The 103,895-nt window shown below is 72.2% G+C and carries 92 protein-coding genes and 3 pseudogenes (1 of these 95 only partly in view); 62 read left to right on the forward strand and 33 right to left on the reverse strand.

Annotated features, from left to right (window positions below; translation table 11 throughout):
* The 3 genes in view from ACIQMU_RS18960 to ACIQMU_RS18970 are tightly spaced (at most 22 nt apart) and all read left to right on the forward strand, a layout consistent with a single transcriptional unit that may run on beyond the window.
* On the forward strand, positions 1-144 hold the 3' portion of the coding sequence (locus ACIQMU_RS18960; protein ID WP_352240700.1) for an acyl carrier protein. Its footprint begins 90 nt before the window's first position; only the last 144 of its 234 coding nucleotides appear in the window; its start codon lies beyond the left edge, outside the window; the stop codon is at positions 142-144.
* Positions 141-1,406 carry a beta-ketoacyl-[acyl-carrier-protein] synthase family protein gene (locus ACIQMU_RS18965; RefSeq protein WP_352240701.1) on the forward strand — a complete coding sequence of 422 codons (1,266 nt, stop codon included), beginning with the start codon at positions 141-143 and terminating at the stop codon, positions 1,404-1,406. The genes ACIQMU_RS18960 and ACIQMU_RS18965 overlap by 4 nt, the downstream gene beginning before the upstream one ends.
* Positions 1,407-1,428: 22 nt before the next feature.
* Positions 1,429-2,316 (forward strand): alpha/beta fold hydrolase, encoded by an 888-nt coding sequence (locus tag ACIQMU_RS18970; RefSeq protein ID WP_352240702.1) that lies wholly within the window; start codon positions 1,429-1,431, stop codon positions 2,314-2,316.
* Positions 2,317-2,436: 120 nt separating this feature from the next.
* Here ACIQMU_RS18970 and ACIQMU_RS18975 read toward each other — a convergent pair whose 3' ends face one another.
* The 3 genes from ACIQMU_RS18975 to ACIQMU_RS18985 all read right to left on the reverse strand — a co-directional run bounded on the left by ACIQMU_RS18975 (position 2,437) and on the right by ACIQMU_RS18985 (position 6,778).
* A complete protein-coding gene (locus tag ACIQMU_RS18975; RefSeq protein WP_402689256.1) occupies positions 2,437-4,845 on the reverse strand; it encodes an endonuclease/exonuclease/phosphatase family protein in 2,409 nt (802 codons plus the stop codon).
* 232 nt (positions 4,846-5,077) lie between these two features.
* Complete coding sequence (locus ACIQMU_RS18980; protein ID WP_352240704.1) at positions 5,078-6,169, reverse strand: glycoside hydrolase family 5 protein; 1,092 nt, start codon at positions 6,167-6,169, stop codon at positions 5,078-5,080.
* A 213-nt stretch (positions 6,170-6,382) separates the two neighbouring features.
* The gene (locus tag ACIQMU_RS18985) at positions 6,383-6,778 is read right to left on the reverse strand and encodes a VOC family protein (protein WP_352240705.1); all 396 of its coding nucleotides are present in this window, start codon (positions 6,776-6,778) and stop codon (positions 6,383-6,385) included.
* A gap of 123 nt (positions 6,779-6,901) precedes the next feature.
* On the opposite strand from ACIQMU_RS18985, the gene ACIQMU_RS18990 reads away from it, so the two are divergent.
* The 5 genes from ACIQMU_RS18990 (at position 6,902) to ACIQMU_RS19010 (ending at position 11,991) form a co-directional block, all read left to right on the forward strand.
* A complete protein-coding gene (locus ACIQMU_RS18990; RefSeq protein ID WP_402689257.1) occupies positions 6,902-8,404 on the forward strand; it encodes an MFS transporter in 1,503 nt (500 codons plus the stop codon).
* A complete protein-coding gene (locus ACIQMU_RS18995) occupies positions 8,401-9,405 on the forward strand; it encodes a glutathione S-transferase C-terminal domain-containing protein (protein ID WP_352240707.1) in 1,005 nt (334 codons plus the stop codon). The genes ACIQMU_RS18990 and ACIQMU_RS18995 overlap by 4 nt, the downstream gene beginning before the upstream one ends.
* A gap of 75 nt (positions 9,406-9,480) precedes the next feature.
* Complete coding sequence (locus ACIQMU_RS19000; protein WP_356724561.1) at positions 9,481-10,638, forward strand: right-handed parallel beta-helix repeat-containing protein; 1,158 nt, start codon at positions 9,481-9,483, stop codon at positions 10,636-10,638.
* 106 nt (positions 10,639-10,744) lie between these two features.
* Entirely contained in the window at positions 10,745-11,269 is a 525-nt protein-coding gene (locus ACIQMU_RS19005; protein WP_352240709.1) for a SigE family RNA polymerase sigma factor, read from the forward strand.
* The gene (locus tag ACIQMU_RS19010) at positions 11,266-11,991 is read left to right on the forward strand and encodes a hypothetical protein (protein WP_352240710.1); all 726 of its coding nucleotides are present in this window, start codon (positions 11,266-11,268) and stop codon (positions 11,989-11,991) included. The genes ACIQMU_RS19005 and ACIQMU_RS19010 overlap by 4 nt, the downstream gene beginning before the upstream one ends.
* 89 nt (positions 11,992-12,080) lie before the next feature.
* On the opposite strand, the gene ACIQMU_RS19015 is transcribed toward ACIQMU_RS19010, so the two are convergent.
* Positions 12,081-12,923 carry a helix-turn-helix transcriptional regulator gene (locus tag ACIQMU_RS19015; RefSeq protein ID WP_352240711.1) on the reverse strand — a complete coding sequence of 281 codons (843 nt, stop codon included), beginning with the start codon at positions 12,921-12,923 and terminating at the stop codon, positions 12,081-12,083.
* 127 nt (positions 12,924-13,050) lie between these two features.
* Here ACIQMU_RS19015 and ACIQMU_RS19020 point away from each other — a divergent pair, with 127 nt between their 5' ends.
* Together ACIQMU_RS19020 and ACIQMU_RS19025 are read left to right on the forward strand one after the other, a co-directional pair.
* The gene (locus ACIQMU_RS19020) at positions 13,051-14,727 is read left to right on the forward strand and encodes an AMP-binding protein (RefSeq protein WP_352240712.1); all 1,677 of its coding nucleotides are present in this window, start codon (positions 13,051-13,053) and stop codon (positions 14,725-14,727) included.
* The gene (locus ACIQMU_RS19025) at positions 14,724-16,331 is read left to right on the forward strand and encodes an AMP-binding protein (protein ID WP_352240713.1); all 1,608 of its coding nucleotides are present in this window, start codon (positions 14,724-14,726) and stop codon (positions 16,329-16,331) included. Before ACIQMU_RS19020 ends, ACIQMU_RS19025 begins: the two co-directional genes overlap by 4 nt.
* A gap of 60 nt (positions 16,332-16,391) precedes the next feature.
* Here the strand turns inward: ACIQMU_RS19025 and ACIQMU_RS19030 are convergent, their stop codons facing one another.
* On the reverse strand, positions 16,392-16,589 hold the full coding sequence (locus tag ACIQMU_RS19030) for a hypothetical protein (protein ID WP_352240714.1): 198 nt from the start codon (positions 16,587-16,589) through the stop codon (positions 16,392-16,394).
* 9 nt (positions 16,590-16,598) lie between these two features.
* Positions 16,599-17,315 (reverse strand): GNAT family N-acetyltransferase, encoded by a 717-nt coding sequence (locus ACIQMU_RS19035; RefSeq protein ID WP_402689258.1) that lies wholly within the window; start codon positions 17,313-17,315, stop codon positions 16,599-16,601.
* 65 nt (positions 17,316-17,380) lie between these two features.
* Here ACIQMU_RS19035 and ACIQMU_RS19040 point away from each other — a divergent pair.
* A pseudogene (locus ACIQMU_RS19040) lies at positions 17,381-17,497 on the forward strand (AraC family transcriptional regulator); the annotation flags it as partial.
* 135 nt (positions 17,498-17,632) lie between these two features.
* Here ACIQMU_RS19040 and ACIQMU_RS19045 read toward each other — a convergent pair.
* On the reverse strand, positions 17,633-18,328 hold the full coding sequence (locus ACIQMU_RS19045; RefSeq protein WP_402689288.1) for a hypothetical protein: 696 nt from the start codon (positions 18,326-18,328) through the stop codon (positions 17,633-17,635).
* 259 nt (positions 18,329-18,587) lie between these two features.
* Between ACIQMU_RS19045 and gcl the strand changes: the two genes are divergently transcribed.
* A complete protein-coding gene (gcl, locus tag ACIQMU_RS19050) occupies positions 18,588-20,372 on the forward strand; it encodes a glyoxylate carboligase (RefSeq protein WP_402689259.1) in 1,785 nt (594 codons plus the stop codon).
* A gap of 111 nt (positions 20,373-20,483) precedes the next feature.
* On the opposite strand, the pseudogene ACIQMU_RS19055 reads toward gcl, so the two are convergent.
* From ACIQMU_RS19055 to ACIQMU_RS19070, 4 genes and pseudogenes are all read right to left on the reverse strand, one after another.
* Positions 20,484-20,945 (reverse strand): annotated as a pseudogene (locus ACIQMU_RS19055) (alpha/beta hydrolase); the annotation flags it as partial.
* A 384-nt stretch (positions 20,946-21,329) separates the two neighbouring features.
* Positions 21,330-22,787 carry a catalase gene (locus ACIQMU_RS19060; protein WP_352240718.1) on the reverse strand — a complete coding sequence of 486 codons (1,458 nt, stop codon included), beginning with the start codon at positions 22,785-22,787 and terminating at the stop codon, positions 21,330-21,332.
* Between the two features lie 246 nt (positions 22,788-23,033).
* The gene (locus ACIQMU_RS19065; protein WP_356724578.1) at positions 23,034-23,927 is read right to left on the reverse strand and encodes a 2-hydroxy-3-oxopropionate reductase; all 894 of its coding nucleotides are present in this window, start codon (positions 23,925-23,927) and stop codon (positions 23,034-23,036) included.
* Between the two features lie 94 nt (positions 23,928-24,021).
* A complete protein-coding gene (locus ACIQMU_RS19070; RefSeq protein WP_402689260.1) occupies positions 24,022-24,861 on the reverse strand; it encodes a TIM barrel protein in 840 nt (279 codons plus the stop codon).
* Between the two features lie 264 nt (positions 24,862-25,125).
* Between ACIQMU_RS19070 and ACIQMU_RS19075 the strand changes: the two genes are divergently transcribed.
* From ACIQMU_RS19075 to ACIQMU_RS19115, 9 genes are all read left to right on the forward strand, one after another.
* A complete protein-coding gene (locus ACIQMU_RS19075) occupies positions 25,126-25,377 on the forward strand; it encodes a hypothetical protein (protein WP_352240721.1) in 252 nt (83 codons plus the stop codon).
* Positions 25,378-25,493: 116 nt separating this feature from the next.
* Positions 25,494-25,814 (forward strand): helix-turn-helix domain-containing protein, encoded by a 321-nt coding sequence (locus tag ACIQMU_RS19080; RefSeq protein WP_356725002.1) that lies wholly within the window; start codon positions 25,494-25,496, stop codon positions 25,812-25,814.
* 155 nt (positions 25,815-25,969) lie between these two features.
* Positions 25,970-26,506 carry a 2-oxo-4-hydroxy-4-carboxy-5-ureidoimidazoline decarboxylase gene (gene uraD / locus ACIQMU_RS19085; protein ID WP_402689261.1) on the forward strand — a complete coding sequence of 179 codons (537 nt, stop codon included), beginning with the start codon at positions 25,970-25,972 and terminating at the stop codon, positions 26,504-26,506.
* A gap of 20 nt (positions 26,507-26,526) precedes the next feature.
* Positions 26,527-26,916 (forward strand): hydroxyisourate hydrolase, encoded by a 390-nt coding sequence (gene uraH, locus ACIQMU_RS19090; RefSeq protein WP_352240723.1) that lies wholly within the window; start codon positions 26,527-26,529, stop codon positions 26,914-26,916.
* Between the two features lie 7 nt (positions 26,917-26,923).
* Positions 26,924-27,847, forward strand: coding sequence for a factor-independent urate hydroxylase (gene pucL, locus ACIQMU_RS19095; protein WP_352240724.1), 924 nt, complete (start codon positions 26,924-26,926; stop codon positions 27,845-27,847).
* 68 nt (positions 27,848-27,915) lie between these two features.
* Positions 27,916-29,319 (forward strand): nucleobase:cation symporter-2 family protein, encoded by a 1,404-nt coding sequence (locus ACIQMU_RS19100; protein WP_402689262.1) that lies wholly within the window; start codon positions 27,916-27,918, stop codon positions 29,317-29,319.
* A 45-nt stretch (positions 29,320-29,364) separates the two neighbouring features.
* Positions 29,365-30,753 (forward strand): 8-oxoguanine deaminase, encoded by a 1,389-nt coding sequence (locus ACIQMU_RS19105; RefSeq protein WP_352240726.1) that lies wholly within the window; start codon positions 29,365-29,367, stop codon positions 30,751-30,753.
* Between the two features lie 363 nt (positions 30,754-31,116).
* Positions 31,117-32,574 (forward strand): nucleobase:cation symporter-2 family protein, encoded by a 1,458-nt coding sequence (locus ACIQMU_RS19110; RefSeq protein WP_352240727.1) that lies wholly within the window; start codon positions 31,117-31,119, stop codon positions 32,572-32,574.
* Positions 32,575-32,778: 204 nt separating this feature from the next.
* Positions 32,779-33,462, forward strand: a complete 684-nt coding sequence (locus ACIQMU_RS19115) for an alpha/beta hydrolase (protein ID WP_352240728.1) — start codon at positions 32,779-32,781, stop codon at positions 33,460-33,462.
* A 129-nt stretch (positions 33,463-33,591) separates the two neighbouring features.
* Here the strand turns inward: ACIQMU_RS19115 and ACIQMU_RS19120 are convergent, their stop codons facing one another.
* Entirely contained in the window at positions 33,592-34,218 is a 627-nt protein-coding gene (locus ACIQMU_RS19120) for a TIGR03086 family metal-binding protein (RefSeq protein WP_352240729.1), read from the reverse strand.
* Positions 34,219-34,384: 166 nt separating this feature from the next.
* Between ACIQMU_RS19120 and ACIQMU_RS19125 the strand changes: the two genes are divergently transcribed.
* Positions 34,385-35,377 (forward strand): fibronectin type III domain-containing protein, encoded by a 993-nt coding sequence (locus tag ACIQMU_RS19125; RefSeq protein WP_402689263.1) that lies wholly within the window; start codon positions 34,385-34,387, stop codon positions 35,375-35,377.
* A 199-nt stretch (positions 35,378-35,576) separates the two neighbouring features.
* Here the strand turns inward: ACIQMU_RS19125 and aceB are convergent, their stop codons facing one another.
* Positions 35,577-37,196 (reverse strand): malate synthase A, encoded by a 1,620-nt coding sequence (aceB, locus tag ACIQMU_RS19130; protein WP_402689264.1) that lies wholly within the window; start codon positions 37,194-37,196, stop codon positions 35,577-35,579.
* Between the two features lie 261 nt (positions 37,197-37,457).
* A complete protein-coding gene (locus tag ACIQMU_RS19135; protein ID WP_402689289.1) occupies positions 37,458-38,027 on the reverse strand; it encodes an NTP transferase domain-containing protein in 570 nt (189 codons plus the stop codon).
* Between the two features lie 297 nt (positions 38,028-38,324).
* Between ACIQMU_RS19135 and ACIQMU_RS19140 the strand changes: the two genes are divergently transcribed.
* The gene (locus tag ACIQMU_RS19140) at positions 38,325-38,627 is read left to right on the forward strand and encodes a DUF5955 family protein (RefSeq protein ID WP_352240732.1); all 303 of its coding nucleotides are present in this window, start codon (positions 38,325-38,327) and stop codon (positions 38,625-38,627) included.
* A gap of 134 nt (positions 38,628-38,761) precedes the next feature.
* Here ACIQMU_RS19140 and ACIQMU_RS19145 read toward each other — a convergent pair whose 3' ends face one another.
* Both ACIQMU_RS19145 and ACIQMU_RS19150 read right to left on the reverse strand, forming a co-directional pair.
* Positions 38,762-39,403 carry a response regulator gene (locus ACIQMU_RS19145; protein WP_402689290.1) on the reverse strand — a complete coding sequence of 214 codons (642 nt, stop codon included), beginning with the start codon at positions 39,401-39,403 and terminating at the stop codon, positions 38,762-38,764.
* A gap of 2 nt (positions 39,404-39,405) precedes the next feature.
* Complete coding sequence (locus ACIQMU_RS19150) at positions 39,406-40,605, reverse strand: sensor histidine kinase (protein ID WP_352240733.1); 1,200 nt, start codon at positions 40,603-40,605, stop codon at positions 39,406-39,408.
* A 110-nt stretch (positions 40,606-40,715) separates the two neighbouring features.
* Between ACIQMU_RS19150 and ACIQMU_RS19155 the strand changes: the two genes are divergently transcribed.
* Both ACIQMU_RS19155 and ACIQMU_RS19160 read left to right on the forward strand, forming a co-directional pair.
* Positions 40,716-41,795, forward strand: coding sequence for an ABC transporter permease (locus ACIQMU_RS19155; RefSeq protein ID WP_402689265.1), 1,080 nt, complete (start codon positions 40,716-40,718; stop codon positions 41,793-41,795).
* Positions 41,792-42,472, forward strand: coding sequence for an ABC transporter ATP-binding protein (locus tag ACIQMU_RS19160; protein ID WP_352240735.1), 681 nt, complete (start codon positions 41,792-41,794; stop codon positions 42,470-42,472). Before ACIQMU_RS19155 ends, ACIQMU_RS19160 begins: the two co-directional genes overlap by 4 nt.
* An 87-nt stretch (positions 42,473-42,559) precedes the next feature.
* Here ACIQMU_RS19160 and ACIQMU_RS19165 read toward each other — a convergent pair whose 3' ends face one another.
* Positions 42,560-43,363 carry an IclR family transcriptional regulator gene (locus ACIQMU_RS19165; protein WP_352240736.1) on the reverse strand — a complete coding sequence of 268 codons (804 nt, stop codon included), beginning with the start codon at positions 43,361-43,363 and terminating at the stop codon, positions 42,560-42,562.
* Between the two features lie 334 nt (positions 43,364-43,697).
* Here ACIQMU_RS19165 and allB point away from each other — a divergent pair, with 334 nt between their 5' ends.
* The 3 genes from allB to ACIQMU_RS19180 all read left to right on the forward strand — a co-directional run bounded on the left by allB (position 43,698) and on the right by ACIQMU_RS19180 (position 46,678).
* Positions 43,698-45,041 (forward strand): allantoinase AllB, encoded by a 1,344-nt coding sequence (allB, locus tag ACIQMU_RS19170; RefSeq protein WP_352240737.1) that lies wholly within the window; start codon positions 43,698-43,700, stop codon positions 45,039-45,041.
* A gap of 25 nt (positions 45,042-45,066) precedes the next feature.
* Positions 45,067-46,197, forward strand: coding sequence for an allantoicase (alc, locus tag ACIQMU_RS19175; protein ID WP_352240738.1), 1,131 nt, complete (start codon positions 45,067-45,069; stop codon positions 46,195-46,197).
* A 157-nt stretch (positions 46,198-46,354) separates the two neighbouring features.
* Positions 46,355-46,678, forward strand: coding sequence for a putative quinol monooxygenase (locus ACIQMU_RS19180; RefSeq protein WP_352240739.1), 324 nt, complete (start codon positions 46,355-46,357; stop codon positions 46,676-46,678).
* Between the two features lie 105 nt (positions 46,679-46,783).
* On the opposite strand, the gene ACIQMU_RS19185 is transcribed toward ACIQMU_RS19180, so the two are convergent.
* From ACIQMU_RS19185 to ACIQMU_RS19195, 3 genes are all read right to left on the reverse strand, one after another.
* Positions 46,784-47,614: an aldo/keto reductase gene (locus tag ACIQMU_RS19185; protein ID WP_402689266.1), complete on the reverse strand. Its 831-nt coding sequence runs from the start codon at positions 47,612-47,614 to the stop codon at positions 46,784-46,786.
* 193 nt (positions 47,615-47,807) lie between these two features.
* The gene (locus tag ACIQMU_RS19190; protein ID WP_402689267.1) at positions 47,808-49,277 is read right to left on the reverse strand and encodes an AbfB domain-containing protein; all 1,470 of its coding nucleotides are present in this window, start codon (positions 49,275-49,277) and stop codon (positions 47,808-47,810) included.
* A gap of 196 nt (positions 49,278-49,473) precedes the next feature.
* Positions 49,474-51,786 carry a beta-L-arabinofuranosidase domain-containing protein gene (locus ACIQMU_RS19195; protein ID WP_402689268.1) on the reverse strand — a complete coding sequence of 771 codons (2,313 nt, stop codon included), beginning with the start codon at positions 51,784-51,786 and terminating at the stop codon, positions 49,474-49,476.
* A gap of 614 nt (positions 51,787-52,400) precedes the next feature.
* Between ACIQMU_RS19195 and ACIQMU_RS19200 the strand changes: the two genes are divergently transcribed.
* Positions 52,401-52,991 carry a helix-turn-helix domain-containing protein gene (locus ACIQMU_RS19200; RefSeq protein ID WP_352240743.1) on the forward strand — a complete coding sequence of 197 codons (591 nt, stop codon included), beginning with the start codon at positions 52,401-52,403 and terminating at the stop codon, positions 52,989-52,991.
* A 529-nt stretch (positions 52,992-53,520) separates the two neighbouring features.
* Here ACIQMU_RS19200 and ACIQMU_RS19205 read toward each other — a convergent pair.
* Entirely contained in the window at positions 53,521-55,326 is a 1,806-nt protein-coding gene (locus ACIQMU_RS19205) for a flavin-containing monooxygenase (protein WP_402689269.1), read from the reverse strand.
* Between the two features lie 172 nt (positions 55,327-55,498).
* Here ACIQMU_RS19205 and ACIQMU_RS19210 point away from each other — a divergent pair, with 172 nt between their 5' ends.
* A complete protein-coding gene (locus ACIQMU_RS19210; RefSeq protein ID WP_402689270.1) occupies positions 55,499-56,509 on the forward strand; it encodes an SMP-30/gluconolactonase/LRE family protein in 1,011 nt (336 codons plus the stop codon).
* A gap of 295 nt (positions 56,510-56,804) precedes the next feature.
* Here the strand turns inward: ACIQMU_RS19210 and ACIQMU_RS19215 are convergent, their stop codons facing one another.
* The 3 genes from ACIQMU_RS19215 to ACIQMU_RS19225 form a co-directional block, all read right to left on the reverse strand.
* Entirely contained in the window at positions 56,805-57,584 is a 780-nt protein-coding gene (locus ACIQMU_RS19215) for an SDR family oxidoreductase (protein ID WP_352240746.1), read from the reverse strand.
* Between the two features lie 154 nt (positions 57,585-57,738).
* Complete coding sequence (locus ACIQMU_RS19220; protein ID WP_356724631.1) at positions 57,739-58,380, reverse strand: TetR/AcrR family transcriptional regulator; 642 nt, start codon at positions 58,378-58,380, stop codon at positions 57,739-57,741.
* A gap of 403 nt (positions 58,381-58,783) precedes the next feature.
* Positions 58,784-58,987 (reverse strand): hypothetical protein, encoded by a 204-nt coding sequence (locus ACIQMU_RS19225; protein WP_402689271.1) that lies wholly within the window; start codon positions 58,985-58,987, stop codon positions 58,784-58,786.
* Positions 58,988-59,132: 145 nt separating this feature from the next.
* Here ACIQMU_RS19225 and ACIQMU_RS19230 point away from each other — a divergent pair, with 145 nt between their 5' ends.
* Together ACIQMU_RS19230 and ACIQMU_RS19235 are read left to right on the forward strand one after the other, a co-directional pair.
* Positions 59,133-60,353, forward strand: coding sequence for a sensor histidine kinase (locus tag ACIQMU_RS19230; protein ID WP_402689272.1), 1,221 nt, complete (start codon positions 59,133-59,135; stop codon positions 60,351-60,353).
* A 148-nt stretch (positions 60,354-60,501) separates the two neighbouring features.
* Positions 60,502-61,251 carry a response regulator transcription factor gene (locus ACIQMU_RS19235; RefSeq protein ID WP_352240750.1) on the forward strand — a complete coding sequence of 250 codons (750 nt, stop codon included), beginning with the start codon at positions 60,502-60,504 and terminating at the stop codon, positions 61,249-61,251.
* Positions 61,252-61,429: 178 nt separating this feature from the next.
* On the opposite strand, the gene ACIQMU_RS19240 is transcribed toward ACIQMU_RS19235, so the two are convergent.
* The gene (locus ACIQMU_RS19240; protein ID WP_352240751.1) at positions 61,430-62,449 is read right to left on the reverse strand and encodes a Gfo/Idh/MocA family oxidoreductase; all 1,020 of its coding nucleotides are present in this window, start codon (positions 62,447-62,449) and stop codon (positions 61,430-61,432) included.
* Between the two features lie 132 nt (positions 62,450-62,581).
* On the opposite strand from ACIQMU_RS19240, the gene ACIQMU_RS19245 reads away from it, so the two are divergent.
* The 10 genes from ACIQMU_RS19245 to ACIQMU_RS19290 all read left to right on the forward strand — a co-directional run bounded on the left by ACIQMU_RS19245 (position 62,582) and on the right by ACIQMU_RS19290 (position 72,749).
* Positions 62,582-63,340, forward strand: a complete 759-nt coding sequence (locus tag ACIQMU_RS19245; RefSeq protein WP_352240752.1) for a GntR family transcriptional regulator — start codon at positions 62,582-62,584, stop codon at positions 63,338-63,340.
* A 414-nt stretch (positions 63,341-63,754) separates the two neighbouring features.
* Positions 63,755-64,735 carry a sugar ABC transporter substrate-binding protein gene (locus ACIQMU_RS19250; protein ID WP_352240753.1) on the forward strand — a complete coding sequence of 327 codons (981 nt, stop codon included), beginning with the start codon at positions 63,755-63,757 and terminating at the stop codon, positions 64,733-64,735.
* A complete protein-coding gene (locus tag ACIQMU_RS19255) occupies positions 64,732-65,781 on the forward strand; it encodes an ABC transporter permease (protein ID WP_352240754.1) in 1,050 nt (349 codons plus the stop codon). The genes ACIQMU_RS19250 and ACIQMU_RS19255 overlap by 4 nt, the downstream gene beginning before the upstream one ends.
* Positions 65,778-66,635: an ATP-binding cassette domain-containing protein gene (locus tag ACIQMU_RS19260; RefSeq protein WP_402689273.1), complete on the forward strand. Its 858-nt coding sequence runs from the start codon at positions 65,778-65,780 to the stop codon at positions 66,633-66,635. Before ACIQMU_RS19255 ends, ACIQMU_RS19260 begins: the two co-directional genes overlap by 4 nt.
* Positions 66,636-66,768: 133 nt before the next feature.
* Entirely contained in the window at positions 66,769-67,935 is a 1,167-nt protein-coding gene (locus ACIQMU_RS19265) for an ROK family glucokinase (protein WP_352240756.1), read from the forward strand.
* 72 nt (positions 67,936-68,007) lie between these two features.
* Entirely contained in the window at positions 68,008-68,604 is a 597-nt protein-coding gene (locus ACIQMU_RS19270) for a hypothetical protein (protein WP_352240757.1), read from the forward strand.
* 597 nt (positions 68,605-69,201) lie between these two features.
* On the forward strand, positions 69,202-70,428 hold the full coding sequence (locus ACIQMU_RS19275; RefSeq protein ID WP_352240802.1) for an alpha/beta fold hydrolase: 1,227 nt from the start codon (positions 69,202-69,204) through the stop codon (positions 70,426-70,428).
* A gap of 12 nt (positions 70,429-70,440) precedes the next feature.
* On the forward strand, positions 70,441-71,094 hold the full coding sequence (locus tag ACIQMU_RS19280; RefSeq protein ID WP_352240758.1) for an MBL fold metallo-hydrolase: 654 nt from the start codon (positions 70,441-70,443) through the stop codon (positions 71,092-71,094).
* Positions 71,095-71,136: 42 nt separating this feature from the next.
* On the forward strand, positions 71,137-71,916 hold the full coding sequence (locus tag ACIQMU_RS19285; protein ID WP_352240759.1) for an exodeoxyribonuclease III: 780 nt from the start codon (positions 71,137-71,139) through the stop codon (positions 71,914-71,916).
* A gap of 86 nt (positions 71,917-72,002) precedes the next feature.
* Positions 72,003-72,749 carry a Clp protease N-terminal domain-containing protein gene (locus ACIQMU_RS19290; RefSeq protein ID WP_352240760.1) on the forward strand — a complete coding sequence of 249 codons (747 nt, stop codon included), beginning with the start codon at positions 72,003-72,005 and terminating at the stop codon, positions 72,747-72,749.
* Between the two features lie 88 nt (positions 72,750-72,837).
* On the opposite strand, the gene ACIQMU_RS19295 is transcribed toward ACIQMU_RS19290, so the two are convergent.
* Positions 72,838-73,617 (reverse strand): SDR family NAD(P)-dependent oxidoreductase, encoded by a 780-nt coding sequence (locus ACIQMU_RS19295; RefSeq protein WP_402689274.1) that lies wholly within the window; start codon positions 73,615-73,617, stop codon positions 72,838-72,840.
* A 108-nt stretch (positions 73,618-73,725) separates the two neighbouring features.
* On the opposite strand from ACIQMU_RS19295, the gene ACIQMU_RS19300 reads away from it, so the two are divergent.
* The 5 genes from ACIQMU_RS19300 (at position 73,726) to ACIQMU_RS19320 (ending at position 77,534) form a co-directional block, all read left to right on the forward strand.
* A complete protein-coding gene (locus ACIQMU_RS19300) occupies positions 73,726-74,166 on the forward strand; it encodes a DUF6278 family protein (RefSeq protein ID WP_352240762.1) in 441 nt (146 codons plus the stop codon).
* A 147-nt stretch (positions 74,167-74,313) separates the two neighbouring features.
* Positions 74,314-75,057, forward strand: coding sequence for an amino acid ABC transporter ATP-binding protein (locus tag ACIQMU_RS19305; protein WP_352240763.1), 744 nt, complete (start codon positions 74,314-74,316; stop codon positions 75,055-75,057).
* An 11-nt stretch (positions 75,058-75,068) separates the two neighbouring features.
* Entirely contained in the window at positions 75,069-75,998 is a 930-nt protein-coding gene (locus ACIQMU_RS19310; protein ID WP_352240764.1) for a glutamate ABC transporter substrate-binding protein, read from the forward strand.
* Between the two features lie 16 nt (positions 75,999-76,014).
* Complete coding sequence (locus ACIQMU_RS19315) at positions 76,015-76,659, forward strand: amino acid ABC transporter permease (RefSeq protein ID WP_352240765.1); 645 nt, start codon at positions 76,015-76,017, stop codon at positions 76,657-76,659.
* A complete protein-coding gene (locus tag ACIQMU_RS19320; RefSeq protein ID WP_402689275.1) occupies positions 76,656-77,534 on the forward strand; it encodes an amino acid ABC transporter permease in 879 nt (292 codons plus the stop codon). The genes ACIQMU_RS19315 and ACIQMU_RS19320 overlap by 4 nt, the downstream gene beginning before the upstream one ends.
* A gap of 41 nt (positions 77,535-77,575) precedes the next feature.
* On the opposite strand, the gene ACIQMU_RS19325 is transcribed toward ACIQMU_RS19320, so the two are convergent.
* Together ACIQMU_RS19325 and ACIQMU_RS19330 are read right to left on the reverse strand one after the other, a co-directional pair.
* On the reverse strand, positions 77,576-79,162 hold the full coding sequence (locus ACIQMU_RS19325; RefSeq protein ID WP_352240767.1) for a CocE/NonD family hydrolase: 1,587 nt from the start codon (positions 79,160-79,162) through the stop codon (positions 77,576-77,578).
* 149 nt (positions 79,163-79,311) lie between these two features.
* Positions 79,312-80,520 carry an Ig-like domain-containing protein gene (locus ACIQMU_RS19330; RefSeq protein ID WP_352240768.1) on the reverse strand — a complete coding sequence of 403 codons (1,209 nt, stop codon included), beginning with the start codon at positions 80,518-80,520 and terminating at the stop codon, positions 79,312-79,314.
* Positions 80,521-80,712: 192 nt separating this feature from the next.
* Here ACIQMU_RS19330 and ACIQMU_RS19335 point away from each other — a divergent pair.
* Positions 80,713-80,891, forward strand: a pseudogene (locus ACIQMU_RS19335) (murein biosynthesis integral membrane protein MurJ); the annotation flags it as partial.
* Positions 80,892-81,020: 129 nt separating this feature from the next.
* On the opposite strand, the gene ACIQMU_RS19340 reads toward ACIQMU_RS19335, so the two are convergent.
* Positions 81,021-81,770 carry a hypothetical protein gene (locus tag ACIQMU_RS19340; RefSeq protein ID WP_352240770.1) on the reverse strand — a complete coding sequence of 250 codons (750 nt, stop codon included), beginning with the start codon at positions 81,768-81,770 and terminating at the stop codon, positions 81,021-81,023.
* A 105-nt stretch (positions 81,771-81,875) separates the two neighbouring features.
* Between ACIQMU_RS19340 and ggt the strand changes: the two genes are divergently transcribed.
* From ggt to ACIQMU_RS19380, 8 genes are all read left to right on the forward strand, one after another.
* A complete protein-coding gene (gene ggt, locus ACIQMU_RS19345) occupies positions 81,876-83,693 on the forward strand; it encodes a gamma-glutamyltransferase (RefSeq protein ID WP_402689276.1) in 1,818 nt (605 codons plus the stop codon).
* Between the two features lie 171 nt (positions 83,694-83,864).
* Positions 83,865-84,626, forward strand: coding sequence for a glycoside hydrolase family 75 protein (locus tag ACIQMU_RS19350; RefSeq protein ID WP_402689277.1), 762 nt, complete (start codon positions 83,865-83,867; stop codon positions 84,624-84,626).
* Positions 84,627-84,813: 187 nt separating this feature from the next.
* Positions 84,814-85,083 carry a helix-turn-helix transcriptional regulator gene (locus ACIQMU_RS19355; protein ID WP_356724947.1) on the forward strand — a complete coding sequence of 90 codons (270 nt, stop codon included), beginning with the start codon at positions 84,814-84,816 and terminating at the stop codon, positions 85,081-85,083.
* Positions 85,084-85,137: 54 nt separating this feature from the next.
* Positions 85,138-85,518 (forward strand): PPOX class F420-dependent oxidoreductase, encoded by a 381-nt coding sequence (locus tag ACIQMU_RS19360; RefSeq protein WP_402689278.1) that lies wholly within the window; start codon positions 85,138-85,140, stop codon positions 85,516-85,518.
* Between the two features lie 222 nt (positions 85,519-85,740).
* Complete coding sequence (locus ACIQMU_RS19365) at positions 85,741-86,583, forward strand: nitrilase-related carbon-nitrogen hydrolase (protein ID WP_402689279.1); 843 nt, start codon at positions 85,741-85,743, stop codon at positions 86,581-86,583.
* A complete protein-coding gene (locus ACIQMU_RS19370) occupies positions 86,580-87,863 on the forward strand; it encodes an aspartate aminotransferase family protein (protein ID WP_402689280.1) in 1,284 nt (427 codons plus the stop codon). Before ACIQMU_RS19365 ends, ACIQMU_RS19370 begins: the two co-directional genes overlap by 4 nt.
* Before the next feature lie 98 nt (positions 87,864-87,961).
* Positions 87,962-89,362, forward strand: coding sequence for a dihydropyrimidinase (gene hydA, locus ACIQMU_RS19375; RefSeq protein WP_352240777.1), 1,401 nt, complete (start codon positions 87,962-87,964; stop codon positions 89,360-89,362).
* A gap of 11 nt (positions 89,363-89,373) precedes the next feature.
* The gene (locus ACIQMU_RS19380; RefSeq protein ID WP_352240778.1) at positions 89,374-90,375 is read left to right on the forward strand and encodes a TIGR03842 family LLM class F420-dependent oxidoreductase; all 1,002 of its coding nucleotides are present in this window, start codon (positions 89,374-89,376) and stop codon (positions 90,373-90,375) included.
* 520 nt (positions 90,376-90,895) lie between these two features.
* Here the strand turns inward: ACIQMU_RS19380 and ACIQMU_RS19385 are convergent.
* On the reverse strand, positions 90,896-91,654 hold the full coding sequence (locus tag ACIQMU_RS19385; RefSeq protein ID WP_402689281.1) for a hypothetical protein: 759 nt from the start codon (positions 91,652-91,654) through the stop codon (positions 90,896-90,898).
* 236 nt (positions 91,655-91,890) lie between these two features.
* Between ACIQMU_RS19385 and ACIQMU_RS19390 the strand changes: the two genes are divergently transcribed.
* The 4 genes from ACIQMU_RS19390 to ACIQMU_RS19405 all read left to right on the forward strand — a co-directional run bounded on the left by ACIQMU_RS19390 (position 91,891) and on the right by ACIQMU_RS19405 (position 98,183).
* Positions 91,891-92,277 carry a hypothetical protein gene (locus ACIQMU_RS19390; RefSeq protein WP_352240780.1) on the forward strand — a complete coding sequence of 129 codons (387 nt, stop codon included), beginning with the start codon at positions 91,891-91,893 and terminating at the stop codon, positions 92,275-92,277.
* Between the two features lie 149 nt (positions 92,278-92,426).
* Positions 92,427-93,908, forward strand: a complete 1,482-nt coding sequence (locus ACIQMU_RS19395) for an amidase (protein WP_402689282.1) — start codon at positions 92,427-92,429, stop codon at positions 93,906-93,908.
* 231 nt (positions 93,909-94,139) lie between these two features.
* Complete coding sequence (locus tag ACIQMU_RS19400) at positions 94,140-96,362, forward strand: NADP-dependent isocitrate dehydrogenase (RefSeq protein WP_402689283.1); 2,223 nt, start codon at positions 94,140-94,142, stop codon at positions 96,360-96,362.
* Between the two features lie 123 nt (positions 96,363-96,485).
* A complete protein-coding gene (locus ACIQMU_RS19405) occupies positions 96,486-98,183 on the forward strand; it encodes a molybdopterin-dependent oxidoreductase (RefSeq protein WP_352240783.1) in 1,698 nt (565 codons plus the stop codon).
* 42 nt (positions 98,184-98,225) lie between these two features.
* Here ACIQMU_RS19405 and ACIQMU_RS19410 read toward each other — a convergent pair whose 3' ends face one another.
* Both ACIQMU_RS19410 and ACIQMU_RS19415 read right to left on the reverse strand, forming a co-directional pair.
* Positions 98,226-99,290 (reverse strand): biotin/lipoate A/B protein ligase family protein, encoded by a 1,065-nt coding sequence (locus ACIQMU_RS19410; protein ID WP_352240784.1) that lies wholly within the window; start codon positions 99,288-99,290, stop codon positions 98,226-98,228.
* 378 nt (positions 99,291-99,668) lie between these two features.
* The gene (locus ACIQMU_RS19415; protein WP_352240785.1) at positions 99,669-99,866 is read right to left on the reverse strand and encodes a hypothetical protein; all 198 of its coding nucleotides are present in this window, start codon (positions 99,864-99,866) and stop codon (positions 99,669-99,671) included.
* Positions 99,867-100,297: 431 nt separating this feature from the next.
* Here ACIQMU_RS19415 and ACIQMU_RS19420 point away from each other — a divergent pair, with 431 nt between their 5' ends.
* Together ACIQMU_RS19420 and ACIQMU_RS19425 are read left to right on the forward strand one after the other, a co-directional pair.
* Positions 100,298-101,872 carry a pyridoxal phosphate-dependent decarboxylase family protein gene (locus ACIQMU_RS19420; RefSeq protein WP_402689284.1) on the forward strand — a complete coding sequence of 525 codons (1,575 nt, stop codon included), beginning with the start codon at positions 100,298-100,300 and terminating at the stop codon, positions 101,870-101,872.
* 88 nt (positions 101,873-101,960) lie between these two features.
* Complete coding sequence (locus ACIQMU_RS19425) at positions 101,961-103,352, forward strand: SidA/IucD/PvdA family monooxygenase (RefSeq protein WP_352240787.1); 1,392 nt, start codon at positions 101,961-101,963, stop codon at positions 103,350-103,352.
* 63 nt (positions 103,353-103,415) lie between these two features.
* Here ACIQMU_RS19425 and ACIQMU_RS19430 read toward each other — a convergent pair.
* On the reverse strand, positions 103,416-103,895 hold a 480-nt coding region (locus tag ACIQMU_RS19430; RefSeq protein ID WP_402689285.1), incomplete at its 5' end, for an electron transfer flavoprotein subunit alpha/FixB family protein.

Below are 103,895 nucleotides of genomic sequence, written 5' to 3' on the forward strand. Positions count from 1 at the left end.
CTGCGGCTGGACTCCCTCGCCCTGGAGGAGCTGCGGCTGCTCATCGAGGACCGGCTGGACGTGGACCTGGAGGACGTGGCGCTCACCTCGCGCGACACCGTCGGCCGTCTCGTCGAGGCCGTGCACGGGAAGGTCGCCGCGTGAGCGCGGCCGCCGGCCGGCCCTACCGTCGGGCAGCGCTGCCCCCGTTCGCCGCCGCCGTCACCGGCGTCGGCCTGGTCACCGCGGCCGGCACGGGCGCCGACGCGACCTGGCGCGGTGTCACCGAGGGCCTCCTGCCGTCCGTCGGCCACCGGCCCGAACTGGACGGCCTGCCCTGCGACTTCTTCTACTCCGTCACCGACTGCGACCCGGGGGCCGTCCTCGGGGTGGCCCTCCAGCGACTGATGGACCGGTTCGCCCAGCTCGCCGTCATCGCCGCCCGCGAGGCCGTCGCCGACGCCGGGCTCGACCCGTCCGTCTGGGACACCGGCCGCGTCGGCGTCGTCATCGGCTCCGCCCACGGCGGACTGCCGTTCTACGACGAGCAGCACGCCGCCCTCGCCGGGCGCGGCCCCCGCCGGGTCTCCCCGAAGCTCGCCCCGCTCAGCGTCGTCAACGGCGCGGCCAGCAGCGTCAGCCTGGACCTCGGCGTCCACGGACCCAGCCAGGCCGTCTCCACCGCCTGCTCCTCCGGCACCGTCGCCGTCGGCACCGCCCACCAGATGCTCCGCTCCGGGGCCTGCGACATCGTCATCGCGGGCGGAGCGGAGTCCACCTGCACCCGCCTCCTGATCGCCAGCGCCTGCAGCCTCAAGGCCGTCTCCACCCGCCGCGAGGACCCGACGGCCGCCTGCCGCCCCTTCGACACCCACCGCGACGGCTTCGTCGTCGGCGAGGGCGCCGGACTGATCGTCCTGGAACACCCGGACCACGCACGCGCCCGGGGCGCCGCCGTCCGCGCCCACGTGAGCGGCTACGGGGCCTCCAGCGACGCCCACTCCGCCGTCGCCCCGGACCCGGACGGCCTCGGCATCGAACGCGCCCTGCGCACCGCGCTCGCCGACGCGGGCGTCTCCCCGGCCGGCGTCGGGCACGTCAACGCGCACGGCACCTCGACGCTCTCCAACGACCTGATCGAGGCGACGATGCTCCGCCGCGTCCTCGGCGAGGGCCCCGCGGTGACCTCCACCAAGGCGATGACCGGCCACACGCTCGGCGCGGCGGGCGGCATCGAGACCGCGCTCACCGTGCTCGCCCTCCAGCACCAACTGGTCCCGCCCACCGTCAATCTGGACGCCCCCGACCCGCACATCCCGGTCGACGTGGTGGCCAAGGAAGCCCGCGGCGCCTCCTTCGACTGCGCCGTCAAGACCTCGCTCGGCTTCGGCGGCCACAACGCGGCACTCGTCCTCACCAGGGCCTGAGCGGAAGGGAACGCAGGAGCACATGCCCGAGGAGATCATCCGGACCCTGTCGGTCGACGGGGTGCGCTACAGCTACCGCGTCCTGCCGGGGGCGCGACCGGTCACCGAACCGGCCCTCATCCTCGGCGGCGCGCTCCAGGGCATGTTCGGCTGGCCCCAGATGGACGACCACCTCAGCCCGGCCGCCGACGTGGTCACCGCCGACCTGCCCGGCATGGGCGGCGCCGACCCGCTGCCGCCGGGGCCCAGCGCCGATCTGCTGCGCCGGGCCGTCCTCGGCATCGCCGACGACCTCGGCGCCCCCCGGCTCAACGTCTTCGGCTTCTCCTACGGCACCGCCATCGCCTTCGGCTTCGCCCGCCGCCATCGCGAGCGGGTGGCCCGCCTGGCCCTCGGCGGCGTCCCGGTCCACATCGACGCGGTCCAGGTCGCCTGCTGGGAGCGGGCCCGGCGGCAGCTGGCGGCCGGAGACCGCGAGGGGTTCGCCGCGACGGCGGCCGACGCGCTGATGTGCCTGGACCCCGAACGCCCGGTGCACCGACGGGAACTGGCCCGCCGCTACGTCCGGCGCTCCTTCCTGCACGCGCTCACCCACTCACCGCACGCGGCGGACTCGCTCTACCGGGCGCTGGCCGACCGGCCCGACTTCTCCGGCGGCCTCACCGGCGTCCCCGCGCTGGTCTTCGCCGGAGAGCACGACACGGTGACGTCGCCCGCGCGGCAGCGGGAGTTCGCCGCGACGATCGAGGGCAGCCGGTTCCTGACGATCGGGGAGTCCGACCACTGGGTGGTCCTGGAACGGGCCGACGACGTGGCCTCGCTGGTCTCCCGGTTCTTCACCGGCCGGGAGCCGGCGGGCGGAGCCGTCACCCTGCCGCGGCAGGCGGGCGCCCCCGCGGGACGGCCCTGAGCGGGCCCCGGGGACGGCCTGAGCGGGCCTTCGGCGGGGCGGCCCTTCGGCGGGGCGGCCCGGAGCCGGGCCCCGGGGACGTGGCCCCCGGGGCCCGGCCCGCCCCACCGGGTCGCTCCGTCAGCGCTTGGGGCCGCTGACCTTGATCCGTACCACCTGCGGGTCGTGGTCGCTCGCCTGGTCGGCGAACTCGGCGTTGATGTGCACCACGTCGTAGTCGAAGCTCCGGATGCCGGGGCTCGTGAGGATGTGGTCCAGCGTCTGCGAGTTGCCGTCGTAGACGTAGCTGTACCGCTCCGACGCGCCCAGGGTGGTGATCAGGGGCTTGAGGACTCCGCCCTTGGTCAGCGTCTTCATCGTCGGCGAGAACTCGAAGTCGTTGATGTCCCCGAGCGTGATGACCCGTGCGGACTTGTCCGCCTTGAGCAGCGAGGCGACGAAGGCGTTGACCTCGGTGGCCTGCTGGACCCGCTGCGTCTCCGAGGACCGCGTCGGCTCCTGGTAGCGGCCGTGCAGCGGCTGGTCGCCGCCCTTGGACGCGAAGTGGTTGCCGATGACGAAGACCGGCCTGCCCCGGAACACGAACTCGCCGACCAGCGGCTTGCGGCTGTTGTCCCACGCGGGGCTCGTCGGGTTGACGCGGCCCGGGGACGCGGAGAGTCTGACGCCCTTCCAGGTGTCGACGGCGCGCACCGGCGTGGTGGCGTCACCGCCCGCGCGGGCGGTGAAGGAGACGCGCTCGGGGTTGTAGAGGAAGACGTTGCGGATGTTGCCGCCGGGCTGTCCGCCGTCCTCGTTGTTCTCGGGGGCGATGTAGCTCCAGGCGTAGCGCGGTCCGCCCTTGGCGACGATCGCGTCGGCGAACCGCCGCAACGTCGCCTCGGAGCCCACCGTGCCGTCGTTCACCGCGCCGTTGTCGTCCTGGATCTCCTCCAGCGAGAGGATGTCGGGGGAGGACAGGTTGACCGCGACGCCCTCGGCCAGCGTGTCGAACTTGGCCTGGTCGTCCCGGGCGTCGAGGTTCTCCACGTTGTACGTGGCCACGGCGAGCTCGTTGCGCTTCTGCTCGCGGGTGACCTCGCGGCGCAGCTTCTTGTCGACGAGCGTGCCCAGCTCGGTGGCCTGCACGTTGTAGCCGCCGTACGAGGCGTAGTCGAGTACGCCGGCGGTGCGGCCCTTCAGCACGTCGCCGACGTTCGCCGTCGGCACCGGACGCTCCGGGTCCAGCGACATCACCTTGAGCCGCCCGGTGTTCTGGTCCTCGTAGGAGGCGTAGACCGTGCCGCCGCGCCGGGACGGGTTCTCCCCGGGCTTGACGGTCACCCAGATCTCGTCGTACGAGGTCGTCGCCCCGGTCACCCGGGTGTCGGCGATCTCGACCCGGGAGCCCTCCAGGGCCTCGTACAGGTCCAGGGCGTACCGGGACGGCTCCAGCGGCAGCGCGTCGATCGACCCGCCGTCCGCCGAGGGCACGTAACGGCCGGGCACCGAGCGGGCGTCGAGGACGGTCGCGGCGGGCAGCGGGTTGCCCGACGACAGCACGGTGGTGCGGGGCGCGGTGATCTGGGTGAGGGACTGGGTGCCGGTGCCCGGGTAGTACTCCGTGACCTTGCCGCTGACCAGGACCGCGTCACCGGCCTTCACGGCCGGTGCGGTGGAACCGGTGTAGACGAAGAGACCCTCGCCGGTCCGCGGGTCGCCGTCGGGCGCGGTGTCCTGGATCCAGAAGCCGCGCGAGCCGGCGGCCCGCACTCCGGTGACGACGCCCGGGACCCCGGTCACCGCCGCGCCGTGGAGCGGGGAGACGCGCGTGGTGCCCTGGATGTCGTGGATCCGCACCTCGCCGGGCTCGGTGGGGCCGGGTTCCTCCGGTTCCTGCCCGCCGCCGGACGTCTCGCCCTTCCCGTTCACCGGGGTCGGGGCGCCCGCGGTGAGGTCGGCGGCGTTGTCGTCGGTGTCGGCGAGCGAGGCGGACCGCGCGACGGACGCGGTGGCCGAGGCGCCGGGGGCCGGGCTGCTGCCCTCCCGCACGACCGCGGAACCGTAGCCGACCAGATCGACGATCCGGGCGTCCGCCGCACAGTCCGCCGCCGACTTGCAGGTCAGCGGGCTCGTCCCGGAGACCAGGGCGACGGTGCCGCTCCCCGCCGCCATGGAGATGCCGCCCGTGGCGTCGGCGGTGGGCAGCGCGACGGTCCCGCCGTTGCCCGCGGCCTGGGAGACGAGGTAGCGACCGCCGGGCGCGATCGACCCGGACAGTTCGGACACCTGCCACCGCGAGCCGTCCGAGGGGCTGCCCGGGAGGTACTGGACGCTCAGGCCGCCGGTCTCGAAGGGTGTGGAGCCGGCGTTGGCCAACTCGACGAAGTCCCGGGTCAGCGTCGCCCCGGAGTTGCCGCCACCGCCGTACACCTCGGAGATGACGGCGGTGGCGGACGGGGCCGCCTGGGCGGCGGGAAGAGCCGTCACCGCGAGCGCGGCGGCGACGGCGCCGGTCAGCAGGACGGAACCGGATCTGGATATCTGCACGGGAGGTGCCCCCAACTGAGTAGTAGGGGCAAAAACTATGCGCGTAGAACTGGCCTGACAAGGCATCGGAGGTTAATTCCCGGCGTACCCGGGGTGTGTACCCGGTTCCGGTGCGCCGGGCGCCCGCCCCGGACGGCGCCCGGCCCGGGCCGGCGGGGGCCGCCCCGGGCACCGCCGCGGCCCCGGCCGCCCCGTCCGGTCGGCGGCGGCCGGGGCGGCCGGGATCACCGGGTCACTGGCGGATGCGGTCGCGGATCCAGACCCCGGCCTCCTTCAGGACCCCGGTCCCCGCCCAGTCGCTCCCGCTGCACGTGCCGGTCTTGAAGACGGCGCCGGAACGGTGGTCGTCGGAGTAGTTCCAGTTGGTCCAGGAGATCTTCTTGCGCTTCATGAGGTCGAGGTAGCGCTGCGACATGGTGAAGTCGTTCGATCCCTCGCCCGAGTAGTTCTGTGTGCCGAACTCGGTGACGAACACGGGCAGTTTGTCCGATGCCCGGTCGAGCGTGCGCAGGTACTCCTCGCGGTGCGAGGCCGCGTAGAAGTGGAAGGTGTACATGATGTTCGAGGCGCGGACGGGGTTGTTCACGACCTCCGACTCACTGGAGCCCTCGGACACCCCGAACGAGGACCAGGCGCGCGTCCCGACCAGCACCACCGCGTCGGGGTCCTGGGCGCGGATGACCGGGATGATCTGCTCGGCGTACGACTTGATGCCCGACCAGCTCACCCCGGAGGGCTCGTTGGCGATCTCGTAGAGCACGCCCGGGTGGTTCCGGTACTTCTTCGCCATCGCCGTGAAGAAGGTCTTCGCCCGCGACAGGTTCGCGTTCGGGTCGCCCGGGGAGAGCATGTGCCAGTCGATCACCGCGTACATGCCGCGCGCGTGCGCCGCGTCGACGAACTTCTGCGCACGGGCGGTGAATCCGGCCGGGTCGGTCTCGTATCCGCCCTCCTGTACGTAGGTGGAGACGCGCAGCACGTCGGCGCGCCAGTCCTGGGCCAGGGCGTCGAGAGAACCGCCGGTGACGCACTGGGCGTACCACTGGGTGCCGTGCGTGCTCATCCCGTTGAGGGCGACCGCCTGGCCCGAGGCGTTGCAGAGCTGCCGGCCGCAGACCGAGAGCGGGCCGTTGGCGGCGAGCGGGGTGACGGCGGTGGGGGAGGCGGGGGCCGGTGCGGCTCCCGCCCGGACGGGAGCCATCAGCGCGGTGACGACACCGAGCGCGGACGCGGCGAGCAGGGCCTTGCGTGCCAGTCCGCGGCGACGGGTCGCGGGGGCGGGTCCGGGGACGGAACCGGTGGGGGGATCGATGCGCTGGTGCATGGTGGTGCTCCCTTCGGAGGGGGGGCGGGAGGCGCCATGTCGGCAGAACTGAAAGTAAAGGTTCCTACCAATTGCCGTCAACCATGCCGGGAAACTTTCCTCACCGTCAACCGGCTCGGCGGCGGGACCCGTTGGGCCCCGCCGCCGAGCGTCATTCCGTCCTGTGCCCGCCGTGCGCCATCGCCCGGACGCGCCGGCCCGGCCGCGTGCCGCTCAGCCGGGCGGCAGCGGATAGACCGCCAGCGAGAACGAATGGCCCGCGGGATCCGCGTACACCCGTATGTCGCGGGGACCGCTGTTGGACTCGCCGGTGTCGACGGGCTTGGCCCCGAGCCCGATCGCCTCCCGCTCGGCCTCGTCGATGTCGTCCTGGCTCACCAGGATGCGCAGGCGTGCCTCCTGGGCCGCCGCCGGACGCGGCCAGCTCGGCGGCACGTAGTCGTGGTCGCGGCGCACCATCAGACGTACGCCGCCGTTGTCGAGGATCTCGACGAAGTCGGGATCGGTTCCGCTCCGTTTCTCCGCGCCGAGCAGACCGGCGTAGAATTCCGCCAGCTCCATGGGCTCGGCGCAGTCGAGGACGAGGACGCTCGTTTTCTCCACAGTCATGGGGGAACGAGTACCCCCGGCGGCCTCGGACACGCCCTGCCGGACCCGGCCGACGACATCCGGGCCACCGGCGCGGACGCGTCCCGCATGAGGAAGCACTCGGTTCGGCCTAAGGTGCGAACCATGGCACGGAGCGCGGCGAACCCCGGGCCGACCGGGCGCGACGACCCCGCCCCCGGCGGCCCCGACCCCCGACGTTGGCAGGCACTCGCCGTCTGCCTGGTGGCGGGCTTCATGACCCTGCTGGACGTCTCCATCGTCAACGTGGCCCTGCCCTCCATCCGGGAGGGACTGAACACCCCCGAGTCCGCCCTCCAATGGGTGCTCTCCGGCTACGCCCTCGCCTTCGGCCTCTTCCTCATCCCCGCCGGACGCCTGGGCGACGCACGGGGCCGCCGGGCCGTCTTCATGGCGGGGCTCGCCCTCTTCACCCTGGCCTCCGCCGCCTGCGGAGCCGCCCAGTCCAGCCTGTGGCTGGTGATCGCCCGGCTGGTGCAGGGCATCGCGGGCGGCCTGATCTCCCCGCAGATCTCCGCCCTGATCCAGCAGATGTTCTCCGGGCGCGAGCGCGGCCGGGCCTTCGGCATGTTCGGGACCGTCGTCGGCATCTCCACGGCCGTGGGCCCGCTGCTGGGCGGTCTGCTCATCCAGGCCGCCGGGCCCGACCACGGCTGGCGCTGGGTCTTCTACGTCAACCTGCCGCTCGGCGCCGTCTGTCTCCTGCTCGCCCACCGCCTCCTGCCCGACACCCCCTCCGCCGGCCGGGTGAGGCCGCGCGACCTGGACCCGGTGGGGGTCGTCCTGCTCGGCACCGGGGTGCTGGCCCTGCTGCTGCCGTTCGTCCAGGCCCAGCAGTGGCCCGGCAACGGCAAGTGGCTCCTGCTCGTCCCGGCCGGGGCCCTGCTCACCGCGTTCGCGGCCTGGGAGTCGCGCTGCACGGGCGGACCGACCCACCCGGTCCTGGACCTGTCGCTGTTCCGGCTGCGCTCCTACTGGCTGGGCTGCCTGCTCATCCTGCTCTACTTCGCCGGGTTCACCTCGATCTTCTTCGTCACCACCCTCTACCTCCAGTCCGGCCAGGGCTACTCCGCCCTCCAGGCCGGACTCGCCATCACCCCTTTCGCGCTCGGCTCCGGCGCGGCCGCCTCCATCGGCGGCAGGCTCGTCGGCCGCTTCGGCCGCCCGCTGGTGGTGGCGGGCCTGACCATGGTCGCCGTCGGACTCGCGGGCACCGCCCTGGCCGTCCACCTGGTCCCCGGCGCCGGAGCGGGCTGGGCCATGGCCGCCCCGCTGCTCCTCGCCGGCCTCGGCAGCGGCCTGGTCATCGCCCCGAACCAGACCCTCACCCTCGCCGAGGTGCCGGTGAACCGGGCCGGAAGCGCCGGGGGCACACTGCAGACCGGCCAGCGGGTCGGCTCCGCGGTCGGGATCGCCGCCGTCGGCGCGGTGTTCTTCGCCCAGGTCCAACCGGACGGCTGGGCCGACGCCTACGACCACGGCCTCATCGTGTCCGTCGCCTTCGTGCTGGCCGCGCTGATCGTGGCGCTGGCCGAGGTCGGAGCCGACCGACGGGGCAGACGACGTACGACACCGAACCCCACCGACGCATCGAGGAGCGAGGCATGAGCGACACGACGGCGGACAGCGCCGGGAACGACGGCAACACCTCCTACGGCCACAAGCCGTTCAAGCGGTCCCGGAGCCACTTCGCCGACCGGATCACCGCCGACGGGCGCGACGGCTGGCCCGTCGAGCCGGGCCGCTACCGGCTGGCCGTCAGCCGGGCCTGCCCCTGGGCGAGCCGCGCCCTGGTCTCCCGGCGGCTCCTCGGACTGGAGGACGCCCTCCCGCTCGCCGTCGCCGATCCGATCCAGGACGACCGCAGCTGGCGCTTCACCCTCGACCCCGGCGGCCAGGACCCGGTCCTCGGCATCCGCTACCTCAGCGAGGCGTACGACGCCCGGGAGCGCGACTACCCCGGCGGCGTCAGCGTGCCCGCGATCGTGGACGTACCGAGCGGCAAGCTGGTCACCAACGACTACCAGCGGATCACCCTCGACCTGGCCACCGAGTGGACGGCCCTGCACCGGCCCGGCGCCCCCGACCTCTACCCCGAACCGCTGCGCGCGGAGATCGACGACGTCATGGAGGGCATCTACCGGGACGTCAACAACGGCGTCTACCGCGCGGGGTTCGCCAGCTCCCAGGAGGAGTACGAAGAGGCGTACGCCGCCCTGTTCCGCCGCCTGGACCTGGTCTCCGCCCGCCTCGCGGACCGCCGCTACCTGGTCGGCGACACCATCACCGAGGCCGACATCCGCCTTTTCACCACCCTGGTCCGCTTCGACGCCGTCTACCACGGCCACTTCAAGTGCAACCGTACGAAGCTGACCGAGGAACCCGTCCTGTGGGCGTACGCCCGCGACCTCTACCAGACGCCGGGATTCGGCGACACGGTCGACTTCGACCACATCAAGCGGCACTACTACCACGTGCACACCGGCATCAACCCGACGGGCATCGTCCCCGTCGGACCCGACCTCTCCGGCTGGACCACCCCGCACCACCGCGAACAGCTCGGCGGGCGGCCGTTCGGAGACGGCACACCCCCTGCGGCAACCTTCTGAGTCCCGGCGGCGACAAGAGGGTGTCCGGCCGTACCGGGCCGGGCCCCTCCCGACCGAGCGAAGGAACCACCTCACGTGAGCAGCAGCAGAGGACGACACCGCAGGACGCGTACGCTCCAGGCCGCCGTGGCCGTCGCCGTCACCGCCGGCCTCGCGGGCGTCTGGCTGACCAGCACTCCGGACGACGCGCGCGCCGCCGCCGGCACGGTCGTCGTCTCCACCACGCCGGAGCTGGAGAAGGCGTTCGCCGACGCCGGACCCGGCACCACCATCCAGCTGCGCGGCGGCACCTACCGCCCGGTCAAGAGCCTCAAGAGCCAGGCGAACGGCACCGCGCGGAGCCGGATCACCGTCACCGCCCACCGGGCGGAGAAGGCCGTGATCGACGGATCCGGACTGCCCGCGGGCGACTGGCTGGTCGCGATCGGCGGCGACCACTGGACCCTGTCCGGCCTGACCTTCCGCAACTCCCGCGCGCACGGTGTCGTCGTCACCTCGTCCGTCGGCGGGATCTTCCGCAACCTCACCACGCACGGCAACGGCGACTCCGGCTTCACGCTGCGCGGCGAGGGGACCACGGACAACCTCATCGAGAACCTCGACTCCTACGGCAACTACGACGCGAAGAACCACGGCCAGAACGCCGACGGCCTCGCGATCAAGTTCGGCTCGGGCACCGGCAACCGGGTCGTCGGCGCACGGCTCTACAACAACGCCGACGACGGCGTGGACCTGTGGCAGTGGGCGAGCCCGGTCCGCATCGAGCACAGCTGGGCGTACGGGAACGGCGTGAACCGCTGGAAGGACCCGGCCTTCGAAGGCAACGGCAACGGCTTCAAGCTCGGCGGCGGCGGCGCGAGCGCCGCGCACGTCCTCACCGGCAACGCCGCCTGGGACAACGAGAAGCACGGCTTCACGGACAACAGCAATCCCGGAGCCCTGCGGTTGCACCGCAACACCGCCTACGCCAACGACGCCTCCGGCTACTACATCGCCTCCTCGCCCTCCCGCCTCTCCCGCAACTACGCGCTCGACAACGCCTCCGGAGCGGCGAAGCTCGGCAAGCGCGTGGTGTCGGCCGCCAACACCTGGGACGCGGACGCCGCACCGGTCGTCGGCCCGGTCGACACCGACCCGGCCACGGCGTACGGGCCGCGGAGGGCGGACGGCTCGCTGCCGAGGACGGACTTCCTGGCGACCGGCACACCGGACATCGGCGCGGGAATGCCGTAACCGCCGCACGAACGGGTCCCGGGGCCGGTGGCCGGCCGCCCCGGTGCCGGCGCATAGGATCCGGCGTTCAGGCCGTATCGGCGCGTACGACGGAGGGGTTTGCGGCATGGCCGACGACGCATCGGCGCAGTTCCACGAGTTCTTCGACCGTCACTACGCCGAACTGTCCCGCCTGGCCTTCCTCCTGACGGGCGAAGCGGACGCGGCCGACGACCTGGCCGCCGACGCCCTCGTCGCGCTCTGGGACCGCTGGGACCGGGTGTGCGCCGCGGAGCACCCGGTGGCGTACGCCCGCGGAGTCGTCGCCAACATGGCCCGCAGCCGCGTCCGCGGAGCCGTGCGCGAGCGCCGCCGCGTCGCGCTGTTCTGGTCCCGGCGCCCCGAGCGCACGGACGGCCCGGACGTGGCGGCCGTGCTCGACGTCCGGCAGGCGCTGCGAAGACTGCCCTTCCGCAAGCGGGCGTGTGTCGTGCTGCGGCACGCGCTCGACCTGTCGGAGAAGGACACCGCTCTGGCACTCGGCATATCGGTCGGCACGGTGAAGAGCCAGACCTCCAAGGGGATGGCGGAACTCGAACGGCTCCTGGGCGACCGGACCGGCCTCGAAACCGCGGGAAGTGGACGACGATGAGCGACGTGCGCAGGCGACTGGAAGAAGCCGCCCGGTCACACCGCCCCGACCGGGCGCGCATACTGGCCCGGGTCGAGCGGGCGCGCGACCTCGGCGCGGCGCGGCGGAGCCCGGCCGCTCGCCGCCCCCGCACCGCCTGGCCGCGCGTGGCGCTCGCGGCGGTCGCCGCCGCCGCGGCGTGCGTGTTCGGCGGAGTCGCCGTCACCTCACTCGTGCGGCAGGACGCGTCCACCGGGCGGGAGGTGTCCACCGGAGCCCTGCCGGAGACCTCCGCCGCCCCGCCCGTGACCGGCCACGGCCGGCCGCCGCTGCCGGGCGACGGCCGTACCGCGGACGGCCCGCTGTGGGCGGACGGTTCCGTCATTCCGGACGACAACGTCCACTGGGCCCAGAGCAACGTCACGCTCAAGACCGGGGAGCCGCTCACCGCGCTCACCGTGGAGCTGTTCGTGGCGCGCACGGAGCGGGTGCGGAGCACCGGACGTTGGGAGACGCGGCCCGCGGCGGACTTCGACCTCTCGGTGTACGAACGCGACGGCATGCTGGTCTACCGCTGGACGCTCAGGGCCGGACGTACCGTGCCGGCCGGGACGCACGTCTTCGCCGGACAGTACGACCACGCCTCCGGCGGCCGCGACGCCGGCGCGGACGTCTACCGGGCCACGGCGACCGCGGCGAGCGGCACGTACGAGGTCCACGGAGACTTCGCCCGCACCCCGTGAGCCGCCCCGTCGGTCCCTCGGCTCGGGCAGCGGCCCTGCGCCCGGTCCCTCGGCTCGGGGCAACAGTCCCACCTCGGCCCGCGCGCGGCTCAGGGCAGCAACCCCGCCCGGCGGGCCGCCACCACCGCCTCCAGCCGCGTGTGCGCCCCCAGCTTCCGCATCGCGGACCGCAGATACCCCTTCACCGTCTCGGGCCGCAGCCCCAGCCGCTCCGCCGCCGCCGCGTTCGTCGCGCCCGCCGCGACACACGCCACCACGTCCACCTCGCGCGGCGCGAGACCGACCTCCCGGGCCGCGGGCGCCTTGGCCCCCGACGCCGAGGCCAGCCGTCCGCACACGGCCAGGAGTTCGGCGCGCAGCGCCGGGTCGACGATCCTCGGGAGCAGAGCACGCAGTTCGCGGTGGGCCTCGCGCACGTCCTCCCAGGCTCCGGGCACCGTGTCCGGATCACTGACCCGCCCCCGGCTTGCCGCCAGCAGCTGCCGCGCCTCGTCCCGCACCGCCAGCGACTGCTCCACATCCCGGGCCGCCGCCACCACCGCGTCGAACGTCCGGTCGCCGAGCGTGACCGGCGTGCGCAGGGCCCCGTACAGCACGCCCCGCACCGCACGCCGTACGACGACGGGGACCGCGACGACCGAGCGCAGCCCCTCCGCGGCCACCGCCGCGTCGTACTCGTGGCTGATGTGGCGCGAGGAGGCGTAGTCCGTCACCGCGCAGGGCCGGGACAGTGCGATGGCCTTGCCGCCCAGGCCGCTGCCGGCGGAGACGACCAGGCCGCGCAGTGCGCTGGTCTGCGCTCCGTTCAGCTCGGCGATCCGTGCGTGGCGCGCGTCGGACAACAGGCCGCCGAACACCACGGGGAGCCCGCTCGTGCGGCGCAGCCTCAACAGCGCTGCCTGCATCTCGACCGCATCGACCGATTCCGCCACTCCGACGCCCCTCCACCCGTCCCGTTCTCCCCCGGGCGGGGGAGTGGACCACCCCCGTCCGGGGGTGGTGAGACCTGGGTCACTGTTTACATGATGTTAAGCGACCGGTCCGTAATGAGGAGGGCACATGTCGGCAACCAGCGCGACCGAGACGTTCCGGGCCGCCCGGGACTTCCTGCTGGAGCACCGCGAGGACTACGAGAGGGCGTACGCGGGCTTCCGCTGGCCCCGGGCGGACCACTTCAACTGGGCGCTGGACTGGTTCGACGTCATCGCGGAGAACAACCACCGCACCGCCCTGCACATCGTGGAGGAGGACGGCCGGCGCACCGAGGTGTCCTTCGCGGCGATGTCCGAACGCTCCGACCGGGCCGCCAACTGGCTGACGGAGCAGGGCGTGCGGGAGGGCGACCGCGTTCTCGTGATGCTCGGCAACCAGGTCGAGCTGTGGGAGACCGCACTCGCCGCGATGAAGCTGCGGGCCGTCGTCATCCCCGCCACCCCGCTGCTCGGCCCCGCAGACCTGCGCGACCGGGTCGAGCGCGGCCGCGTGCGTCATGTCCTGGTGCGGGACGTGGACACCGCGAAGTTCGACGAGGTCCCCGGGGACTACACGCGGATCGCGGTCGGCGAGGAGGTGACGGGCTGGCTGCCGTACGCGGGAGCGGCCGAGGCGCCCGCCGCCTTCACGCCCGGCCGGGAGACGGACGCGGACGAGCCGCTGATGCTCTACTTCACCTCCGGCACCACCGCGAGCCCGAAGCTGGTCGAGCACACCCATGTGTCCTACCCCGTGGGCCACTTGTCGACGATGTACTGGATCGGGCTCAAGCCGGGCGACGTCCACCTGAACATCTCCTCGCCGGGCTGGGCCAAGCACGCCTGGTCGAACCTCTTCGCCCCGTGGACCGCCGAGGCCACCGTCTTCATCTTCAACTACACCCGCTTCGACGCGGGCCGGCTGATGGCCGAGATGGACCGCTCGGGCGTCACGAGTTTCTGCGCCCCGCCCACCGTCTGGCGGATGCTCATCCAGGCGGACCTGAGCCAGTTGAAAGCCCCGCCGCGGGAGGTCGTCGCGGCCGGGGAGCCGCTGAACCCGGAGGTCATCGAGACGGTCCGGCGGGAGTGGGGCGTCACCATCCGGGACGGCTTCGGCCAGACGGAGACCGCCGTCCAGGTCGCCAACACTCCCGGGCAGCTCCTCAAGACCGGCTCCATGGGCCGCCCGAGCCCCGGGTTCGCCGTCGAACTGCTCGATCCGGTCACCGGCCGTCCCGGGGCGGCCGAGGGCGAGATCTCCCTCGATCTGGCCGACCGCCCCATCGGCCTGATGACCGGCTACCACGGCGACCCGGACCGCACCGCCGAGGCGATGGCCGGCGGCTACTACCGCACCGGGGACATCGGCGCGCGCGACGAGGACGGCTACATCACGTACGTGGGCCGCGCCGACGACGTGTTCAAGGCGTCCGACTACAAGATCTCGCCGTTCGAGCTGGAGAGCGCCCTGCTGGAGCACGAGGCGGTCGCCGAGGCCGCCGTCGTGCCCGCACCCGACCCGCTCCGCCTCGCCGTCCCGAAGGCGTACGTGGTGCTGGCGGAGGGCTGGGAGCCGGGGCCGGACACCGCGAAAATCCTCTTCGCGCACTCCCGGGCTGTTCTCGCCCCGTACAAACGCGTTCGCAGGCTGGAGTTCGCGGAACTGCCCAAGACCGTCTCGGGCAAGATCCGCCGCATCGAACTCCGCGAACGCACCGCCCAGGGCGGCGGCACCGAGTTCGACGAGGGGGATCTGAAGTGAGCGAGCTGTCCTACGCGCACGGCACCGGCGACACCGCACTGCTCGGCGACACCATCGGCCGCAACCTCGACCGGGCGGTCGCCGCGCACGGCGACCGCGAGGCACTGGTCGACGTGGTGTCGGGCCGGCGCTGGACGTACGCCGAATTCGGCGCGGACGTCGAGGTGGTGGCCCGCGCACTGATGGCGTCGGGGGTGGCGAAGGGCGACCGGGTCGGCATCTGGGCGGTCAACTGCCCCGAGTGGGTGCTCGTCCAGTACGCCACGGCCCGTATCGGCGCGGTCATGGTCACCATCAACCCCGCCTACCGTGCCCACGAGGTGGAGTTCGTCCTGAAGCAGGCAGGCATCTCCCTGCTCGTCGCCTCCCTCTCCCACCGCACCAGCGACTACCGGGCCCTCGTCGACCAGGTCCGCGCCGCCTGCCGGGACCTGCGAGCCGTCCACTACATCGCAGACCCCTCCTGGGACGAGCTGACCGCCGCCGCGCCCGCCGTCACCCGGGAGCAACTGGCCGCCCGCGAGGCGGAGCTGTCCTGCGACGACCCGATCAACATCCAGTACACCTCGGGCACCACGGGCTTCCCCAAGGGGGCGACGCTCTCCCACCACAACATCCTGAACAACGGGTATTTCGTGGGGGAGACGATCGCCTACACCCCGCAGGACCGGGTCTGCCTCCCGGTGCCCTTCTACCACTGCTTCGGCATGGTGATGGGCAACCTCGCCAGCACCTCCCACGGCGCCTGCATCGTGATCCCGGGCCCGTCCTTCGAGCCCGGGGCCGTACTGGCCGCCGTCGAGCGGGAGCGCTGCACCTCGCTGTACGGCGTGCCCACCATGTTCATCGCCGAGCTGAACCTGCCGGACTTCGCCGCGTACGACCTCTCCTCGCTGCGCACCGGAATCATGGCCGGTTCTCCCTGTCCGGCCGAGGTGATGAAGCGGGTCGTCGCCGAGATGCACATGGCCGAGGTGTCCATCTGCTACGGCATGACGGAGACGTCCCCCGTCTCCACCCAGACCCGCCGCGACGACGACCTGGAGCGTCGCACCGGCACGGTCGGCCGTGTGCTGCCGCACATCGAGGTCAAGGTCGTCGACCCGGTCACCGGGGTCACGCTGCCGCGCGGCGACGCGGGCGAACTGCGCACGCGGGGCTACAGCGTGATGCTCGGCTACTGGGACCAGCCCGACCGCACCGCCGAGGTCGTCGACACCGGGCGCTGGATGCACACGGGGGACCTCGCGGTGATGCGCGAGGACGGCTATGTCCAGGTCGTCGGCCGGATCAAGGACATGATCATCCGGGGTGGCGAGAACGTGTACCCGCGGGAGATCGAGGAGTTCCTGTACGGCCACCCGAAGATCGCCGACGTCCAGGTGGTCGGGGTGCCGGACGAGCGCTACGGCGAGGAGATCCTGGCCTGCGTCATCCCCCGGGACCCGGCCGAACCGCCCACCCTGGAGGAACTCGCCGCCTACTGCCGGGAGCGGCTCGCACACTACAAGATCCCGCGCAGGCTGCGGATTCTGGAGACCTTCCCGATGACGGTGAGCGGAAAGGTCCGAAAGATCGAACTCCGCGAGGCGTACACGGACTGAACGGGGCCCGGGCGCCGGGTCCCGCAGGGGCGGGCCCGGCACCCGAACGCAAGGGCCGGGTCAGGCGGCCTCGATGATGTCGGGGCCGCCCCGGGTCGCCGCCGCCCACTCGATGAGCAGCACCTCGTACGTCGCCGCCTCCACCTCCGACCAGTCCTGTCCGGAGGCGTCGACGAGTGCGCGGATGGCCTCGTTGGCCTGCTCGGCGGCGGGAGCGGGGCGGTCTGCGGGGAGGGAGCTGTCCGGGAGTAAAGCCATGCGCATAGCTTACGTGCCACCACTGACAGCCACGGCTTCCGAAGCTCCGGAGGTCACCGAACTGTCCGGAACGCGGGGGGCTTTCGTGGATCCCGCGTCATCTGGCGACCGGGCGCCCGAGGGCGAGGGCGAGGGCCGGGCGTCCGGGGGCCGGACGCCTGACGACCGGACAGCCGACGGCCGGGGGTTCGGCGTCCGGACGGCGGACGTCAGTTCGCGGCGCATGCAGACCCGGGGCCAGCGGGCGAGGCCGTGCTGGGCCTCCTCGGCACGGATCGCACGCAGCCCGTCGGTGAGCTCGCCCTCGGTCAGGATCCGGAAGCCGATACGCGTGTAGTACGGGGCGTTCCACGGCACATCGGTGAAGGTGGTCAGGGTGAGTGCCGCCATGCCCCCACCGGAGGCCAGGACGGCCAGGTGGGCGATCAGGTCCCGGCCGATGCCCCGGCGGGCGGCGCTCGGGTCGACCGACACCTGCTCGATGTGGAGGGCGTCGTCGACGGGATCGGCGATCACATAGCCGAGCGGCCGGTCCCCGGTGGCGGAGAGGGGGTCGGCCGCCACCCAGCAACGTCCTGCCTGCCGGTAGCTTTCCAGCAGGTCGAGCGGGGGCGGATCGTCGTCGGCCACGAAGGCCATGCCCAGGGTTCGGAACGGTTCCCCTGCGGCGCGCTCGATGTCCTGGAGTAGCGGGAGATCCGAGCGTCTGGCGGAGCGGATACGCATGTGCTCAGTGTGCCGCGCCGGACGGCGCGGCGGTACGCGGTGGCCGGATAACGGGTGTGCGTACGCACTCCGTGGAGCGCATCGGCCGCCAGGTCGGCTTCGGCTCACCCACCGCCTTCCGGGACCGCTTCGAACGCACCGCCGGCGTCGGTCCGCAGACCTGCCGGCGCACGTTCGGCTGAACCAGCGGCCCGGGCCCGCCGGCGGGCCCCGGACCCGCCCGCGACGCCCGGGGCCTCTCGCGGACCGTCCGTCGGTCCAGGAGCACGCCCGTCACCGACCGAGCCCGCTCCGGGCCCGCCGGGCGGGGCGCGGTCTCAGGCGCCCGTGCTGACCAGTTCGTCGGCAGGGCCGTTGACCGGCTGCGCGGTTCCGGTGAGTTCCATGACGAACAGCGGGAGCCCGACGCCGTCCGCGCCGGCCCGCGCGTCGGGGGCGTATCCGGCGAGGGAGAAGAACACCCCGGTCGCCGACGCGCCCAGCGCGTTGAGCCAGAGGGTCTCGACCGCGCGCAGTGTCGTGGGCCGGGTGCTGGAGTCGACCCGCGCGATCAACCCGTCGGCCCGCAGGTCGATCCCGGCGGCCGGGCCCGCGCCGGGCCGGCCGACGTCGTGGAAGCCCAGCCAGGTCAGATACCGGCCGGCCGCGCTCACCGCGTCGTGGCCCGGCCGGATCGCCATCGGCCGGAACACCGGGCGCGGGCGCGCGGCGGTGCGCGGCAGGGGGATGTGGGCCGGGGAGTCCGGCGCGGCATCCGCCGGGCGCACCGGTATGCGCAGGATGGTCCCGCACGGGCAGCACAGCTCGGGCTGCGGCCACTGGTTCTCCCTGGCGCAGGACGTGCAGCGGACGGTGACCCACGCGTCGCTCCAGCTGCGATGGGTGACCAGGGCCGCCGGGGCGTCCCGGAGCAGCGGCGGAGCGGTGGGCGCCCCGCACGGGCAGGGGTAGGCCGGTGCGCTGTAGGCGTGGTCCCGGCCGCAGACAGGACACCGTACCGGCACGGACTCCACCATCGTCTCCCTCCGGCACGGCGTGCTGTCCACTGCGCTCCGTGCCTCCCTCGTCACGCCATCGTCCACCAGGAGCGAGGCGTTGGGGAGGGAATCGGCGTACTTCGTGCGGGCGGGGCGCCGTCCCCGCCCTTGACGGAGGTCGTCCCACGTTTTAGATTGCTTCCGTATAGCAGAACTGAATTTCCGTAATACGGAATTGGTGCTCTCAGGTGGCGCGACAGAGCCCGACTCCACCAATCCCGAGCAGGAGCACTCAATGCCTCGTATGACCGCTGCCCGAGCGGCAGTTGAGATCCTCAAGCGCGAAGGCGTCAGCAACGCGTTCGGTGTGCCGGGTGCGGCGATCAACCCCTTCTACGCGGCCCTCAAGGCATCCGGCGAGGTGCGGCACACCCTGGCCCGCCACGTCGAGGGCGCCTCCCACATGGCCGAGGGCTACACCCGGGCCGCGGCCGGCAACATCGGGGTCTGCATCGGCACGTCGGGTCCGGCGGGCACCGACATGATCACCGGCCTGTACTCCGCCATCGCCGACTCCATCCCGATCCTGTGCATCACCGGCCAGGCCCCGACCGCCGTCCTCCACAAGGAGGACTTCCAGGCCGTCGACATCGCGTCGATCGCCAAGCCGGTCACCAAGGCGGCGACGACCGTCCTGGAGGCCGCGCAGGTGCCCGGCGTCTTCCAGCAGGCGTTCCACCTCATGCGCACCGGCCGCCCCGGCCCGGTCCTCATCGACCTGCCGATCGACGTCCAGCTCACCGAGATCGAGTTCGACCCGGAGCTGTACGAGCCCCTCCCGGTGCACAAGCCCGCGGCCTCCCGCAAGCAGATCGAGCGGGCCGTCCAGATGCTGAACGCCTCGGAGCGCCCGGTGCTCGTCGCGGGCGGCGGCATCATCAACGCCGACGCCTCCGAACTCCTCGTGGAGTTCGCCGAGCTGACCGGTGTCCCGGTCGTCCCGACCCTGATGGGCTGGGGCATCCTCCCCGACGACCACGAGCTGAACGCCGGCATGGTGGGCCTGCAGACCTCGCACCGCTACGGCAACGCGAACTTCCTGGAGTCCGACTTCGTCCTCGGCATCGGCAATCGCTGGGCCAACCGCCACACCGGCAAGCTGGACGTCTACACCCGGGGCCGCACCTTCGTCCACGTGGACATCGAGCCCACCCAGCTCGGCAAGATCTTCGCCCCCGACCTCGGCATCGCCTCCGATGCCAAGGCCGCGCTGGAGCTCTTCGTCGAGGTGGCGCGCGAGCTGAAGGCCGCGGGCGAGCTGAAGGACCGCTCGGCCTGGGCCGCGTCCACCCAGGAGCGCAAGGCGACCCTCCAGCGCCGCACCCACTTCGACAACGTGCCGCTCAAGCCGCAGCGGGTGTACGAGGAGATGAACCGGGCGTTCGGCCCCGAGACTCGCTACGTCACCACGATCGGGCTCTCCCAGATCGCCGGCGCGCAGATGCTGCACGTCTTCAAGCCGCGCCACTGGATCAACTGCGGCCAGGCGGGCCCCCTCGGCTGGACGATCCCGGCCGCGCTGGGCGTCGCCACCGCCGACCCGGAGGGCACGGTCGTCGCCCTCTCCGGCGACTACGACTTCCAGTTCATGCTGGAGGAGCTGGCCGTCGGCGCGCAGCACCGCATCCCGTACGTCCACGTCCTGGTGAACAACTCCTACCTGGGGCTCATCCGCCAGGCGCAGCGCAACTTCGACATCGACTTCCAGGTCAACCTGGAGTTCGAGAACCTCAACTCCCCGGAGCTGGGCGTCTACGGCGTCGACCACGTCAAGGTCGTCGAGGGCCTCGGCTGCAAGGCGATCCGGGTCACCGAGCCGGACCAGCTGCTGCCGGCCTTCGAGGAGGCGAAGAAGCTCGCCGCGGAGTTCCGGGTGCCGGTGGTCGTCGAGGCGATCCTGGAGCGGGTCACCAACATCGCGATGAGCGGCACGGACATCGCGTCCGTCAACGAGTTCGAGGACATCGCCACGGACCCGTCCCACGCGCCCACCGCGATCCGTCCCCTGACGGTGTCCTGACGGGCCCGTAGCCGACGAGGGCCCCCGCCCGGGAGCGAACTTCCCGGGCGGGGGCCCTCGCCGTGCCCCGGTGTTTCCGGCCCGCCCCGGCGTGCCCCCTTCCGGCACCGGTCATTCCGGCAGATCGGCGGAGAGGAAGGGAGCCAGGAGCGCGTACAACGCGTCGGGGCGGTCCAGGGGGATGATGTGGCCGCAGTCCTGGAGTTGGTGCCCGACCAGGTCGTCGGCGTAAGGGCGGAGCTGGCGTTCGAGCCCGGTGCCGATGGGGTGGGAGCCGACGGCCATGGTGGGCATCGTCAGCCGGGCCGTCGTGACGGCGTCCTGTATCTGCCGCGCGCTGGTGGGCAGGGCCCGGTAATAGGAGAACGCGCAGCGCAGGGCCTCGCTCCCGGTGTACGCGCGGAGGAAGGCCGCGCGGATGCCGTCGGGCACTCCGCGGCCGAGCGTCCCCGCGTCGAGGAACCAGTCGATGTACGGGGCCTCGTTTCCGGCCAGGACGGTCTCGGCGAGGCCGGGGACGGCGTGAAAGCCGAGCCACCACGGGGGGCCGCCGACGAGGACGTGTTCGGCTCCGGCGGCAGGCCGAGGACGGATAGGCGGACCGAGGGCGGGCAGGCGGACCGGTCCGGTCGTGCCGGAGAACGCGGAAGGGCGCGGAGTACGGGACCGTATCCGTACTCCGCGCCCTCGTTCACGGGTGACGCGAAGGTGGTGCTCGGTGACAGGGACCGCGGCGGCGGCGATCGGCACCGGGGCGGGCGTCTCCTTCAGGTCAGGAGACGGACCCCGGGTCCTTCACCACCGCACTGGCATCGCTCGACCGCCGCGGCCTCGTCGTCCCGCCCGCGCCGCGCGGCACCCCTCATCCGGGTGCGCGGTACGGGCGGGGTCCGGGGGGCCCGTATTCCCGGGCCCGGAGGGCCCGGCGGAGCCCGGCCCTGATCCGCCGGAGAGGCCCTAGTCCTCGCGCAGGGCGCGGACGGCCTCCTCGACGCGCTTGCCGTAGTCGGCGTCGGCGGCGCGGAAGTGGGCGAGGTTCTTCTCGATCACGTCGTCGCGGGTGACCTGCGAGAGACCTCCGGCGATGTTCGCGACCAGGCGGCCCCGCTCGTCCTCCGACATGAGCCGGAAGAGTTCGCCCGCCTGGAAGAAGTCGTCGTCCTTGGTGTGGGCGGGCGCCTCGTGCGTGCCCGTCCAGCCGTGGACCGCGAGCGGCGCGGAGAGTGCCGCGTCGGTCTGCGCGGGACCGGCGTACGAGTTGGGCTCGTAGTTCTTGTCGTGGCGCGAGCCGTTGCGGGTCGCGTGGACGCCGTCACGGCCGTAGTTGTCGACGACGGCGGTCCTCGGGGCGTTCACCGGCAGCTGGGTGTGGTTGACGCCCAGGCGGTAGCGGTGCGCGTCCGCGTAGGCGAACAGCCGGCCCTGGAGCATCTTGTCCGGGGACGGGCCGATGCCGGGCACGAAGTTGTTCGGCGAGAACGCGGCCTGCTCGACCTCGGCGAAGACGTTGTCCGGGTTGCGGTCCAGGACGAGGCGGCCGACCCGCTGGAGCGGGTAGTCGCCGTGCGGCCACACCTTGGTGAGGTCGAACGGGTTGAACCGGTAGTCGGCGGCCTCGGCGGCCGGCATCACCTGGACGTACAGCGTCCAGGACGGGTTGACCCCCCGCTCGATGGCCTGGAGCAGGTCCGTCTGGTGCGAGTTGGCGTCCTTGCCGACGAGCTCGGCGGCCTGCTCGGCGGAGAGGGACCGCACGCCCTGGTTGGTCTTGAAGTGGTACTTGACGAAGAACGCCTCGCCCGCGGCGTTCGTCCACTGGTAGGTGTGCGAGCCGTAACCGTTCATGTGGCGGTACGAGGCGGGGATGCCGCGGTCGCCCATCAGCCAGGTGATCTGGTGCGTCGCTTCGGGGGCGTGCGCCCAGAAGTCCCAGACGTTGTCCGGCTCCTGCTTGCCCGTGAACGGGTCGCGCTTCTGCGAGTGGATGAAGTCGGGGAACTTGATCGGGTCCTTGATGAAGAACACCGGGGTGTTGTTGCCGACCAGGTCGTAATTGCCCTCGTCCGTGTAGAACTTGAGGGCGAAGCCGCGCGGGTCGCGGACGGCGTCCGCGCCGCCGAGCGAGTCCGCGACCGTGGAGAAGCGGATGAACGTCTCGGTGCGCTTGCCCACTTCGCCGAGGAAGTCGGCGCGGGTGAAGCCGGTGACGTCGTCGGTGACCTCGAAGTAGCCGTACGCGCCGGAGCCGCGGGCGTGCACCACGCGCTCCGGGATGCGCTCACGGTTGAAGCGGGCGAGCTTCTCCAGGAGGTGCTGGTCCTGGAGGAGGATCGGTCCCCCGGCACCGGCGGTGGCGGAGTTCTGGTTGTCGGCGACCGGGGCGCCTGACTCGGTCGTGAGCACACGCTTAGCCATGTGGCGGGATGACCTTTCGTACGAGCTGCTGACGGCTTGAGGAGCGTAGATTCGCCGTGAAGTAACGTCAACAGTTTGTTGAAATCGAAGAGGATGGTTCCGGGCCGCGGCGGCGCCTGGGCGCGACAGGACAGGTGTCAGCGCCACCGCGGCCCGGAGTTCGGGGGGCCCGTCGTGCGGGCCGTGGCCCCGGGAGCGGTCCGGCGGTGGTGGCCGGTCCGCCCCGCCACGGGGCCGGGGGGAGGATCAGACCCGGGAGCCGGACAGCCGCTCGACCGAGCGCAGCAGCGCCGAGTGGTCCAGGCCGCCGTCGCCCTGGGCGCGCAGCGAGGCGACCAGTTGGGCGACCACGCCACCGACGGGCAGGGCCGCGCCGACGTTGCGGGCGGCGTCCGTGACGATGCCCATGTCCTTGTGGTGCAGATCGATGCGGAAGCCGGGCGCGAAGTCCCGCTTGAGGAAGTTGTCCTTCTTGCGGGTCAGCACGGTGGAGCCGGCCAGGCCGCCGTTGAGTACGTCCAGCGCGGCGGCGAGGTCGACGCCGGACTTCTCCAGGAAGACCACGGCCTCGGCACACGCCTGGATGTTGACCGCCACGATCAGCTGGTTGGCCGCCTTCACCGTCTGGCCGGAGCCGTGCGGGCCGCAGAGGACGATGGTCCTGCCGAGCGCCTCCAGCAGCGGCTTCGCGGCGTCGAAGTCCGCCTGCTCGCCGCCGACCATGATGGACAGGACCGCCTCGATGGCGCCGGCCTCGCCGCCGGAGACCGGCGCGTCCAGGACCCGGATGCCCTTCGCGGCCGCGTTCTCGGCGAGGTCCACGGAGGTCTGCGGGGTGATGGAGGACATGTCCACCAGCAGCGCGCCGCTCCTGGCGTTCTCCAGGATGCCGTCGGGGCCGTAGGCGATGGCCTCGACCTGCGGGGAGGCGGGCACCATCGTGATGACGACGTCCGCGTCCCGGACCGCGTCGGCGATCGAGGAGGCGCCGGTGCCGCCGGCCGCGACCAGCCGGTCGACCTTGTCCTGCTCCAGGGTGTATCCCGTGACGTCGTAACCGGCCTTGATCAGGTTCTCGGACATGGGGGAGCCCATGATGCCGAGACCGATCCACGCAACCTTGGGGAGGTTGTTGCTCATGAGGGTGCCTTCCTGAAAAACGTGTGTACGTAAGACCCGCCGGCGAGGGGGTGGCGGGCGCGGCCGGTGGTCGCTCCGGCCCGTCCGCGATCGGTCAGCGGGCCGCTCGGGCCGATGCCGGGAGCCAGCCGAAGGACTCCGCGCTGGGCCGGTCGCCCGGCTTGTACTCCAGGCCGACCCGGCCCGTGTAACCGGCGTCCTTCAGCTCGTCGAGGAGCCGCTCCAGCGGGAGCGAGCCGGTTCCCGGCGCACCGCGTCCCGGATTGTCGGCGATCTGGACGTGGCCGGTCTTCGCGGCGTACGCCTTGATCACCTGGCTGAGGTCCTCGCCGTTCATCGAGAGGTGGTAGAGGTCCAGCAGGAACGTGGCGTTCCCCAGACCCGTCGCCGCGTTGACCTTGTCGATGACCTCGATCGCGGCCGGTGCGCTGACCAGCGGGTAGAGCGGCGACTCCGGCTTGTTGAGGGTCTCGACCAGGAGGGTCGCCCCGACGCGGTCCGCCGCGCGGGCGGCCAGGACGAGGTTCTCCAGGGCGAGGGCGTCCTGCACCGCCGGGTCCACGCCTTCGACGCGGTTGCCGTACAGCGCGTTGAGCGCCGTGCAGCCGGTCGAGGCGGCGAAGTCGGCCGCCACCTCGATGTTGGCCCGGAAGCGGTCCGACTCCGTGCCGGGCACGGAGAGCGCGCCTCGGTCGGGTCCGGGCAGCTGTCCGGCGTAGAAGTTCAGCCCCACCAGCTGGGTGCCGGCGTCGTCGAGCGCCTTCTTGAGGGCGTCGAGCTCGGCCTGCGGCGGGGTGGGGGTCTCGATCCAGGGCCACCACAGCTCGACCGCCGTGAAGCCCGCCGCGGCGGCTGCCGCAGGACGCTCCAGGAGCGGGAGTTCTGTGAAGAGGATCGAAAGGTTCACATCGAAGCGCTGGTCCGGGTATCCCATGAGGATGTCGGCGCTCCTTCCGTATTGCGGAAGTTAGTTTCTGCTTAACGGAAGATTGCCCGGCGGGTGACGGGGCTGTCAAGGGGGTGCCGGAAAATTCGCCCCGGCCGGCGGTGTGCGGAAGCGGAGGCGCGGGCGCCGCGGGGCCCGCGCCGTGACCGCCGCCGTCGGGCCCCGAGCGCACCGGAGCGGTTCCGCCCGGCGGATACAGTCGTGGCCGAGCCGCGGGGGCCCGCACCCGGGCGAGGACACCATGGAGGCACAGTGCGCTTGAGGGTGGAGTTCACCACCGAGCCGTTCGATCTCGACGAGGCGCCCACCCACGCGGTGGTGGCCCGGGAGGTGATTCAGGGGGCCGGCCTGGACGCCGTCGACGTCGGCCCCTTCGGCAACACCGCGGAAGGGGGTGCGGACGAGGTCCTCACCGCCGTGGACTCCCTGCTGCGGAGGGCCCTGGCCTCCGGCGCCACCCGCGTCTCGCTCCAGGTGAACGTGATCGGGGGAGAGGCGTCGTGACCGAATCCGTCGATCGCCCCCCGGCCGCGGGCGTCGGTGCCCCTTCCGGGGCCGATGGCCCGCCGGTCGCGGCCGGCCACCCTCTCGTGTCGGCGGTGAAGCCGCTCGTCGACGCGATGGGCGCGGAGCTGCTGGTCCCCGAGGAGGCTCAGCAGGACGACGTGGTGCTGGCCTGGGAGGGCCGGGACGTCATAGCCGTGCGCCTGCCCCAGCTCTCCGACTCGCTGGACCACATCCTCGCCGCGATGGAGCGGCGGCACGGAATGCCGCTCGCCGACCTCGACCGCAAGGCCAAGCAGGGTGTCGTCCGGACGCTGGAGGCACGTGGTGCCTTCTCCGTACGGCACGGGGTGGAGACGGTGGCGAGCGCCCTGGGGGTCTCCCGGTTCACCGTGTACAACTACCTGAACCGGGAACATGCGGCCAAGGGCGAGTAGTTGGCCGAACACGCACGAAAGCCGCCGTCCGCATGCCGGGACGGCGGCTTTCTTCGTTCGCGAGATTTCAACAAAGTGTTGACGTCGTGTTGTCGAGGGCGTTAGCTATCCGCAGCCCGAACAACGCACAGCGAAAAACAGCCACGGAGGCTCCCGTGACTTCGAGCTCCACACCGGGCCTCACCCGGTTCAACACCCTGGCGGGCGGCGAGGCCACTCCCGCACTGCACGAGGTGTGTGCCAGTGCGGCCTGGGGAAGCGCCATCCTCGCCGGGCGCCCGTACGCCACCGAAGAAGCCCTGCTCTCCGCGAGCGACGCCGCCATGGCGGAGCTCACCGCGGAGGACCTGGCCGAAGCGATGGCGGGCCACCCGCCGATCGGCCGGCCGAAGCCCGGCGACCCGACCTCCTCCCGCGAGCAGCGGGGGATGGCCGGGGCCTCCGAGGAGCTCAAGACCGAGATGCTCGAACTGAACCTGGCCTACCAGGAGCGGTTCGGACATGTCTTCCTGATCTGCGCCACCGGCGCCACCGGCGAGCAGATGCGCGACGCGGTGAAGTCCCGGATCGGGAACTCGCCCGAGCAGGAGCAGGAGATCGTGCGCACCGAACTGGGCAAGATCAACCGCATCCGGCTGACCCGTCTCGTGACGGAGACCCTCGCAGAGGGCGCCCCCGCACAGGACTCTTGAGATCTAGGAGAGTGACGGTCTTGAGTACCGACACGACCGCATCGGTGTCCACCCACATCCTGGACACCAGCATCGGCCGCCCCGCCGCGTCCGTAACCGTCTCGCTCGCCGCCCGCAGCGGCGGCGACGCGCCGTACGTGACGCTCGGAGCGTCCGCGACCGATGCGGACGGGCGCTGCAAGGACCTCCCGGCACTGCCGGAGGGAACAAGCCATGTGCGTCTCGAATTCGACACCGAGGCGTATTTTTCCAAGAAGCAAGCCGAGGCGCAGCAGGACGCCCCCCGCGTAAGGGACAGCGGCGCGTTCTTCCCGGAAGTGACGATCGCGTTCGCGGTCGTCCCGGGCGAGCACTATCACGTACCGCTGCTGCTCAACCCGTTCGGCTACTCCGTTTACCGAGGGAGCTAGCACCGACATGCCCACGATTCTCGGCCAGAACCAGTACGGCAAAGCAGAGAACCGCGTCGTCAAGATCGTGCGGGACGGCGACACCCACCACATCAAGGACCTGAACGTCTCGGTCGCCCTCTCCGGCGACATGGACGACGTGCACTACTCCGGCTCCAACGCCAATGTCCTGCCGACCGACACCACCAAGAACACGGTGTTCGCGTTCGCCAAGGAGCACGGGATCGAGTCCGCCGAGCAGTTCGGCATCCACCTCGCCCGGCACTTCGTCTCCTCGCAGGAACCGATCCACCGCGCCCGGATCCGGATCGAGGAGTACAGCTGGGAGCGCATCGCGACCTCCGACGGCAACTCGAAGTTCATCGGCGCCGACGAGGTCAAGCACTCCTTCGTCCGCAAGGGCCAGGAGACCCGCGTCTCCCAGATCACCTACGACGGTGAGAGCTGGGAGGTCATCTCGGGGCTCAAGGACCTGACGGTGATGAACTCGACCAACTCCGAGTTCTGGGGCTACGTCAAGGACCGGTACACGACGCTGAAGGAGGCGTACGACCGCATCCTGGCGACGGACGTCTCCGCCCGCTGGCGCTACAACTGGACCAGCGACGAGCAGCGCATGCCGAACTGGGAGAAGTCCTACGAGCAGGCGCGCAAGCACATGCTCCACGCCTTCGCCGAGACGTACTCCCTCTCGCTCCAGCAGACCCTGTACCAGATGGGTTCGCGCATCATCAACAGCCGAAGCGAGATCGACGAGATCCGCTTCTCGCTGCCGAACAACCACCACTTCCTGGTGGACCTCGAACCGTTCGGCCTCAAGAACGACAATGAGGTCTACTTCGCGGCCGACCGTCCCTACGGTCTGATCGAGGCCACCGTGCTCCGGGACGGCGTCGAGCCGAAGATCCCGGTCGACATGACCAACCTCTGACGCGGCAATGAACCGGCCCCCGTCCGCGCGACGACGGGCGGGGGCCGGGCATCCCGGAGGGAACACCCATGGCACAGCCTGCAACGGGGCCGGCAGAAGCCCCAGGTAAAACCGCACCGGCGAGCTCCGCGGACACGGCGGTTCACCCGGTCGACGAGAAGCTTCCCCCCGCGCGGCTCGTCCCCGCCGCGCTCCAGCACATCGCCGCCATGTACGCGGGCGTCGTCACCCCTCCGCTCATCATCGGCCAGGCCGTCGGCCTGGACACCGCCGGCATGACCCGGCTCATCGCGGCGAGCCTCCTGATCGCCGGACTCGCCACCATCCTGCAGACCGTCGGTCTCGGCCGCTTCGCCGGCAACCGGCTCCCCTTCGTCAACGCCGCATCCTCCGCCGGAATCGCGCCGATGCTCGCCATCGCCGAGACCAGCGCGCCCGGGCGCCAACTCCCCGCGATCTACGGGGCGGTGCTGGTCGCCGGAGTCTTCTGCCTGACGGTCGGCCCCTTCTTCGGCAGACTGCTGCGCTTCTTCCCGCCACTCGTCACCGGCGTGGTCATCACCCTCATCGGCGTCACCCTCATGCCGGTCCCGGTCGCCTGGGCACAGGGCGGGGACGCCACCGCCGCCGACTTCGGCGCCATGAAGTACCTGGCGCTGGCCGCCTTCACGCTCGTCGTCATCCTGCTCATCCAGCGCTTCGGCCGCGGCTTCCTCAAGCAAGTGGCCCTGCTCATGGGTATGTTCGTCGGAACGCTGGCCGCGATCCCGTTCGGACTCGCCGACTTCTCCGCGCTGAAGTCCGCACCGCTCGCCGCCCTGCCGACCCCCTTCGCCTTCGGCGCGCCGGAGTTCCACCCCGCCGCCGTCCTCTCCCTCTGCATCGTCATGCTCGTCCTGATGACGGAGTCATCGGCCGGCATGATCGCCCTCGGGGAGATCTGCGACCGCCGCACCGACGGCCGTACGATCACCCGGGGCCTGCGCACGGACGGCATCGCCACCCTCCTCGGCCCGGTCTTCGGCGGTTTCCCCACCAGCGCCTTCGCCCAGAACGTCGGCGTCGTCTCGCTGACCCGCGTACGCAGCCGGTACGTCGTCGCGGCGGCGGGCGGCGCCCTGCTGGTCCTCGGCGCCTTCCCGGTGCTCGGCGCGGTCGTCTCGCTCGTCCCGATGCCCGTCCTCGGCGGCGCCGGCATCGTCCTCTTCGGCTCCATCGCGGTCAGCGGCATCCGTACGCTCTCCGAGGCGGGCCTCGATGACAGCTCCAACATCATCCTGGTGGCCGTCGCGCTCGGCGCGGGCATCATCCCGCTCGCCGCGCCCACCTTCTACGCCGGATTCCCGGCCTGGGCGCAGACCGTCCTCGGCTCCGGGATCAGCGCGGGAGCACTGGTCGCGGTCGTGCTCAACCTGTTCTTCCACCATCTCGGCACCCACGGCCGCACCGCTGTGGCACTCAAATCCTCCTAGGGTCCTGCCGTGCCCATATCGCCACAGAAAGCGGAAGGAAGCACCATGGCAGCTTCGGCGGACCCTCAGCGCATCATCATCGAGAACTGTTCGATCGCCACCGTCGACGCCCAGGACACGGAGTACGCGTCCGGGTACATCGTCGTGGCGGGCAACCGCATCGAGTCCGTCGGCGCCGGCCAGGCTCCGCAGGGCCTCGCCGGAGTCGTGCGGCGGATCGACGGCACCGGGCACCTCGCGACGCCCGGCCTGGTCAACACCCACCACCACTTCTACCAGTGGATCACCCGGGGCCTGGCCACCGACCACAACCTCTTCAACTGGCTGGTCGCCCTCTACCCGACCTGGGCGCGCATCGACGAGCCGATGGCCCGCGCCGCGGCGCAGGGCTCGCTCGCCATGATGGCCCGCGGCGGCGTCACCACCGCCATGGACCACCACTACGTCTTCCCGAAGGACTCCGGCGACCTCTCCGGCGCGATCATCGGCGCCGCCCGCGACATGGGCGTACGTTTCACCCTCGCCCGGGGCTCCATGGACCGCAGCGAGAAGGACGGCGGCCTGCCCCCGGACTTCGCCGTCGAGACCCTCGAAGGCGCGCTCGCCGCCACCGAGGCCACGATCGACGCCCACCACGACGCCTCCTTCGACGCCATGACCCAGGTCGCCGTCGCACCCTGCTCCCCGTTCTCGGTCTCCACCGAACTGATGCGGCAGGGAGCCGCACTGGCCCGCCGCAAGGGCGTACGGCTGCACACCCACGGCTCGGAGACCGTCGAGGAGGAGCAGTTCTGCAAGGAACTGTTCGGGATGGGCCCGACGGACTACTTCGAGTCGACCGGCTGGCTCGGCGACGACGTGTGGATGGCCCACTGCGTCCACATGAACGACTCCGACATCGCCGCCTTCGCCCGTACGGGAACCGGCGTCGCCCACTGCCCCTCCTCCAACGCCCGTCTCGCCGCCGGGATCGCCCGGGTCCCCGACATGCTCGCCGCCGGCGTGCCGGTCGGCCTCGGCGTGGACGGCACCGCCTCCAACGAGTCCGGTGAACTCCACACCGAACTGCGCAACGCCCTGCTCATCAACCGCCTCGGCGCCCACCGCGAGGCCGCCCTGAACGCCCGTCAGGCCCTGCGCCTCGGGACCCACGGCGGGGCCCGAGTGCTGGGCCGCGCCGACCAGATCGGCTCCCTTGAGGCCGGCAAGCTCGCCGACCTCGTCCTGTGGAAGCTGGACACCCTGGCCCACTCCTCGATCGCCGATCCGGTGACCGCGCTCGTCTTCGGCGCGGCCGCCCCGGTGACCCTCTCCCTCGTCGACGGCAAACCGGTCGTCGAGGGCAACCACCTCACCACGGTGGACGAGGACGCCATCGCCCGCGTCACCCGCGACGAGGCCCGCCGCCTCGCGCAGATCGCCGCCGGGGCCTGACCCCCGGCGGTATCCCCGACCGGCCGGTCGAGGGGGACGGCCCGAGACCGGCCGCCGTGGACCCGAGCGGGGTCCACGGCAGCCGGTCCGGGGGGGGGGGGGGCCGCGCCGCCGCCCCCCCCCCCCCCCGCGGGGGCACCGGCCCCCCCCCCCCCCCCGCCCGGGCCCCCCCCCCCCCCCCCCCCCCCCCCCGCCGGACCGGTGATGAACGCTGCCCGCACACACCCCGGTGCGTGCCCCCCCGCACCCCCCTCTGCACGACCTGCACCACCTGAGAGAGCCGCAAGCACCGCCGCACCACTTACGCATCACCTCCCTGACACCCGCGTCGCCGACGACGCGTAACCGACCGGAGGAACCGCCGTGGCCGCTAAGCCCAGGTTTCGCAAAGACGCAGACCCAGCCACCCTCGACGCGACGGCCGACACCGCCGCGGACGGGGGAGACGACCGGAAGCACCCGGTCGACGAGACCCTGCCCCCACTGAAGATGTTCACCAGCGGCCTGCAGCACGTGGCCGCCATGTACGCGGGCGTGGTGGCTCCGCCGCTCATCGTGGGTCCGGCCGTCGGCCTCACCGCCAAGGAGACCGCCTTCCTGATGGGGGCGAGTCTGTTCACCGCGGGGATAGCCACCCTGCTCCAGACCATCGGCTTCTGGAAGGTCGGCGCCCGGCTGCCCTTCGTCAACGGCGTCTCCTTCGCCGGCGTGGCCCCGATGATCGCGATAGGCAAGGACCGGGGGCACGACGGGATCGCCGTCATCTTCGGCGCGATCATCGTGGCGAGCATCCTCGGCTTCGTCCTCGCCCCCTACTTCTGCAAGCTGGTCCGCTTCTTCCCGCCGGTCGTCACGGGCACCGTGATCACCCTGATCGGCGTCTCCCTGCTCCCGGTCGCCTTCAACTGGTCCCAGGGCGGCAACGCCTCGGCCGACGACTACGGTTCGATGACCAACATCACCATGGCCGCCGTGACCCTGGTGATCGTGCTGGCCCTGCGCAAGCTGCTGCGCGGCTTCCTCCAGCAGATCGCGATCCTCCTCGGCCTGGTCATCGGCACCCTGATCGCCATCCCGGCCGGCATCACCGACTTCGGCGCCATCAAGGACGCCGACGTGGTCGGCTTCCCGACGCCGTTCGCCTTCGGCGCCCCGCAGTTCGAGATCGCCGCCATCATCTCGATGTGCATCGTGATGCTGGTCTGCATGACCGAGTCCACCGCGGACATGCTGGCCCTGGGCAAGATCGTCGGCCGCCCGGCCGACGAGAAGGTGATCGAGGGGGGTCTGCGCGCCGACACCCTCGGCAGCGCCATCAGCCCGTTCTTCAACGGTTTCATGTGCAGCGCCTTCGCCCAGAACGTCGGTCTCGTCGCCATGACGAAGATCCGCAGCCGCTATGTCGTCGCGGTGGGCGGGGTGATCCTGATCGTCCTCGGCCTCGTACCGGTCGCCGCCTCGGTCATCGCGCTCGTACCGCTGCCGGTGCTCGGCGGGGCGGGCATCGTCCTGTTCGGCACGGTCGCGGCGAGCGGCATCCAGACCCTGGCCACCGCCGCCCTGGAGAAGGGCGAGAACGCCCTGATCGTGGCGGCGGCCGTCGGCATCGGCCTGATCCCGATCGCCGCGCCGCGGTTCTACCACGCCTTCCCCGAGGACCTGCTGGTCGTCCTCGACTCGGGTATCTCCACCGGCTGTGTGGTGGCGATCGTGCTGAACCTCGCCTTCAACCACTTCGGCCGCAAGCCCGACGCGGCGGACGAGGAGCAGGCGCCGGGCGAGCACGTCGTGCCGGCGGCCGCGGGGGTGGGCGTCCACTGACGGACAACGCGCACCCCGGTGAAGCCCCGTGCCCCCGCACGGGGCTTCGGCCACCCCGGGCGGGGGCCCCGTCGGCCCGGCAGGCGTCCCCGCGGGCCTCCACCGCGACGGTTCTCCGGCCGCGGACTCCGCGCTTCACCCGCCCAGCCCGCCGGCCGGGCCCCTGGGAGCCGGCCGGCGCCCGTCGGCTGTAGCGTCAGGGGCATGGAAGATCAGTCTGTTGTGGATGTCGGCGATGTGCGCCTCGCGTACCGGACCTGGGGTGATGCGTTCGGCTCGCCCGTCGTGCTGCTGCACGGTCTCGGTGGTTCGGCCGCGAACTGGGAGGCGGCCGGCGCCCTGCTCGGCCAGGAGTGGCGGGTCTTCGCCCTGGACCTGCGCGGCCACGGTGAGAGCGACTGGCCCGACGACTACGGCCTGGACCTGATGGCCGAGGACGTCGTGGGCTTCCTCGACGAACTGGAGCTGGACCGGGTCGGCCTCGTCGGCCACGGCATGGGCGGCGTCGTCGCCCGGCTGCTGGCACAGGAGCACTCCGACCGGGTGGAGCGGCTGGTGCTGGTGGAGGCCCCGGCCCCGTTCCCCGGTGACCCGGGTCCGGCGGGGCGGGCCGAGGGTCCGGTGGACTACGACGAGAACGCGGTGCCCGCCGTACGGGACCAGCTCGCCGATCCCGGCCCGGACGCCGACGAGGGCCTCGGTGACATCGTGGCCCCGACACTGGTCATCACCGGGGGACCGGAGAGCCCGATGGAGCAGCACCGGCAGCCCGACGTGGCCTCCCTGATCCCGGACTGCCGGCTGATCACGGTCCCCGGCGGCCACCGGATGCACGAGACGCGGGCGGACCAGGTGGCCGCGCACATCACGGAGTTCTTCACCAGTTGAGGAACGTCGCCGACCGGGGGAGTCCCCGCCGCGGGCGGGCGGCGCGGGCGCGGTCCCGCGGCCGGCCCCCGGGCGCGAAGGAGGGCGGCGCGTCCCCGGCCCCCGCGCCCGCCGCTCGGCAGACCCGCCTCAGCCGCCCGGCCGCCAGTCGGGACGGCGGCCGCTGAGGGCGATGACCCGGTCCAGCGGCGGGGCGTCGTCGGGCACCGGGACCGGCGGGCCGAAGAGGCCGCTCGCCTCCTCGCCGTCGGGGCTGTCCTCCGCCGGGGCGAGCAGGGCCTCGCAGCACCGCAGCTCGGCCTCGCCCGCCGCGTACGGCTGCCCGGTCGACCGCGCCAGGTCCCAGCCGTGCACGACGAGTTCGTTCAGCGCGACGGCCCCGGCCACGTCGCCGGGCAGCTCGACCCCGCCCGCCCGGGTCATGCCGGTCCAGGCGGCGGGGGAGCGCCAGGCCGCCGCCATCTCCTCCAGCCGCCGGGGCAGCATCCGGCGCCAGTCGTCGTCCAGGACGGGGAGGGCGGAGTCCGGCGCGAGTGCGGTGCTCGCCCCGAGGTCCTTGCGGGCGGCGTCGCGGAAGGCGGCGGCCAGCCCGGCGAGATGGCCGAGCAGCTCCCGTACGGCGTAGTCGGGGCAGGGTGTGGGGCGCTCCAGCCCGCTGTCGTCGACCGCACCGAGCAGTTCGGCGATCCGCCGGGCGGCCGGCTCCAGGTCGGGTAGGCCCGCGGCGTCGGACGTGGTGGTCTCCTGTGCATCCATACAGGGAAGACCCCTCCAGCGCCGGAAACTCATCGGCCGACCGTACGCCCGGACCGCCGCGGTCCCGGACGGGGGCGCAACCCGGCATATAGCGGAAGGTTCCCCGCCGGACTCTTGTCGGAAGCCCCCGCGCCATGTCATACAGGTCTGGACCATTGCTGTCCGGATGGAAGGCACCCCCGTGCAACGCCCCCACATGTCTGCCGCGTTGGCCTGTTCCGCCGCTCTGCTCCTCGCCGCCCTCGCCGCCTGCGGCGGCACCGCCGACGCCGACACGCAACGCCCCAGCACCCCCGAGGGCGTGACCGCGCAGGCCAGCAGCTCCACCTCGGTGCACGTCATGTGGAAACCCGCCTCCGACAACAAGGCGATCGCGGGCTACGAGGTCTACCGGGAGGAGACCAAGGTCCGCTCCGTTCCGGCGACGAAGCACATGATCGACGTCGACGGGCTGGCGGCCTCCACGGACTACACCTTCACGGTCCGCTCCAAGGACGCCGCCGGAAACCTCTCCGCGCCCAGCACCGTCGTGCCCGTCACCACGCAGGCCACCCCGCCCGACGACGACGAGCCGCCCACCGCCCCGGCGAAACCGGCCGGAACGATCCAGGGCAGCCGCGCGGCCACCCTGACCTGGCGGCCGGCCAAGGACGACGTCGGCGTCACCTCGTACGACATCTACCAGGAGGACGCCCGGATCCACAGCGTGCCGGGCACCGAGACCACGGCGAAGGTGACGGGCCTGCGCCCCGGGACCGTGTACACCTTCACCGTCCGGGCCCGGGACGCCTCCGACAAGTCCTCGCCCGACAGCGACGCCGTCGACCTCACCACCGCCCCGGCCGCCGGAGCGCCCGCGAGCACCGCCCCCACCGGACTGCGGACCAAGGTCGGCAAGGAGGGGGCCGAGTTCACCCTCGACCTGTCCTGGGACCAGCCCGACACGGGCGGGGTCGTCCCCGCCTACGAGCTCCACATGAACGGCGAGCTGACCACCACCATCGTCTGGGGCGGCACGCCTCCCCAGGGCCGCGCCACCTATCGGCTGAACCTCTCGGACCCGGTGGGCACCCGCTACTCCGTGAAGCTTCGGGCCAAGCTTCCGGACGGCACATGGGGCGACTTCTCCGCCCAGCGGACCGTCGTCCTGACGGACTGACCGGCGTTCGGGGCGTTACGGGCCGCCGCGTCCAGGCGTGCGGCGCCGCGCTCCCCGCGCCGACGGAGGCCGAAGCCGCTGCCCGCGCCCCGGCGTGCGGCACCGGCGGCGGATGCGGGCGGGCGGCCCCCGGGGGACACCGCCGCCCCCGGCGCTGTGCGGTGCCGGGGGCGGGGCGACGTACCCGAAGGGGGGCGGGTCAGCGCAGTTGCTCGTACGCGGGCAGGGTCAGGAAGTCCGCGTAGTCCTGGTCCAGGGAGACCTGGAGCAGGAGGTCGTGGGCCTGCTGCCACTTGCCGGCGGCGAAGTCCTCCTCGCCGACCTCCGCGCGGATCGCGGCCAGTTCCTCGGCGGCGACCTTGCGGGCCAGGTCCGCCGTGGCGTGCTCGCCGTTCTCGAAGACCACGTCCGCGTTGATCCACTGCCAGATCTGCGAACGGGAGATCTCGGCGGTGGCCGCGTCCTCCATCAGGTTGAAGATGGCGACCGCGCCCAGTCCGCGCAGCCATGCCTCGATGTAGCGGATGCCGACCGCGACGGCGTTGCGCAGGCCGTCGTACGTCGGGCCGGCGTCGAGGGAGTCGACGGCGATCAGGTCGCCCGCGGCCACCGAGACGTCCTCGCGCAGCCGGTCCTTCTGGTGGGGCTTGTCGCCGAGGACCGCGTCGAAGGAGGCCAGGGCGATCGGGACCAGGTCGGGGTGGGCGACCCAGGAGCCGTCGAAACCGTCGTGCGCCTCGCGGTCCTTGTCCGCCTTGACCTTCTCGAAGGCCACCTTGTTGACCTCGGCGTCGCGGCGCGAGGGGATGAAGGCGGCCATGCCGCCGATCGCGTGCGCGCCGCGCTTGTGGCAGGTGCGGACCAGGAGTTCGGTGTACGCCCGCATGAACGGGGCGGTCATCGTCACCGCGTTGCGGTCCGGGAGGACGAACTTGGCCCCGCCGTCACGGAAGTTCTTGACGATGGAGAAGAGATAGTCCCAGCGGCCCGCGTTCAGTCCGGAGGCGTGGTCGCGCAGCTCGTAGAGGATCTCCTCCATCTCGTACGCGGCGGTGATCGTCTCGATCAGCACCGTCGCCCGGACCGTGCCCTGCGGGATGCCGACGTAGTCCTGGGCGAAGACGAAGACGTCGTTCCAGAGGCGGGCCTCCAGGTGCGACTCCGTCTTCGGCAGGTAGAAGTACGGACCCTTGCCCAGGTCGATCAGGCGCTGGGCGTTGTGGAAGAAGTAGAGGCCGAAGTCCACGAGCGCGCCGGGCACCGGGGTGCCGTCCAGCTGGATGTGGCGCTCGTCCAGGTGCCAGCCGCGGGGGCGGGTGACGACCGTGGCGAGTTCGTCGGCGGGCTTCAGCGCGTAGGACTTGCCCGACCGGGGGTCGGTGAAGTCGATGCGACGCTCATAGGCGTCGGTCAGATTGAGCTGGCCGAGGATCACGTTCTCCCAGGTGGGAGCGGACGCGTCCTCGAAGTCGGCGAGCCAGACCCGCGCGCCCGAGTTCAGGGCGTTGATGGTCATCTTGCGGTCGGTCGGACCGGTGATCTCCACCCGGCGGTCGCTCAGGGCGGCCGGAGCCGGCGCGACCCTCCAGGAGTCGTCCGCGCGGATCGCCGCCGTCTCGGGCAGGAAGTCCAGCGTGGAGGTGCGGGCGATCTCGGCGCGGCGCTCACCGCGCAGGGCGAGCAGCTCATTGCGGCGCGGGGTGAACCGCCGGTGCAGTTCGGCCACGAACGCGAGGGCCGCGTCGGTCAGGACCTCTTCCTGCCGGGGCAGGGGCTCGGCATCGACGATGGCCAGCGTGGACGGCGCTGGTGCGGACATGAGCTGTCACTCCTTCAGCGGGCGGCGGCGTCTCATGGCCGCCGGGTCGCCTGAGACGGCACGGCGTGCCATGGCTCCGAGATACGGCCGTGGGTGCCGTCTGAGGTTCAGAGGGCTTCTGACCAGTGGATAGTAGTTTCCTTATGGTGGAAGTTCAATGGTTTGTTGATGTCGAGATTCTCCGGGTCGACAGAAACGGTCCCGCGGCGGCGCCGCGTGCCGGTGCGGCCACACACCGTTCGCGGCGAGCGGCCGGGTCCCTCACTCCAGGCGCCTCAGATCCTGCGCGGTGTCGATGTCGTACGCCTCGGCCACATCCGAGCACTCCACGAGCGTGATCGCGTCGCGGTGCTCCCGCAGATAGGCCCGCGCACCCTGATCGCCCCTCGCCCCCACCGTGATGTCCGCCCAGCGAGCCGCCCCGAACAGCACCGGGTGGCCCCGCTCGCCGCCGTACGAGGCGGCCACCAGGCTCGCGCGCGAGCGGTACGCCGAACGCACCCGCGCCACCGCCTCCGCCCCGATCCCCGGCTGGTCCACCAGGAGGACGAGGGCCGCGTCCGCGTCCGTCGCGCCCAGTGCGGCCAGCCCCAGGCAGAGCGAGGAGCCCATCCCCCCCTCCCAGTGCGGGTTCACCGTCACCACGCAGCCCGCGAGGTCCGCACGGGCTCGCACCTCGTCGGCCGCCGCGCCCAGCACCACGTGCAGCGGGCCGCAGCCGCCGTCCCGCAGGGAGCGCACCGCGTGTTCGATCAGCGGGCGGCCGCGGTGCTCCAGCAGCGCCTTCGGGCGGCCGCCGAGCCGACGGCCCCCTCCGGCGGCCAGCAGCACCCCCGCGACCTCGGGGTTCTTCGCACCGGACCTCGGGGCCGCGCTCGTGGCCGGGGCCGTGTCCCAAGTCGCCTCTGTCGTCGTGTTCGTGACCATGGGGTCTGGATACCACTGGGCCCTTCGCACACGCGACACGCAAGTCACCCTCAGGGGTAACCCCGATTTCTTTCCGTGGGCTGGCGCGCACTGCCCGTCATGGCGTTAACTTGCGGGCGAACCCGGGGACTTGGCCACAGACCGGGTTCGGGGGTTACACCGGCACACGGATGTGCGAGGGGGAGTGCTGTGTTGCGAAGCGTGGGGCAGAAGCAGCTGGCCGGCAGCGCCGAGGACCCGAGAGTGGCCGAGCTGCGGATGGCCGTCTCCCGGCTCCGCAGGGAGCTGGCAGGGCTCCGGGCCGACTTCCCGGACCGGCCGATCGCCGAGGACGAACTGGCGGCCCTGGACACGATGGCCGTCAGCGGAGTGCCGGAGATCCCCCGGATGCGCCGTTCCCTGCTGCTGATCGCGGGGGCCATCGGCTCGGTGAGCGCGCTGGCCGCCGCCCTGCGCGAGGTGCGCAACGCCGTCGACCTCTTCGGCGAGCCTCCGCGCGGGTGAGTCACCACGCGGAGCCTTCACTCGGGGCGGGGCACCGCGTAGCGCCTCCGCGCGGGCGGGGCACCACGCGGGACCTTCGCGCGGGTGAGCGCGAACGGGAGCCCCGACGCCGGTGAGACCACCCGCCTGCCGCGTCAGCGGCGGATGAGCCGGCGCGCCGTGGCCGCCGCGACCGCCGACGTGCGGGAGTCCACGCCCAGCTTGGCGTAGATGTGCACCAGGTGGGACTTCACCGTGGCCTGGCTCAGGAACAGCCGCTTGCTGATCTGCAGGTTCGACAGGCCCTCCCCGACCAGCTGGAGCACCTCCAGCTCCCGCCGGGTCAGCGCCTCGGCCGGGGTGCGCATCCGGTCCATCAGTCGGTGTGCCACCGACGGCGCCAGCGCCGAGCGGCCCGCCGCCGCCGTGCGCACCGCCGCCGCCAGCTCCTGCGGCGGGGCGTCCTTCAGCAGATATCCGCTCGCCCCGGCCTCGACCGCCGCCAGGATGTCCGCGTCGGAGTCGTACGTGGTGAGGATCAGGACCCGGGGGCCGTCCGGTGCGGCGGTGATCGTCGCCGTGGCCTCCGACCCGTGCATGCCCGCACCGAACTGGAGGTCCATCAGGACCACGTCGAAGCCGCCCGCCGCCGCCAGGGCGACGGCCTCCTCGGCGGTGGCGGCCTCACCGGCGACCCGGAAGTCCGGCTCGGTGTCCAGGACCGCCCGCAGACCCGCCCGGACGACCGGATGGTCGTCCGCCAGCAGCAGCCGGATCGCGTCCCCGCTCACGCTCACGTTCACGCGGCGCGCTCCGCTTCCGCGTCGGGCAGCGGCAGGGTGACCGCCACCGCCGTGCCCTGGCCGGGCGCCGACTCCACGCTCAGCGCGCCGCCGAGCGACCCGGCGCGTGCCCGCATCGCCGGCAGCCCGAAGCCACCGTCGCCGCGCTCGTGGACCGGTGCCCCAGACGGGTCGAAGCCCTGTCCGTCGTCCACGACGTCCAGCGACACCGAGGTGTCCATGAAGCTCAGGGTGATCTCCGCCCGTCCGGCCCGCGCATGGCGCACCGTGTTGGCCAGCGCCGACTGCGCGGTCCGCAGCAGCGCCACCTCGTACGGCGTCGGCAGCTCCACCGGGGTGCCGCTGACCGCGAACCGTACGGTCAGGTCCGGTGCGGTCGTGCGGGCGCAGAGCCGCTCCAGGGCGGCGGCCAGCGAACCGTGCTCCAGGTCCGGCGGCGTCAGCGCGCGCACGAAGGACCGCGCCTCGGCGAGATTCGCCTGCGCGGCCTCGCGGGCCGCCCGCACATGCGCCGCGGCCGGACCGTCCTCGGGCAGCGAGCGCTCGGCGGCGCGCAGCAGCAGCTGGATGCTCGACAGGCCCTGGGCCAGCGTGTCGTGGATCTCCCGGGCGAGGCGCTCGCGCTCGGCGAGGGTCCCGGCGGCGCGTTCCGCCTCGGCCAGGTCCGCACGGGTGGCGACCAGCTCCACGATCAGCTCCCGCCGCCGTTCGCTCTCGCGGAAGAGGGCGTCGTACCCGAGGACGGTGGCGACGGCGACCGCCGCGCCGATCAGCGGTCCGATGAACGCGCCGGTCGCGATCTCCTGCCGGTGCACGACGAAGCTGGTGATCGCTGCGGCCGCGGTCACCACGACCGCTGGCAGCGCCCAGCGCATCGGCAGGATGTGCAGCTGGAGGAAGTAGAGCGGGAAGGCCACCCACAGGGCGTCCGGCGACAGCACCAGCAGCCCGGCCCACGCCGTGCCGAGAACCGCCAGCCACACCGCCCCCGCCAGGCCCCCGGGCTGTACGGAGGAGGTGAGCGCCCCGGCCGCGTACACGACCGCCGTCAGCGCCGCCACCACCGCGACCGCCGCCGTGTGCGGCGCGTCCGCGCCCACCGCGCGCACCACCACCAGAGCCAGCAGCCCCGTCAGCAGCGCGTGCAGACAGAGCCGCAGGGCTGCCGTGACGTGGGTGTGCGATCGCGAATCCATGGTCCGTCCAGCGTAGCCGCGGCCTCCCCGGACCCGGTCAACCGAAAGGTTGATCCCGGGCCCGTCCGCCGCGCGATGTTTCCCCGCCCGCACCGCACGAGGCTGGAGCCATGTTCGTCGCATGGAGAGACCTTCGCTTCGCCAAGGGCCGGTTCGCCCTCATGGGTTCGGTCGTGGTGCTGATCACGCTGCTCGTGGGCCTGCTGTCCGGCCTGACCGCCGGTCTGGCCCGGGAGAACACCTCGGCCGTCACCGGGCTGGCCGCCGACCACCTGGCCTTCGCCGCGCCCCCCGACGGGCAGTCGGAGTCGTTCGCGGACTCGACCGTCCGGGAGGACGCCTGGCGGGCCTGGGCCGGGCGGCCCGGGGTCGAGGCCGCGCAGCCGGTCGGCATCCGGACCCTGAACGCCACCGTCGGTGAGCGGACCGCCGCCGTGTCGGCCTTCGGCGTCGAACCGGACGGCACTCTCGGGCCGGAGGGGACCGGCCCGGGGCGGGTCGTGCTCTCCGTCGCGGCGGCCGAGGCGCTCGGCGTCACGGCGGGCGACACGGTCGCGCTCGGCCGGACCGAGCACGAGGTCGCCGCCGTCTCCGGGGACGCCTCCTTCAGCCACACCCCCGTCGTCTGGACCGCGCTCGACGACTGGCAGCAGGCGGGCCACGACGGCGCCGGGCCTGCCGAACTGGCGACGGTGATCGCCCTGACCACCTCCGATGGAGTCGACCTCGCGGCGGGGGACGAGGCGGCGGGCACCAGCACGCTCACGCTCGACGACTCCCTCACGGCCATCGGCTCCTACCGGGCGGAGAACGGTTCGCTGCAACTGATGCGCGGCTTCCTCTTCGCCATCTCCGCGCTCGTCATCGGAGCGTTCTTCACCGTCTGGACGATCCAGCGCAGCGGCGACGTCGCCGTGCTGAAGGCGCTCGGCGCGTCGACCGCGTACCTCCTGCGCGACGCCCTCGGCCAGGCCGTGGTCATGCTCGCCCTCGGCACGGGACTGGGCACCGCCCTCGCCGCCGGGGCCGGCGCTCTGATCGGAGGCGGAACCGTGCCGTTCGTCCTGGACGCGGCGACCGTCCTCGTCCCGGCCGCCGTGATGACCGCCCTCGGCGCGCTCGGGGCCGCCCTGTCCATCCGGCGGATCACCGCCGTCGACCCGCTCACCGCACTCGGGAGTGCCCGATGACGCTCACCCTGACCGACGTCACCCTCACCTACCCGGACGGCGAGGGCAGGCTCACCGCCCTGGACCGGGTCTCGCTGGACGTGCCCCCGGGCACGCTCACCGCCGTCGTCGGGCCGTCCGGCTCGGGCAAGTCCAGCCTGCTCGCGGCCGCCGCCACCCTGGTCACCCCGGACTCCGGCGAGGTCGTCGTGGCCGGTACGCGGGCCTCGGGCCTCGGCCGGTCCGGGCGGGCGGCCCTGCGCCGGGAGCACATCGGCATCGTCTTCCAGCAGCCCAGCCTGCTGCCCTCGCTGACCGCGGCCGAACAGCTCCAGGTGATGCGCCACCTGTCCGGCGGGTCCGCCCGCGCCGCCCGCCGCCGGGCCCTGGAGCTGCTGGACGCGGTCGGTCTGGCCGACCGCGCCGACCGGCGGCCGCACCAGCTGTCGGGCGGTCAGCGCCAGCGGGTCAACATCGCCCGTGCCCTGATGAACGAGCCGGCGGTCCTGCTCGTCGACGAGCCGACCAGCGCGCTCGACCACGAACGCGGCGCGGCCGTGCTCGATCTGCTGGTCGCCCTGACCCGGGAGCGCGCCACCGCCACCGTGCTGGTCACGCACGACCGGGCGCACCTGGACCGGATGGACCGCATGGTGACGATGGACGACGGTCGGCTGACGGTCCCGGCGCGGGTCTGACCGGCCCCGCTCGGCCCGGCCGGCCCGGGGTCCCGGCCCGGGGCCGACCCGCGCCGGGAGTCGCACCGGGAACTGCGTCTGCCGGGATCAGCCGCCGTTCGTGCCGCTGCTCGCCAGGGCGTCGGACAGCTCCGTGGCGACCTGCTGGAGGATCGGCACGATCCGCTCCGTGGCCGCCTCCGTCACGCGGCCCGCCGGGCCCGAGATGGAGATCGCGGCCGAGGTGGGGGAGTTCGGCACGGAGACCGCGAGGCACCGCACCCCGATCTCCTGCTCGTTGTCGTCCACCGCGTATCCGGCCCGGCGCACCTGCTCCAGCGCGTCGAGGAAGCCCTCCGGCGTGGTGATCGTCTTCTCCGTGGCGGCCGGCATGCCCGTACGGGCCAGGAGCGCGCGGACCTCGTCGGCGGGGGTGTGCGCGAGGAGCGCCTTGCCCACGCCGGTGGAGTGGGGCAGGACCCGTCGGCCGACCTCGGTGAACATCCGCATGGAGTGCTTGGACGGGACCTGGGCGACGTACACGATCTCGTCCCCGTCCAGCAGCGCCATGTTCGCCGTTTCGCCGGTCTCCTCCACCAGCCGGCTGAGGTAGGGACGGGCCCAGGTGCCCAGCAGCCGGGAGGCGGACTCGCCGAGCCGGATCAGGCGCGGGCCGAGCGCGTAGCGGCGGTTGGGCTGCTGGCGCACGTAGCCGCAGACGACCAGGGTGCGCATCAGCCGGTGGATGGTCGGCAGGGGCAGACCACTGCTCGCGGACAGCTCGCTCAGCCCGACCTCGCCCCCGGCGTCGGCCATCCGTTCCAGCAGGTCGAAGGCCCGCTCGAGGGACTGCACCCCACCGCTGGCACCGGAGGGCTTGGAGTCGGCTGTGCTGGCGTGGGACGGCGGCACGTCAACGGTCCTTTCGAAGCGGAAGGCAAGGCTGCAGCCTACCGGGCGGTTCCCGATCGGCCCACAGCTCCCCGGTCGGCGTCCGTGCCGGTCAGGGCCTGTTTTGTCCGGGTGCCGACAGTCGGTGCGGACGGCTGGACGCCGCTCCTCCTGGCCCATGCTACGTTCCGCACTGCGAAATTCAGCTTTTACTTTGTGGAAACCTCCAGTCGAGTGGCGCGAGCGGTCCGGCGGGTGCCCGCGAGGGGGCGGGGTCTTGACGAGGGCGATTCGCGAGTGAAGACTCCGACGAAGCTTCAACAGTTCGTTGAATTCCTGGAGTGAAGGAGCACGGGTGTCCGGTCCGGACGTGAACCTGATACTGCGCTCGACGCGCGTCGTCACCCCCGAGGGGACCCGCCCGGCGGCGGTCGCCGTCGCGCACGGGACGATCGACGCGGTCCTGCCGTACGACACCGTGACGCCCGCGGGCGTCCGCCTGGAGGACTTCGGTGACGACGTCCTGCTGCCCGGCCTGGTCGACACCCACGTCCATGTGAACGACCCCGGCCGCACCGAGTGGGAAGGCTTCTGGACCGCCACCCGCGCCGCGGCCGCCGGCGGCATCACGACGCTCCTGGACATGCCGCTCAACTCCCTCCCACCGACCACCACCGTCGAGAACCTGCGGACCAAGCAGCAGGTGGCGGCCCCCAAGGCGCACGTCGACACCGGCTTCTGGGGCGGTGCGATCCCGTCCAACGTCAAGGACCTGCGCCCGCTGTACGAGGCCGGGGTCTTCGGCTTCAAGTGCTTCCTGTCGCCCTCGGGGGTCGAGGAGTTCCCGGAGCTGGACCAGGAGCGACTGGCCCGCTCCATGGCGGAGATCGCCGGATTCGGCGGCCTGCTCATCGTGCACGCCGAGGACCCGCACCATCTGGCCGAGGCCCCGCAGCGCTCCGGCCCCGCCTACGCGGACTTCCTCGCCTCCCGCCCGCGCGACGCCGAGAACACCGCGATCGAAGGGCTCATCGCCCACGCCAAGCGGCTGAACGCCCGCGTCCACGTCCTGCATCTCTCCTCCAGCGACGCCCTGCCGCTGATCGCCGCCGCCAAGCGCGAGGGCGTCCGCGTCACCGTCGAGTCCTGTCCGCACTTCCTCACCCTCACCGCGGAGGAAGTCCCGGACGGGGCCACCGAGTTCAAGTGCTGTCCGCCGATCCGCGAAGCCGCCAACCAGGACGCGCTGTGGGCCGGGCTCGCCGACGGGACCATCGACTGCATCGTCTCGGACCACTCGCCGTGCACCACGGACCTCAAGACCCCGGACTTCGCCTCCGCCTGGGGCGGCATCTCCTCCCTCCAGCTCGGCCTGCCCGCCATCTGGACCGAGGCCCGCAAGCGCGGTCACTCCCTCGACGACGTCGCCCGCTGGATGTCCGCCGCCCCCGCCGAACTCGCCGGACTGACCCGCAAGGGCGCCATCGAGGCCGGACGCGACGCCGACTTCGCGGTCCTCGCCCCCGAGGCGGCCTTCACCGTCGACCCCGCCGAGCTGTTCCACCGCAACCAGGTCACCGCCTACGCCGGGAAGACCCTGCACGGCGTGGTCCGCTCCAGCTGGCTGCGCGGTGTCCGCATCGCCTCCGACGGCGTCCTCGCCGAGCCCGCCGGCCGCCTCCTCGTACGCGACCACTGACCGTGCCCGAAGGGAACTCCCGACCATGACGGACACCGCGACACCCCCGATACCTCGCTTCACCGGCGACGCGAACCCCTACGCGGGCGGCGACCCGTACGCCGATCACCGCTCCGCCGACTTTCCCTTCGCCCACCTCGTCGACCTGGCCGACCGGCGCCTGGGGGCCGGGGTCATCGCCGCCAACGACGAGTTCTTCGCCGAGCGCGAGAACCTCCTGAAGCCCGGGCCCGCCGTCTTCGATCCGGAGCACTTCGGGCACAAGGGCAAGATCATGGACGGCTGGGAGACCCGCCGCCGACGCGGTGTCAGCGCCGCCGAACCGCACCCCACCGCCGACGACCACGACTGGGCCCTCGTCCGGCTCGGCGCGCCGGGCGTCATCCGGGGCATCGTCCTGGACACCGCCCACTTCCGCGGCAACTACCCGCAGGCGATCTCCGTCGAGGCGGTGTCGCTTCCCGGCGCCCCGTCCCCCGAGGACCTCCTCGCCCCCGACGTGAAGTGGACGACGCTCGTCCCCCGCACGGCGGTCGGCGGCCACGCGGCCAACGGGTTCGCCGTCGACGCCGAGCGGCGCTTCACCCACCTGAGGGTCAACCAGCACCCGGACGGCGGCATCGCCCGGCTGCGCGTGTACGGCGAGGTCGCCCCCGACCCCGCCTGGCTCGGCGCGCTCGGCACGTTCGACCTCGTGGCCCTGGAGAACGGCGGCCAGGTCGAGGACGCCTCCGACCGCTTCTACTCCCCGGCCACCCACACCATCCAGCCGGGCCGCTCGCGCAAGATGGACGACGGCTGGGAGACCCGCCGCCGGCGCGACCGGGGCAACGACTGGATCAGCTACCGCCTCGCCGCGCAGTCGGGCATCCGGGCCGTCGAGATCGACACCGCCTACCTCAAGGGCAACTCCGCGGGCTGGGCGAGCCTGTCGGTACGGGACGGTGAGGGCGGTGAGTGGACGGAGATCCTGCCCCGGACCCGGCTCCAGCCGGACACCGACCACCGCTTCGTTCTGGACGGCGCCGCCCGGGCCACGCACGTACGGATCGACATCTTCCCGGACGGAGGCATCTCCCGCCTCCGGCTGTTCGGATCGCTCACCGACGCGGGCGCCGCCGCCCTGGCGGCCCGTCACCGGGAACTCGGAGGCTGAACCCGGCGGGCCGGAACCGGCGCACCGCGGTCGCAGGGGGCTCGCGGTGTGCCCGGTCGATCCTGTTACGTGAGGGTGTGTCACCCTGGTCGGGGTGCGGCGAGCAGGCCCCAGAGGGTGCGGCCGCGCCTTTCCATCGCCTCGACCAGGAGCCCCCATGATCTTCATCGCCGTCAAGTTCACCGCCCTCGACCCCGAGGAATGGCTCGCCCGGCTGGAGGACTTCACCGTCGCCACGCGCGGCGAGCCCGGCAACCTCTTCTTCGACTGGTCCCGCAGCGTCGAGAACCCCAACGAGTTCGTCCTGCTGGAGGCGTTCGCCGACGCCGCGGCGGGGGAGGCGCACGTCAACTCCGACCACTTCAAGGCGGCGATCGCGACGATGTCGGAGCTGGTCGCCGAGGTCCCCGAGATCATCAACGTCGAGGTGGAGGGCACCGGCTGGTCCCGGATGGCGGAGGTCACCCCGCGCAACCGCTGACCGGGGGCCCCGCCGCGGGCGGCAGGGCACCCTGATCCGGCCCGGCCCGGCCCGGCCCGGACGGGACTGCTCCGGCCTGGTTCGTCCTGATCCGGACGAGAGACCCTAGAACTCCTCGTGGGTCTCCGGGTCGCCGCCGAACCGCCGCCGCCGCCCGGACGCGATGGTCGTCAGCTCCTGTGCCGTCAGTTCGAAGCCGAAGAGGTCGAGGTTCTCGCGTTGCCGCCCCGGGTCCGCGGACTTGGGGATCGGCACCGCGCCCAGTTGGGTGTGCCAGCGCAGCACCACCTGGCCGGGGCTCACCCCGTGGTCCTCCGCGATCGCCACGGTCGAGGGGTCCTCCAGCACCTCGCGGCCCCGGGCCAGCGGGCTCCAGCTCTCCGTGACGATGCCCTTCGCCGCGTGCACCGCCCGCAGCTCCTCCTGCGGGAGCAGCGGATGCATCTCGATCTGGTTCACCGAGGGCAGCACGCCCGTCTCCCGCTCCAGCCGCTCCAGGTGCCCGGCGGTGAAGTTGGAGACGCCGATGGAGCGGACGAGGCCGTCCTCCCGGAGCCTGATCATCGCCTTCCAGGTGTCCACGTACTTGTCGATGTTGGGCAGCGGCCAGTGGATGAGGTAGAGGTCGACGTACTCGACGCCGAGGCGGGCCCGCGACTCCTCGAACGAGGCGAGCGTCTCCTCGTACCCCTGGTGCCGGCCGGGCACCTTCGTGGTGATCCGGACCTCCTCACGGGGGACGCCGCTGCGGGCGATGCCCCGGCCGGTGCCGGTCTCGTTGCCGTAGTTGAACGCCGTGTCGACCAGGCGGTAGCCGAGCTGCAGGGCCCCGGCGACGGCCTCCTCGGCCGCCGCGTCGTCCAGCGGGTAGGTGCCGAGTCCCACCGCGGGGAGCTGTGTGCCGTCGTTGAGCGCCTGAACCGGTGTGTCGGACATCTGCTGGTCCCGTCCTCTCCGTCGCCGAGCCGTCGCCCTCCCGTACCGGCCAGACTAGAGGGCTGTCCCGTAATCCCTGGTGATTCGGCGCGCGGCGTCGGATGCGGCGGAGCGCGGCGCGCACCGGGATCTCTGCCGGCGCGCGCCGCGGCGGATCCGGGCCGATGGGTCGCGGACCGGGCCGGTCGGTCCGTCAGCCGGTCAGACGGAAGGTGGCGTCGCGGCGGTCGATGTCCGTGGCGGCCGGGGCGAGCCTGAGCTGGTAGGCGTAGTGCCTGAGATGGCGGTCGGGGTAGTTGTAGGACTGGAACGAGGTCCAGGACGCGTCGGCCAGGCCCGGTACCCGGCGGAAGGCGGCGTCGGCGCGGAAGGCGGCCGTCCCGTCGTCGCGTTCGAGGACGAGGTCGAAGTTCTTGTGCCGGAGGTAGTAGCCGGGGTGGTTGACGGACTGGATGGAGACGTATCCGGAGCCGCCGGCGAGGCCAGGGGACAGGCGGAACTGGGAGTCCTGGAGCGGGCTGACGTTCGCGTCGATGCGGACGTCGAAGTCCTGGTGGCGCACGTACCGGTCGGGGTGGTTGAAGGACTGGATGCGGCTGAGGGGGGTGTTGTCGCCGCCCCACTTGCTCAGGACGCGGGTGCTCTCGGCGGTGGTGAGGGCGAGGACCGAGCCGTGGCGCTTGCGGGTGCCGCCCAGGTCGTAGGCCGGCCCGGCGCGGAAGTTCCGGGTGCTGCCGAGGTTCGTCGAGGTGACGGGCATGTAGCCGCGGCCCGTGGCGTACTGGTCCAGCCACAGCCCCCATTCGTCCCGGCCGTTGAACTTCATCCACATGGGGCCCTCGACGACGTTTCCGCCCGTGGCGCCGTTGGAGATGCCCATGTGGGAGAGGTCGCCGAGCGTCGTCCAGGCGCCCAGGATCGACTGGGACGCCTCGATGGTGATCTGGCCGTCGGCGGAGGCCCGGTAGTACCGGTATCCGCCGGCGTTGTTCGGCGACTCGACGATCTGTGTGTCGATGATCCCCTGGCCGCCGCTCCGCTCGATGTAGACCCGGGGCGCGCTGAAGGTGCGGAGGTCGCGGGTGCGCACGTAGTGGATGCGGTGCTTGGTGACGCCGTCGCGCGGGGAGTTGGTGGCCCAGTAGACGACGTAGTCGCCCGATGCCGGGTCGTGGACGGCTTCCGGCGCCCAGGCGTTGCCGGCGCCCGTGATCGCTCCGGCCACGTTCAGCAGACGGGGCGCCGACCAGGTGACCAGGTCGGTCGACTCCCAGACGACGAGTGACGTGCTGCCCCGGTCGGCGGCGTCCGCCCACGAGGTGCCGGAGGCGATCCGCAGGTCGGTGGCGATGATCCAGTACCGGTCACCCTGGGGGGACCGGATGAGCGCGGGGTCGCGGACGCCGCGGGTGCCGACCGTGGACAACAGCACGGGAGCGCCGTGGTTGAGGTCGGTCCAGTTCAGGCCGTCGCCGCTGTGGGAGAAGTAGATCTGCTCGCCGTTGGCGCTCTCGCCGGTGAAGTGGGCCATCAGGTAGCCGGTGGTGGGGTCCAGTGCGGCGGCCCGCTCCGCGTGCACGACGGTCCAGGAGGTGAACAGCATGGTCAGTGCGGTGAGCAGGATGCCCAGCCGCGTCGCGGCGGTGCGTCCGGTCCGTTTCATGGGGCTCCTGGTCTCGGGGGGCGTTTCATGGGGCTCGTTGTCTCGGGGGGCGGGCGCGGGTGGGGCGGCGGAGCCCGCCGGGCGCCCCGGCTACGCCCGGATCGCCGGGGGCCTCCGCGTCTGGGCGGCCCCGCGGGATCGGCGCGGGGCCGGCCCGGGGCAAGGGGTTCGGCCGGATGGACGTGGAACCTCTGGTTCAGCCGGCGTCCACGATGCGCCAGCGGTTGTCGGCGGTGTCGTCGGCGGCCTGGACGGCGAAGGCTCCGACCGCGCCGGAGTCGCCCGCCATCCCGAGAAGCTTGCCGCTGTGCACATTGCGGATCTTGAAGGTGCCGTCGCCCTGGTCGAGCAGGGTCCACCGGTGGTCGGCCGTGCCGTTGTCCGCCCATTGCAGGACGCTCGCGTGGTCTGCGGTGGACATGTTCAGCACGCCCAGCACCTTGCCGCTGTTGACGTTGCGGAAGCGGACCGCGGCTCCGTCGGTGACCACCTCCCAGTCGTGGTCGGGGGTTCCCGAGTCGTGCCACTGCAGGGCGAGCCCGCCGTCGGAGGTGGACATGTCCTGGATGCCCAGCACCAGGCCGCTGCCCACGTTGACCAGGTGGACGGGGGAGATGCCGCTGGTGTTCCAGTACACGGTGTAGTTGTGCCCGTGGGCGTCGTGGAAGGGGCCCAGGGCGACGGTGGAGCCGCCCGCCGTGGCGGTGAAGGCGAGCGAGGTGTCATCGGTGCGGGCGATCGTGGCGGGGTTCAGTCGGGGGAGCGCCGTGAGGGCGGTGGAGCCGTAGTTCCCGGACAGCACGGTCGGTCCGTACGTGATCGCGGCCACGTCCGGGTTGTCGTTCGCCGGCCGCATGACCAGGCGCATCGGCAGCCGGACGGTGACGGTGTCGCCCGGCGCCCACGCGCGGGACACGGTGGCGTAGGTACCGGGTGCGGTGGCGATGTCCTGGACCACGTTGTTGACGCTGACGGTGGCTCCGGACGTCCAGCCCGGGATGCGGATGCGCAGGGACCACACGCCCGCGGCGGCCCCGGTGATGCGGAGGGTGGTGGTGTCCTCTGCCGGATAAGCGGTGGTCTGGGTGACCGTGATCCCGCGCTGGGACCAGGTGAGCACCGAGGGCACGAACAGGTTGACGGTCAGCGTCGTGCCGGAGTGGAAGTAGACGGAATCCATCAGCCGGGTGTGCATCTCCAGGCCGGTGCCCTGGCAGCACCAGAAGCTGCCGTAGTCGGTGCTCCAGGTCCCCCCGCCCCACGCCGGCCCCACCCCGCGCCGGCTCCCGGGCTTGAGCGGGGTGAAATAGGTGACGTGCCCGTGCGGGTCGGCCGGGTTCTGCTGGCCGATCATCTGGTTGAGCCAGGCCCGTTCGTAGTAGTCGAACAGTGCGGCCCGGTCCGGGGTCACGGCGAACAGGTCACGGGTCAGTTTGAGCATGTTGAAGGTGTTGCAGCTCTCACAGGTGTCCGAGGCCAGGTGGGAGGCGATGCCGTTGGGGGCGCGGAAGTGCTCCGCCTGGCTGTTGCCGCCGATCGCGTAGGTGTGGGCACCGACGCACATGTTCCACGCGTTCGTGGCGATGTCCCGGTACCGGACGGTGCCGGTGGCCTTGTACTCCCGCAGCGCCCCGATCCACTTGGGGACCTGGGTGTTGGCGTGCAGACCGTCCAGCCGGTCGAGGTCGGCGGCCAGCGGCGCGTATACGGCCTCGTGGTCGAACCGGCGCGCGACGGCCAGCCAGCGGGCGTCACCGGTCTGCTGGTAGAGATCGGTCAGCACGTCGTTCATCCCGCCGAATTCGACGCCCAGCATCGCCTGAGTCCGCTCCGTACTCAGCCGCCCGGTACGGGCCTCGACCCACCCCGCCAGGGCGAGCAGCACGTCCCGCGCCTGTGTGCTGCCGAGCAGACGCCACACGTCGAGCAGGCCGGCCAGGGTCTTGTGGACGGTGTAGTAGGGGACATTGCCGTTCGTCAGCTTCCCCTGTTCCAGGGCGGTGAAGTCGGCTTCGGGATATCCGGCGAGATACCCGGCGCTGAACCCGGCGCTCGCGTTGTTCGCCTGGCACTTGGCCAGTTCGGCCACCATGTAGGTGGCCTTGTCGCGGGCGGCGGTGTCCCCGGTCACCGCGTGCAGCTGCGCCCAAGCGGTGAGGAAGTGCCCCTGAACGTGGCTGCGGAAGGGGAAGTCCGGCGCCTCCCAACCTCCCGTGGCCGCCGCGCCTCCGGTTGACATCCTGTGGTTCGCCCGAAAGTTGTAGAGCAGTCGGTCGACATCCACGAAGCGCAGGTAAGCGGCGGTTCGGACCTGATTGTCGAACCACCTGCCGGCCGTCAGCCGGACCTGGCCGAAGTCGAAAGCGTATGCGGAGACGCCGATATCGGCGCGAACCGGAGGTATGGCCGCACGTGACGGGGAAGCGCCGAGCGCCGGACCGACCGCGGTGGCCACAGCGGACACTCCGGCGAGCTGCAGAAGGCGCCGTCTGCTCAAAGCCTGTGACATGAGTGCACCTGTTCCTTGATCGGGAAACGACCGACGAGTACGCAACCCCTGGACGGGAGGAATCCAGAGGAATTCGTGGGAAGGCGTGGGGGTCCGTGCGTGCGGACAGCTCTGAGACATGCTGAAGCAGGGCGCTGAGACGGCGTAGATATGTGTGTTCTATGCGAACACAGCGATTGTGAGCGCTGACAAACGTTGAGGGCAAGAGGCGTGCAGCATGCTGTCTCGGGCCCTGGCGCGCGGTGGTAGTCGCAATCTCCTGCGAGATCAGTGAGGTGTTCGCGTCGCAGGAAGGGCCCTAAAGTAGGGGTATAGGGCTAGAAAATATAGGAAACCCAGGTGTTCATCTCGCCATTTTGACCATCTCGAGGATTGCTCCAGGCATGTGACAAATGCCCTTGTTATCGCTCACAAGTGAGACGGTCGGGTTGGGTGTCTTGACCCTTGAGGAGGAATGGGGATTCTGTGCGGGGCGGGCCGGGTTGCGGTGGGGCGGCCCGTCCGGAACAAGGCGACTCCACGTCCCCCGCCCCATGCTCGAATCAACGAGCTGAACCCACCAGCTGAACCCGCATGGGACACGGTCGTAGGGGCCGGGGCGTTACCCTCGCGGGGTGACGCAGCGACCCATGTCCGACGCACGGAGGCCCGCGAGCGGCGGTCCCAGGGCTGCCGCTCGCAACCGGGCCGCGCTCATCGCCGCAGCCCGGGAGGTCTACGCGGAGCAAGGGCTGGACGCACCGCTGTCCGCGATCGCGCGTCGGGCCGGGGTCGGCCAGGGCGTGCTCTACCGGCACTTCCCCGGCCGGGCCGCCGTGGCGACCGCGGTGCTGGAGGAGAACGTCCGGCAGATCGAGGAAGCGGCGACGCGCACCTCGGGCCTGGCCGGAGTCCTGGGCGTGGTGACCTGGCACCTGACGGAGTCGGCGGCCTTCATCAGCGTCCTCCATACCGATGGGAAGGCCAACGCCTCCGAGGCACCCGCGTACGCTCTGGCACTGTCCCGGCGGGTCGAACGGGCCCTGCGCTCACAGCTGCCTCCCGACCACCCGCTCGCCGCCGAGCCGGACGATCTGATGATCGCCATCGGCATGATCTCGGGGGCCGTCACCGGCCCCACCCGTGAGCACCGGGAACGCCGGGCTCGGGCAGCCTGGCGGTTGCTCGGCGTCGAGGTGGGACCGGTGCGGCCCTTCGAGGAGTGAGCCTCCCGGGGGCGACGGTCACGGCAGGGTCGGGTGAGGCCGGCCACCACGACGGCCAGAGCGGTGCGCACGGTTGCCGCGGTACCGGCCCGGGCCGTCAGGGGGCTGGGTTCGGGGTCTGCCCCTCGGAAGGCGTGATGCCCGACCGCAGCTCGTGGAGCGGCGTTGAGCATGGCAGCCCAGAGAGCCGGACGTATGCCGTCCGAGGGCATGGGCTCGCTCGGCGAGAGCTCGACGCGAACGCGGGCTCCGCTTCGTCGCGGGCCTGCGGCCAGACCGCGCGCAGTCCGGGTTCGGTGCGGGAGAGGCGGTCGTCTGACACGGCCGCGCCCATCGCCATCCGGCCCAGGGGTGCACGCCTTCGCACGGGGCGGGCGCGGCAATCGCGTCTTCGTATGCACAGGGAGCGGCATGCGCACGGTGAACGGCGTTGCTCCTGGATCGACTTCCGGCACCGGTCACCGGTCACCGGTGAAGGCTCACGCCGAACCGCGGGCACGCCCGCCTGCGGACAGTGCGAGGCGCTCCCCTACGGCTGCGGAGATCTCTTGACCCGCAGCACTTCGTCCATGGAATCCTCGCGCCACTGCTTCAACAGTTCGTGGAAGGCGAAGGCGCCGTGAGGATAGGCGATCGGGCCGTTCGGCCGGCCGCGTCCCTCGGCGTTGTAGTAGCCCGGGGTGCACTCGGCATGGAACCACTCGTGGTCGGGGGCGTCCTGGGCGCACACGGCGATCCAGGCGTCCTCGGCCTCGCGGGACGGTTCGAGCACCGCACCCCGGGCTTCCGCGCCGGTGACGAGTGCCGCGGCGTGGACGGCGTGTTCGTCCAGGACGTGGGTGTAGTTGACGCTGCTGGCGCTCTGCACCCCGCCCATCTGGATGAGGTTGGGGAAGCCGTGGCTGAGGAAGCCGTGCAGCGTGCGCGGCCCCCGCTGCCGCCACGCGTCCAGGAGGTGGACGCCGTCCCTGCCGCGGACGGGCAGCCGGCCCGAGTGGACGCCGGAGGCGCCGACGGCGAAGCCGGTGGCGAAGATCAGGCAGTCCAGTTCGTACTCGGTGTCGCCGACGACGACGCCGTGCTCGGTCATCCGCTCGATGCCGTGGGTCTCGGCGGTGTCGACGAGGGTCACATTGTCCCGGTTGAACGCCTGGAGGTACAGGTCGGAGAAGGTCGGGCGCTTGCAGGCGTAGCGGTACCAGGGCTTCAGCTTCTCCGCCGTCCCGGGGTCGGTGACGATCTGGTCGACGCGGGCGCGGATCTCGTTCATCTTGGTGGCGTCCATGGCCTCGTAGGCCGCTTCGAACGCCTCCCGGTCGCCTCGGCGGCGGAAACTCGGCAGCAGCTTCTCCAGCAGGGCGGCCGACGAGGTCCAGCCGTCCGCCACCACGTCCACGTCGACCTTTTCGCCGGAGACGAGGCGCAGGAAGTCGTCACGGCGTTCGGTCGCCCAGCCCGGGCGGTCGGCGTCCACGTCCCGGGCGGTGGTACGGCGGTTGGCGCGTACGTCCACCGTGGAGGGAGTGCGCTGGAAGACGTAGAGGTGCCCGGCGTCCTCGCCGAGCTTCGGGACGACCTGGATACCGGTGGCGCCAGTGCCCACGACGCCCACACGTTTGTCCGCGAGGCCGGTCTGGCCGCCGGCCGGTGTGCCGCCGGTGTAGCCGTAGTCCCAGCGCGAGGTGTGGAAGGTGTGGCCCCTGAACTTCTCGATGCCGGGAATGCCGGGCAGCTTCAGTTCGGACAAGGTGCCTGTGGCCGTGACGGCATATGTGGCTCGGAACTCGTCACCCCGGTCGGTCGTCACGATCCAGGTGTCACTCGTCCCGTCCCAGACGAGGGAGGCGACGGACGTCGAGAAGAGGGCATCCGCGTAGAGGCCGAACTTCTCGGCAATGCGTACCGCGTGGCGGCGGATCTCCTCGCCGGGTGCGTACTTCCACTCGGGTAGGTACCCGGTCTCGTCGAGCATCGGCAGGTATACGTGGGACTCGATGTCGCAGTGGACGCCCGGGTAACGGTTCCAGTACCACGTCCCCCCGAAGTCGCCGCCCGTCTCGATCACGCGGACGCGCTCGACCCCCTGCTGTCGCAGCCGGGCGCCTGCGAGGATGCCGCCGAAGCCGCCCCCGACGACCGCGACGTCCACACGGTCCCGTATCGGCTCGCGTTCGGCCGCCTCCGTGTAAGGGTCGGCGGCGTAGTAGCCGAACTCGGCACTGGCGCCGAGGTATTGCCGAGTTCCGTCGGGTCGTACGCGCCGCTCCCGTTCGATTCGATAGCGCTCCCTGAGCTCGACGAGTGCCTGGGGGGTCGGCTCTGGTGAATGGGCCATGTGCGGGGCCTCGTTCCTTCCGGTTCGCAGCGCGGAAGCCACTCGGCACATGAACTGGCGCCCACGGCATGAGACTTGAGTGGCCGTCCGTTACCGTAGCAACAACCGGACAGCGTTGTCCGGTTGGCGTGGGGTTGCTTCCGTTTGCTTTCGGACAGAAAGAATGATTCGCATGCGCCGACGCGCGTTCAGGATTTTCACCGCTCTGTGCGGCCTCATGGCCCTGAGCGGGTGCGGCACCCAGACCGGAGTCCCCCCGGCAGCCCCTCAGGACGGGCACGGGACCATCCGCGCCCAGCAGGTCATGCGGCTGACGGAGGTGCACGCCCGGACCGGGATGACCCTCTTGGAGGGGCCGGTCTTCGACGAGAAGGGCAGGCTGCTCGTGGTCGACGTCACCGCGCCGGCCGGCGAACCGAAGGTGCTGCGCGTGGATGTCCGGAAGAAGACGTCGCAGCAGATGCACACCGACGAGCGTGGGACGTACACCTCGGCCCAGTTCAGCCCGTACGACGGGCGGCTCTACCTGACCGACTTCTCCCGCGGCGCCATCCTCAGCCTCGCCCCGGACGGCGAAGACGCGCGGACCTTCTTCTCCGGCGAGGTCGACGGCGCACCGATGAACCCCGACGACCTCGCCTTCGACCGGGAGGGCAACCTGTACCTCAGCGACTCACGCGGCATGTCCGAGGGCGAGGCGAAGGGGCGCGTGGTGCGGATCGACCGCACAGGGAGGGACGTCGCCGTCCTGGCCGACGGCCTTTCCGCGCCGAACGGCATCTCCTTCGACGCGGAATACCGCGGACTGTGGTTCAGCGAACTGACGCAGAACCGCATCTCCTACCTCCTCCTGGACAAGAAGGGCTCCGTGGCCTCGCGGCACACCGCCGTCCGGGTCGACGGCGGGATCGCCCAGACCGACTCGATCGCGGTGGACGCGGACGGCAACCTCTATCAGGGGTTGCACGGTCGGCCCGCCATGGAGGTGTACAGCAAGCACGGTGAACACCTGGCGACCGTGGAGGTCCCGGCCCGTGACGCCCATGCGCTGGAGTCGGCGACCAACGTGGCCATCGCGCCCGGGAGCACGCGGGCGTACATGACCGTCAGCGGGCCGGGCGGGGGCTACCTGTACACCTTCGACGCGCCGGCGGAGGGCATCCGCCAGTCCAACGGCGGCTGATCCAGTCGTCCCTTCACCTGGCCGCGCAGTCTCGCCCCGGCGCGCGGCAGCGCCAGGCCGACCGTTCCCGGTGCTTCGGGGCGGACCTGCGGCGGCACCGGAAACCGTCGCGACGGCGGTCACCGGATCGTCGGGACGTGCGGCGAGTCGGTGGCCGTCCGGCAGGCGTGTCCGTACAGGCCCGCCAGTTGCTGCTCGTCAGGGGCGCGGCGGGCCCGGGGCGGGCAGCCGGGGGAGCGCCGCCCGGGAGGTCCGGCGGCGGGCCGGTGAGCGCTCCCGGGCGGTGCCGCCGCTCTCAGGCCGCGTGGCCGCCGTCCACGACGACCTCCGTCCCGGTGATGTAGCCGGCCTCCGCACCGGCGAGGTACGCGACGAGCGAGGCGACCTCCTCCGCCGTGCCGAAGCGGCCCAGTGCGGTCGCCGCACGCTGGCCCTCGGCGAAGGGCCCGTCGGCCGGGTTGAGGTCGGTGTCCACGGGGCCGGGCTGGATCAGGTTCACCGTGATGCCGCGCGGCCCCAGCTCCCGGGCGAGCGGCTTGGTCAACCCGGCCAGGGCGGACTTGCTGAGCCCGTAGAGGGTGGAGCCGCCTCCGCCCGCGTACCGGCTCAGGGCCGTGCCCACGGAGATGACGCGGCCCCCGTCGGCCAGCCGCTCCGCCCCCGCCCGGCAGGCGAGGAAGACCGCCCGCACGTTCACCGCCAGCGTCCGGTCCACCTCCGGCCCGGCGAGCGCGGCAATCGGGCCGAGGACGCCGATGCCCGCGTTGTTGACCAGGATGTCGAGCCGCCCGAACGCGTCCGCCGCCCGGTGCACCGCCTCCGCCGCGGCATCGGGATCCGCCGCGTCGCAGCGCAGGGCGACGCCCCGGCGGCCGAAGCCCTCGATCTTCGCGACGACCGCACGGGCCGCCGCCTCGTCCCGCACATAGGTGATGGCGACGTCCGCGCCGTCCTGGGCGAGGCGCAGCGCGGTCGCGGCGCCGATGCCCCGGCTGCCACCGGTGACCAGGGCGGCGCGGGGCGGCAGGCCCACGGGGGCGGTGGTGACTCGGGCGGTGGAAGGGGTGCTGGACATGGCTGATTCCTCGCTGCTGGGGGCTGCCGTCGCTCCGACGGCAACCCCCAGCAAACGCGTGCCGGAGCCCGCGTACCGGCGGGAATCGGACGCCTACGGACGCGCCCGCCCCCACGGCCGCCGACCCCGCCGGCGCGGCCCGGACGAAGTGCCCCTACCGCGGAGGCAGCAGCGCGGGGTCCGTCGCCGCCGCCCGCAGCCGGACCAGGATGGCCCGGGCCGCCTTGTCGTAACCGAGGTTGTTGTTCTGGAGCACCGACTCGGCGTTGGCCAGTTCCAGCAGGGCGATCACCTCGAAGGCCAGCTGGCAGACGTCGGTGTCCCCGGCCAGCTCCCCGGCGGACCTGGCCTCCTCGATCGTCTGCTCGACGAAGGTGACCCAGCCCGTCTGCGCGGACGCCAGGGCGTCGTGCACCCTGCCGCCCCGGGCGTCGAACTCGGCGGTGGCGGCGTAGAAGAAGCAGCCGCCCCGGAACACACGCTCACGGGAGTACGCGATCCATGCCTCGCACAGCCGCCAGACCCGCCCGAGCCCCGGGGGCACCGACCGGGTGGGGCGCAGCACATGGTCGACGTATATGGCCACCGCGCCCCGCACGGTGGCCAGCTGGAGCCCTTCCTTCGAGCCGAAGAGGGCGAACACCCCGCTCTTGCTCAGCCCCAGCTCGGTGGCCAGCCGTCCCAGGGACAGGCCCTCCAGCCCTTCGACCGAGGCGATCTGCACCGCCCGCCCCAGAATCAGCTGCCGGGTCTGGTTCCCCCGCTCGACCCGCCCGTCCGCTCTTACCGCCGCCATGTGACCACTCCGTGTCTCAGAGTTATCGAGGCGTCAGTCTAGGGAGCGGCGGCGTGGCCGGCGGACCCTCCGCCGCCCGGGCGAACGGCCCGACCGCCTCTGACCACGGGTGATGCCCGCGAACGATCCGACTGTGGGGACAGGTGTTCCTTTCCTCGGAGGCCGGCGGGCGGCGTGAACCTCCGTGTGCGGACCGCGGAGGCCGCCCCGGTGCCTCCGTGGAGTGCCGGCGGCGGGATCGCGCCGGGTGACGGCGGGGCCGGTGAGCGAGCGGGAGAGCCGCCACGGTGTGATGACCGCCGCCACGGTGTGATGACCGCCGCCGTCACGTGGTGACCGCCGCCGGTGCGTCGCGACCGCCGCCGGTGCGTCGCGACCGTGGCCAGCGGGTCCTGGCGGCCCCTCAGGTCTTGATCGCGTCCGCGGCGATCATCACGGCGGCCCCCGTCACGATCAGCACGATGCTGACGAACAGCCCGTGCTCGCTGAGGAAGTCGATCCTCCGCACCATGGTCCACAGCCGGAACCAGCCCGTCCACTCGTACAGCAGCCCGCCGACGCCCTGGATGAAGACCAGGAACCCGATCGTCTCGACGATTTTCTTCATGGGCCGAGCCTCGCTCCCGCCGCGCATCCGCCGCGTCGGCCACCGGTCCCGCGCACCGCGCCGAAAGTAGCCGGTTGCGCGACTTTGGTCGCTCCCTCGCCGCTCAGGGCTCCTCCGGCCGGCCCGGTTGCGTAACTTTGTCGATATGACGCGCACCGAGTACCGCTGGCTGCTCCCTTCGGCGATGGCCGATCCCGAGCTGCCCGGCGACCGGGCCCGGACGCGGCGGACCGTACGGGACTGGGCCGTCGACATCACGGCCTTCCTCTGCGCCGCGGGGTTCGGGCTGCTGGTCCTCGCCGCGATCGAGGCCGACGGCACCACGGCGGACGCCGTCGTGTTCGTGGACTCGGTGGTCGGGGCCGCGGCCTGCTGCGCTCTCTGGTTCCGGCGGCGCTGGCCGGCCGGAATCGCCGTCGTGCTGAGCGTCGTCTGCATCGTCGAACCCGTGGCCGCGGGCGCGCTGATGGTGGCCCTCTTCAGCCTGGCCGTCCACCGCCCCTTCAAGCCCGTGGCGGTCATCGGCGCGGGCGCGCTGGCCGTCACGCCCCTCCAGCCCTACCTGCGCCCGGACCCGGCGACCTCCTACGTGGCCTCGACCATCATCGGGGTCCTCCTGGTGCTGCTGGTGCTCAGCTGGGGCATGGTCGTACGCTCCCGGCGCCAGCTCGTCCTCACCCTCCGGGAACGGGCCCGCCGCGCCGAGGCCGAGGCGGAGCTGCGCGCCGAACAGGCCCAGCGGCTGGCCCGCGAGTCCATCGCCCGCGAGATGCACGACGTCCTCGCCCACCGGCTGACCCTGCTCAGCGTGCATGCCGGAGCCCTCGAATTCCGGCCCGACGCCCCCGCCGCCGAGGTGGGCCGGGCCGCCGGCGTCATCCGGGACAGCGCGCACGAAGCCCTCCAGGACCTGCGCGAGATCATCGGCGTCCTGCGCGGGCCCGGCGACGCCGACGAGGGGGACCGGCCGCAGCCCACCCTGGCCACCCTGGACGCGCTCATCGCCGAGTCCCGGCTCGCGGGCATGAAGGTCGTCGTGGACAACCGGGTCGCCGACCCCCAGGACGCCCCCGCCGCCACCGGCCGCACGGTCTACCGGATCGCACAGGAGTGCCTGACCAACGCCCGCAAGCACGCGCCCGGCGCCGAGGTCTCCGTCACCGTGACGGGCGGCCCCGGCGAAGGGCTCACCATCGAGGTGGAGAACCCCGCACCCACCGAGCCCTTCGAACGGGTCCCCGGCTCCGGCCAGGGGCTCATCGGCCTCGCCGAGCGTGCCACCCTCGCCGGCGGCGCACTGGAGCACGGCCCGACGGGGAACGGCGGCTTCGCCGTCCGGGCCCGGCTGCCGTGGTCCGCCGCGTGACGGCCGGGGGCGTGGCGCCGGGGCGGCGGTGCTGCCGCGCGACGTCGGCCGGCCGGCCGCTCCGCCGCCGCCCGTCCCCGCGCCGGATGCCCCGCCGCCCCCTGCCCGCCGTGCGGGAGCGGGGAGCCGCATGGCTACGGTGGCCCGCATGAACACCCCGGCGTCCCCGACACCCCCGGCGTCCGACGAGCCCACGCCCGGCCGGCCCGTCCGGCTGCTGATCGTCGACGACGACCCGTTGGTCCGCGCCGGACTGACCCTGATGCTCGGCGGCGACGAGGGCATCGACATCGTCGGGGAGGGCGCGGACGGCGACGAGGCCGAGGAACTGGTCGAACGCCTGCGTCCCGACGTCGTCCTGATGGACATTCGGATGCCGGTCATGGACGGACTCACCGCGACCGAGCGGCTGCGCCGCCGGCCCGGGGCTCCCGAGGTCGTCGTCCTCACCACCTTCCACGCGGACGAACAGGTCCTCCGGGCGATTCGCGCCGGGGCGGCCGGCTTCGTCCTGAAGGACACCCCGCCGGCCCGGATCGTCGATTCGGTCCGCCGGGTCGCCGCGGGAGACCCGGTGCTCTCGCCGGCCGTCACCCGTCAGTTGATGGCCCGTGCCGCAGGTGACGGGCACGACGGCCGGGCCGGCCGTGCCGAGCGCGCCCGCAGCCGTTTCGGGCAGCTGGCCGAGCGGGAGAAGGAGGTCGCCGTCGCGGTCGGACGCGGCGGCTCCAACGCGCAGATCGCGGGCTCCCTCCACCTCAGCGTCGCGACCGTCAAGACCCACGTCTCACGCATTCTCGCCAGGCTCGACCTCAACAACCGCGTGCAGATCGCGCTGCTGGTCCATGACGCGGGTCTCCTCGACACGGACCGGGACGACGGGAACGACCTGCGCTGACCGGGGCTCGCGGGAGCGCAGCGGCTGTCCGAAAACCGGCGGCCGGGGCCAGCCGGCCGACGGGGACCAGCCGGCCGGAGCGGACCAACCGGCCGGCGCGGACGAGCTGACCGGAGCCGGCCGGAGCGAGCGGACCCGGCGGACGAGCCGACCGGAGCGAGCGGCCGACGGCGCCGCTTCAGCCGCCGGGGATCTCCGTCATCGCCACGGGCCGTCGTTCGCGGCGGGAGACCTCGCACGCCTCGGCGATGCGCAGGGCGTGCAGGGCCTCCCGCCCGTCGCACGGATTGGCCAGCTCGCCCCGGACCACGCGCAGGAACGCGTCCAGCTCCGCCTCGTACGCCGGGGCGAACCGTTCCAGGAAGCCCGGCCAGGGCTTCGCCGGGGCGCCGGGGCTCCCCGGCTCGGCCGAGGTCAGCGGCGTACGGTCGTCCAGGCCGACGGCGATCTGGTCCAGCTCGCCGGCCAGCTCCATCCGTACGTCGTACCCGGCGCCGTTGCACCGGGTCGCGGTGGCCGTGGCGAGCGTCCCGTCGTCGAGGGTGAGCAGAGCGGCGGCGGTGTCCACGTCTCCGGCCTCCCGGAACATCGCCGGGCCGGCGTCCGAACCGGTGGCGTACACCTCGCTCACCTCGCGGCCCGTCACCCAGCGCAGGATGTCGAAGTCGTGGACCAGGCAGTCGCGGTACAGCCCGCCGGAGAGCGGGAGATAGGCGGCGGGCGGCGGGGCCGGGTCGGAGGTGGCCGCCCGGACGGTGTGCAGCCGGCCGAGCCGTCCCGCCCGCACGGCGGCCCTGGCCTCGCCGTACCCGGCGTCGAAGCGCCGCATGAACCCGAGCTGGAGGACGCTGCCGGCCGCCTCGGCCTCCGCGAGCGCGGCGAGCGTGCCGGGCAGGTCCAGGGCGATCGGCTTCTCGCAGAAGACGGGCAGCCCGGCGCGGGCGGCCCGCGCGATGAGCCCGGCGTGGGCCGAGGTCGCCGAACAGATCAGCACGGCGTCGGGCGGCCCCCCGGCCTCGCCCTCCCCGGTGAACAGGTCGTCCACCGCGACGGCCGCCGCCCCTGTGCGGGCGGCGGCCCCGGCCGCCCGCACGGGGTCCGCGTCCGCCAGCAGCAGGGCGTCCACGGCGGGGTGACGGCTCAGTACCTTCGCGTGGAAGGCGCCGATCCGTCCCGTTCCGATCAGTCCGATGCGCATGGGCCCCAAGGTGGCGTTCGCCCGGTCGTCATGTCAAGCGTTTGTCCTGACAAAGGGCGGCCGCGTCGACCGGCTGTGCCCGTCGCCCGTCTGCCATGGCTTTGTCCGGACAAGCGAACTACGCTCGCCCCCGTGACCGCACAAGGAACCGACCGGCCGCTGCCGCTGAGCGTGGACCGCACCAGCCCGGTGCCGCTCTACTTCCAGCTGGCACAGCAGCTGGAGGCCGCCGTGGAGCAGGGCCGGCTGGCCCCCGGCGCCCTGCTCGGGAACGAGATCGACCTCGCCGCCCGCCTCGGCCTGTCCCGGCCGACCGTCCGACAGGCCATCCAGTCGCTCGTCGACAAGGGGCTGATGGTGCGCCGACGCGGCGTCGGCACCCAGGTCGTCCACAGCCGGGTCCGCCGCCCGCTGGAGCTCAGCTCCCTCTACGACGACCTGGAGGCGGCCGGCCAGCGCCCCACCACCCGCGTCCTGCGCAACACCACGGAACCGGCCACCGCCGAGGTCGCCGCCGCGCTCGGTGTCGCCGAGGGCGGCGAGGTCCACCTGGTCGAACGGCTGCGCAGCGCCCACGGCGAACCGATGGCCCTCCTGCGCAACCACCTGCCCCCGGGGCTGCTCCCGCTGCGCACCGAGGACCTGGAGGCCACCGGCCTCTACCGGCTGATGCGCGCCGAGGGAATCACGCTGCACAGCGCCCGCCAGTCCGTCGGCGCGCGCGCCGCGGACGACCGCCGGGCGCGGGCGCTGGAGGTGCCCGTGGGCGCGCCGCTGCTCACGATGGAGCGCACCACGTACGACGACACCGGCCGGGTGGTGGAATTCGGCTCGCACGTCTACCGGGCGGAGCGGTACGCCTTCGAGTTCCAGCTGCTGGTGCGCGCCTGAGCCGCGGTCCATGCCCGCGGGCGGCTGCCCCGGGCCCCTCCGGCGTCCGGGGCGGGCCCGTCGACGTGGCCGCGGGCCGCTCCCGGCGGGAGTCCGCCCCGCGGCCCCTGCCCGCGGGCCGCCGCCGCGAGGGTTCCCGCCTCCGGTGCCGGACGGGCTGGAAGGGCGGGCGCCTACGGACCCGCCGCGTAAGGATGTTCGGACAAGCTGTTGACGTGAACATGTGGCACGACTACAACTCGCTGCACCGAAGGACGCGCCCCCACCGGCCCTGCCGGGCGGGAGCGGGCAGGGCTCGGGGATACTTGGGCAGCCGGGCCGGGACCGTAGGCTCCCCGGCCCCGTCAAGCAGCACAGCGAGCAGCAGTAGAAGGGCACGGCGTCGTGGCAAGGGTTCGGACAGGGGTACGCGCGATGGGCGCCGTGCTGGCAGTGGTGCTGGGCGCCTCCCTCGCGGGATGCAGCAGCACCGGCGGCAAGCGCGCCGAGGAGCGCGCGGCCGCCGCGGCCGAGGGGCGGGCCGCGGTGAACACACCGCGCTGGACCTTCGCCATGGTCACGCACTCGGGAGACGGCGACACCTTCTGGGACATCGTCCAGAAGGGCGCCGAGCAGGCGGCCGTCAAGGACAACATCAACTTTCTCTACTCGCACAACGACGAGGCCAACCAGCAGGCCCAGCTCGTCCAGACCGCGATCGACAAGAAGGTCGACGGGCTGATCGTCTCCCTGGCCAAGCCGGACGCGATGAAGGCCGTGGTCGCCAAGGCCGTCAAGGCGGGCATCCCGGTCGTCACCGTGAACTCCGGCTCCGCGGAGTCGAAGGAATTCGGCGCCCTGACCCACATCGGCCAGGACGAGTCGATCGCCGGCGAGGCCGTCGGCGACGAGCTGAACAGCCGGGACCGCAAGAAGGCCCTGTGCGTCCTGCACGAGCAGGGCAACGTGGGCCACGAGCAGCGTTGCGCCGGCGCGAAGAAGACCTTCGACGGCACGATGCAGAACCTGTACGTCGACGGCACCAACATGCCCGACGTCACCGCGTCCATCGAGGCCAAGCTCCAGTCCGACAAGAGCATCGACGCGGTCGTCACCCTCGGCGCCCCCTTCGCCGACGCGGCCGTCAAGGCCAAGCAGACGGCGGGCAGCAAGGCGGAGATCGACACCTTCGACCTCAACGCGAAGGTCGCCACCGGCCTCCAGACCGAGAAGCTCGGCTTCGCCGTCGACCAGCAGCCCTACCTCCAGGGCTACCAGGCCGTCGATCTGCTCTGGCTCCACCGCTACAACCGCAACGTCCTCGGCGGCGGCCTGCCCGTCCTGACCGGCCCGCAGATCATCACCGCCGACGACGCCGACGCCCTGGCCGACTACACCAAGCGGGGCACGCGATGAGCGGCTCCACCGCCGCACCGGAACAGGCGACGGACGAGCGGCTGGTGCGCACGTCCCCGCTGCGCAAGCTGCTCGGCCGCCCGGAGCTCGGTTCGGTCGTCGGCGCGCTCGCCGTCTTCCTGTTCTTCGCGATCGTCGCCGACAGCTTCCTCCAGGCCACCAGCTTCGGCACCGTGCTGTACGCGGCGTCCACGCTCGGCATCATGGCCGCGCCGGTCGCGCTGCTGATGATCGGCGGCGAGTTCGACCTCTCCGCGGGAGTCATGGTCACCAGCTCCGCGCTGATCTCCTCGATGTTCAGCTACCAGCTGACGGCCAACGTCTGGGTCGGCGTCTTCGTGTCGCTGCTGGTCACGCTCGCCATCGGCGCGTTCAACGGCTTCATGCTGACCCGCACCAAGCTGCCGAGCTTCATCATCACGCTCGGCACCTTCCTGATGCTGACCGGCCTGAACCTCGGCTTCACCAAGCTCGTCAGCGGCACCGTCTCCACCAAGGCCATCGGCGACATGGAGGGCTTCGACTCGGCCCGCGCCCTGTTCGCCTCGACGCTGACCCTCGGCGGCGTCGAGTTCAAGGTGACGATCCTGTGGTGGGCGGCGCTGGTCGGCGTCGCCACCTGGATCCTCCTCCGTACCCGCTTCGGCAACTGGATCTTCGCGGTCGGCGGCGAGGCCGACGCGGCGCGCGCGGTCGGCGTGCCGGTCATCCGCACCAAGATCGGGCTCTACCTCGGTGTCGCCTTCGCGGCCTGGGTCTCCGGCCAGCACCTGCTGTTCAGCTACGACGTCGTCCAGTCGGGCGAGGGCGTCGGCAACGAGCTGACGTACATCATCGCCGCCGTCATCGGCGGCTGCCTGATCACCGGCGGCTACGGCTCCGCGATCGGCTCGGCGGTCGGCGCCTTCATCTTCGGCATGACCAGCAAGGGCATCGTGTACGCCGAGTGGAATCCGGACTGGTTCAAATTCTTCCTGGGGGCGATGCTGCTCCTGGCCACCCTGCTCAACGCGTGGGTGCGCAAGCGCGCGGAGGCGACGTCATGACGGCCACCCCTGAGGACACCGCGGGACCGGCCGCCGGACCGCTGGTCGAGCTGGACGACGTATCGAAGTTCTACGGCAACGTCAAAGCCCTGGAACACGTCTCGCTGGAGGTCCACGCGGGCGAGATCACCTGCGTCCTCGGTGACAACGGCGCCGGCAAGTCCACCCTCATCAAGATCATCGCGGGGCTGCACCGGCACGACGCCGGACGCTTCCTGATCGAGGGCGAGGAGACCGCCCTCGCCAATCCGCGCGACGCCCTGGACCGCGGCATCGCCACCGTCTACCAGGACCTCGCCGTCGTCCCGCTGATGCCGGTCTGGCGGAACTTCTTCCTCGGCTCCGAACCCACCGTCGGCGTCGGCCCCTTCAAGCGCCTCGACGTCCGGAGGATGCGCGAGACGACCCGTACGGAACTCCTCCGCATGGGCATCGACCTGCGCGACGTCGACCAGCCCATCGGCACCCTCTCCGGCGGTGAGCGCCAGTGCGTGGCGATCGCCCGCGCCGTCTACTTCGGCGCCAAGGTCCTCGTCCTCGACGAGCCGACCGCCGCCCTCGGCGTCAAGCAGTCCGGTGTGGTCCTCAAGTACGTGGCGGCCGCCCGCGACGCGGGCCTCGGCGTGGTCCTCATCACGCACAACCCGCACCACGCCCACCTCGTCGGCGACCGGTTCGTCCTCCTCAAGCGCGGCGCGATGTCCGGCAGCCACACCAAGGACGACGTCACGCTGGACGAGCTGACCCGGCAGATGGCGGGCGGCAGCGAGCTGGAGGAGCTCAGCCACGAGCTGGAACGCACCACGGCCCCCACCCTCCCGGGCGGTCCCGCCGCGACCGACGACACCCCCTGACCGCCGCCCCGCCCCGGCGCGGCCGACCCGCCCGTCGGTCCCCGGGTGCCGGGCAGTGGCAGAATCGAGCGCGGCGGGCGCCGTCCGCCGCCGGCCGCGACAGCGGCCCGGCCCCCCAGACCCCGCAGGGACGATGAGCACGTACCGCGACTTCGCACACCGCGGCTCCGCCCGCGCCACCGTCCTCAAGACCGTCGGCACCAAGGAACGCCGCTCGCACCTCACCGCCCCCCGGGTCCCCACGGTCGGGATCGACATCGGCGGCACCAAGGTGATGGCGGGCGTCGTCGACGCCGACGGCAACATCCTGGAGCAGCTGCGCACCGAGACGCCCGACAAGTCCAAGAGCCCCAAGGTCGTCGAGGACACCATCGTCGAGCTGGTCCTGGACCTCTCCGACCGCCACGACGTCCACGCGGTGGGCATCGGCGCGGCGGGCTGGGTGGACGCCGACCGCTCCAAGGTCCTGTTCGCCCCGCACCTCGCCTGGCGTGACGAGCCCCTGCGCGACGCCATCGCCTCGCGTCTCGTCGTCCCCGTCATGGTCGACAACGACGCCAACACCGCCGCCTGGGCGGAATGGCGCTTCGGAGCGGGCCGCGGCGAGGACCACCTGGTCATGATCACCCTCGGTACGGGCATCGGCGGCGCGATCCTGGAGGACGGGCAGGTCAAGCGCGGCAAGTACGGGGTGGCCGGTGAGTTCGGCCACATGCAGGTCGTGCCCTCGGGCCACCGCTGCCCCTGCGGCAACCGCGGCTGCTGGGAGCAGTACAGCTCCGGCAACGCGCTGGTCCGCGAGGCCCGGGAGCTGGCCGCGGCGGACTCCCCGGTCGCGCACTATCTGCTGGACCGGGTCAAGGGCAGCATCCCCGACATCACGGGCCCGCTCATCACCGAACTGGCCCGCGAGGGCGACGCGATGTGCATCGAGCTGCTCCAGGACATCGGCCAGTGGCTCGGCGTCGGCATCGCCAACCTGGCCGCCGCGCTCGACCCCTCCTGCTTCGTCATCGGGGGCGGCGTCAGCGCCGCCGACGACCTCCTGATCAACCCCGCCCGGGACGCCTTCAAGCGCAATCTCACCGGCCGCGGCTACCGCCCCGAGGCCAGGATCGCGAAGGCACAGCTCGGTCCCGAGGCGGGTATGGTCGGCGCCGCGGACCTGGCGCGGCTGGTCGCCCGCCGGTTCCGCCGGGCCAACCGGCGGCGGGTCGAGCGGTACGAGCGGTACGCCCAGATCTACGACCAGGCGGCGAGCACCATCCGCAACTCGCGGTCCGCCCGTACCGTCGACTGAACCGCAGCCGCCCTTCCCGGCGTCCATCCTTTCAGTACGCCGTCACCGCAGCACCTTAGGGACCACCTGATCATGATCGCAGCCGAGCACCCCGCGGTGCCGCACCAGTCGGAGTCTCCGGGCGACGGCGAGGGCAAACCGCCCGAGGACCCCCGGCGGGTGTTCAAGCGGCGCTTCATCACCGCCACGATCATCGTGCTGCTGATCGGCATCCCGGCCGGCTATCTGCTGATCTCGGCCGGTCAGAGCCGCCGCTCGGGCCAGGACAAGGAGGCCGAGGCGGCCGCCGAGGGGCTCCGCGAGGGCTGGCCCTCCAAGATGCAGCGCCGGATCTTCGAGATCCCGATCCCCGGCAACGGAGCCGGCGTGCAGTACTACGAGACGAACAACTGGAAAGCCAGCCGGATGTACGCGAAGTTCCGGACGACCTCCGCCGGGCTCGACCGCTTCCTGACCGGGGTGGGCACCGGGCGCGCGGCGCTGGAGCCCGACACGATCGACATCAGCCCGAGGGACATCAAGATCACCGGCTGGTCCTTCGGCCCGGGCGAGCACTGGGCCAGCACCACCCACCGCAACAAGAAGCCGCGCCCCACCCAGAACATCACGGTCAACATGACCGATCCGGCCAGCCCCGTCGTGTACGTCGTTTCGGCGGCGACCCCCTGACGGGGAGCCGGAGGGACGCTCAGTAATCTGGAGCGAGTGAGCGAAGTGAGCGAGACGACCCCGCAGCCCGTGCAGGTCCCCCACCCCCAAGGGCCCGCCCCGCACCCCGGAGCGCCTCACCAGGCGGTTCCGGATCCGCACCAGGGACCGGACGCCGTGCCGCTGTCGGCCGCCGCCCCGGAGCCCCGTCCCGCCCCCGGCGGCGGGACACCCGGGTTCCCGCAGGCTCCGGTGGAGGCACAGCCCGACCAGGTCCCGCTCGCGCCGCAGCAGCCGCAGGTCCCGGTCGCCGTGCAGCAGCCGCAGGCCCCGTTCACGCCTCAGGCGCCGCAGGCCCCGCTCGCCGCACAGCAGCCGCAGGCCCCGCTCACCCCGTTCACGCCGCCGGACGCGCCGGCGCCTCAGACGCAGCTCGCCCCACAGGAGGCCCCGGCCGTTCCGCCGTCCTCCGCGCCCGTCCCGCAGGCCGCACCGGTCGCACCGGTCGCTCCCACCCCGCAGGAAGGCCCCGCGCCCGTCCCGGCGCAGGGGTCGGGGCCGGCCGACGCTCCGCGGACGCTCCAGTACCGCTTCGACGGGCCGGAGGACGCCCCGGTCCTGGTCATCGGGCCCTCGCTCGGGACGACGTGGCACATGTGGGACCGCCAGATCCCCGAGCTGTCCCAGCACTGGCGGATCTTCCGCTACGACCTGCCCGGTCACGGCGGCGCGCCCGCCCACCCCGCCGCCTCCGTCGCTGACCTGGCCGACCGGCTGCTCGCCACGCTGGACGGCCTCGGAGTCCAGCGCTTCGGCTACGTGGGCTGCTCGATCGGCGGGGCGGTCGGTGCGGACCTGGCCCTGCGCCACCCGCACCGGGTCGCCTCACTGGCGCTCGTCGCCTCCTCGCCCCGGTTCGGCACCGCCGACGAGTTCCGCCGGCGCGGCGTGATCGTCCGCACCAACGGCCTGGAGCCGATGGCCCGCACCGCGCCGGAGCGCTGGTTCACGCCGGGCTTCGCCGCCGCGCAGCCCGCCATCGTGGAATGGGCCGTCCAGATGGTCCGCACCACCGACCCCGGGTGCTACATCGCCGCCTGCGAGGCGCTCGCGGCGTTCGACATCCGCGGCGCGCTCGGCCGGATCGGCGTCCCCACGCTGGTCCTGGTCGGGGCGGAGGACCAGGTCACCGGGCCCGCCGAGGCCCGCACCCTGGTCGCCGGGATACCGGACGCACGTCTGGCGCTCGTCCCCGGAGCCTCGCACCTCGCGCCCGTCGAGCAGCCCGCGGCCGTCAGCGACCTGCTGCTGATGCACTTCTCCACCGCCTGGCAGCAGGACACCTCGGCCGCGATCCCCGTACTGCCGCTCGTCCCCGGGCCCGCGACCCCCGCCACCCCCATCGCCCCGGTGGCCGAGATCGCCCCGGCCGCCGTCGCCCCCGAGGCTCCCGCGCCGACGCCCGACGACCGGCACGAGCAGGGCACGAAAGTGCGCCGCGAGGTGCTGGGGGACGCCCATGTCGACGCGGTGAACGCGTCCGCCGACGGCTTCACCGAGGACTTCCAGGAGCTGGTGACCCGGTACGCCTGGGGCGAGGTCTGGAGCCGGGACGGCCTCGACCGCCGCACCCGCAGCTGCATCACGCTCACCGCACTCGTCGCCTCCGGCCACCTGGAAGGTCTCGCCGCGCACACCCGTGCCGCCCTGCGCAACGGCCTGACGCCCGCCGAGATCAAGGAAGTTCTGCTCCAGACCGCCGTCTACTGCGGCATTCCGGCCGCCGGAGCCGCCTTCGCCGTCGCGCAGACCGTGATTCAGGAGGAAACCACGCCGCCCGCGTAGCAGGATGGAGCCATGAACGCATCTCCTCGGGCCCTCACCCTCACCAAGAAGACTCACTCCTGCGTCCGGATCGAGAAGGAGGGGCGGTCCCTGGTCATCGACCCCGGGGGCTTCTCCGAGGACGACTCGGCTCTCGGCGCCGACGTGATCCTGGTGACGCACGAGCACCCGGACCACTTCGACGAGGCACGGCTCCGCGCGGGCCTGGAGGCGAACCCGGCGGCGGAGATCTGGACGCTGCGCAGCGTGGCCGAACAGCTCTCGGCCGCCTTCCCCGGGCGGGTGAACACCGTGGGCGACGGGGACGCGTTCTCCGCCGCAGGATTCGACGTCACCGTGCACGGCGAGCTGCACGCGGTGATCCACCCGGACATCCCGAGGATCACCAACGTCGGCTTCCTCGTCGACGGTTCGGTCTTCCACCCCGGCGACGCGCTCACCGTTCCCGAGCGTCCCGTGGACACGCTGCTGCTGCCGGTCATGGCCCCCTGGAGCAAGATCTCCGAGGTCATCGACTACGTACGCGAGGTGAAGCCGCGGCGTGCCATCGACGTCCACGACGCCCTGCTGACCGATCTGGCGCGGCCGATCTACGACAACCAGATCGGTGCCCTGGGCGGCGCGGAGCACGGCCGGCTGGCCCCGGGCGGCGTCACCGAGCTGTGAGCCCTCCGGCGGCTGTCAGTGGGAGCCGCTAGGTTGGCTGCCATGCGCATCGCCACCTGGAACGTCAATTCGATCACCGCCCGGCTGCCGAGGCTCCTGGCCTGGCTGGAGAGCAGCGGCACCGACGTGCTGTGCATCCAGGAGACCAAGTGCACGGCCGAGCAGTTCCCCACCGCCGCGCTCGCCGAGCTGGGCTACGCGTCCGCGGTCAACGCCGACGGCCGGTGGAACGGGGTGGCACTGGTCTCCCGCGTCGGCCTCGCCGACGTCGTCAGCGGGCTGCCCGACGGCCCGGACTACGACGGGGTGCAGGAGCCCCGCGCGATCTCCGCGACCTGCGGTCCGCTGCGCCTCTGGTCGGTCTACGTGCCCAACGGCCGCGAGGTCGAGCACGGACACTACGCGTACAAGCTGCGCTGGCTGGAGGCCCTGCGGAAGGCCGCCGCGGTGGAGGCCGCGGGAGCCCGGCCGTTCGCGGTCCTGGGCGACTTCAACGTGGCCCCGACCGACGAGGACGTCTGGGACCCGGCACTGTTCGTGGGGGCCACGCATGTGACGCCCGCCGAGCGCGCCGCCCTCGCGGCCCTTGAGGCGGAGGGGCTGAGCGAGGTCCGCCCCCGCCCCCTGAAGTACGACCGCGCCTACACCTTCTGGGACTACCGCCAGCTGCGGTTCCCCAAGAACAAGGGCATGCGGATCGACCTCACCTTCGGCAACGCCCCGTTCACCGCCGCCGTCAAGGACAGCTATGTGGACCGCGAGGAGCGCAAGGGCAAGGGGGCGTCGGACCACGCCCCGGTGGTCGTGGACCTCGATCTCTGAGGAGCCGAGGGCACAGGGGCGGGAGAGGCCACCCCTGCTGACAACTCAAGGTTGACACCACGGAGGTGTCAACTTACAGTTGACGCATGACGCAGCCTCTTCCCGCCACACCCTCCGTGCGCCTCGACGACCTGATCGAGGCCATCAAGAAGTCCAACACCGACGCACTGGAGCAGCTCTCCGGCGCCGTCCTCGCCGCCGACCACCTGGGCGATCTGGCCGACCACCTGATCGGCCACTTCGTGGACCAGGCGCGCCGCTCCGGCGCTTCCTGGACGGACATCGGCCGGAGCATGGGAGTCACCCGCCAGGCGGCCCAGAAGCGCTTCGTGCCCAAGAAGAGCGAAGGCGCCTCAGACCTGGACCCGAGCCAGGGCTTCGGCCGTTTCACCCAGCGCGCCCGCAACGTCGTCATGGCCTCCCACAACGAGGCCCAGGCCGCCCGGCACGCCGAGATCCTCCCGGCCCACCTGACGCTCGGCCTGCTCGCGGAGCCCGAGGGCATCGCCGCCCGCGTCCTCGCCGGACTCGGGGTGACGCCGGAGGCCGTACGCGCCGCCTGCGCCGCCGCGCTGCCCGCCGCCGCCGCGGAGGTGCCCGAGCTGATCCCGTACGACGCGGATTCCCGGAAGGTCCTGGAGCTGACCTTCCGCGAGGCGCTCCGGCTCGGGCACAACTACGTCGGCACCGAACACGTCCTGCTGGCCCTGCTGGAGTTCGAGGACGGCTCCGGCGTGCTGACCGGCCTCGGTGTGGAGAAGGGCGCCGCCTCGGACGCCGTCGAGGCGGCGGTGGCGGAAGCGGCCGACGCCCTGGGGCGGCAGCAGCCCTGACCCCTCCCCGCCCGGGCGGCGTGCGGGCCCAGGGCTCTCCCCGGCGGCAGGACTCTCCCGGGCCCGGGCGTCTCCCGGGCCCGGGGCTTCAGTGCACCGAGAACCCGCCGTCCACGAACACCGACTGCCCCGTGACGTACGCCGATGAGCGCCCCGCCAGGAACACCGCGGCCCCCGCGAAGTCGTCGACGAGGCCGTTGCGGCCGACCAGGGTCCGCGCGGCGAGCGACGCCACCTTCTCCGGGTCCGAGGCGAGGCGCTCGTTGAGCGGCGTCAGCACGAACCCGGGCACCAGGGTGTTGACGGTGACGCCGTGCGGCGACCACGCCTCGGCCTGGGACCGGGCCAGGGACTCCAGACCGCCCTTGGACACCCCGTACGCACCGCTGTTCACGAAGGCCCGGTGCGCCTGCTGCGAGGTGACGTGGATGATCCGCCCGTAGCCGCGCTCGGCCATGCCCGGCCCGAAGCGCTGCCCCAGCAGGAACGGCGCCTTCAGGTTCACCGCCATCGTGGAGTCCCAGACGTCCTCGCCGAGTTCGGTCATCGGGGGGCGGAGGTTGATCCCGGCGCAGTTCACCAGGATGTCCGGCTCCCCGAACGCCTGCGCGGCCTCGTCCGCACCCACGCGCACGCTTTCGGCGGTGCTCAGGTCCGCGCTCACCCAGGCGGCCCGGCGGCCCTCGGCGGTCAGCTCGTCCACGGTCGTCCTGAGCTCGGCCTCCCGGCGGGCCACCACGACGACGCCGGCACCGGCCCGGGCCAGGGCGCGGGTGATCGCCCGGCCGATGCCGGAGCTGCCGCCGGTGACCACCGCCACCCGGCCCTCCAGCGAGAACAGTTCCGAGACGTACTCCTGTGCACTCATGTGCGTACTTTAGATATCCGCTCGGGCCCCGGACCGGAGCGGGGTGCGGAAACGGTGAACGCCGCGCGCCTGTGGTGCTGAACCTGACCGGGATGGGACCCTAGTGGTATGAACATCCCTTTCTTGGACAACTGGCGTAAGCGTCAGGGTGATACGCAGGGAGGCGTGCTCGCCGCCGCCGTCGAGACGGACCCCGACGGTGTGGCCGAACTGCTCGCCGAATGCGAACTGCTGCGCGTCCGGGTGGGGCAGCACGGACTCGAACTCGACGACACGCCCGCCTCGTTGACCGCGCTCGACCAGTTGCCGCCGAGCTGGCGCGACGACCCGGAGGAGCTGCCCTGGCTCGGCAACGACGCCGGTCTCTACCTCGGCACGGTGATCGTGCGCACCGTCCCGGGCGCCGCCTGGGACGTCTGGCCGAGCGGTCAGCCCGTGGTGCGGCTGGAGTCCGGCCGGGAGATCGACGTCGTCGCGGCCGGTCTCGACTGGGCGATGGCGGGCAGCCCGGAGCTCTCCCAGGTGTACGCGGAGTCCGCGGAGAACTGAACCGGGAGGAGACCGGGCTCCCGCTCTCCCCACCTAATCTAGATAAACAGCCTTTTGCGCCATTTACGCGTGTCGGGTGCGAAGTCCCTTTTCGCGATGGATAGTTTGCGCTGACCTCGACACAGCGACAAGTGGGTAGGGCAGCGCATGGCCGTCGATCCGTTGATCGAACTGAGGGACGTCAACAAACACTTCGGGGAGTTGCACGTACTTCAGGACATCAATCTCACGGTAGGCCGCGGGGAGGTGGTGGTGGTCATCGGCCCCTCCGGCTCGGGGAAATCCACCCTGTGCCGGGCGATCAACCGGCTGGAGACCATCGAGTCCGGAAGCATCACGATCGACGGCAGGCCCCTCCCCGCGGAGGGCAAGGGCCTGGCCCAGCTCCGTGCCGAGGTCGGCATGGTCTTCCAGTCGTTCAACCTCTTCGCCCACAAGACCGTGCTGGAGAACGTCTCGCTGGCGCAGCTCAAGGTCCGCAAGCGCAGGAAGGACGAGGCCGACAAGCGTTCCCGTGAACTGCTGGAGCGGGTCGGCCTCGTGGCCCACGCCGACAAGTTCCCCGCCCAGCTCTCCGGCGGCCAGCAGCAGCGCGTGGCCATCGCCCGCGCCCTGGCCATGGACCCCAAGGCGCTCCTCTTCGACGAGCCCACCTCGGCGCTCGACCCGGAGATGATCAACGAGGTGCTCGAAGTCATGCAGCAGCTCGCCCGGGAGGGCATGACCATGGTCGTGGTCACCCATGAGATGGGCTTCGCCCGCTCCGCCGCCAACCGCGTCGTGTTCATGTCCGACGGCTGCGTCGTCGAGGACCGCACCCCGGAGGACTTCTTCACCTCCCCGTCGAGCGACCGCGCCAAGGACTTCCTGTCCAAGATCCTCAAGCACTGAGGGGGGCTTCCATGTTGCGTACGAGGAACACGAGTACGAGCAGGTCCGCCGCCCTCGTGGCCGGTCTCCTGCTCGCCGCACTCGCCGCGGGCTGCGGCAAGGAGGGCAGCCCCCCGGTCAAGGGGCCCAAGGCCGAGGCCCTGCCCGTCTACCAGGTCGACACCGGCGCCGACCTGCCCGACTCCCGCACCTGGGCCAAGGCGAAGAGGCGCGGCCATCTGGTGGTCGGCGCCAAGGAGGACCAGCCGTACCTGGGGGAGAAGGACCCGGCGAGCGGGGTCTACTCCGGGTTCGACATCGAGATCGCCCGGATGATGGCGGCCTCGCTCGGCTTCGACCCCAAGACGGTCCGCTTCCGCACGATCGCGTCAGCCAACCGCGAGACGGCTCTGCAGAACGGCCAGATCGACTACTACGTCGGCACCTACACCATCAACGACATGCGCAAGAAGCTCGTCGGCTTCGCCGGCCCGTACTACATGGCGGGCCAGGGCCTGCTGGTGCGCAGCGACGAGGACGACATCCACGGGCCCCGGGACCTGGCGGGCAGGACCGTCTGCTCGGCGGCCGGCTCCACGCCCTACCAGCGCATCGCCGCCGACTACCCCAAGGCGACCCTCGTCGCGTACGACACGTACTCGATCTGCGTCGACAACCTCCTCACCTTCCAGGTCGACGCCGTCACCACCGACGACGCGATTCTGCTGGGCTTCGCGGCCAAGGCGCCCGAAGAGATGAAGGTCGCCGGCAAGCCCTTCTCGCGGGAGCCGTACGGCATCGGCGTGCCGCGCGACGACAACGCGCTGCGCGACGCGCTCAACGACGCGCTGGAGGCCAACGAGAAGAACGGCAACTGGAAGAAGGCGTACGAAGCGACGCTGGGGCTCTCCGGAACGCCCGCGCCGACGCCGCCTCCCATCGACCGCTACCCGGCCAACTGAGGGGACGGCCCCACCCATGGACGTACTGACAGAGAACTTCTCCCTCTACGGCGAGGGCTTCCTCGGCACCGTCGAGCTGACCGTCTACGCCTCCGCCCTCGCGCTCGTCCTCGGCTTCCTGATGGCGTCCCTCCGGGTCGCGCCCGTCGGCTCCTTCCGGGTGCTGGGCGCGGTGTGGGTCACCGTGCTCCGCAACACCCCGCTGACCCTGCTGTTCTTCGCCGTCCTGCTCGGTCTGCCCCGCTTCGGGCTCGTGCTGCCCTTCCAGGTCTTCGCGGTGCTGGCGCTCGGCTGCTACACCTCGGCCTTCATCTGCGAGGTGCTGCGCTCCGGCATCAACACCGTGCCCAAGGGGCAGGGCGAGGCCGCCCGCAGCCTCGGCATGAACTTCGGCCAGACCCTGAGCACCGTGGTGCTGCCGCAGGCGTTCCGGTCGGTGATCCCACCGGTCGGCTCGACCCTGATCGCGCTCGCGAAGAACTCCGCGATCGCCGGGGCGTTCAGCGTCACGGAGCTCCTCGGCACCTACAAGACCCTCAACGAGCTGGGCTACAGCATCATCTGGTCCTTCATCTGGATCGCCGTCGGGTACCTGATCATCACCCTGACCATCAGCGCGGTGTTCAACGTGATGGAGAAGCGCTGGGGAGTGGCACGGTGACCGAGACCCTCGATCGCGGGCCCGCGCGGCCCACGGCCACGGCGCTCTACGACATCCCCGGACAGGTGGCCCGCAAGCGGCACCGGATGTACGGGATCGTCGCCACGGCGGTGATCCTGGCGCTGCTCGGATGGATCGTCCATCTGCTGTTCGACACCGACCAGTTCACCGCCGAGAAGTGGACGCCCTTCGCGTACGAGGGCATTCAGGAACTGCTGCTGCGCGGGCTCGGCAACACCCTCAAGGCTTTCGCGTACGCCGCGCTCCTCTCCCTCGCCCTCGGAGCCGTCCTCGCGGTCGGCCGGCTCTCCGAACACCGGGTGCTGCGCTGGATCTCCACCCTTCTGGTCGAGTTCTTCCGGGCCATGCCGGTGCTGGTGATGGTCTTCTTCATCTTCGTGGCGCTGAAGGTCCAGCCGCTGCCCGCCCTGGTCGCCGGACTGACGCTCTACAACGGCTCCGTCCTCGCGGAGGTGTTCCGCACCGGCATCAACTCCGTGGACCGGGGCCAGCGCGAGGCCGCGTACGCGCTCGGCATGCGCAAGACGCAGGTCACCACGTTCATCCTGGCCCCCCAGGCCGTACGCGCGATGCTGCCGACCATCATCAGCCAACTGGTGGTCGCGCTCAAGGACACCTCACTGGGCTTTCTGATCACCTACGAGGAATTCCTCCACGCCGGAAAGCTGATCGCGTCGAATCTCGACTACGATCTTCCCTTCATCCCCGTCGTGATGGTGATCTCTCCGATCTACATCGGGATGTGCATGCTGCTCTCGTGGTTCGCCACCTGGGTGGCCCGACGTCAGCGGCGCAATCCGAGGACGGAGGCGGTGGGGGTGGCCCCGGCCGAACCGGGGACGCTGTTGCCGTGAGGGCGGCAGCCGGGCAGTGCCCGCCCGGCAGCAGTCGGTGATCACTTCTCGCGCAGCGGGACCGAGAGAGAACTCGGGTCCGTGCCGGGCGAGGAGAAGGTCAGCTGCGCGCCGGTCGGGTTGTGCTCGATGTACAGCGGATCGACGGTGTCGATCACCAGGGCGAGCCGGTGACCGGCCGGGACGTCGTAGGCCGTGGAGTACAGCTCCAGGTCGACGGGGAACGGCCGGCCCGGCGTCTGCCCGTGGAAGGTGTAAGGAGCGTTGCTGACCAGTCTGCCGACGCCGAGCGGCCCCACGTCGTAGAGATACGCGACGAGGGTGCCGCTCGGCTTCGTGGCGGTGACCGTGGTGTGCAGCGCGGAGGTGCCCCGGATCCGCTGCTCGGTGGCGTACCGCTCCGACTGCCACACGCCCGCGAAGGAGCGCGGCAGCAGGGGGACCGAGACCATCGGCGGCAGCTTCAGGAACTGGTCCAGCGCGTTGGACAGGATCGAGATGCCGCCGTTCGCACCGGAGTCGGCATTCGCCCACACCTTCTTGGTGCCGTCCAGCGGGATGCGGGTCTTCACGGCGCCCACGGACTTCCAGTCCGGGTAGCCCTCGTACCCGGCGTCGTTGCGGGACTTGAGCTGGACTGGCGGCTCGGTGTCGATGCCGTTGCGCTCGCCCCGGAGATAGCGGTCGAACCAGCGCCGGGCGCTCGTCCAGGTGTCGTTGGGCAGCCCGAGCAGGCCGGTGGCCTCGGCGGTGGCGTGGTCGCCCGGGCGGAACTCCAGCCGCTTGGGGCCGGTGAGCTTGTCGTAGAACGAGGCGTACTGGTTGGGCGGGAAGACGGTGTCGCCCCAGGCGTTGCCCATCATGATCGCCGCGCCGTTGGCGTTGATCCGGTCCAGATACGTCGCGGGGGAGCGCTTCTTCCCCCAGGCGATCATCTCCGGCTCCTTGTCCAGGCGGGAGCCGAGGAAGTCCTTCAGCGTCCGTGTCAACTCGTCGCCGGGCCTGCCGGTGACCAGGCCCGCGCCGCCGAGGAGAGCCGCGGCCTGGAGATGCTGGGTGCGTCCGCTGTAGATCGAGTCGATCAGGTCGGCCCAGCCGCTGAGCGCGGCCACCGCCTTGACGCGCGGGTCGTGCCCGGCCGCGAGCAGGCTGATGCCCGCACCGTAGGAGACCCCGCCCATGCCGATGCGGTCCGGGTCGGCGGAGGTGTGCTCCAGCGCCCAGTCGATGACGGCCGAGGCGTCGGCGATGTCCGGCGGCCCCGCGACCTCTATCTCCCCGCCGGAGAGCCAGAAGCCGCGCGAGGTGTAACTCACCACGACATAGCCGGAGTCGGCGAGCTTCTGGGCTTGCGCCAGATACTCGATCTGCGGCATGGCCCAGCTCGTCGGGAAGACGATCAGTGGATGCTTCGTCCCGGCCGCCGCCCCGGCGGGGGCGAAGACGTTGCCCTTGAGCGTGATGCCTCCGGAGCCCGGTATGTCATGGAACGTCAAGCCCTGCGCGGTGGCCGCGGCCGGAGCGGCGGCGGTCGCGGCGGGGGCCGCGCCGAGCGCGCCCCCGACGAGCAGGACGACGGCGGTGGTGATCGAAACGGTGGTGCGCAGTGCCGGTTCGGGACGTGCCACGGGGTCACTCCTCACGCGTGTCAGTGCAAAGTGACCCGACGGTAACCCCGGTTGTTTACCGTTGGTAACTCCCCGGCGCGTTGCGTGAGGGTAACGATTGCTGGACGGGGTGTCAGGAGTGTTCCGAGACCGGAACGGGCGCTACCGGGTCACTTCAGGGCGCTCCTGGCCTTCCAGTCCGTCCACGAGAGGTTCCACGCGCCGTACCCGTTGCCCTCGGCGACCGTGCCCTTGGCCTGCGTGCCGGACATCTCGAACGGGTCGCCCACCCGCACCTGTCCGTACAGTGCCGCGGCGTCCGCGTCGCTCATCCCGACGCAGCCCGAGCTCCGGTTGGCCCGGCCGAAATAGCCCGCGTTCCACGGGGCCGCGTGCACGTACATCCCGGACCAGGTCAGCCGCATCGAGTAGTCGACCATCTTGTCGTAGGCGTCGCCGAGGCCCACCGTCTCGGAGCGCATGTTGATCGTGCCCTCCTTCGACATCAGGACCGCCGTGCCCCGCCAGGAGGCTTTCTCGCCGCCCGGGGTGCCCGCCGACACGGGGATGTCCAGAACCCGCTCCCCGCCGCGGTGCAGGGCCAGCCGGGACCGGTCGAGGTCGACCTTGACCACCTGGGCCGCGCCGATCGTGAACGTCGTCGTGTAGTCGCGGACGAACCAGCCGCCGTCCGCCCCCGTGTCGACCCCGTTCAACCGCGCGTCCAGGGTGACCTTCGTACCGGGCTTCCAGTACTCCTTGGGCCGCCAGTCGACGCGGTCCTTGCCCGAGTAGTCCTGGAGCCAGCCCCAGGAGCCCTCGGTGTCGTTGGACGTGGAGACCTCCAGGGCCTTCTCGACGGCCGCCTTGTTCTTCACGGGATGGTCGAAGACGACGGACAGCGGCTGCGCGATGCCCACGGTCGTGTTCTTCCCCGGCGCGAGGAGAAGCTTGTTGACCTTCTCGGCCTCGGCGGTGGCGAACGCCGCCCGGTCGCTGCCGCCGTCCGCGTCCGTCGCCTCGACCGTGTACGCGGTGCCGGGCGCGGCGACCCGGTCGGATATCCAGGTCCGGCCGTCGGCGGATATCCTCCCGGCCAGCGCGCCGCCCTCGCCGGCCGTCACCGTCACCGACTTCAGCTTCCCGTGCGCCAGCGTCACCTCCACCGGCCGGCCCGGGGCCGCCGCCTTGCCCGTGAGGTTCACCGAGACGCTGGTGCCGGGCGCCTCGCCGTCCCCGTCCGACGCGACGGTGGCGCCCGGAGAGCCGCCCGAACACGCGGTCAGCGCGGCGAGCAGCGCCACGGGCCCGGTCAGGGCGAGCCGGGTCCTCCGGCCGGCCGGGGCAGAACGACGGATGCGCGGGCGGGTGGAACGCAACGGAAAAACCTCCAGGGCAAGGGTGCTCAGCAGGGAAGAGGCATTTCCCTCGGGCCGGGTTCCACCCGCTCCCGGGAGAAACCTCACTCCCCGGGCCCGGAGTACGCTCCACCGTCGGCCGACACCTCGGAAAAGCGGGAGGCCGACCAGTGAGCGCGACCCTCGACGGCGCCACCGGCCCGGCCCGTTTCGGTGCTGCGCGGCGGGGCCGTGATGGCGACCGGCTCCGTCGTCTCGCGCGCCACCGGCTTCGTGCGCTCGGCCGTCGTCGTCGCCGCGCTCGGCACGGGCCTGACCGCGACGGCCACGCGGCCGCCAACACCGTGCCCGACACCCTGTACATCCTGCTCATCGGCGGCGCGCTCGCGGCGGGCGCCGGCGCCGGGACCCTCACACCGCTGCTCACCGTGGTGCTGCCGGCCCGGCCGCTCGGGATCGGCGAGATCACCGCGGTGGCGGCCGCCGGCCGGGACCGGCCGCGCCGCTGACGGCGGGCCGGCTCAACCGGCCCCGGCCGCCCGGTGCGGGGTCGGCGTGCTGGGCGCGGGGGCGCGGGCCTCGCGCGTCACATCACCGACGAGCTCGACCACATCGGGGCCGTACGCCTGTGAGTTGACGACTTTCAGGAGCAGACAGAACGACTTGTCGCCGTGCTTGCGGCGCAGCTTCTCGTGGTTGCGGACCACATAACGGGTGGCCGCCTGGTTGGTGATGGCCCGCTGGCCGCAGAACAGAAAGACGGGACGTGACTCCTGACCGCCCGTCAAACGCGCGAGCAGGACGTACTCCGAGGTCCCGGGCTCCAGCCGGTAGCGCTCGGACCCGATCTGGAACGCGACCCGGTCCGGGCCCGGGTCCTGCTCGACGTTGATCCGCACGCCGGGCAGCAGGGTCCGCAGATGCGCGGCCATCCGCTGGTTGGACGTCGGGCCGCCGACGCAGAACTCCGTGTGCTCCCCGAAGCCCTGCTGGGCCGTGTCGTGCGTGACGATCTGCGCGTGCGCCGCGCAGTCCTTGATGAGCGCGGAGAGTTCGAGCAGGGCGAAGGCGTCGTAGCGGTGCACGGACCCCTCGGCGCCGGCGTAGCGGTTGACGACGAGCAGGCATTCCGAGTTCGCCGGCAACCCGAAGAAGGCTTGTTTGCGGCGGAGTCCGCGCCGCCAGAGATAGGTCCGGGCGAGCCAGCCCAGCGAGGCACTGATCCCGGCGGCTATCACGCCCAGCACGATGTTGCGCACGTCGTCCGTCATGGGCGCGCATGGTATCGGTCATTCGGGTAACCGTTCGAGGCGGTCCTGACGATCCGGGCCCCCCGGGGCTACCCTGCGGCGGAGATCCGTTGACTGGAGGTACGTATGCGCCGTTCCGTCGGTCGGAACACGTCGCTGTTGGCCGTCCTCGCCGTGGTCGCCTCGGTCGGGGCCGCCGCTCCCGTGGCCTCGGAGCCGTCCGCCGCCCCGCGCCCCGTGCCGCCCAAGTCCCCGGTGGCGGTGGGCCACGGGGGAGCGGTGGCGAGCGTCGACCCGGACGCGTCGGCCGTCGGCATCGAGGTACTGCGCAAGGGCGGCAACGCGGTGGACGCGGCGGTGGCCACGGCTGCCGCCCTCGGCGTGACCGAGCCGTACTCCGCGGGAATCGGCGGCGGTGGCTACTTCGTCCACTACGACGCGAAGAAGCGCGCCGTGCGGACGATCGACGGGCGCGAGACCGCGCCGCGCAGCGCCGACGCCTCCCTCTTCCTGGAGAACGGCAAGCCGATCCCCTTCGCGGAGGGGATGACCAGCGGCCTCGGCGTCGGCACGCCCGGCACCCCGGCGACCTGGGAACGGGCGCTGGACGCGTGGGGCAGCAAGTCCCTGCGTACGCTGTTGAAACCGGCCGAGCGCCTGGCCCGGGACGGCTTCGTGGTGGACGACACCTTCCGCTCGCAGACGGCCTCCAACCAGGCCCGGTTCGCCGACTTCCCGGCCTCCGCGGAGTTGTTCCTGCCGGGCGGTGAACTCCCCGCGGTCGGCTCCGTGTTCAAGAACCCGGACCTGGCCCGTACGTACGGGAAGCTCGGCCGCGAGGGCGTCGACGCCCTGTACCGGGGGGACTTGGCCGACGACATCGTCCGTACGGTGCGCAGGCCGCCCGTCGACCCGGACGCCACCCGTGTCGTGCGGCCCGGCGATCTGACCCGGGAGGACCTCGCCGCCTACCGGACTTTGCGGCAGGATCCGACCAAGGTCCGCTACCGGGGCCTGGACGTCTACGGCATGGCCCCCTCCTCGTCCGGTGGCACCAGCGTCGGCGAGGCCCTCAACATCCTGGAGTCCACCGACCTTTCGCGCGCCGACCGGGTGCGGTATCTGCACCGCCTGATCGAGGCGAGCCGGATCGCGTTCGCCGACCGGGGGCGCTGGGTCGGCGACCCCGCGTTCGAGGACGTCCCCACGAAGGAACTGCTGAGCCAGCGGTTCGCCGACGCCCGCGCATGCCTGATCCGGGACGACAGGGCGCTGACCAGCCCGCTGCCGCCGGGTGACCCGCGCGACCCCGAGCGGTGCGGCAGCGATGGCACCGGCGTGCCCACCACCTTCGAGGGTGAGAACACCACGCATCTGACCACGGCGGACAAGTGGGGCAACGTCGTCGCCTACACCCTGACCATCGAGTCCACCGGAGGCAGCGGGATCACCGTGCCCGGCCGGGGCTTCCTGCTCAACAACGAGCTGACCGACTTCTCCTTCGCCCCCGCCGATCAGGCCGTGCACGACCCGAACCTCCCGGGCCCGGGCAAGCGTCCGCGCTCGTCGATCTCTCCGACCATCGTGCTGAAGCACGGCAAGCCGGTGCTGGCCCTCGGCTCGCCGGGCGGCGCCACGATCATCACGACTGTGCTCCAGTCGCTCACCGGGCACCTGGACCGAGGACTTCCGCTCGTTGACGCGATCGCCGCGCCCCGCGCCAGCCAGCGCAACGCGCCGACGACGGAGATCGAGCCGGACCTGTGGAACAGCCCGGTCCGCGCGGAGCTGGAGAAGCTCGGCCACGCCTTCAGGCGGACCTCGGAACTCGGGGCCGCCACCGGGGTGCAGCGGCTGCCGGACGGCCGCTGGCTGGCGGCGGCGGAAAAGGTGCGGAGGGGCGGCGGCTCGGCCATGGTGGTGCATCCGGGCGGCGGTCACTGAGCCGGCCGGACGAAGCGGGGGCCCCGGGGCCGGTATCGCGCGACACGGCGCGCGGTGCCGGTCCCGCGGCCTTGGTGCGCCCGCCCGGCCGAGCCGGACGGGCGGGGGGTGGGGCGTCGCTCCAGAAGGCCCGTACGGGTCTCTCGTCCACGGGAAGGGTTCTTCCGCACGATGCGCACTCGCATGCTCGCCCTGACATCCGCCGCCTGCGGCGCCGCGCTGCTCTCAGCCGCGGCGCTGCCCGCGTCCGCCACCGGTTCCGGCTCCGCCACCGGTTCCGGTTCCGTCACCGGTTCCGGGGCCGGCCTCGGAGCGGAGCCGGAAGCGGCCGAAGTGGACGCGGCCGAAGTGGACGTGACCGCCGCCGAACTGCTGGCCGAGATCCGCGCCTGCGCCCGGATCTCGACGGGCGCCTACCGCACGGACAGCGGCAGCCCCGAGGCGACGGTCCCCGTCTGCGACACCGAGGACGCCGTCTTCTGGAAGGCGGACATGGACATCGACTGCGACGGCCGCCGGACCAAGGCGTGCAACCGGAAGACCGATCCGTACTTCCTGCCGGAGACCGCGTTCCAGAGCTCGCGCGGCGAACCCCTGGACTCGGCCGCGCTCCCCCATGTGGTCGTACCGGGCCCGAGCAAGGTGTGGGACTACCGGAAGTCGGGGCTCACCGGCGGCAGCGTCGTGGCGGTCGTGTACCGGGACCGGGTGCGCTACGGAGTGATCGGCGACACCGGCCCCACGGGCATCATCGGTGAGGCGTCCTACGCCATGGCGAAGACCCTGGGCATCGACCCCGACCCGGCGACCGGAGGAGCCGAGTCCGGCGTCACCTACATCGCGTTCAAGAACTCCCGCGTCGCCCCGATCGAGAGCCGCGAACGGGCGCGGAGCCGGGGAGCCCGACTGGCCCGGGAGTTCGTCGGTCGCTGATTCCACCGGACCGGATCCTCCGGGGGGGCGTGGCCCGTCACCCTGACGGCATGATCGGCAAGCCCACCGTCCCGGCCGACAGGGGCTCGTTCACAGTGTCGACGAGTGCACCGGGCCCATGCGCGCACCGACCATAGCGGTATAGTAATGACGGTATAGAAATGGCGTCCCGTAGTACGATGGGCGCATGGTCCGCACCCCCCTGACACCCGAAGAGCGCCTGCGCGGCGAACGGCTCGGCGCGCTGCTCCGCGCGGCGCGCGGGGAGCGCAGCATGGTCGCCGTCGCCGCCAGCGCCGGAATCTCCGCGGAGACCCTCCGGAAGATCGAGACCGGCCGCGCGCCCACGCCCGCCTTCTTCACCGTGGCCGCCCTCGCCGGTGCGCTGGGCCTCTCCATGGACGAGATCCTCGGCCGCTGCGCACCGGAGCCGGCCGCCGCCCCGCTGATCGCGTAGTGCGGGCCGGGGCCTGACCGGCGGGCCGCACCTCGGGGCGCGTAGGGTCGCGCCGTGACCCTCCAGGACTTCGCGCGCAGCGAGTACGTCAGCCTGACCACGTACCGGAAGAACGGCACACCCGTCGCCACGCCCGTCTGGGCCGCCGCCGAGGGCGATGTGCTGTACGTCTGGACCCGCTCCGACTCGTGGAAGGTCAAGCGGCTCCGCGGCAACGCCAAGGTCGCCGTCACCGTCTGCGACGTACGCGGCAGGATCAGCGAAGGAGCCCCCAGCGCGGAGGGCACGGCGAAACTCCTCGACGAGGACGGCACCCGCGCGGTGCGCAAGCTGCTGGCGCGCAAGTACACCTGGAAGTTCTGGCTCGTCGACTGGCCCGCGACGGTCGCCCGGCTCGGCAAGCGCCCGCACACCGGGATCGCCATCACCTTCTGAGCGGCGGTCGCCGGAGACGTGCTCGCGTGGCTCACCGCGGCGGCCGGACCGGGGCGGTGCCCGTTGTGGACCGGTCGGGTGCGAAACATGATCGACTCCACCGGTTCACGGCGATGGTCTTGCCCCGCCGGACGGACGGGCTTACGTTCTCCATCCATGCACCGATCTACGTGCGTAGAGAACGCGTGCAGGCTCTCTGACGCCGCGTCGAAGGAGCAGCTCATGTCCCACGTCGTACGCGCCGCACTCGTCCAGGCGACCTGGACCGGCGACACCGAGTCCATGATCGCCAAGCACGAGGAATACGCGCGCGAGGCCGCCCGGCAGGGCGCGAAGATCATCGGATTCCAGGAGGTGTTCAACGCCCCTTACTTCTGCCAGGTCCAGGAACCCGAGCACTACCGCTGGGCCGAGCCGGTCCCGGACGGGCCGACCGTCAAGCGGATGCGGGACCTGGCCCGTGAGACCGGCATGGTCGTCGTCGTCCCGGTCTTCGAGATCGAGCAGTCCGGCTTCTACTACAACACCGCGGCCGTGATCGACGCCGACGGCTCGTATCTCGGCAAGTACCGCAAGCACCACATCCCGCAGGTCAAGGGCTTCTGGGAGAAGTACTACTTCAAGCCCGGCAACGCCGGCTGGCCGGTCTTCGACACCGCCGTGGGCAAGGTGGGCGTCTACATCTGCTACGACCGGCACTTCCCGGAAGGCTGGCGTCAACTCGGGCTCGGCGGAGCCCAGCTGGTGTACAACCCCTCGGCCACCTCACGCGGACTCTCCAGCCACCTCTGGCAGTTGGAGCAGCCGGCCTCCGCCGTGGCCAACGAGTACTTCGTCGCCGCGATCAACCGGGTCGGCCAGGAGGAGTACGGCGACAACGACTTCTACGGCACCAGCTACTTCGTCGACCCGCGCGGCCAGTTCGTCGGGGACGTGGCCAGCGACAGGGAAGAGGAACTCCTCGTCCGTGACCTGGATTTTGACCTGATCGAGGAAGTCCGCCGGCAGTGGGCCTTCTACCGGGACCGACGGCCCGACGCCTACGACGGGCTGGTGGAGCCGTGAGCGGACTCCACGAGCGCCACCTCGCCGTCAGCCCCGAGTGGCTGGCCCTCTACTACCGCCACCCCCTCGAACTCACCCACGGCGAGGGCCGCCACGTCTGGGACGCGGACGGCAACCGCTACCTGGACTTCTTCGGCGGCATCCTCACCACGATGACCGCCCACGCCCTGCCCGAGGTGACCAAGGCGGTCGCCGAACAGGCCGGGCGGATCATCCACTCCTCCACCCTCTACCTCAACCGCCCCATGGTGGAGATGGCCGAGCGGATCGCCACTCTCTCCGGCATCCCCGACGCCCGGGTCTTCTTCACCACCTCGGGCACCGAGGCGAACGACACCGCGCTGCTGCTCGCCACCGCGTACCGCGGGTCCAACCAGATCCTGGCGATGCGCAACAGCTACCACGGCCGGTCGTTCTCCACGGTCTCCGTCACCGGCAACCAGGCGTGGTCGCCCACGACTCTGTCCCCGCTCCAGACCCTGTACGTCCATGGCGGCGTCCGCACCCGTGGCCCGTACGCCGAGCTGAGCGACGAGCGGTTCGTCCGGGCGTGCGTCGCCGACCTGGAGGACCTCCTCGGGCACACCCGCCGGCCCGCGGCCCTGATCGCCGAGCCCATCCAGGGCGTCGGCGGCTTCACCTCCCCGCCCGACGGCCTGTTCGCCGCGTTCCGGGAGGTCCTGGACCGGCACGGGGTGCTGTGGATCTCGGACGAGGTGCAGGCCGGCTGGGGCCGTACCGGCGAGCACTTCTGGGGCTGGCAGGCGCATGCCCAGCACGGGCCGCCGGACATCCTCACCTTCGCCAAGGGCATCGGCAACGGCATGTCGGTCGGGGGAGTGGTGGCCCGTGCCGAGGTGATGAACTGCCTCGACGCCAACTCCATCTCCACCTTCGGCGGTTCACCGATCACCATGGCCGCGTCGCTCGCCAACCTCTCGTACCTACTGGAGCACGACCTCCAGGGCAACGCGCGGCGCGTCGGCGGGCTCCTCATCGAACGGCTGCGGGGCATCGCCGCCGGCTCGCCCGCCGTACGCGAGGTGCGCGGCCGGGGCCTGATGATCGGCATCGAGCTGGTGAAGCCCGGCACCGACGAGGCCGACCCCGGAGCCGCGGCGGCCGTCCTCGAAGCGGCCCGCGCGGGCGGACTGCTCATCGGCAAGGGCGGCGGCCACAGCACCAGCGTCCTCAGGATCGCCCCGCCGCTGACCCTGACCGTCGCCGAGGCCGAGGAGGGTGCGGCGATCCTCGCGGACGCCCTGCACGCGGCGGGCTGACCCCCGCCCGGCGGCCCGTACGCACACGAACCGCTCGGGCGGCCCCGTCGTACGCCCGGAGGGCCGGCGGGGCCGCCCCGCAGTGAGGAGAGACACCCATGAGCCGCACCGTCATCCACGGTGGCCTGGTCATCACCGCGTCCGACGAGATCCACGCCGACGTGCTCGTCGAGGGCGGCCGGATCGCCGCCCTCGCCGCCCACGGAACCGACGCCGCCGGGAGCTGGAGCGCCGAGCGGCGAATCGACGCCACGGGCAAGTACGTCATCCCGGGCGGCGTCGACGGGCACACCCACATGGAGATGCCGTTCGGCGGGACGTACGCCGCCGACACCTTCGAGACCGGCACCCGGGCCGCCGCCTGGGGCGGCACCACCACCATCGTCGACTTCGCGATCCAGAGCGTGGGCCGCTCCCTGCGCGAAGGGCTCGACGCCTGGTACGCCAAGGCCGACGGCAACTGCGCCATCGACTACGCCTTCCACATGATCCTCGCGGACGTGAACCCTTCCTCGCTCCAGGAGATGGACCTCCTCGTCTCCGAAGGGGTCACCTCCTTCAAACTCTTCATGGCCTACCCCGGCGTCTTCTACAGCGACGACGGCCAGATCCTGCGGGCCATGCAGCGGGCCGCCTCCAACGGCGGACTGATCATGATGCACGCCGAGAACGGCATCGCCATCGACGTCCTGGTCGAGCAGGCCCTCGCCGAGGGCCGCACCGACCCCCGCTACCACGGGGACGTCCGCAAGGTCGCCCTGGAGGCCGAGGCCACCCACCGGGCCGTGCAGCTCGCCCGGGTCGCCGGGTCCCCCCTCTACGTCGTCCACGTCTCCGCCGACGAGGCCGTGGCGGAGATCGCCGCCGCCCGCCACCAGGGCCTCCCCGTCTTCGGCGAGACCTGCCCGCAGTACCTGTTCCTGTCCACCGACAACCTCGCCGAGCCCGGCTTCGAGGGCGCCAAGTACGTCTGTTCCACCCCGCTGCGCCCCCAGGAGCACCAGGAAGCGCTGTGGCGGGGCCTGCGCAACAACGAACTCCAGGTCGTCTCCACCGATCACTGCCCCTTCTGCTTCTCGGGCCAGAAGGAGCTGGGCCGCGGCGACTTCTCCAAGATCCCCAACGGCATGCCGGGCGTCGAGCACCGCATGGACCTGCTGCACCAGGCCGTCGTGGACGGGCACATCACCCGCCGCCGCTGGATCGAGATCGCCTGCGCCTCCCCGGCCCGGATGTTCGGCCTCTACCCGAAGAAGGGCACCATCGCCCCGGGCGCCGACGCCGACATCGTCATCTACGACCCGGCCGCCGAGCAGACCCTCTCCGCCGAGACCCACCACATGAACGTCGACTACTCGGCGTACGAGGGAAAACGCATCACCGGCCGGGTCGAGACCGTGCTCTCGCGCGGCGAGCTCGTCATCGAAGGGCGGAGGTTCACCGGCCGCGCCGGACACGGCATGTACACCCCCCGCGCCACCTGTCAGTACCTGGACTAGGAGATCCCGCCATGGACTTCGGACTCGTCCTCCAGACCGACCCGCCCGCCTCCGCCGTCGTCGGCCTGATGCGCCGAGCCGAGCGCAACGGCTTCCGGTACGGCTGGACCTTCGACTCGGCGGTGCTCTGGCAGGAGCCGTTCGTCATCTACAGCCGCATCCTGGAGCACACGGAGAAGCTGACCGTGGGCCCGATGGTCACCAACCCCGGCACCCGCACCTGGGAGGTCACCGCCTCCACCTTCGCCACCCTCAACGACATGTACGGCAACCGCACCGTCTGCGGCATCGGGCGCGGCGACTCGGCGATGCGCGTCGCGGGCCGCCGGCCCAACACCCTGGCCCGCCTCGGGGAGGCCGTCGACGTCATCCGGGACCTCGCCGAGGGCCGGGAAGCGACGGTCGACGGGCAGCCGGTGCGGATCCCCTGGGTGAAGGACGGGCGGCTGCCGGTGTGGATGGCGGCGTACGGGCCCAAGGCCCTCGCCCTGGCCGGGCAGAAGGCCGACGGCTTCATCCTCCAGCTCGCCGACCCCTTCCTCACCGAGTGGATGATCAAGGCGGTTCGGGACGCGGCCTCCGACGCCGGACGGGACCCGGACTCCGTCACCATCTGCGTCGCCGCACCCGCCTACGTCGGTGACGACCTCGACCACGCCCGGGAGCAGTGCCGCTGGTTCGGCGGGATGGTCGGCAACCACGTGGCGGACCTGGTCGCCCGCTACGGAGAGCACTCCGGCCTGGTCCCCGAGGCGCTCACCGCGTACGTCGCCGGGCGCTCCGGCTACGACTACAGCCACCACGGCCGCACCGGGAACCCGTCGGCCGACTTCGTCCCGGACGAGATCGTCGAACGCTTCTGCCTGCTGGGCCCGGCCGAGGCCCACGTGGAGAAGCTCCGCGCTCTGCGGGCCCTCGGCGTCGACCAGTTCGCCGTCTACGCGATGCACGACGCCCGAGAGGCCACCATCGACGCGTACGGCCGGCACGTCGTCCCGGTGCTGCGCGACTGACCTTCGCGCCCACTCCGGCGCGGAGGTGATGTGAGGAGTGCCGGATCGTCGCCGGGGCCGGGGCGGCCCCGTGGGGGCTCGTCGCGCCCGGTCCGCGGCGTGGCCCTCCCGGAGCCGGTGGCCGAGCAGGGAGGCGCGCGTTCGGCCGGGGACGGTAGCCGGACTGGGCGCCGAGTTCGGCCACATCCCCCTCGCGCAGCCGCATACGCAGCTGCCGGAGCGGGCCGCCACCCGTCAAGGGCCCGATGTACGCGCACTCCTCGACGACTCGGGCCTTACGGTCCCTCTCCCGTTTCCGTTCGGCCCGCTCGTCGTCCTTGGCGACCGGCAAGTGCGTGCGCAGGGACAGTTCGTCCTGCTCGTCCAGAGTGAGGAAGGGGCACAGCCGGTCGTCCCCCGTCTTCGACGGCGACGGTCCCGCGGCCTTCGCCGGCCCGTCCGAGTCCTTGCCGGCTCCCTGGGAGCACCCGGCCAGCACCAGTGCGATCGCCGCCCCCACCGCCATCACCGCCGCGGCTCGCTACACGGGCGAGACGCTGCGGCCGAGCAGGGCCGTGACGTCCACCGTCTCGTCCGGCGAGGGGGTGGCCGAGGGGACCGGCCGGTCGAAGCCGGACAGGTTCACGGTCCCCTTCCCGTCGGCGTTGCTCACCGTGATCCGCACCGGGTACGGCGTGCCCTCGGCGGAAACGTAGGCCGTCAGGCGCTCGCCGCCCGCGACCCGCGTCACCGGAACGGCGGGCTCGCCGTTCACCTCGGTCTTCTCGCCCTTGGTCAGACCTCCCCGGTCCGCGGTGCCGGCGTTGTCCGCGATCAGCTCGCGGAAGGTGTCGAGATCGCAGGTCTCGGTCACGTTCAACAGCCGGGGGTTGTCCGCCGACGCCTTCATGTACCGGCCGTCCAGGATCGCGTCGAAGGTGGAGCCGCCGACCGGCACGTGGTTCTTCCAGAAGGCCGCGTCCGGCTTCAGCCAGACGTCGTCGCCCCGCTTGATGATCTCCACCGAGCCGCCCTCGCCCATGTCGACTCCTCCGGCGCAGTTGCCCTCGCGGTCCAGCGTCAGATCCAGGCTCATGTCCGCTCCGCCGCCGATGCTGCCGCGCGCGCTCACATGCAGGGAATCCGCGTCCAGCAGGGCGTCCCGGGAGCGTTCGGCGATCTCCTCGGCCGGGAGCGAGTCGATGTCGTCGTCAGCCTGCGCGAGAGTGCCACCCGTCACGGTGAGGGCGACGGCCGCCGCACCCGCGGCCGCCCGCGCGGCCCATCGGTGTCCGCTCACGTCGCCTCCTCGAAAAGGCCCCGGTCAGGGCCCTGCGTCCATGGTGACCGGCACTTTCGAGCGTACGCCGGGAGGAGTGGCACCGCCCAGCGCGCGCACGGAGCGTGAAGCATGGCGGTGTTTTCGGCCACGGAGCGTGGGCAAAGCTGCGGTGATCCCGCCCGGGATCACGTCCGTGCGCCACGCACGCGCACGCCACGGAAACATACGCACGCAATCCACCACGAAGGAGAACCATGGAGCTGTTCACGGGGACGAGGAGCAGGAGCGGCCGGAGCACGGGGAAGCGCGCCCGGTCGGCCCTGCTGGGGCTCGCCGCCGCGACGACGGCGGCCGCGCTGGCGGTCCCGGTCACCGCGGCGACCGCGACCGCCGCCCCGGCCGCTGTCCCGCCCGGCCTCTCCTGTGACACCGGCAAGCACGCCATCGACGACTACACGGGCTTCGCGCTCTGCCGCAACAACGGCAACCGGACGCAGACCTTCTGGGTCCATCTCGTCTGCGGCTGGTCCCCGGACGTCGACGGCGACCGCGTCACCCTCAGGCCCGGCCAGTCCGGTCAGTCCACCGCCCACTGTTCGAGTCTCGGCAGCGGCATCGGCGAGATCCACGTCCGCCCCTGACGCCGGGGCCGTAGCACCGCGCACCCGGCTCGACCGTACGGGCCGGAACGGTTGAGCGTGCCGCCTCCTCTCGTTACCCTCCAGTAAGTACGCGTGGGCGCAGCCGGGGCGACCGGCCGGTCCCACGACACGAGGGAGGCGGCACGCCCATGTCCTCAGCGGAGCCCACCGAGCAGACCGGCCCGGCCGTACGCGAGTCCGGTCGCGCCCCCCGTCCGGCGGCCCCTGTCCCGTCGCCGCTCCCCGGACTCGCGGAGAGCGCCCGCCGGCTCGCCGACGCCACCACCAGCTCCACCGCACTCGTGGCCGACGCCCTCGCCCGTATCGAGGCCACCCGGCCCACCCTCAACGCCTTCCGCCACCTGCGGGCCGAAGCGGCCCTGGCCGAGGCGGCGGAGGCCGACCGGAGGCTGGCGGCGGGGGAGCGGCTGCCGCTCCTCGGCGTGCCGGTCGCCGTCAAGGACGACACCGATGTGGCGGGGCTGCCCACGCACTTCGGCTGCGACGGCGACCTGCCCCCGGCCGCGTCCGACAGCGAGGCGGTCCGCCGACTGCGCGCCGCCGGGGCCGTCGTCGTCGGCAAGACCAACTCCTGCGAACTGGGCCAGTGGCCCTTCACCGAGGGAACCGCCTTCGGCGCCACCCGCAATCCGTGGAACACGGCCCACACCCCGGGCGGCTCCTCCGGCGGATCGGCGGCGGCCGTCGCCGCCGGCCTCGTCCCCGCCGCGCTCGGCTCGGACGGCGCCGGATCCGTGCGCATCCCCGCCGCCTGGACGCACCTCGTCGGCATCAAACCGCAGCGCGGGCGCATCTCGGTCCACCCGCACCGCGACGCCTTCCAGGGCCTCACCGTGAACGGCCCCCTCGCCCGTACGGTCGCCGACGCCGCGCTGCTGCTGGACGCCGTGGCCGGAGCCCACCCCGAGGACTTCCACCGGCCGCCGGCCGTGCGTGCCGCCGACGCCGCCCGCCGCGACCCGGGCCGGCTGCGCATCGCGCTCGCCTGGCGTCCCCCGCTCACCCTCACCGGCGCCGCACCGGACCCGGAGGTGCGCCGGGCCGTCACCGCGCTCGCCGAGACCCTCGCCCGCCTCGGCCACCACGTCGAGGAGGCCCGGCCCCGGTACGGGCTGGTCGGCCTCGCCTTCGTGCCCCGCGCCACCGCGGGCATCGCCGAAGCCGCCGCCCGGCACCCCGAACCGGCCCTGCTCGACCCGCGCACCCGCAGCGCGCTGCGGACCGGGACACGGCTGGGCGGGCGGGTGGTGCGGGCCGCCCGCGCCCGCGAAGTGCGCCAGCACCGCAGGATCGGCGCCCTCTTCGACGCCTCCGGCTTCGACGTGCTCCTCACCCCGACCACGGCCGCGCCGCCGCCCCGGATCGGCGCCTTCGACCGCCTCGGCGCCTGGCGCACCGACCTCGCGATGACGGCCGCCTGCCCCTACGCCTGGCCGTGGAACGTCCTCGGCTGGCCCGGCGTGAACGTCCCGGCCGGCTTCACCCGGTCAGGGCTCCCCGTCGGCGCCCAGCTCCTGGGGCCCTCCCGGAGCGAGGAACGGCTGATCGCGCTCGCCGCCCAGTTGGAGGACGACCTGCGCTGGCAGGAGCACCGGCCCCCGACGCCGTGACCCGGGAGGGGCCACGCCTCCGGCGCCTGTTCGCGGCGCGGGGCGCTCGGAGCCGGCCGGACGTGGCCTCCGCGTACGGGTCGGGGCCGCGGCCGGCGGGGGACGGGGCCTTGAGCCGGGGCGCTGACGCCCGCACGGTGCGTGAAGCCGTACGGGGGCCTTGTGGAGCCGCGCACGCCGAAGAGATATCTTGATGTCAAGCAATGTTGCAGACGTGGAGCGGAGCACCCGGTGACTGACTCGACCATCATCTATACGCACACCGACGAGGCCCCTGCCCTGGCGACCTATTCGCTCCTGCCCGTAGTCGAGGCGTACGCCTCGACCGCAGGAGTCACGGTGGAGCGCCGTGACATCTCCCTCGCGGGGCGGATCATCGCCGGCTTCCCGGAGCACCTCAAGGCCGAGCAGCGTATCGATGACGCGCTCGCCGAGCTCGGCGAGCTGGCCAGGACGCCCGGCGCGAACATCATCAAGCTGCCCAACATCTCGGCGTCGATTCCGCAGCTCAAGGCCGCGATCGCCGAGCTCCAGGAGCAGGGTTACGCGCTCCCGGACTACCCGGACGACCCGCAGACCGACGCGGACAAGGACGTACGCGCCCGGTACGACAAGGTCAAGGGCAGCGCCGTGAACCCGGTGCTGCGCGAGGGCAACTCCGACCGCCGCGCCCCCGCCTCCGTCAAGAGCTACGCCAAGGCCCACCCGCACCGCATGGGCGCCTGGAGCGCCGACTCGAAGACGAACGTCGCCACGATGGGCGTCGACGACTTCCGTTCCACCGAGAAGTCCGCGGTCATCGCCGAGGACGGCTCGCTCCGTATCGAGCTGCACGGTGACGACGGCGCCACCACCGTGCTCCGCGAGTCCGTACCCGTCCTCAAGGGCGAGGTCGTCGACGCGGCCGTCATGCGCGTCGCCGCGCTCCGCGAGTTCTTCACCGCCCAGGTGGCCCGCGCCAAGGCCGAGGGCGTGCTGTTCTCCGTGCACCTCAAGGCCACCATGATGAAGGTCTCCGACCCGATCATCTTCGGCCACGCGGTCCGCGCCTTCTTCCCGAACACCTTCGCCAAGTACGGCGACCAGCTCGCCGCGGCGGGCCTCACCCCGAACGACGGCCTGGGCGGCATCCTCAAGGGCCTGGGCTCCCTGCCGGACGTCGGCGCCGAGATCCAGGCGTCCTTCGAGGCCGAGCTCGCCGAGGGCCCCGCCCTCGCGATGGTCGACTCCGACAAGGGCATCACCAACCTGCACGTCCCCAGCGACGTCATCGTCGACGCCTCCATGCCCGCCATGATCCGCACCTCGGGTCACATGTGGGGCCCCGACGGCGACGAGGCCGACACCATCGCCGTCCTCCCGGACAGCAGCTACGCCGGTGTCTACCAGGTCGTCATCGACGACTGCCGCGCCAACGGCGCCTTCGACCCGTCGACCATGGGCTCGGTGCCCAACGTCGGGCTGATGGCGCAGAAGGCCGAGGAGTACGGCAGCCACGACAAGACCTTCGAGATCCCCGCCACCGGCACGGTGCGCGTCGTCGACACGAACGGCGCCGTGGTGCTGGAGCAGGCCGTCGGCGCCGGCGACATCTTCCGGATGTGCCAGACCAAGGACCTGCCGATCCAGGACTGGGTCAAGCTCGCGGTCACCCGCGCCCGCGCGACCGGCAACCCGGCGGTGTTCTGGCTGGACGAGAGCCGTGCGCACGACGCCAACCTTATCGCCAAGGTCACCACGTACCTCGCCGACCACGACACCGACGGCCTGGACATCTCCATCAAGACCCCGGAGGAGGCCACCGCCTTCTCCCTGGAGCGCATCCGCCGCGGCGAGGACACCATCTCCGTCACCGGCAACGTGCTGCGCGACTACCTCACCGACCTCTTCCCGATCCTGGAGCTCGGCACCAGCGCGAAGATGCTCTCCGTCGTCCCGCTGATGAACGGCGGCGGCCTCTTCGAGACGGGTGCGGGCGGCTCGGCCCCCAAGCACGTCCAGCAGCTCGTCAAGGAGAACTACCTGCGCTGGGACAGCCTGGGCGAGTTCCTGGCCCTCGCGGTCAGCTTCGAGCACCTGGCCACCACCACGGACAACGCGCGGGCCAAGATCCTCGCCGACACCCTGGACCGGGCGACGGGCACCTTCCTCAACGAGGACAAGTCCCCGAGCCGTCGCCTCGGCGGCATCGACAACCGCGGCAGCCACTTCTACCTGGCCCTCTACTGGGCCCAGGAGCTGGCGCGGCAGACCGACGACGCGAAGCTCGCCGAGGCGTTCACGCCGCTCGCCACGACGCTGGCCGAGCAGGAGGAGACCATCGTCGCCGAGCTGATCGCGGTGCAGGGCTCCCCGGCCGAGATCGGCGGCTACTTCCAGCCCGACCCGGCCAAGGCGGAGGCGGTCATGCGCCCGTCCGCCACGTTCAACCAGGCCATCGCGACGCTCGCCTGACCTGATGTGAGGCGGACGCCCCCGCCTCTCCGCTCCGCCCCGGCAGGCCCCGCGCCCGCCGGGGCGGAACGCGTTCCGGGGCCGCTGTCGTCCCGGACCAATCCGCCGGGCCCACGGCTTCGAATGACGGCCGTGAGGATCACCCGGACAGCCCTGACCCGCGGCATGCTCGCCGCCCTGAGCGGACTGCTCGCGGGGTTCGCCTCGCTGGCCGTCGCCGAGCTCGCCTCGGCGGCCGTCAGACCCGAGGCGAGCCCTGTGACAGCGGTCGGCGGAGCGGCCGTCGACCGGACGCCCGCCGGTGTGAAGGACTGGGCGATCCGGAACTTCGGCGAGGACGACAAGCTCGTCCTGCAACTGGGCATCGTCGTCACGCTCGCCCTCCTCGCCCTTCTCGTCGGCCTGCTGGCACTGCGCCACCGGCGGGCCGGCTCCGCCGCCGTCCTGGTCTTCGGCGTCGTCGGCACGGCAGCCGCCGTCAGCAGGCCGGACTCCTCGGGGCCCGCGGACGGTCTGCCGTCGCTGCTGGGGGCGGTCGTGGGGGCCGCACTGCTGTACGCCCTCATCGGCCGGCTCACCCGCCCGCGCCGGATCGCCGGGCCGGAGAAGGCGCACCAGCGGGAGGACGAGAAGGAAGAGGCGCACCAGCGGGAGGACGAGAGGGCGGAGGCGGGCGGGCAGGCGCCCGGGCAGGAGGGTGAACGGGAGAACGGGCAGGAGGACGAGGGCGGTTGGGACCGGCGCGGCTTCCTGATCGCCGCGACCGCGGCAGCCGCCGCCTCCACGGCGGCGGGCGCCGCCGGCCGGGCCCTCAACGGCCGCAGCGGCCGGAACGCCGCCGCCTCCCGTGCGGCCGTGACACTGCCGGCACCGGCCTCGCCCGCGCGACCGATTCCGGCCGGAGCCCGGCTGAGGGTCCCCGGCCTCGGCCCGTTCACCACGCCGAACGACGCCTTCTACCGGGTGGACACGGCCCTCGTGGTCCCCAAGGTGGACGCGGATTCCTGGCGCCTGCGGATCCATGGCGAGGGAGTGCGGCAGGACCGGGAGTTCACCTACCGGGAGCTGCTCGCGCGCCCGCTGACCGAGCGGGAGATCACGCTCACCTGCGTCTCCAACGAGGTCGGCGGTCCCTACGTCGGCCATGCCAGGTGGATCGGCGTCCGGCTCTCCGACCTGCTCCGGGAGGCCGGGGTGAAACCGCCGTCCCGGGGAGGCCCGGCCGACCAGCTCGTCGCCCGCTCCGTGGACGGGATGACACTCGGCACCCCGGTCGAGGCCGTCATGGACGGCCGGGACGCGATGCTCGCGGTCGGGATGAACGGCGAACCGCTGCCCCTCGTCCACGGATTCCCGGTACGCATGATCGTCCCCGGTCTGTACGGATACGTCTCGGCCTGCAAGTGGATCGAGGACATCGAGCTCACCACCTTCGCCGCCTACGACCCGTACTGGGTGAAGCGCTCGTGGGCCCGCGAGGCCCCGGTCAAGACCCAGTCCCGGATCGACACCCCCAAGCCCTTCGGACGCCCCGAGGCCGGCACGGTCATGGTGGCCGGCGTGGCCTGGGCCCAGCACCGCGGCATCGAGAAGGTCGAGATCCGGGTGGACGACGGCCCCTGGCGGCCGGCGCAGCTCGCCGAACAGGCCACTGTCGACACCTGGCGGCAGTGGTCCTACCCCTGGCAGGCGACCCCCGGCGGTCACACCCTCACCGTCCGGGCCACCGACGGCACCGGCGAGGTCCAGACCGAGAAGCGCACCAAGACCGTCCCCGACGGTGCGAGCGGCCGGCACTCCGTCGTCGTGACCGTCGACTGACCTACGGCCGCACCCGGCCCGAGGGACCGCCCGGCACCCCCGTTACGGCACCCGGGCGGTCCACTCCGGCGTCCCGAACTTGGTGCGTACGAGTTCCTCGGCGCGGGCCAGCTCGGCGTCCGTCACGCTTCCCACGCTGAGACCGTGGCGCTTGCGGAAGGATTCGATCATGCGGTCGATCACCGTCTGGCGGGGCAGCCCCGTCTGCCTCCGCAGGGGGTCGACGCGCTTCTTCGCGGAACGGGTGCCCTTGTCGGACATCTTCTCCTTCCCGATCCGCAGCACCTCCAGCATCTTGTCGGCGTCGATGTCGTACGCCATGGTCACGTGGTGCAGCACGGCGCCCGGCCCGCCGTCCGGCCCGACCATCCGCTTCTGGGCCGCCCCGGCGATCTTGCCGACCTCGGTGGCGATGTCGTTGAGCGGCTGATACCACGCCTTGACGCCCATGTCGGCGAGGGCTTCGAGGACCCAGTCGTCCAGGTAGGCGTAGCTGTCGGCGAACGACAGCCCGGAGACCAGGGACTGCGGGACCGCCAGCGAGTAGGTGATGGTGGAGCTCGGTTCGGCGAACATCGCACCGCCGCCGGAGATCCGGCGCACGACGTTCACGCCGTGCCGCTCGACACCCGCCGGGTCCACCTCGTTGCGCAGCGACTGGAAACTGCCGATGATCACGGCGGGGGAGTCCCACTCCCACACCCGCAGCGTCGGCGGCCGCAGCCCGGCCGCGACCTCCGCCGTGATGACCTCGTCCAGCGCCATGTGCAGGGCGGGCGACTGCGGGGCCTCGTGGATCAGCTGCCAGTCGTAGTCGCTCCACTCCGTGGCCTGTGCGAGCGCCCGGCGCACGGTGACGGCGACACCCTCCGCGCTCAGCCCGAGCATCACCGTGGAGTCGGGCAGCGCCGCCTCGATCCGGGCCGCGAGACCGGCCGTGTCCGTGTTGGCCGGAGCGCCCTCCAGCGCCGCGTCGATCGCGAGGATCGCCTCGTCGGGTTCGAGGAAGAAGTCCCCGGCGACGCGGACGTTCCGCAGCGCCCCGCCCGCCACATCCAGGTCCACCACGACCAGCTTGCCGCCGGGAACCTTGTACTCACCGTGCACAGCCTTGCCTCCGCCTTCGGGTCCCGGCCCGTTGTGAGCCGGACGCAACCCTCTACAACGTATGCGCGGGTCCGCTTCATCCCGTCGCCCGCGAACACGCCCTCCCGGAGACCTGAGAGCTTCCTCCGCCCGGTCGCGGAGACCGGCCTGATCGTGAGGGCCTGCCTGATCGTGGAGGTCCGCGTGGTCGCGGAGATCCGCCCGCGAACGCGGAGACCGGCCCGATCGCGGGCACCAGCCCGGGCCGCCCCCCACCCCGGCACAGCCGGCCGGCCGCGCGCGGAGGCCGTCGAACGGCACCGCCGGAACCGGGCGCCTCCGCGCGCCGAAGCGCGGGCGGCCCCCGCCGCCGCACCTCGTCATGGGACCCGCGGGATGTCAGCCGCGGGACTCGTGCGCCCGGATCACGCCGAGCCCGTGCCCGAGGCTGGGGCATTCGGCGGTCAGGTCACTGCCCCGCACCAGGTAGTCGTGCACCCGGCCGTCCGTCGGCCGCTCGACGGCGCGGTACAGCGTGCCGTTCACGGTGATCGTCCAGTCGTCGCCGTCCTGGGCCCACCCGACTGTCTTCTTCATGTGTCGATATCCGTTTCCTCGACCGGCGCGCCGCGGATCGGCGGCCGTGTAGTGGGAAGAACAACGGCTTGTGACGCTCTGTGGTTCCGCAGTCTCTACGCCATTCGGTTACATCTGTGTCACTGTCGGGCCCAGTCGACGCGAGCGGTCTGACCGGTGGTCAGCGATCCCCTGACGGGCGGTCGAACGGTCGGGGAACAGGTCGTGGCCGACGCGCTCCCCCGAAAGGCCGCCGCGGCTGCCGGAATACGCCAACGGCCCGTGCCCCAGCACCTGTCACGCCCGGCCGCCGCTCGCGGAGTTAGGTTAACCTAACCGGCGAATACCCGGTTGTGGATCTTTCTCTGACCGGTGCCGCCCCGACCGAAGGGTTTCACCATGCCGCGTGCTCAGGCCCTGCCGTTCTGCGAACTTCCCCCGGAGCGTGGGGTATGAGCGGCGCGAGCGACGGTACGCCGCCGGATCACGGCCCGGAGGGAGTGCCGGGAGACGCGGTGGCCGGCGGCCCGCACGGGCCGGGGCGCCTGCGGGCCCTCACCGCGATCGCCCTGGACACACTGGAGGACGCCGCGCCGGCCCGGGGCGGACCACTGCCCGCCGGAGGGCCCGAGGCCGTGGCCCTGCGCACCCTCGCCCTCTGCGACCCGGTTCTGCCGGAGGAGGGCACCGGCCCCGAGGCCGCGCTCGGGGACGTGGTCCGCGCGGTCGCCGAAGGGGCCGCCGATCCGGCCGACCCCGCCTGCGTCGCCCACCTGCACTGCCCACCGCTCGCCGTGGCCGTCGCGGCGGACCTGGCGGCGGCGGCCCTCAACCCTTCCATGGACTCCTGGGACCAGGCCCCCGCCGCAGGAGTGATCGAGGAACTGACCACGGCCGCGCTGGCCCGGCTCGTCCACCCGACGGCCCCCGCCCCCGACGCGCTCATCACCAGCGGTGGCACCGAGTCCAACCTGGTCGCTCTGCTCCTCGCCCGGGAACGGGCGGGCGCGGGCCCGGGAGCGGCCCCGCCGCTGAGAGTGGTGACCGGGGCCAACGCCCACCACAGCGTCCACCGCGCCGCCTGGATGCTCGGCCTGCCCGCCCCCACGGTCGTCGCCTGCCGCGACGGCCGCATCGACCCGGCCGGACTCGACCGGGCCCTGACCGCTCTCGCCGGAGCGCCGCTCCTGGTCGTCGCGACCGCCGGGACCACCGACGAGGGGCGCATCGACCCCCTCCCGGAGATCGCCCGCATCACCGAGCGGCACGCGGCCCAGCTCCACGTCGACGCCGCGTACGGCGGTCCGCTGCTGTTCAGCGAGCGCCTGGCCCCCCAGCTCGCCGGCCTGGAGCACGCCGCCTCCGTGACGTTCGACCTGCACAAGCTCGGCTGGCAGCCGGTCGCCGCCGGCGTGCTGGCCGTCGCGGACGCCGGGATGCTCGCGCCGCTGTCCCTGCGCGCCGACTACCTCAATGCCGACGACGACACCGAGGCCGGGCTCCCGGATCTGCTGGGCCGCTCGATCCGCACCACCCGACGCCCCGACGCCCTGAAGATGGCGGTCACCTTCCGGGCGCTCGGACGCCGGGGCCTCGGCGCACTGGTGGAGCACTGCGTGCGTACGGCCCACGAGTTCGGCGCGTGCCTCGACACGCGCCCCGCGCTGCGCCGCCGACCGGGGGAGATCGGGATCAGCACCGTGCTCTTCCGGCCGACGGTGGCCGACGGGCTGCCCGACGAGGTGGGCGACTCCGTGGTGGCCGCCGTCCGCCGCACCCTTCTCGTCGAGGGACGGGCCGTCCTCGGCCGAGCCGTCGCGGAGGACGGCGACGGCCGGCGCCGCCTGTGGCTGAAGGCCACACTGCTGCACCCGAACGCCGCGACGGCCGACCTCCTTCCGCTGCTCGACCTCGTGGTGGCGGCGGCGGCCCGGGCCGCCGCGGAGGCCGCGGGGGAGCGTGCGGGCAGCGGAGTCTGGTCGGTCGAAGGTGCCGAGGGCCCCAGGAAGGAAAGGCTGTCGCCATGAGTCTGCCGATACGCGCGATACGCATGATGCGTACGACCCGCCCGGGACGGATACCCGCCGTCCCGGCGAACCCCGCCGGAGGTAACCGATGACGCCCGGACCGCGCACGCCGCCCCTCGATCTGCTGGGAGTGGGAGCGGGGCCCTTCAACCTCTCGCTCGCCGCGCTCGCCGACGGCGTACCCGGACTGCGGACCGTCTTCCACGAGCAGCGGGCGGCCTCCCACTGGCACCCCGGACTGCTCATCGAGGGCGCGACTCTCCAAGTGCCCTTCCTGGCAGATCTGGTGAGTCTCGTGGAGCCCACCAGCCCCTGGTCCTACCTCAATTACATCAAGGTCCGCCGCAGGCTCTTCCCGTTCTACTTCGCCGAGCGCTTCCACATCCACCGCTCCGAGTTCGACCGCTATCTGCGCTGGGTGAGCACCGAACTCCCCGCCACCCGCTTCGGCCACCGGGTCGACACGGTCGCCTGGGACCCCGGACACGACGCGTTCGCCGTGGAGTTCACCCGGCTCGGCCCCGACGGCGAGCCCCTCACGACCGGGCTCGCCCACGCCCGCAACCTCGCCCTCGGCGTCGGCACGGCGCCCCATGTGCCCGAGCCGCTGCGGGCGATGGCCGAGGATCCGGCGGCCGTCGTGCTGCACTCCGCGGACTACCTCTCCCAGCGGGACCGGCTGCTGGCCGCCCGCCACGTCACCGTCGTCGGCTCGGGCCAGTCGGGCGCCGAAGTGCTGCTGGACCTGCTGCGGTCCCGGCCCGAGGGGGCGGAAGGGCTGACCTGGCTGGCCCGTACGCCCGCCTTCGCGCCCATGGAGTACAGCAAGATCGGTCTGGAGCAGTTCACCCCCGACTACACGCGCTACTTCCACGGACTTCCGCAGGCCACCCGGGACCGGCTCCTGCCCCGCCAGTGGCAGCTGTACAAGGGTGTCAGCGCGGACACGCTGGGGGACATACACGACGAGCTGTACCGGCGCAGCCTGGACGGTGGCTGGCCGGACGTCACGCTCACCCCCGGCATCGAGGTCACCGGCGCCGCCGCCACCGAGGACGGGCGCATCGAACTGCGGGTCGAGCACGGGCAGCAGGAGGCGCGGGGCCGGCTCGTCACCGACGCCGTCGTCCTCGCCACCGGCTACCGGGAGCGCCCCGTCGACACGCTGCTCGCCGCTCTCGACCCCTGCATCGCCCGTGACGAGTCCGGACGCCCACTGATCGACGCGTCCCAACGGCTCGTCCTGTCACCGGAGATCACCGGTTCCGTCTTCGTGCAGAACGCCGAGCGGCACACACACGGCGTCGGCGCACCGGACCTGGGCCTGGCCGCCTGGCGTTCCGCCGTCATCGTCAACGCGCTCACGGGCAAGGAGTTCTACCCGCTGCCCGAGCGCACGGCCTTCACCACGTTCGGCCTCGGCGCACAGGACCGTGCCGGCCGACGAGCTCCGTCACGGCCGTCCGAAGATCGACGGTGACGACGGCCGCGGGCCGCACGGTGGGTTCTCCGTGCGGCCCGCGGCGGGGGTGTTCGTGGACGGTCAGCCCTTGCGGGTGTTGATCTCCTCGGTGAGCTGGGGGACGACGGCGAAGAGGTCGCCGACGACGCCGTAGTCGACGAGTTCGAAGATCGGGGCCTCGGCGTCCTTGTTGATCGCGACGATCGTCTTGGAGGTCTGCATCCCCGCCCGGTGCTGGATCGCGCCGGAGATGCCCGAGGCGATGTACAACTGCGGGGAGACGGACTTGCCCGTCTGCCCGACCTGGGAGGTGTGCGGATACCAGCCCGCGTCCACCGCGGCACGCGAAGCACCCACCGCGGCGCCCAGACTGTCCGCGAGGGCCTCGATGACGGGGAAGTTCTCCGCACCGTTGACCCCGCGGCCACCCGAGACCACGATCGCCGCCTCCGTCAGCTCCGGACGTCCCGTCGACTCACGCGCCGTCCGCGAGACCACCTTCGTGCCCGTCGCCGCCTCACCGAACGACACCGACAGGGCCTCCACCGCACCCGCGGCCGC

The sequence above is a fragment of the Streptomyces sp. NPDC091649 genome, assembly GCF_044756785.1.
Taxonomy (GTDB): Bacteria; Actinomycetota; Actinomycetes; order Streptomycetales; family Streptomycetaceae; genus Streptomyces.

Coding starts and splice junctions, on each gene's coding strand:
- ACIQMU_RS19365 (WP_402689279.1), top strand. CDS start 85,741: ATGTCCCACGTCGTACGCGCCGCACTCGTCCAGGCGACCTGGACCGGC.
- ACIQMU_RS19215 (WP_352240746.1), bottom strand. CDS start 57,584: ATGTCCAGCACCCCTTCCACCGCCCGAGTCACCACCGCCCCCGTGGGC.
- ACIQMU_RS19355 (WP_356724947.1), top strand. CDS start 84,814: ATGGTCCGCACCCCCCTGACACCCGAAGAGCGCCTGCGCGGCGAACGG.
- ACIQMU_RS19225 (WP_402689271.1), bottom strand. CDS start 58,987: ATGAAGAAAATCGTCGAGACGATCGGGTTCCTGGTCTTCATCCAGGGC.
- ACIQMU_RS19150 (WP_352240733.1), bottom strand. CDS start 40,605: ATGGATTCGCGATCGCACACCCACGTCACGGCAGCCCTGCGGCTCTGT.
- ACIQMU_RS19185 (WP_402689266.1), bottom strand. CDS start 47,614: ATGTCCGACACACCGGTTCAGGCGCTCAACGACGGCACACAGCTCCCC.
- ACIQMU_RS19425 (WP_352240787.1), top strand. CDS start 101,961: ATGACGCCCGGACCGCGCACGCCGCCCCTCGATCTGCTGGGAGTGGGA.
- ACIQMU_RS19005 (WP_352240709.1), top strand. CDS start 10,745: ATGGCCGACGACGCATCGGCGCAGTTCCACGAGTTCTTCGACCGTCAC.
- ACIQMU_RS19270 (WP_352240757.1), top strand. CDS start 68,008: ATGATCGCAGCCGAGCACCCCGCGGTGCCGCACCAGTCGGAGTCTCCG.
- ACIQMU_RS19155 (WP_402689265.1), top strand. CDS start 40,716: ATGTTCGTCGCATGGAGAGACCTTCGCTTCGCCAAGGGCCGGTTCGCC.
- ACIQMU_RS19280 (WP_352240758.1), top strand. CDS start 70,441: ATGAACGCATCTCCTCGGGCCCTCACCCTCACCAAGAAGACTCACTCC.
- ACIQMU_RS19295 (WP_402689274.1), bottom strand. CDS start 73,617: ATGAGTGCACAGGAGTACGTCTCGGAACTGTTCTCGCTGGAGGGCCGG.
- ACIQMU_RS19100 (WP_402689262.1), top strand. CDS start 27,916: ATGGCACAGCCTGCAACGGGGCCGGCAGAAGCCCCAGGTAAAACCGCA.
- ACIQMU_RS19310 (WP_352240764.1), top strand. CDS start 75,069: ATGTTGCGTACGAGGAACACGAGTACGAGCAGGTCCGCCGCCCTCGTG.
- ACIQMU_RS19080 (WP_356725002.1), top strand. CDS start 25,494: ATGGGCGCGGAGCTGCTGGTCCCCGAGGAGGCTCAGCAGGACGACGTG.
- ACIQMU_RS19290 (WP_352240760.1), top strand. CDS start 72,003: ATGACGCAGCCTCTTCCCGCCACACCCTCCGTGCGCCTCGACGACCTG.
- ACIQMU_RS18970 (WP_352240702.1), top strand. CDS start 1,429: ATGCCCGAGGAGATCATCCGGACCCTGTCGGTCGACGGGGTGCGCTAC.
- ACIQMU_RS18985 (WP_352240705.1), bottom strand. CDS start 6,778: ATGACTGTGGAGAAAACGAGCGTCCTCGTCCTCGACTGCGCCGAGCCC.
- ACIQMU_RS19230 (WP_402689272.1), top strand. CDS start 59,133: ATGACGCGCACCGAGTACCGCTGGCTGCTCCCTTCGGCGATGGCCGAT.
- ACIQMU_RS19250 (WP_352240753.1), top strand. CDS start 63,755: ATGGGCGCCGTGCTGGCAGTGGTGCTGGGCGCCTCCCTCGCGGGATGC.
- ACIQMU_RS19395 (WP_402689282.1), top strand. CDS start 92,427: ATGTCCTCAGCGGAGCCCACCGAGCAGACCGGCCCGGCCGTACGCGAG.
- ACIQMU_RS19265 (WP_352240756.1), top strand. CDS start 66,769: ATGAGCACGTACCGCGACTTCGCACACCGCGGCTCCGCCCGCGCCACC.
- ACIQMU_RS19065 (WP_356724578.1), bottom strand. CDS start 23,927: ATGAGCAACAACCTCCCCAAGGTTGCGTGGATCGGTCTCGGCATCATG.
- alc (WP_352240738.1), top strand. CDS start 45,067: ATGACGGACACCGCGACACCCCCGATACCTCGCTTCACCGGCGACGCG.
- ACIQMU_RS18980 (WP_352240704.1), bottom strand. CDS start 6,169: ATGCACCAGCGCATCGATCCCCCCACCGGTTCCGTCCCCGGACCCGCC.
- ACIQMU_RS19180 (WP_352240739.1), top strand. CDS start 46,355: ATGATCTTCATCGCCGTCAAGTTCACCGCCCTCGACCCCGAGGAATGG.
- ACIQMU_RS19420 (WP_402689284.1), top strand. CDS start 100,298: ATGAGCGGCGCGAGCGACGGTACGCCGCCGGATCACGGCCCGGAGGGA.
- ACIQMU_RS19405 (WP_352240783.1), top strand. CDS start 96,486: ATGACGGCCGTGAGGATCACCCGGACAGCCCTGACCCGCGGCATGCTC.
- ACIQMU_RS19240 (WP_352240751.1), bottom strand. CDS start 62,449: ATGCGCATCGGACTGATCGGAACGGGACGGATCGGCGCCTTCCACGCG.
- ACIQMU_RS19380 (WP_352240778.1), top strand. CDS start 89,374: ATGGACTTCGGACTCGTCCTCCAGACCGACCCGCCCGCCTCCGCCGTC.
- ACIQMU_RS19205 (WP_402689269.1), bottom strand. CDS start 55,326: ATGGCCCATTCACCAGAGCCGACCCCCCAGGCACTCGTCGAGCTCAGG.
- ACIQMU_RS19195 (WP_402689268.1), bottom strand. CDS start 51,786: ATGTCACAGGCTTTGAGCAGACGGCGCCTTCTGCAGCTCGCCGGAGTG.
- ACIQMU_RS18990 (WP_402689257.1), top strand. CDS start 6,902: ATGGCACGGAGCGCGGCGAACCCCGGGCCGACCGGGCGCGACGACCCC.
- ACIQMU_RS19260 (WP_402689273.1), top strand. CDS start 65,778: ATGACGGCCACCCCTGAGGACACCGCGGGACCGGCCGCCGGACCGCTG.
- ACIQMU_RS19300 (WP_352240762.1), top strand. CDS start 73,726: ATGAACATCCCTTTCTTGGACAACTGGCGTAAGCGTCAGGGTGATACG.
- ACIQMU_RS19070 (WP_402689260.1), bottom strand. CDS start 24,861: ATGGGATACCCGGACCAGCGCTTCGATGTGAACCTTTCGATCCTCTTC.
- ACIQMU_RS19305 (WP_352240763.1), top strand. CDS start 74,314: ATGGCCGTCGATCCGTTGATCGAACTGAGGGACGTCAACAAACACTTC.
- ACIQMU_RS19220 (WP_356724631.1), bottom strand. CDS start 58,380: ATGGCGGCGGTAAGAGCGGACGGGCGGGTCGAGCGGGGGAACCAGACC.
- ACIQMU_RS19010 (WP_352240710.1), top strand. CDS start 11,266: ATGAGCGACGTGCGCAGGCGACTGGAAGAAGCCGCCCGGTCACACCGC.
- ACIQMU_RS19350 (WP_402689277.1), top strand. CDS start 83,865: ATGCGCACTCGCATGCTCGCCCTGACATCCGCCGCCTGCGGCGCCGCG.
- ACIQMU_RS19060 (WP_352240718.1), bottom strand. CDS start 22,787: ATGGCTAAGCGTGTGCTCACGACCGAGTCAGGCGCCCCGGTCGCCGAC.
- ACIQMU_RS19035 (WP_402689258.1), bottom strand. CDS start 17,315: ATGCGTATCCGCTCCGCCAGACGCTCGGATCTCCCGCTACTCCAGGAC.
- ACIQMU_RS19125 (WP_402689263.1), top strand. CDS start 34,385: ATGGAAGGCACCCCCGTGCAACGCCCCCACATGTCTGCCGCGTTGGCC.
- ACIQMU_RS19340 (WP_352240770.1), bottom strand. CDS start 81,770: ATGACGGACGACGTGCGCAACATCGTGCTGGGCGTGATAGCCGCCGGG.
- aceB (WP_402689264.1), bottom strand. CDS start 37,196: ATGTCCGCACCAGCGCCGTCCACGCTGGCCATCGTCGATGCCGAGCCC.
- ACIQMU_RS19255 (WP_352240754.1), top strand. CDS start 64,732: ATGAGCGGCTCCACCGCCGCACCGGAACAGGCGACGGACGAGCGGCTG.
- ACIQMU_RS18995 (WP_352240707.1), top strand. CDS start 8,401: ATGAGCGACACGACGGCGGACAGCGCCGGGAACGACGGCAACACCTCC.
- pucL (WP_352240724.1), top strand. CDS start 26,924: ATGCCCACGATTCTCGGCCAGAACCAGTACGGCAAAGCAGAGAACCGC.
- ACIQMU_RS19190 (WP_402689267.1), bottom strand. CDS start 49,277: ATGAAACGGACCGGACGCACCGCCGCGACGCGGCTGGGCATCCTGCTC.
- hydA (WP_352240777.1), top strand. CDS start 87,962: ATGAGCCGCACCGTCATCCACGGTGGCCTGGTCATCACCGCGTCCGAC.
- ACIQMU_RS19115 (WP_352240728.1), top strand. CDS start 32,779: ATGGAAGATCAGTCTGTTGTGGATGTCGGCGATGTGCGCCTCGCGTAC.
- gcl (WP_402689259.1), top strand. CDS start 18,588: ATGCCTCGTATGACCGCTGCCCGAGCGGCAGTTGAGATCCTCAAGCGC.
- ACIQMU_RS19285 (WP_352240759.1), top strand. CDS start 71,137: ATGCGCATCGCCACCTGGAACGTCAATTCGATCACCGCCCGGCTGCCG.
- ACIQMU_RS19235 (WP_352240750.1), top strand. CDS start 60,502: ATGAACACCCCGGCGTCCCCGACACCCCCGGCGTCCGACGAGCCCACG.
- ACIQMU_RS19415 (WP_352240785.1), bottom strand. CDS start 99,866: ATGAAGAAGACAGTCGGGTGGGCCCAGGACGGCGACGACTGGACGATC.
- ACIQMU_RS19210 (WP_402689270.1), top strand. CDS start 55,499: ATGCGCCGACGCGCGTTCAGGATTTTCACCGCTCTGTGCGGCCTCATG.
- ACIQMU_RS19120 (WP_352240729.1), bottom strand. CDS start 34,218: ATGGATGCACAGGAGACCACCACGTCCGACGCCGCGGGCCTACCCGAC.
- ACIQMU_RS19390 (WP_352240780.1), top strand. CDS start 91,891: ATGGAGCTGTTCACGGGGACGAGGAGCAGGAGCGGCCGGAGCACGGGG.
- ACIQMU_RS19020 (WP_352240712.1), top strand. CDS start 13,051: ATGTCGGCAACCAGCGCGACCGAGACGTTCCGGGCCGCCCGGGACTTC.
- ggt (WP_402689276.1), top strand. CDS start 81,876: ATGCGCCGTTCCGTCGGTCGGAACACGTCGCTGTTGGCCGTCCTCGCC.
- ACIQMU_RS19315 (WP_352240765.1), top strand. CDS start 76,015: ATGGACGTACTGACAGAGAACTTCTCCCTCTACGGCGAGGGCTTCCTC.
- ACIQMU_RS19030 (WP_352240714.1), bottom strand. CDS start 16,589: ATGGCTTTACTCCCGGACAGCTCCCTCCCCGCAGACCGCCCCGCTCCC.
- ACIQMU_RS19105 (WP_352240726.1), top strand. CDS start 29,365: ATGGCAGCTTCGGCGGACCCTCAGCGCATCATCATCGAGAACTGTTCG.
- ACIQMU_RS19160 (WP_352240735.1), top strand. CDS start 41,792: ATGACGCTCACCCTGACCGACGTCACCCTCACCTACCCGGACGGCGAG.